Source organism: Pseudomonas azadiae (assembly GCF_019145355.1).
Lineage (GTDB): Bacteria > Pseudomonadota > Gammaproteobacteria > Pseudomonadales > Pseudomonadaceae > Aquipseudomonas > Aquipseudomonas azadiae.
Genome location: NZ_JAHSTY010000001.1, coordinates 2,457,159 through 2,569,474, shown reverse-complemented (window position 1 = coordinate 2,569,474; position 112,316 = coordinate 2,457,159). Strand labels below are relative to the sequence as shown.

General features: G+C 62.0%; 109 protein-coding genes and 1 riboswitch (2 of these 110 cut by a window edge). Of the genes, 59 read left to right on the top strand and 50 right to left on the bottom strand.

What is annotated here, in order from left to right:
* On the bottom strand, nt 1-311 hold the 5' portion of the coding sequence (gene cadR / locus KVG91_RS11730; protein WP_169376116.1) for a Cd(II)/Pb(II)-responsive transcriptional regulator. It extends 130 nt beyond the left edge of the window; the window shows 311 of its 441 coding nt (coding positions 1-311); it begins with the start codon at nt 309-311; its stop codon lies off the left edge, out of view.
* An 85-nt stretch (nt 312-396) separates the two neighbouring features.
* On the opposite strand from cadR, the gene KVG91_RS11725 reads away from it, so the two are divergent.
* The 8 genes from KVG91_RS11725 to KVG91_RS11690 all read left to right on the top strand — a co-directional run bounded on the left by KVG91_RS11725 (nt 397) and on the right by KVG91_RS11690 (nt 10,034).
* Nucleotides 397-2,655 carry a heavy metal translocating P-type ATPase gene (locus KVG91_RS11725; protein ID WP_169376115.1) on the top strand — a complete coding sequence of 753 codons (2,259 nt, stop codon included), beginning with the start codon at nt 397-399 and terminating at the stop codon, nt 2,653-2,655.
* A gap of 15 nt (nt 2,656-2,670) precedes the next feature.
* A complete protein-coding gene (locus tag KVG91_RS11720; protein WP_169376114.1) occupies nt 2,671-3,534 on the top strand; it encodes a LysR family transcriptional regulator in 864 nt (287 codons plus the stop codon).
* Nucleotides 3,535-3,773: 239 nt separating this feature from the next.
* Nucleotides 3,774-4,838 carry a putative 2-aminoethylphosphonate ABC transporter ATP-binding protein gene (locus tag KVG91_RS11715; RefSeq protein WP_169376113.1) on the top strand — a complete coding sequence of 355 codons (1,065 nt, stop codon included), beginning with the start codon at nt 3,774-3,776 and terminating at the stop codon, nt 4,836-4,838.
* 1 nt (nt 4,839) lies between these two features.
* Entirely contained in the window at nt 4,840-6,552 is a 1,713-nt protein-coding gene (locus tag KVG91_RS11710) for a putative 2-aminoethylphosphonate ABC transporter permease subunit (protein ID WP_169376112.1), read from the top strand.
* Between the two features lie 21 nt (nt 6,553-6,573).
* Nucleotides 6,574-7,596 (top strand): putative 2-aminoethylphosphonate ABC transporter substrate-binding protein, encoded by a 1,023-nt coding sequence (locus KVG91_RS11705; RefSeq protein WP_169376111.1) that lies wholly within the window; start codon nt 6,574-6,576, stop codon nt 7,594-7,596.
* A gap of 125 nt (nt 7,597-7,721) precedes the next feature.
* Nucleotides 7,722-8,855: a TIGR03364 family FAD-dependent oxidoreductase gene (locus KVG91_RS11700; RefSeq protein WP_169376110.1), complete on the top strand. Its 1,134-nt coding sequence runs from the start codon at nt 7,722-7,724 to the stop codon at nt 8,853-8,855.
* Nucleotides 8,855-9,409 (top strand): phosphonate degradation HD-domain oxygenase, encoded by a 555-nt coding sequence (locus tag KVG91_RS11695; protein WP_169376120.1) that lies wholly within the window; start codon nt 8,855-8,857, stop codon nt 9,407-9,409. The genes KVG91_RS11700 and KVG91_RS11695 overlap by 1 nt, the downstream gene beginning before the upstream one ends.
* Nucleotides 9,410-9,500: 91 nt before the next feature.
* The gene (locus tag KVG91_RS11690; RefSeq protein WP_169376109.1) at nt 9,501-10,034 is read left to right on the top strand and encodes a hypothetical protein; all 534 of its coding nucleotides are present in this window, start codon (nt 9,501-9,503) and stop codon (nt 10,032-10,034) included.
* Between the two features lie 5 nt (nt 10,035-10,039).
* Here the strand turns inward: KVG91_RS11690 and KVG91_RS11685 are convergent, their stop codons facing one another.
* Nucleotides 10,040-11,407 carry a DUF3482 domain-containing protein gene (locus KVG91_RS11685; protein WP_169376108.1) on the bottom strand — a complete coding sequence of 456 codons (1,368 nt, stop codon included), beginning with the start codon at nt 11,405-11,407 and terminating at the stop codon, nt 10,040-10,042.
* Nucleotides 11,400-12,779 carry a DUF2868 domain-containing protein gene (locus KVG91_RS11680; protein WP_169376107.1) on the bottom strand — a complete coding sequence of 460 codons (1,380 nt, stop codon included), beginning with the start codon at nt 12,777-12,779 and terminating at the stop codon, nt 11,400-11,402. Before KVG91_RS11680 ends, KVG91_RS11685 begins: the two co-directional genes overlap by 8 nt.
* Nucleotides 12,780-12,848: 69 nt before the next feature.
* Between KVG91_RS11680 and KVG91_RS11675 the strand changes: the two genes are divergently transcribed.
* Nucleotides 12,849-13,361: a dihydrofolate reductase gene (locus KVG91_RS11675; RefSeq protein WP_169376106.1), complete on the top strand. Its 513-nt coding sequence runs from the start codon at nt 12,849-12,851 to the stop codon at nt 13,359-13,361.
* Between the two features lie 147 nt (nt 13,362-13,508).
* Here KVG91_RS11675 and KVG91_RS11670 read toward each other — a convergent pair whose 3' ends face one another.
* Nucleotides 13,509-14,900 carry an L-cystine transporter gene (locus KVG91_RS11670; RefSeq protein WP_169376105.1) on the bottom strand — a complete coding sequence of 464 codons (1,392 nt, stop codon included), beginning with the start codon at nt 14,898-14,900 and terminating at the stop codon, nt 13,509-13,511.
* Nucleotides 14,901-15,141: 241 nt separating this feature from the next.
* Between KVG91_RS11670 and KVG91_RS11665 the strand changes: the two genes are divergently transcribed.
* The 4 genes from KVG91_RS11665 to KVG91_RS11650 all read left to right on the top strand — a co-directional run bounded on the left by KVG91_RS11665 (nt 15,142) and on the right by KVG91_RS11650 (nt 20,459).
* Nucleotides 15,142-16,200: an HAD family hydrolase gene (locus KVG91_RS11665; RefSeq protein ID WP_404822381.1), complete on the top strand. Its 1,059-nt coding sequence runs from the start codon at nt 15,142-15,144 to the stop codon at nt 16,198-16,200.
* A 202-nt stretch (nt 16,201-16,402) separates the two neighbouring features.
* Nucleotides 16,403-16,936 carry an RNA polymerase sigma factor gene (locus KVG91_RS11660; RefSeq protein ID WP_169376104.1) on the top strand — a complete coding sequence of 178 codons (534 nt, stop codon included), beginning with the start codon at nt 16,403-16,405 and terminating at the stop codon, nt 16,934-16,936.
* Nucleotides 16,933-17,880 (top strand): FecR family protein, encoded by a 948-nt coding sequence (locus KVG91_RS11655; protein ID WP_169376103.1) that lies wholly within the window; start codon nt 16,933-16,935, stop codon nt 17,878-17,880. Before KVG91_RS11660 ends, KVG91_RS11655 begins: the two co-directional genes overlap by 4 nt.
* Before the next feature lie 131 nt (nt 17,881-18,011).
* Nucleotides 18,012-20,459, top strand: coding sequence for a TonB-dependent siderophore receptor (locus KVG91_RS11650; RefSeq protein ID WP_169376102.1), 2,448 nt, complete (start codon nt 18,012-18,014; stop codon nt 20,457-20,459).
* A 183-nt stretch (nt 20,460-20,642) separates the two neighbouring features.
* Here the strand turns inward: KVG91_RS11650 and ilvD are convergent, their stop codons facing one another.
* The 3 genes from ilvD to KVG91_RS11635 form a co-directional block, all read right to left on the bottom strand.
* Nucleotides 20,643-22,484 carry a dihydroxy-acid dehydratase gene (ilvD, locus tag KVG91_RS11645; RefSeq protein WP_057723488.1) on the bottom strand — a complete coding sequence of 614 codons (1,842 nt, stop codon included), beginning with the start codon at nt 22,482-22,484 and terminating at the stop codon, nt 20,643-20,645.
* Between the two features lie 227 nt (nt 22,485-22,711).
* The gene (locus KVG91_RS11640) at nt 22,712-23,902 is read right to left on the bottom strand and encodes an MFS transporter (RefSeq protein WP_169376101.1); all 1,191 of its coding nucleotides are present in this window, start codon (nt 23,900-23,902) and stop codon (nt 22,712-22,714) included.
* 125 nt (nt 23,903-24,027) lie between these two features.
* On the bottom strand, nt 24,028-25,224 hold the full coding sequence (locus tag KVG91_RS11635; RefSeq protein ID WP_015886370.1) for a class I SAM-dependent rRNA methyltransferase: 1,197 nt from the start codon (nt 25,222-25,224) through the stop codon (nt 24,028-24,030).
* A gap of 278 nt (nt 25,225-25,502) precedes the next feature.
* On the opposite strand from KVG91_RS11635, the gene KVG91_RS11630 reads away from it, so the two are divergent.
* Together KVG91_RS11630 and mutM are read left to right on the top strand one after the other, a co-directional pair.
* Nucleotides 25,503-26,315, top strand: coding sequence for an HDOD domain-containing protein (locus tag KVG91_RS11630; protein WP_217894914.1), 813 nt, complete (start codon nt 25,503-25,505; stop codon nt 26,313-26,315).
* Nucleotides 26,316-26,337: 22 nt separating this feature from the next.
* Complete coding sequence (gene mutM / locus KVG91_RS11625; protein WP_169376099.1) at nt 26,338-27,150, top strand: bifunctional DNA-formamidopyrimidine glycosylase/DNA-(apurinic or apyrimidinic site) lyase; 813 nt, start codon at nt 26,338-26,340, stop codon at nt 27,148-27,150.
* A 124-nt stretch (nt 27,151-27,274) separates the two neighbouring features.
* Here the strand turns inward: mutM and KVG91_RS11620 are convergent, their stop codons facing one another.
* The 5 genes from KVG91_RS11620 to KVG91_RS11600 form a co-directional block, all read right to left on the bottom strand.
* Entirely contained in the window at nt 27,275-27,526 is a 252-nt protein-coding gene (locus KVG91_RS11620; protein WP_169376098.1) for a YfhL family 4Fe-4S dicluster ferredoxin, read from the bottom strand.
* Between the two features lie 102 nt (nt 27,527-27,628).
* Nucleotides 27,629-28,108, bottom strand: coding sequence for a pantetheine-phosphate adenylyltransferase (coaD, locus tag KVG91_RS11615; protein WP_049711086.1), 480 nt, complete (start codon nt 28,106-28,108; stop codon nt 27,629-27,631).
* Between the two features lie 103 nt (nt 28,109-28,211).
* On the bottom strand, nt 28,212-29,807 hold the full coding sequence (locus tag KVG91_RS11610) for a GMC family oxidoreductase (protein ID WP_169376097.1): 1,596 nt from the start codon (nt 29,805-29,807) through the stop codon (nt 28,212-28,214).
* A 147-nt stretch (nt 29,808-29,954) separates the two neighbouring features.
* Nucleotides 29,955-30,500, bottom strand: a complete 546-nt coding sequence (locus tag KVG91_RS11605) for a twin-arginine translocation pathway signal protein (protein WP_169376096.1) — start codon at nt 30,498-30,500, stop codon at nt 29,955-29,957.
* A gap of 27 nt (nt 30,501-30,527) precedes the next feature.
* Nucleotides 30,528-31,955 carry a coniferyl aldehyde dehydrogenase gene (locus KVG91_RS11600; protein ID WP_169376095.1) on the bottom strand — a complete coding sequence of 476 codons (1,428 nt, stop codon included), beginning with the start codon at nt 31,953-31,955 and terminating at the stop codon, nt 30,528-30,530.
* A 146-nt stretch (nt 31,956-32,101) separates the two neighbouring features.
* Between KVG91_RS11600 and KVG91_RS11595 the strand changes: the two genes are divergently transcribed.
* Together KVG91_RS11595 and KVG91_RS11590 are read left to right on the top strand one after the other, a co-directional pair.
* The gene (locus tag KVG91_RS11595) at nt 32,102-32,773 is read left to right on the top strand and encodes a TetR/AcrR family transcriptional regulator (RefSeq protein WP_169376094.1); all 672 of its coding nucleotides are present in this window, start codon (nt 32,102-32,104) and stop codon (nt 32,771-32,773) included.
* Nucleotides 32,774-32,806: 33 nt separating this feature from the next.
* Complete coding sequence (locus KVG91_RS11590; protein ID WP_169376093.1) at nt 32,807-33,661, top strand: sulfurtransferase; 855 nt, start codon at nt 32,807-32,809, stop codon at nt 33,659-33,661.
* A gap of 127 nt (nt 33,662-33,788) precedes the next feature.
* On the opposite strand, the gene KVG91_RS11585 is transcribed toward KVG91_RS11590, so the two are convergent.
* From KVG91_RS11585 to KVG91_RS11570, 4 genes are all read right to left on the bottom strand, one after another.
* The gene (locus tag KVG91_RS11585; protein ID WP_169376092.1) at nt 33,789-34,775 is read right to left on the bottom strand and encodes a hydrolase; all 987 of its coding nucleotides are present in this window, start codon (nt 34,773-34,775) and stop codon (nt 33,789-33,791) included.
* Nucleotides 34,776-34,921: 146 nt separating this feature from the next.
* Entirely contained in the window at nt 34,922-35,530 is a 609-nt protein-coding gene (gene rsmD / locus KVG91_RS11580; RefSeq protein ID WP_076953130.1) for a 16S rRNA (guanine(966)-N(2))-methyltransferase RsmD, read from the bottom strand.
* Nucleotides 35,530-37,020, bottom strand: coding sequence for a M16 family metallopeptidase (locus tag KVG91_RS11575; RefSeq protein ID WP_169376091.1), 1,491 nt, complete (start codon nt 37,018-37,020; stop codon nt 35,530-35,532). Before KVG91_RS11575 ends, rsmD begins: the two co-directional genes overlap by 1 nt.
* Nucleotides 37,013-38,368 carry a M16 family metallopeptidase gene (locus KVG91_RS11570; protein ID WP_169376090.1) on the bottom strand — a complete coding sequence of 452 codons (1,356 nt, stop codon included), beginning with the start codon at nt 38,366-38,368 and terminating at the stop codon, nt 37,013-37,015. Before KVG91_RS11570 ends, KVG91_RS11575 begins: the two co-directional genes overlap by 8 nt.
* Before the next feature lie 231 nt (nt 38,369-38,599).
* On the opposite strand from KVG91_RS11570, the gene ftsY reads away from it, so the two are divergent.
* The 4 genes from ftsY (at nt 38,600) to rpoH (ending at nt 42,651) form a co-directional block, all read left to right on the top strand.
* Nucleotides 38,600-39,976 carry a signal recognition particle-docking protein FtsY gene (ftsY, locus tag KVG91_RS11565; RefSeq protein WP_169376089.1) on the top strand — a complete coding sequence of 459 codons (1,377 nt, stop codon included), beginning with the start codon at nt 38,600-38,602 and terminating at the stop codon, nt 39,974-39,976.
* Complete coding sequence (ftsE, locus tag KVG91_RS11560) at nt 39,973-40,644, top strand: cell division ATP-binding protein FtsE (RefSeq protein ID WP_003213784.1); 672 nt, start codon at nt 39,973-39,975, stop codon at nt 40,642-40,644. The genes ftsY and ftsE overlap by 4 nt, the downstream gene beginning before the upstream one ends.
* The gene (ftsX, locus tag KVG91_RS11555) at nt 40,641-41,666 is read left to right on the top strand and encodes a permease-like cell division protein FtsX (RefSeq protein WP_169376088.1); all 1,026 of its coding nucleotides are present in this window, start codon (nt 40,641-40,643) and stop codon (nt 41,664-41,666) included. Before ftsE ends, ftsX begins: the two co-directional genes overlap by 4 nt.
* 130 nt (nt 41,667-41,796) lie before the next feature.
* Complete coding sequence (rpoH, locus tag KVG91_RS11550) at nt 41,797-42,651, top strand: RNA polymerase sigma factor RpoH (RefSeq protein WP_169376087.1); 855 nt, start codon at nt 41,797-41,799, stop codon at nt 42,649-42,651.
* A gap of 191 nt (nt 42,652-42,842) precedes the next feature.
* Here the strand turns inward: rpoH and mtgA are convergent, their stop codons facing one another.
* On the bottom strand, nt 42,843-43,565 hold the full coding sequence (gene mtgA, locus KVG91_RS11545) for a monofunctional biosynthetic peptidoglycan transglycosylase (protein WP_169376086.1): 723 nt from the start codon (nt 43,563-43,565) through the stop codon (nt 42,843-42,845).
* A 74-nt stretch (nt 43,566-43,639) separates the two neighbouring features.
* Between mtgA and KVG91_RS11540 the strand changes: the two genes are divergently transcribed.
* From KVG91_RS11540 to trmB, 4 genes are all read left to right on the top strand, one after another.
* Nucleotides 43,640-44,020: a DUF423 domain-containing protein gene (locus tag KVG91_RS11540; RefSeq protein ID WP_169376085.1), complete on the top strand. Its 381-nt coding sequence runs from the start codon at nt 43,640-43,642 to the stop codon at nt 44,018-44,020.
* Nucleotides 44,021-44,091: 71 nt separating this feature from the next.
* Nucleotides 44,092-44,292 carry a sulfur carrier protein ThiS gene (gene thiS / locus KVG91_RS11535; RefSeq protein ID WP_169376084.1) on the top strand — a complete coding sequence of 67 codons (201 nt, stop codon included), beginning with the start codon at nt 44,092-44,094 and terminating at the stop codon, nt 44,290-44,292.
* Between the two features lie 48 nt (nt 44,293-44,340).
* Nucleotides 44,341-45,135 (top strand): thiazole synthase, encoded by a 795-nt coding sequence (locus tag KVG91_RS11530; RefSeq protein ID WP_169376083.1) that lies wholly within the window; start codon nt 44,341-44,343, stop codon nt 45,133-45,135.
* Nucleotides 45,136-45,144: 9 nt separating this feature from the next.
* Nucleotides 45,145-45,870, top strand: a complete 726-nt coding sequence (gene trmB / locus KVG91_RS11525) for a tRNA (guanosine(46)-N7)-methyltransferase TrmB (RefSeq protein ID WP_169376082.1) — start codon at nt 45,145-45,147, stop codon at nt 45,868-45,870.
* Between the two features lie 138 nt (nt 45,871-46,008).
* On the opposite strand, the gene KVG91_RS11520 is transcribed toward trmB, so the two are convergent.
* The 9 genes from KVG91_RS11520 to KVG91_RS11480 all read right to left on the bottom strand — a co-directional run bounded on the left by KVG91_RS11520 (nt 46,009) and on the right by KVG91_RS11480 (nt 52,787).
* A complete protein-coding gene (locus KVG91_RS11520) occupies nt 46,009-46,332 on the bottom strand; it encodes a DUF3392 domain-containing protein (protein WP_003176691.1) in 324 nt (107 codons plus the stop codon).
* Nucleotides 46,333-46,351: 19 nt separating this feature from the next.
* Nucleotides 46,352-47,554, bottom strand: coding sequence for a radical SAM family heme chaperone HemW (hemW, locus tag KVG91_RS11515; protein WP_225926965.1), 1,203 nt, complete (start codon nt 47,552-47,554; stop codon nt 46,352-46,354).
* Entirely contained in the window at nt 47,551-48,144 is a 594-nt protein-coding gene (rdgB, locus tag KVG91_RS11510; protein WP_169376081.1) for an RdgB/HAM1 family non-canonical purine NTP pyrophosphatase, read from the bottom strand. The genes hemW and rdgB overlap by 4 nt, the downstream gene beginning before the upstream one ends.
* Nucleotides 48,141-48,578 (bottom strand): DUF4426 domain-containing protein, encoded by a 438-nt coding sequence (locus KVG91_RS11505; RefSeq protein WP_076953141.1) that lies wholly within the window; start codon nt 48,576-48,578, stop codon nt 48,141-48,143. The genes rdgB and KVG91_RS11505 overlap by 4 nt, the downstream gene beginning before the upstream one ends.
* Nucleotides 48,579-48,599: 21 nt before the next feature.
* Entirely contained in the window at nt 48,600-49,220 is a 621-nt protein-coding gene (gene metW / locus KVG91_RS11500) for a methionine biosynthesis protein MetW (protein ID WP_017735309.1), read from the bottom strand.
* A 7-nt stretch (nt 49,221-49,227) separates the two neighbouring features.
* The gene (metX, locus tag KVG91_RS11495) at nt 49,228-50,367 is read right to left on the bottom strand and encodes a homoserine O-succinyltransferase MetX (protein WP_169376080.1); all 1,140 of its coding nucleotides are present in this window, start codon (nt 50,365-50,367) and stop codon (nt 49,228-49,230) included.
* 280 nt (nt 50,368-50,647) lie between these two features.
* The gene (locus KVG91_RS11490; protein WP_169376079.1) at nt 50,648-51,238 is read right to left on the bottom strand and encodes a YggT family protein; all 591 of its coding nucleotides are present in this window, start codon (nt 51,236-51,238) and stop codon (nt 50,648-50,650) included.
* Nucleotides 51,239-51,247: 9 nt separating this feature from the next.
* Nucleotides 51,248-52,066: a pyrroline-5-carboxylate reductase gene (gene proC / locus KVG91_RS11485; RefSeq protein ID WP_169376078.1), complete on the bottom strand. Its 819-nt coding sequence runs from the start codon at nt 52,064-52,066 to the stop codon at nt 51,248-51,250.
* A 34-nt stretch (nt 52,067-52,100) separates the two neighbouring features.
* Nucleotides 52,101-52,787, bottom strand: coding sequence for a YggS family pyridoxal phosphate-dependent enzyme (locus KVG91_RS11480; protein ID WP_169376077.1), 687 nt, complete (start codon nt 52,785-52,787; stop codon nt 52,101-52,103).
* A 57-nt stretch (nt 52,788-52,844) separates the two neighbouring features.
* On the opposite strand from KVG91_RS11480, the gene KVG91_RS11475 reads away from it, so the two are divergent.
* Nucleotides 52,845-53,879 (top strand): type IV pilus twitching motility protein PilT, encoded by a 1,035-nt coding sequence (locus tag KVG91_RS11475; RefSeq protein ID WP_169376076.1) that lies wholly within the window; start codon nt 52,845-52,847, stop codon nt 53,877-53,879.
* Nucleotides 53,880-54,024: 145 nt separating this feature from the next.
* Here the strand turns inward: KVG91_RS11475 and KVG91_RS11470 are convergent, their stop codons facing one another.
* A complete protein-coding gene (locus KVG91_RS11470) occupies nt 54,025-54,663 on the bottom strand; it encodes a C40 family peptidase (protein WP_169376075.1) in 639 nt (212 codons plus the stop codon).
* A gap of 268 nt (nt 54,664-54,931) precedes the next feature.
* Between KVG91_RS11470 and KVG91_RS11465 the strand changes: the two genes are divergently transcribed.
* A complete protein-coding gene (locus KVG91_RS11465) occupies nt 54,932-55,342 on the top strand; it encodes an NINE protein (RefSeq protein WP_169376117.1) in 411 nt (136 codons plus the stop codon).
* A 148-nt stretch (nt 55,343-55,490) separates the two neighbouring features.
* Here the strand turns inward: KVG91_RS11465 and KVG91_RS11460 are convergent, their stop codons facing one another.
* The 7 genes from KVG91_RS11460 to gshB all read right to left on the bottom strand — a co-directional run bounded on the left by KVG91_RS11460 (nt 55,491) and on the right by gshB (nt 61,515).
* Nucleotides 55,491-56,765 (bottom strand): dihydroorotase, encoded by a 1,275-nt coding sequence (locus tag KVG91_RS11460; protein ID WP_169376074.1) that lies wholly within the window; start codon nt 56,763-56,765, stop codon nt 55,491-55,493.
* Nucleotides 56,762-57,766 carry an aspartate carbamoyltransferase catalytic subunit gene (locus tag KVG91_RS11455; RefSeq protein ID WP_169376073.1) on the bottom strand — a complete coding sequence of 335 codons (1,005 nt, stop codon included), beginning with the start codon at nt 57,764-57,766 and terminating at the stop codon, nt 56,762-56,764. Before KVG91_RS11455 ends, KVG91_RS11460 begins: the two co-directional genes overlap by 4 nt.
* A gap of 24 nt (nt 57,767-57,790) precedes the next feature.
* Nucleotides 57,791-58,297: a bifunctional pyr operon transcriptional regulator/uracil phosphoribosyltransferase PyrR gene (pyrR, locus tag KVG91_RS11450; protein WP_169376072.1), complete on the bottom strand. Its 507-nt coding sequence runs from the start codon at nt 58,295-58,297 to the stop codon at nt 57,791-57,793.
* Nucleotides 58,298-58,449: 152 nt separating this feature from the next.
* Nucleotides 58,450-58,887, bottom strand: coding sequence for a Holliday junction resolvase RuvX (gene ruvX / locus KVG91_RS11445; protein WP_169376071.1), 438 nt, complete (start codon nt 58,885-58,887; stop codon nt 58,450-58,452).
* A complete protein-coding gene (locus KVG91_RS11440; RefSeq protein WP_169376070.1) occupies nt 58,887-59,456 on the bottom strand; it encodes a YqgE/AlgH family protein in 570 nt (189 codons plus the stop codon). The genes ruvX and KVG91_RS11440 overlap by 1 nt, the downstream gene beginning before the upstream one ends.
* Before the next feature lie 122 nt (nt 59,457-59,578).
* A complete protein-coding gene (locus KVG91_RS11435) occupies nt 59,579-60,484 on the bottom strand; it encodes an energy transducer TonB (RefSeq protein ID WP_169376069.1) in 906 nt (301 codons plus the stop codon).
* A 77-nt stretch (nt 60,485-60,561) separates the two neighbouring features.
* A complete protein-coding gene (gene gshB / locus KVG91_RS11430; protein WP_169376068.1) occupies nt 60,562-61,515 on the bottom strand; it encodes a glutathione synthase in 954 nt (317 codons plus the stop codon).
* Between the two features lie 238 nt (nt 61,516-61,753).
* Here gshB and pilG point away from each other — a divergent pair, with 238 nt between their 5' ends.
* From pilG to KVG91_RS11400, 6 genes are all read left to right on the top strand, one after another.
* Entirely contained in the window at nt 61,754-62,161 is a 408-nt protein-coding gene (gene pilG / locus KVG91_RS11425; RefSeq protein ID WP_159937636.1) for a twitching motility response regulator PilG, read from the top strand.
* A 45-nt stretch (nt 62,162-62,206) separates the two neighbouring features.
* Nucleotides 62,207-62,572: a twitching motility response regulator PilH gene (pilH, locus tag KVG91_RS11420; protein ID WP_034116227.1), complete on the top strand. Its 366-nt coding sequence runs from the start codon at nt 62,207-62,209 to the stop codon at nt 62,570-62,572.
* 12 nt (nt 62,573-62,584) lie between these two features.
* Nucleotides 62,585-63,109 carry a chemotaxis protein CheW gene (locus KVG91_RS11415; protein ID WP_169376067.1) on the top strand — a complete coding sequence of 175 codons (525 nt, stop codon included), beginning with the start codon at nt 62,585-62,587 and terminating at the stop codon, nt 63,107-63,109.
* The gene (locus KVG91_RS11410; protein ID WP_169376066.1) at nt 63,106-65,157 is read left to right on the top strand and encodes a methyl-accepting chemotaxis protein; all 2,052 of its coding nucleotides are present in this window, start codon (nt 63,106-63,108) and stop codon (nt 65,155-65,157) included. The genes KVG91_RS11415 and KVG91_RS11410 overlap by 4 nt, the downstream gene beginning before the upstream one ends.
* Before the next feature lie 177 nt (nt 65,158-65,334).
* Complete coding sequence (locus tag KVG91_RS11405; RefSeq protein WP_169376065.1) at nt 65,335-71,154, top strand: Hpt domain-containing protein; 5,820 nt, start codon at nt 65,335-65,337, stop codon at nt 71,152-71,154.
* Complete coding sequence (locus tag KVG91_RS11400; RefSeq protein ID WP_169376064.1) at nt 71,147-71,602, top strand: chemotaxis protein CheW; 456 nt, start codon at nt 71,147-71,149, stop codon at nt 71,600-71,602. The genes KVG91_RS11405 and KVG91_RS11400 overlap by 8 nt, the downstream gene beginning before the upstream one ends.
* A gap of 333 nt (nt 71,603-71,935) precedes the next feature.
* Here KVG91_RS11400 and KVG91_RS11395 read toward each other — a convergent pair whose 3' ends face one another.
* Nucleotides 71,936-72,223, bottom strand: coding sequence for a HigA family addiction module antitoxin (locus tag KVG91_RS11395; protein WP_169377473.1), 288 nt, complete (start codon nt 72,221-72,223; stop codon nt 71,936-71,938).
* A gap of 213 nt (nt 72,224-72,436) precedes the next feature.
* Here KVG91_RS11395 and KVG91_RS11390 point away from each other — a divergent pair, with 213 nt between their 5' ends.
* The 13 genes from KVG91_RS11390 to madM all read left to right on the top strand — a co-directional run bounded on the left by KVG91_RS11390 (nt 72,437) and on the right by madM (nt 82,094).
* Nucleotides 72,437-72,820: a polymorphic toxin type 44 domain-containing protein gene (locus KVG91_RS11390; protein WP_178115197.1), complete on the top strand. Its 384-nt coding sequence runs from the start codon at nt 72,437-72,439 to the stop codon at nt 72,818-72,820.
* Nucleotides 72,798-73,217, top strand: coding sequence for a hypothetical protein (locus KVG91_RS11385; protein ID WP_169377475.1), 420 nt, complete (start codon nt 72,798-72,800; stop codon nt 73,215-73,217). The genes KVG91_RS11390 and KVG91_RS11385 overlap by 23 nt, the downstream gene beginning before the upstream one ends.
* A gap of 329 nt (nt 73,218-73,546) precedes the next feature.
* Nucleotides 73,547-73,801, top strand: coding sequence for a DUF6124 family protein (locus KVG91_RS11380; protein WP_169377454.1), 255 nt, complete (start codon nt 73,547-73,549; stop codon nt 73,799-73,801).
* 336 nt (nt 73,802-74,137) lie between these two features.
* On the top strand, nt 74,138-74,860 hold the full coding sequence (locus KVG91_RS11375; RefSeq protein WP_169377455.1) for a hypothetical protein: 723 nt from the start codon (nt 74,138-74,140) through the stop codon (nt 74,858-74,860).
* A gap of 121 nt (nt 74,861-74,981) precedes the next feature.
* Nucleotides 74,982-76,652, top strand: a complete 1,671-nt coding sequence (mdcA, locus tag KVG91_RS11370) for a malonate decarboxylase subunit alpha (protein ID WP_169377456.1) — start codon at nt 74,982-74,984, stop codon at nt 76,650-76,652.
* Entirely contained in the window at nt 76,653-77,486 is an 834-nt protein-coding gene (locus tag KVG91_RS11365) for a triphosphoribosyl-dephospho-CoA synthase (protein ID WP_169377457.1), read from the top strand.
* The gene (locus tag KVG91_RS11360) at nt 77,486-77,785 is read left to right on the top strand and encodes a malonate decarboxylase subunit delta (RefSeq protein ID WP_076953165.1); all 300 of its coding nucleotides are present in this window, start codon (nt 77,486-77,488) and stop codon (nt 77,783-77,785) included. Before KVG91_RS11365 ends, KVG91_RS11360 begins: the two co-directional genes overlap by 1 nt.
* Nucleotides 77,778-78,620, top strand: coding sequence for a biotin-independent malonate decarboxylase subunit beta (locus KVG91_RS11355; RefSeq protein ID WP_169377458.1), 843 nt, complete (start codon nt 77,778-77,780; stop codon nt 78,618-78,620). The genes KVG91_RS11360 and KVG91_RS11355 overlap by 8 nt, the downstream gene beginning before the upstream one ends.
* Nucleotides 78,617-79,387 (top strand): biotin-independent malonate decarboxylase subunit gamma, encoded by a 771-nt coding sequence (gene mdcE, locus KVG91_RS11350; RefSeq protein ID WP_169377459.1) that lies wholly within the window; start codon nt 78,617-78,619, stop codon nt 79,385-79,387. Before KVG91_RS11355 ends, mdcE begins: the two co-directional genes overlap by 4 nt.
* Nucleotides 79,381-79,968, top strand: a complete 588-nt coding sequence (locus tag KVG91_RS11345) for a malonate decarboxylase holo-ACP synthase (protein WP_169377460.1) — start codon at nt 79,381-79,383, stop codon at nt 79,966-79,968. The genes mdcE and KVG91_RS11345 overlap by 7 nt, the downstream gene beginning before the upstream one ends.
* Entirely contained in the window at nt 79,965-80,864 is a 900-nt protein-coding gene (gene mdcH / locus KVG91_RS11340) for a malonate decarboxylase subunit epsilon (RefSeq protein ID WP_169377461.1), read from the top strand. The genes KVG91_RS11345 and mdcH overlap by 4 nt, the downstream gene beginning before the upstream one ends.
* Nucleotides 80,865-80,931: 67 nt before the next feature.
* Nucleotides 80,932-81,324 (top strand): malonate transporter subunit MadL, encoded by a 393-nt coding sequence (madL, locus tag KVG91_RS11335; protein ID WP_169377462.1) that lies wholly within the window; start codon nt 80,932-80,934, stop codon nt 81,322-81,324.
* A gap of 5 nt (nt 81,325-81,329) precedes the next feature.
* Nucleotides 81,330-82,094, top strand: a complete 765-nt coding sequence (gene madM / locus KVG91_RS11330) for a malonate transporter subunit MadM (protein ID WP_049713463.1) — start codon at nt 81,330-81,332, stop codon at nt 82,092-82,094.
* 111 nt (nt 82,095-82,205) lie between these two features.
* Here the strand turns inward: madM and KVG91_RS11325 are convergent, their stop codons facing one another.
* Nucleotides 82,206-83,126: a LysR family transcriptional regulator gene (locus KVG91_RS11325; RefSeq protein WP_169377463.1), complete on the bottom strand. Its 921-nt coding sequence runs from the start codon at nt 83,124-83,126 to the stop codon at nt 82,206-82,208.
* Nucleotides 83,127-83,271: 145 nt separating this feature from the next.
* Between KVG91_RS11325 and trhA the strand changes: the two genes are divergently transcribed.
* Entirely contained in the window at nt 83,272-83,889 is a 618-nt protein-coding gene (gene trhA, locus KVG91_RS11320) for a PAQR family membrane homeostasis protein TrhA (RefSeq protein ID WP_169377464.1), read from the top strand.
* Here trhA and KVG91_RS11315 read toward each other — a convergent pair.
* Complete coding sequence (locus tag KVG91_RS11315) at nt 83,877-84,800, bottom strand: LysR family transcriptional regulator (protein ID WP_169377465.1); 924 nt, start codon at nt 84,798-84,800, stop codon at nt 83,877-83,879. The genes trhA and KVG91_RS11315 overlap by 13 nt on opposite strands.
* A 103-nt stretch (nt 84,801-84,903) precedes the next feature.
* Here KVG91_RS11315 and KVG91_RS11310 point away from each other — a divergent pair, with 103 nt between their 5' ends.
* The 4 genes from KVG91_RS11310 to KVG91_RS11295 all read left to right on the top strand — a co-directional run bounded on the left by KVG91_RS11310 (nt 84,904) and on the right by KVG91_RS11295 (nt 88,783).
* On the top strand, nt 84,904-86,142 hold the full coding sequence (locus KVG91_RS11310) for a D-amino acid dehydrogenase (protein ID WP_169377476.1): 1,239 nt from the start codon (nt 84,904-84,906) through the stop codon (nt 86,140-86,142).
* A 118-nt stretch (nt 86,143-86,260) separates the two neighbouring features.
* The gene (locus tag KVG91_RS11305) at nt 86,261-87,496 is read left to right on the top strand and encodes a D-amino acid dehydrogenase (RefSeq protein WP_169377466.1); all 1,236 of its coding nucleotides are present in this window, start codon (nt 86,261-86,263) and stop codon (nt 87,494-87,496) included.
* Between the two features lie 9 nt (nt 87,497-87,505).
* Nucleotides 87,506-87,856, top strand: a complete 351-nt coding sequence (locus KVG91_RS11300; RefSeq protein ID WP_169377467.1) for a RidA family protein — start codon at nt 87,506-87,508, stop codon at nt 87,854-87,856.
* 24 nt (nt 87,857-87,880) lie between these two features.
* The gene (locus KVG91_RS11295) at nt 87,881-88,783 is read left to right on the top strand and encodes a transporter substrate-binding domain-containing protein (RefSeq protein WP_169377468.1); all 903 of its coding nucleotides are present in this window, start codon (nt 87,881-87,883) and stop codon (nt 88,781-88,783) included.
* 129 nt (nt 88,784-88,912) lie between these two features.
* Here the strand turns inward: KVG91_RS11295 and KVG91_RS11290 are convergent, their stop codons facing one another.
* The gene (locus KVG91_RS11290; protein WP_169377469.1) at nt 88,913-89,632 is read right to left on the bottom strand and encodes a 16S rRNA (uracil(1498)-N(3))-methyltransferase; all 720 of its coding nucleotides are present in this window, start codon (nt 89,630-89,632) and stop codon (nt 88,913-88,915) included.
* 91 nt (nt 89,633-89,723) lie between these two features.
* Complete coding sequence (locus KVG91_RS11285) at nt 89,724-91,130, bottom strand: adenosylmethionine--8-amino-7-oxononanoate transaminase (protein ID WP_169377470.1); 1,407 nt, start codon at nt 91,128-91,130, stop codon at nt 89,724-89,726.
* A gap of 274 nt (nt 91,131-91,404) precedes the next feature.
* Here KVG91_RS11285 and KVG91_RS11280 point away from each other — a divergent pair, with 274 nt between their 5' ends.
* Together KVG91_RS11280 and KVG91_RS11275 are read left to right on the top strand one after the other, a co-directional pair.
* The gene (locus KVG91_RS11280) at nt 91,405-91,956 is read left to right on the top strand and encodes a cytochrome b (protein WP_169377471.1); all 552 of its coding nucleotides are present in this window, start codon (nt 91,405-91,407) and stop codon (nt 91,954-91,956) included.
* Nucleotides 91,957-91,988: 32 nt separating this feature from the next.
* Complete coding sequence (locus tag KVG91_RS11275) at nt 91,989-92,567, top strand: YceI family protein (RefSeq protein WP_169377472.1); 579 nt, start codon at nt 91,989-91,991, stop codon at nt 92,565-92,567.
* A gap of 187 nt (nt 92,568-92,754) precedes the next feature.
* Here KVG91_RS11275 and KVG91_RS11270 read toward each other — a convergent pair whose 3' ends face one another.
* From KVG91_RS11270 to ahcY, 5 genes are all read right to left on the bottom strand, one after another.
* Entirely contained in the window at nt 92,755-94,629 is a 1,875-nt protein-coding gene (locus tag KVG91_RS11270) for a DEAD/DEAH box helicase (protein ID WP_169378954.1), read from the bottom strand.
* 221 nt (nt 94,630-94,850) lie between these two features.
* On the bottom strand, nt 94,851-95,642 hold the full coding sequence (locus tag KVG91_RS11265) for a substrate-binding periplasmic protein (RefSeq protein WP_169378953.1): 792 nt from the start codon (nt 95,640-95,642) through the stop codon (nt 94,851-94,853).
* 63 nt (nt 95,643-95,705) lie between these two features.
* The gene (locus KVG91_RS11260; RefSeq protein ID WP_169378952.1) at nt 95,706-96,788 is read right to left on the bottom strand and encodes a hypothetical protein; all 1,083 of its coding nucleotides are present in this window, start codon (nt 96,786-96,788) and stop codon (nt 95,706-95,708) included.
* An 81-nt stretch (nt 96,789-96,869) separates the two neighbouring features.
* Nucleotides 96,870-97,715 carry a methylenetetrahydrofolate reductase [NAD(P)H] gene (metF, locus tag KVG91_RS11255; protein ID WP_169378951.1) on the bottom strand — a complete coding sequence of 282 codons (846 nt, stop codon included), beginning with the start codon at nt 97,713-97,715 and terminating at the stop codon, nt 96,870-96,872.
* Nucleotides 97,716-97,891: 176 nt separating this feature from the next.
* Nucleotides 97,892-99,301: an adenosylhomocysteinase gene (gene ahcY / locus KVG91_RS11250; protein ID WP_169378950.1), complete on the bottom strand. Its 1,410-nt coding sequence runs from the start codon at nt 99,299-99,301 to the stop codon at nt 97,892-97,894.
* A 21-nt stretch (nt 99,302-99,322) separates the two neighbouring features.
* Nucleotides 99,323-99,429: riboswitch (S-adenosyl-L-homocysteine riboswitch) on the bottom strand.
* A gap of 198 nt (nt 99,430-99,627) precedes the next feature.
* Here ahcY and KVG91_RS11245 point away from each other — a divergent pair.
* The 3 genes from KVG91_RS11245 (at nt 99,628) to KVG91_RS11235 (ending at nt 103,012) form a co-directional block, all read left to right on the top strand.
* On the top strand, nt 99,628-100,032 hold the full coding sequence (locus tag KVG91_RS11245; RefSeq protein ID WP_169378949.1) for an acyl-CoA thioesterase: 405 nt from the start codon (nt 99,628-99,630) through the stop codon (nt 100,030-100,032).
* 101 nt (nt 100,033-100,133) lie between these two features.
* Nucleotides 100,134-102,053, top strand: a complete 1,920-nt coding sequence (locus KVG91_RS11240) for a patatin-like phospholipase family protein (protein WP_169378948.1) — start codon at nt 100,134-100,136, stop codon at nt 102,051-102,053.
* A gap of 71 nt (nt 102,054-102,124) precedes the next feature.
* The gene (locus tag KVG91_RS11235) at nt 102,125-103,012 is read left to right on the top strand and encodes a formate/nitrite transporter family protein (RefSeq protein WP_169378947.1); all 888 of its coding nucleotides are present in this window, start codon (nt 102,125-102,127) and stop codon (nt 103,010-103,012) included.
* Here the strand turns inward: KVG91_RS11235 and KVG91_RS11230 are convergent.
* Nucleotides 103,006-104,265: a cation:proton antiporter gene (locus KVG91_RS11230; protein WP_169378946.1), complete on the bottom strand. Its 1,260-nt coding sequence runs from the start codon at nt 104,263-104,265 to the stop codon at nt 103,006-103,008. The genes KVG91_RS11235 and KVG91_RS11230 overlap by 7 nt on opposite strands.
* A 169-nt stretch (nt 104,266-104,434) precedes the next feature.
* Here KVG91_RS11230 and KVG91_RS11225 point away from each other — a divergent pair, with 169 nt between their 5' ends.
* Nucleotides 104,435-104,821, top strand: coding sequence for an MAPEG family protein (locus tag KVG91_RS11225; protein WP_169378945.1), 387 nt, complete (start codon nt 104,435-104,437; stop codon nt 104,819-104,821).
* 144 nt (nt 104,822-104,965) lie between these two features.
* Here KVG91_RS11225 and mltA read toward each other — a convergent pair whose 3' ends face one another.
* Complete coding sequence (gene mltA / locus KVG91_RS11220; protein ID WP_169378944.1) at nt 104,966-106,150, bottom strand: murein transglycosylase A; 1,185 nt, start codon at nt 106,148-106,150, stop codon at nt 104,966-104,968.
* 129 nt (nt 106,151-106,279) lie between these two features.
* On the opposite strand from mltA, the gene KVG91_RS11215 reads away from it, so the two are divergent.
* Nucleotides 106,280-106,729, top strand: coding sequence for a c-type cytochrome (locus KVG91_RS11215; protein WP_169378943.1), 450 nt, complete (start codon nt 106,280-106,282; stop codon nt 106,727-106,729).
* A 6-nt stretch (nt 106,730-106,735) separates the two neighbouring features.
* Here the strand turns inward: KVG91_RS11215 and KVG91_RS11210 are convergent, their stop codons facing one another.
* From KVG91_RS11210 to KVG91_RS11195, 4 genes are all read right to left on the bottom strand, one after another.
* Nucleotides 106,736-107,131, bottom strand: coding sequence for a DUF1090 domain-containing protein (locus tag KVG91_RS11210; RefSeq protein ID WP_169378942.1), 396 nt, complete (start codon nt 107,129-107,131; stop codon nt 106,736-106,738).
* A 39-nt stretch (nt 107,132-107,170) separates the two neighbouring features.
* The gene (gene ligB, locus KVG91_RS11205; protein WP_169378941.1) at nt 107,171-108,835 is read right to left on the bottom strand and encodes an NAD-dependent DNA ligase LigB; all 1,665 of its coding nucleotides are present in this window, start codon (nt 108,833-108,835) and stop codon (nt 107,171-107,173) included.
* A 99-nt stretch (nt 108,836-108,934) separates the two neighbouring features.
* Complete coding sequence (gene metK, locus KVG91_RS11200; RefSeq protein WP_124425287.1) at nt 108,935-110,125, bottom strand: methionine adenosyltransferase; 1,191 nt, start codon at nt 110,123-110,125, stop codon at nt 108,935-108,937.
* A gap of 18 nt (nt 110,126-110,143) precedes the next feature.
* Nucleotides 110,144-111,139: an ArsR/SmtB family transcription factor gene (locus KVG91_RS11195; RefSeq protein WP_169378940.1), complete on the bottom strand. Its 996-nt coding sequence runs from the start codon at nt 111,137-111,139 to the stop codon at nt 110,144-110,146.
* Nucleotides 111,140-111,398: 259 nt separating this feature from the next.
* Here KVG91_RS11195 and tkt point away from each other — a divergent pair, with 259 nt between their 5' ends.
* Nucleotides 111,399-112,316, top strand: the start of a protein-coding gene (tkt, locus tag KVG91_RS11190; RefSeq protein ID WP_169378939.1) for a transketolase. 1,080 nt of this gene lie beyond the right edge of the window; 918 of the gene's 1,998 nt are visible here — the first part of the coding sequence; its start codon is at nt 111,399-111,401; its stop codon lies beyond the right edge, outside the window.

Genomic DNA, 112,316 nt, shown 5'->3' with positions numbered 1-112,316 from the left:
TGCTTCTGCAACGCCAACAACCCATCGATCCGCGCTTTCACGTGGTGGATATGCTCATCGATCAACGCGTTCACGCTTTCACACTGGTCCTGTGGGCTATCGCGTAGCCCGAGCAGGCTGCGGATTTCTTCCAGGGTCATGTCCAGGCTGCGGCAGTTGCGGATGAAGATCAGCCGCTCGGTGTGTGCCTGGGTGTACACGCGGTAGTTGGCGTCGGTGCGCGCCGGCGGCGGCAGCAGGGCTTCCTTCTCGTAATAACGGATGGTTTCCACCGGGCAGTCGGTGAGTTTGGCCAGTTCGCCGATCTTCATCGCAGCAATCTCCAAATGGGTGCTTGACCCTATAGTGGCTACAGGGTCTTTACTTGGCAACAGGCACTTTTACGGACGCGACCTGATGAGCGACTCCATCCACACCCCGCACAAACATGACCATGACCACGGCGAGAAGAAGCTGACGCCTGTGCATAATCCTGCCCAGAACCATGGCCACGGCGGCTCGTGCTGCTCCAGTACCCCGGCCCCAGCGGTGGTGCAGCTGAGCGAAGCGCCCAGCGCCGGCGCGCGCCTGAGCACGTTCCGCATCGAAGCCATGGATTGCCCCACCGAGCAGACACTGATCCAGAACAAACTGGGCAAGCTTGCCGGCGTGCAGCAACTGGAATTCAACCTGATCAACCGCATCCTCGGCGTCACTCACGACTTGCCGAGCACCGCGCCGATCATCGACGCCATCAAATCCCTGGGCATGCAAGCCGATCCGCTTGAAGAGGGCGCGCCCGCCGCCACGCCTGTGGTCAAGAAACATTGGTGGCCGCTGGCGTTATCCGGTGTCGGCGCACTCGGCGCCGAAGTGCTGCACTTCACCAACGCCGCGCCCACCTGGGTGATTGCAGTCGTTGCGCTGGTGTCGATCTTCAGCGGCGGCCTCACCACCTATAAAAAGGGCTGGATTGCCCTGAAAAACCTCAACCTGAACATCAATGCCCTGATGAGCATCGCCGTGACCGGCGCAATCCTGATCGGCCAGTGGCCGGAAGCGGCCATGGTGATGTTCCTGTTCACCGTGGCCGAATTGATCGAAGCCAAGTCCCTGGACCGCGCGCGCAACGCCATCAGTGGCTTGATGCAGATGACACCTGAACAGGCCACGGTGCGGCAAGCGGACGGTTCCTGGGTTGAAAAAGAGGTCAAAAGCATCGAACTCGGCGCGGTCGTGCGGGTAAGGCCCGGCGAGCGCATCGGTCTTGACGGCGAAGTCACCGCCGGCCAGTCCACCATCGACCAAGCGCCGATCACCGGTGAAAGCCTGCCGATTGAAAAGACCGTGGGCGATAAAGTCTTTGCCGGCACCATCAACCAGGCCGGCGCTCTGGAATATAAAGTCACCGCAGCGGCCAACAACTCGACCCTGGCGCGCATCATTCACGCGGTCGAACAGGCCCAGGGCGCGCGGGCGCCGACCCAGCGTTTTGTCGACAGTTTCTCGAGGATCTACACCCCGGCGGTGTTCCTGTTCGCATTGGGCGTGGCGGTGATTCCACCGCTGTTCATGGCCGGCGCCTGGTTCGACTGGATCTACCGCGCCCTGGTGCTGCTGGTGGTCGCATGCCCCTGCGCTCTGGTGATTTCCACCCCGGTGACCATCGTCAGCGGCCTGGCGGCGGCGGCGCGCAAAGGCATCCTGATCAAGGGCGGCGTGTACCTGGAGGGCGGTTACAAGCTCGACTATCTGGCCCTGGACAAGACCGGAACCCTGACCCACGGCAAGCCGGTGCAAACCGATTACCTGGCGTTGTTCCCGAATGTGCAGGACAGCGCGCCGGCCCTGGCCGCGAGCCTGGCGGGGCGCTCCGACCATCCTGTGTCGCTGGCCATCGCCAACGCGGCTGTGGATAAAAACCTGCCGAGCCACGCTGTGGATAACTTCGAAGCCCTGCCCGGACGCGGCGTGCGCGGCGACATCGACGGCGAAACCTATCACTTGGGCAACCACCGCCTGGTGGAAGACCTGGGCTTGTGCTCGCCGCAGCTTGAGGAAAAACTCTTCGCCCTGGAGAAACAAGGCAAGTCCGTGGTGCTGCTGCTCGACAAATCCGGCCCGCTGGCGCTGTTCGCCGTGGCCGACACGGTCAAGGACAGCAGCCGTGAAGCCATCCGGCAACTGCACGAACTGGGCATCAAGACCCTGATGCTCACCGGCGACAACACCCACACCGCCCAGGCCATCGCGGCTCAGGTCGGCATCGACCAGGCCCAGGGCGACCTGTTGCCCACCGACAAGCTGCACGCCATCGAAGCCCTGTACAGCCAAGGCCACCGTGTAGGCATGGTCGGCGACGGCATCAACGACGCCCCGGCCCTGGCCCGCGCCGAAATCGGTTTTGCCATGGCCGCCGCCGGTACCGACACCGCCATCGAAACCGCCGACGTGGCGCTGATGGACGATGATTTGCGCAAGATCCCGGCTTTCATTCGGCTCTCCCGGCAAACGTCGAGTATCCTCAAGCAGAACATCGCCCTGGCGCTGGTGATCAAGGCGATCTTCCTGGCGGTCACCTTCCTGGGCATGGCCACCATGTGGATGGCGGTGTTCGCCGACATGGGGGTGAGCCTGCTGGTGGTGTTCAATGGCCTGCGCTTGTTGCGCAAATGAGGATGAGAGGGTGGTGTGCTGAGTGCTGAGCTGAAGGCGTTTTTCATGGTCGCCCGCCTGGGCAGCATTACCCAAGCGGCGAAGAAGCTCGGCCTGAGCCAGCCCACGGTCACCACCCAGATCCGCAACCTGGAAAGCCAGTACGGCGTGGAGCTGTTCTACCGTGGTGGCCGCCGCCTCACCGTCAGCGACGAGGGCGCGCGGCTGTTGCCGATGGTCAAGGCGCTGTTGCAGCAGGAAGCGGATATCGAGTTTTTCCTGCGCAACAATGGCCAGGTCCAGGGAGCATTGCGGATCGCCGCGACGGCGCCGTATTACATCCTCGACCTGGTCAAAGCTTTCCGCGAACGCCTGCCGCAGGTGGAGGTGTCGGTAGAGATCGGTAACTCCCAGCAGGTGCTTGAAGCACTGGATGATTACCGCGTCGACGTCGCCGCCTCTTCACAATTGCTGGAAGACCCGCGCCTGATTCGCCGTGTGTTGGGCACCGACCCGCTGGTGTTGGCGGTGCATCGCAACCATCCCCTGGCCAAGCTCGATCATGTGCCGCTGAGTGCGCTCGCCGGGCATACGCTGTTGATGCGCGAAGCGGGTTCCACTACGCGGCGCTTGACCGAAGAAATGTTGAAAGATGCCGGCGTGAGCTTCGGCCCGCTGCTGGAAATCGGCAGCCGCGAGTCGATCCGCGAGGCGGTGCTGCGCAATATCGGGATCAGCATCATTGCGCGGCAGGAAGTGCCGCATGATCCGCAGTTGCGGGTGCTGACGCTGGAGCATGCGCCGCAGATTCCGGAGTATCTGTACTGCCTCAAGGAAAGAAAAAGTGCGCGGCTGCCGGCGGCTTTCCTCGGCCTGGCGCAAGAGATGTCGCCGCTCTGAAGTTGTGGGGTGGCCTTTGAATCGCCATCGCAGGCAAGCCAGCTCCCACCTTTGAATGTATTCACAGATCAAAACTGTGGGAGCCGGGCTTGCCCGCGATGGCGTCAGTCCTACCACCGCATTCCATCAGTCCTACACAAATCCACCAATACCACTATCACCCCCTTTTGCCTTCCTGCCACACCAGCGACGCATTGCCTGCCTAGCATGGCCCTCATCCGTTTGATGAGGTGCCTTGCATGAACACAGCCCTGACCCCACCCGGCGCGCCAATGAACGTGCGGGGTATCCAGAAACGCTTCGGCGCCTTTACCGCGCTGGATAACGTCTCCCTGGACATCGCCGCCGGCGAGCTGGTGTGCCTGCTGGGCCCGTCCGGTTGCGGCAAGACCACCTTGCTGCGCTGCATCGCCGGCCTGGAACGCCAGGACAGCGGCGAACTTTACCTGGGCAGCCGCGACATTTCCCTGCTGCCGCCGCAGGCGCGGGACTACGGCATTCTGTTTCAGTCCTACGCGTTGTTTCCCAACCTGACGGTTGAAGCGAACATCGCCTACGGCCTCACCGGCAGTGGGCGCGACGAAGTACGCCAGCGCGTCGGGCAGATGCTCGAACTGGTGGACCTGCTCGGCAGCGAAAAGAAATACCCCGGTCAACTGTCCGGCGGCCAGCAGCAACGCGTGGCGCTGGCTCGAGCGCTGGCGCCGGCGCCTTCATTGCTGTTGCTGGATGAGCCGATGTCGGCCCTCGACGCCCGCGTGCGCGAGCATCTGTGCACCGAGCTTCGCCAGCTGCAACGGCGCCTGGGCGTCACCACGCTGATGGTTACCCACAACCAGGACGAAGCCATGCTGATGGCCGACCGTATTGCCGTGATGAACAACGGCAAGGTCGAGCAATACGCCCCCCCCCAGGAGATCTACGACCGCCCGGCCACGCCGTTCGTGGCGGAGTTTGTCGGCCAGGGCAACTGGCTGCCGTTCAGCCGCAACAGCGCCAGCCACGCCCAGGTCGGCGGGATGAACATGCGCCTGGCCAACGATGCCGGCGTGGCCACGTCCGGCCGTCTGTTCTGCCGTCCGGAAGCCATCAACGTCAACCCGCCGGTGCATGAAGAAAACCTGTTCCCGGCTAAGGTCCGTGAGATCACTTTTCTCGGCAACCGGTGCCGCATGAGCTTTGAGCTGGAGCAATTGCCCGGCCATCCACTGCTGGCCGAGGTGGCGCCGCAGGCGTTGCCGCGCCTGGGCGCCCAGGATATCTGGGTCGCTTTGCCGCCGAGCAGCCTGCAGGTGTTTGCCTGAGATGGCCGCTGTCATGACGTTGCCCGCGCCACGGCAGGTGTCCCGTGCCGAGCTGGGTGATCGTATTTTCGTGGTCGGCGGCAAATGGCTCTGGCTGTGCCTGTTGGTGGTGGCGGTGTTGCTGCCATTGCTGGCGATCTTCTGGCGTGGTTTGAGCAGCGAAGCCGGGCAGGGCGGGGGCCTGATCGCTGCGCAGGCATTGTTCACCAGCGCCAACTTCCACTGGCTGTTGGGCAATAGCCTGAAAGTCTCCCTCAGCGTGGCTGCCATTGTCGTACCGCTGGCTTACCTGTTTGCCTACGCCCTGCAACGCACACTGATTCCCGGCAAGGCGATCTGGCGCGGCATGTCACTGCTGCCGCTGATGGCGCCGTCGATGTTGCCGGGCATTGCGCTGGTCTATCTGTTCGGTAATCAGGGCCTGTTGCGCGGGTTGCTCTCGGAGAATATCTACGGCTTCTGGGGCATTGTGCTGGGTGAGGTGATCTACACCTTCCCACATGCCTTGATGATCCTGCTGTCGGCGCTGTCCCTGGCGGATGCGCGCCTGTTCGACGCCGCATCGAGCATGGGCGCCAGCCCGGCCCGGGCGTTTCGCAGCATCACGTGGCCGGCCACGCGCCAGGCGGTGTTCGCCGCGTTTTGCCTGGTGTTCACCCTGACCATCACCGACTTCGGCGTGCCCGTGGTGGTGGGTGGCGATTATCAGGTGCTGGCGCTGGAAGCCTACAAGGCGGTGGTCGGCCAGCAGCAGTTCGGTCGCGGCGCCCTGATCGGCATGGTGTTGCTGCTGCCGGCGCTGTTCAGCTTTGGTGTGGATGCCTGGCTGCGCCGGCGTCATGGCGATTCCATGAGTGGTCGCGCCCAAGTTTTTCAGCCGGCGCCCTCACGCGTAAGAGACGCCTGCTACCTGGCCATCGTGCTGTTTATCTGTGCGGTGTTGCTGCTGGTGTTCGGCATGGCGGTGTATTCCTCGCTGGTGAAGTTCTGGCCGTACAACCTGTCGCTGTCGCTTAACCATTACCAGTTCGAGGACACGGCGGGCGGCGGCTGGTTGGCCTATCGCAACAGCCTGACCCTGGCGTTATGCACGGCGTTGCTCGGCAGTGTGCTGATCTTCACCGGCGCGTACCTGATGGAAAAAACAAAGGGCCAGAAGGGCCTGAACCTGGCGCTGCGCATGCTCACTTTTGTGCCGATGGCCGTGCCCGGGCTGGTGCTGGGCCTGGGCTACGTGTTCTTTTTCAACCTCAGCGGCAACCCGCTGCATGTGTTCTACGGGACCATGACCCTGCTGGTGGTGTGCACCATTGCGCATTATTTGACCACCGCACAGATGACCGCAACCACTGCGTTGCGCCAGCTGGACGCCGAGTTCGAAGCCGCCGCGTTGTCCCTCAAGGCGCCGCTGTACCGCCATTATTGGAAAGTGACGGTGCCGATCTGCCTGCCGGCGCTGCTGGACATCCTGCGCTATCTGTTTGTGTCGGCGATGACCACCGTGTCCGCCGCGATTTTTCTCTACAGCCCCGACACCATTCTCGCCGCCGTCGCCGTGTTGAACATGGACGACGCCGGCAACGTGGGCGGTGCCGCGGCGATGTCGACCCTGATCCTGTTCACCTCAGCCAGCGTTTCGCTGCTGCTGGCGTGGGCCTCACGTGGCGCGTTGCGACGCTCCCAAGCCTGGCGCCAGACGGCGCCCGGACAATAAACATCCCGAAGGAGGTGCTCCATGTTCAAGCCCCTGGCGCTGGTCGCTGCGGTACTCACTGCATTCAGCCTGAATGCCTTCGCCAAGACCGAGTTGACCGTGTACACGGCCCTCGAAGCCGAGCAACTGAAGACCTACAAAAAGGCCTTCGAACAGGCCAACCCGGATGTCGAGATCAAATGGGTGCGCGACTCCACCGGCATCATCACCGCCAAGCTGCTGGCTGAAAAAGACCGCCCGCAGGCTGACGTGGTGTGGGGACTGGCCGCTTCGAGCCTGGCGATCCTCGACCAGCAAGGCATGCTGGACAACTACGCGCCGAAGGACCTGGACAAGATCGGCAAGCACTACCGCGACGCCGCCAACCCGCCGGCCTGGGTCGGCATGGACGTGTGGGCCGCGACCATCTGCTTCAACACCGTCGAGGCCGAAAAACAGGGCCTGACCAAGCCCGTGAGCTGGCAAGACCTGACCAAGCCTGAGTATAAGGGCAAGATCGTGATGCCCAACCCGGCCTCGTCCGGCACCGGTTTCCTGGACGTCAGCGCCTGGCTGCAAACCTTTGGCGAGAAGCAGGGCTGGCAGTACATGGACGATCTGCACCAGAACATCGGCCAGTACGTTCACTCCGGTTCCAAACCCTGCAAGCTGGCGGCGTCGGGTGAGTTCCCGATCGGCATTTCCTTTGAATACCCGGCCGTGCAGTTGAAACGCCAAGGCGCGCCACTGGACATCATCCTGCCCAAGGAAGGTCTGGGCTGGGACATCGAAGCCACCGCCGTGATCAAGGGTACTGCCAACGCCGAGGCCGCGAAGAAACTCGCCGACTTCTCCGCCAGCCCCGCCGCGATGGACCTGTACAAGGACAACTTTGCCGTCCTAGCCCAGCCGGGTATCGCCAAGCCGCAGACGGAATTGCCGGCGGACTATGAACAGCGTCTGATCAAGAACGACTTTGCCTGGGCCTCGAAGAACCGCGACAGCATCCTCACCGAATGGCGCAGGCGCTATGACGGTAAGTCGGAGAAGGTCGCCGGTCAGTAAGGCTTTCGTTAAGGCTGATGGCCTCTTCGCAGGCAAGCCAGCTCCCACATTTTGATTTGCAAACACCTCCAAAGGTGGGAGCTGGCTTGCCTGCGATAGCGGCCTCGAATTCAGGACATCACTTCATGACACACCACAGCGACCTGCTGATCATAGGCGCCGGCATCCTCGGCCTTTCCCACGCCTTCGCCGCCGCCAAACGCGGCCTCAAGGTCAAAGTCTTCGAACGCAGCGCCACACCGCTTGGCGCCTCTGTACGCAACTTCGGCCAGGCACTGGTGACCGGCCAACCACCGGGGCCGATGCTGGACCTGGCACGAGAAAGCCGCGACATCTGGGGCCACTGGGCTCAGGTCGCGGGCCTGCAACTCAAGCGCAACGGTTCGTACCTGTTTGCCCGCACCGAAGCCGAAGAGCATCTGCTCGAAGCCTTCTGTACCGGCCGCGCGCGCGAATACGGTTACAACGTCGAACTGCTGCAAGGCGCGGCGCTGAGGGATCTCTATGGCGGCCAGTTCCGCCATCACCGCGCCGCGCTGCATGGCAAGGACGATCAGCAGCTGTACTCACGCGAAGCAATTGCGGCGCTGATCAATTACCTGCGCAGTGAGCTGAACGTCGAGTTTCACTTCTCCACCCTGGTGCGCGACGTCGAACCAGGCCAGGTGCACAGTACGGCGGGAAGTTTTCGCGGCGAGCAAATCATCGTCTGCTCCGGCCACGACTATCAGACCCTGCTGGCCGAAGCGCTCGCCGACCTCAACCCGAGTGTCTGCCGCCTGCAAATGCTGCGCGCGCGGCCGGCGGTGAACCTGAACCTGCAACACGCCTTGCTCACCGGCCTGAGTTGCGTGCATTACGGCGCTTTTGCCGACCTGCCGGAAGCGGCGCCGGTACAGGCACAGATCCTGCGTGAGGCACCGCACCTGCATGAGCACGGCATTCACTTGTTGATCAGCCCGACGCCCCACGGCGAGCTGATCATCGGCGACTCCCATGATTACGGCAGCGATGCGTCGCCCTTCAACGCCGAGCAGGTTGATGACTGGATGATCGAGTTGGCCGAGCAGACCCTCGGCTGCGCGGTTCAGGTCGTGGAGCGTTGGCAGGGGGTGTACGGCTCGCGCGGGCCGGGACCGTTTTCGTTCCTGCAGGCAGCGCCCGGCGTGAGTGCAGCACTGATGCATACCGGCGTGGGCATGAGCGTCGGGCCGGCGCTGGCCGAGCGAAATATCAGCGCATTGTGGGGCGCGGCATGATGAACCCGGAACAGGCGATTGCCGAAGTCTTCGGTTTGTACGAGCGGCACGGCACGGCGGATTACATCGGCGAGCCGGTGTCGCAGATCGAACACATGTCCCAGGCTGCGCAGTTGGCCATGGCCGAGGGCGTTAATGACGAAGTGATACTGGCGGCGTTTTTCCACGACATCGGGCATCTCTGCGCGCAGGGCGGCGAAAACATGGGCGGTTATGGCGCGGTCAGTCATGAGCGGCTGGGCGCGGAGTATTTGCGCCGTGCAGGCTTCAGCGAACGCCTGACCACGTTGGTGGAATACCACGTGCAGGCCAAGCGTTACCTGACCTTCAGTGAGCCGGACTACTACGCGCGCCTGAGCGAAGCCAGCCGCCGCACCCTGGCTTACCAAGGGGGCATGATGAGCGCCGAAGAAGCCCGGACCTTCGAACAGGACCCGCTCTGCGCGGTCAGCTTGCGCCTGCGTCATTGGGACGAACAGGCCAAGCACATGCACGTGCCGGTGCTGGATCTGCAGGTGCTCATGGCAAAGGCTCTACGGCTACTCGACGCGTAGATTGACCCTACGCCAGACGCAGACGCGCCGCCTGGAGACTCGGTTGGCACGTCACTAAGGTAATTGCTTCGTTAGTCAAAGGAGCATTGCAATGCGTTATTTGAAAGCCACCGCCCAGGATCTGTGCGGGAACGGGCACGCCGATACGGTGATTCTGCACTTTTATCAGCAGCAACCCGACGGCCCCGATGAGTTGATCCACGAAACGGTCGGCCTGGATATGACCGTCGATGGCAAGGTCGATGTGCAGTTGGCGGGGGAGCGTCGGTCTGGTGCGCCGGAACTGGATAAACACCTACTTGCGAGCTTCGCCGACAGCTTCTTGAAGCTGAACTGGTTCAACCCGGCCAGGCAGTGGCAGCGCACATTGATCATGTACGTCGACCATTTCGGCAAACAGGGTCTGCCGAATGCAATCAAGTTGGATTTCCACGAACCTGCGGCCCCTGGAGGCAACACCCCGTTGATCTACAAGGTGGCGGCCTATGACGGCGACAGCGATGGTGTACTGGAGTCGTTTACCAACAGCGATGTTGACCGCAACGGAGTGGCCGATACAGCGGATAAGGAGCTGGTTCGTTCACTGTGCACGACGTTCCTGGCCTTGAGCTGGCATGAGGTGTAATCGTCTCAAGTCTCGTCAAGCCGGGTGGCCAGGGCTTCAAGCTGTTCCTGGCGCTCGGCCTGGCTCAGCTTGGCGTGGGGATTGAGCGACGACCATTGCGGGTGGGCGCGGGCTTTGTGCAAGGCATCGGGCAATTTGCCTTCGCGCCAGGTCTTGTCCTGGGGCGTGTCGACCTTGATGCTGTGCATTGCGGCATGCCCGCGCAGATTCAGGGCCTTGAGCAACTGGCGTTGGCGCAGGGCGAGCAGGCGCAGCACGCTGTCGTCGACGGTCAGTTCGCGCTGGCCCTTGATCTTGCCCAGCAGGCGGCTGCCGTAGCTGCGCGCGGTTTGCAGCGCGCCACCGGCAATCGCACCGGCCAGGGCCGCGGCGCCCAGTGTCAGCCCACCGACCAATAAATCCACCCCGGCACCCGCCGCCGCGCCAGCGGCGATCCCGCCCCCGACGCGCACGCCGAGTTGCTTGAGGGTCTCGGGGTTGAACAGGTCATCGCCCCAGCGCCCGTCCAGCAGCGGCAAGTCGCTGGCGGCAGCGTCCTGGGGGCGGAAGCCGAACAGCTTGAGCAGCGCTTCGACGCACTTTTGTTCGCGCTGGCGCACAGCTTTGCGCAGGTCGCCGATGGCTTGCGGTTCATCTTCGGTGACCACGCTGCGCCGGCAGGCGGCGCAGTCGATCAGCAGTTCCGCGATCAACCGTGCAGCGCTTTGCTGGCGGGCCTGGCGTTGCGCGTCCTGGTCAAGAATCAAGCGTTCCAACTGCGGCCGCGCGGTTTCCAACAGCAGCGCGAGGCTTTCATACAGCCGCCGCTCGCCGTCTTCCGGCGGCGCCACGCTGTCGAAGCGCACCAGCGCATGCAGGCCCAGGCGCGCCAGGGCTTCGCGCCAGTCCGGCTCGCGGTGGTCGCTGCTGCTGACGAAGTTGAGCACCGGCAACAATGGCTTGCCGCAGCTGGCCAGCACTTGCAACTCATCGCGGTATTTAGCCAGCACCGGCTCGCGGGCGTCGATCACGTAGAGGCCGGCGTCGGACGCCAGCAGTTGGCGCAGCACCTTGGCCTCCTGTTCGAAACGCTGGCGTGCTTCGCTGCCCTCGAGGAAACGCGCCAGGCGGGCCGGCCCGTCGAGGCGTTCGCCGGGGCGGTCCAGACGCTCCAGATAGTCGAGCAAAGCGATGGCGTCTTCCAGGCCGGGCGTGTCGTACAGCTCCAATAACGCTTCGCCCTCCACCGACAACCGCGCCCCTTCGACATGCCGCGTGGTGCTGGGGCGATGGGAAACTTCGCCGAAGCCGACATCACGGGTCAGCGTGCGCAGCAGGGAAGTTTTGCCGACATTGGTGTGGCCGACCACGGCGAGTTTCAGCGGTTTAGTCATGACCGGTCTCCAGCCAATTCAGCGGCGCGCAATCGGCGAAGGGCAGTTCCAGTTGTTGCAGCGCGGTGTGCCAATCGCCCAGGCGCTCGGCGTCCAGCGCCTGGCCCGGCGGCGCTTGCAGCAGCCATACGCGGGTGGCGGTGGCGCTGCGCGCGAGTTCGGCGATCAGCGCCAGGCTGCCGCGATCCGGCGAGCGGCGCGGGTCGCAGGCGATGGCCAGGCGTGCGGGCGGGAAGCGCGTCAGTTGTTCGAGCAGTGTGTGGCGCGATTCGCGGCTGTCGAGGATGCCGGCGTTTTTTACGCCGGCGGGCAGTTTGGGCGGCCAGGCGTGCTGGTCGTCCAGTTCGATGGCAACTACCAGCGCACCGTCGCTTTGCAGTTCGCTGACGCCGCCCGTGACGGGGTGCAGGTTTTCCGGCGCGGCATCGTTGACGCCCAGGCGTTCACTGCTCGGCATCAGGCGTTCGCGCAGTTGACTGTAGCCGGGCAGGTTCAGGTTCAGGCGCAGGGCGGCGCGCCCGCGTTTCCAGCGCCACAGGCACAGCAGGGCCAGGATCAAGCGCGGCAGCACGCCATACACCAGCAGCACGCCGACCAACCAGGCGGCCCAGGCCTGGCGGGCGCTCTCCATGTTCAGCGCGGCATCGCCGCTGGCGCGGATCATGTCGACGGTCGGCACGTTGAAGCCCAGCAAGGCCGGCAGGGCCCCGAGTGCCTGGGTCATGGCGACGAAGGCGTCGGCGCCAAGAATGGTGGTTTCCCACACGAAGCCGTAGCGGCGGGTGGCAAGCAACGTGAGAAGAATCACCAGGGCGCTGAGCAACGCCAGCAACCACAGGCTGTTGACCAGCACACCCACGGCCCAACGGTTGAGTTTTTGGCGCTGCAACAGCAGTAACAACGCCGGGGCCAATTGCGCAGCCTTGGCATCACGCGCGAGTTTTTCACTGAGCCACAGCCACAGCCGCCCGAGGCTGGCGCTGTGTTCGCCAGCAAACAGCAGGCCCAGGGCCCAACTGATCAGCAGGATGAGATTCAAACCGAGCAGGCTGCCCAAGGCCCAGAACACGTTCACCGGCGTCAGGCCATTACCCATCGCGGCAAAGGCCAGGCCGGCGCCGCTGATAACCGCAACGATCGCCAGCAACACCAGCGCCAGCCGCGCGCCTTGCAGCCAGCGGGCGAGGGCGGCCGTCAGGCCATCGCGCGCGGCCAGGTGCAGGGCGCGTTGCTGGATGCGCGTGGGCAAGTCACCGCCGGCGGTGCGGGCCAGGCGATTGGCCTCCAGGTCTTCCAGGTTGCCTGCGTGTTCTTCACGCAGGCGCACGGTTTCTGTCAGCCAGAGTTTTTGCAGGGGATTCAGTGCTGTCACGCGCCGTCCTGTTGTGTTCGTGAGGTTGGAGCATAACCGCTGTGTCGTGGCTCTGGTATTCTCGTCGGCATGAAAAAAACTCTCCCTCTCAGCCTGATCGCAGCCCTCGGTGAAAACCGCGTGATCGGCGTCGACAACAGCATGCCCTGGCATTTGCCGGGGGATTTCAAATATTTCAAGGCCACCACCTTGGGCAAGCCGATCATCATGGGGCGCAAGACCTGGGACTCCCTGGGCCGACCGTTGCCGGGGCGCTTGAACCTGGTGGTCAGCCGTCAGACCGACCTGGTGCTGGAAGGTGCCCAAGTGTTTGCGTCACTGGAGGCTGCGGTTGAGCGCGCCGAGGCCTGGGCGCTGGAGCAGGGCGTGGACGAGCTGATGCTGATCGGCGGTGCGCAGTTGTATGCGCAGGGGCTGGAACACGCGGATCGGTTGTATTTGACGCGCGTGGCGTTGAGCCCGGAAGGGGACGCGTGGTTTCCGGAGTTTGATCGGAGCCAGTGGAAGCTGGTTTCAAATCTGGAGAACCCAGCTGAAGGCGATAAGCCAGCGTACAACTTTGAAGTCTGGGAAAAAATCTAACTTGTAGTGAGCGGGCTTGCCCCGCGCTGGGTGGCGAAGCCGCCCCAAACTCGGGCACCTCAGTTTTACCTGGAAAAACTCAGCGTCTGAGATGGGGCGGCTTCGCCACCCAGCGCGGGGCAAGCCCGCTCACTACTGTTATTGGCTTCAGGCCTGCGCCAACTCCGCATGCTCATCGGCATCCAGCAACGCTTTATCCGTCTGCCCCATGACTTGACTGGTAATCGCCCCCGCCGTCATCGAACCGTTGACGTTCAACGCCGTGCGGCCCATGTCGATCAGCGGCTCCACCGAAATCAGCAGCGCCACCAGCGACACCGGCAAGCCCATGGCCGGCAGTACGATCAGCGCGGCGAAGGTTGCACCACCGCCAACCCCGGCAACGCCGGCCGAGCTCAAGGTCACAATCGCCACCAGGGTCGCGATCCACAGCGGGTCCAGCGGGTTAATGCCGACGGTCGGCGCCACCATCACCGCCAACATCGCAGGGTAAAGACCGGCGCAGCCGTTCTGGCCAATCGTCGCGCCAAACGAGGCGGCAAACCCGGCGATGGATTGCGGGATGCCCAGGCGGCGGGTCTGCGCTTCGATGCTCAGCGGGATCGCCGCCGCGCTGGAGCGGCTGGTGAAGGCAAACGTCAGTACCGGCCATACCTTGCGGAAAAAGCGCAGCGGGTGGATCCCGGCCAAGGACAACAGCAGGCCGTGCACCACGAACATCAGGCCCAGGGCCAGGTACGACACCACCACAAAACTGCCGAGCTTGATGATGTCCTGCAGGTTGGAGCCGGCGACCACTTTGGTCATCAGCGCCAGCACACCGTAGGGCGTCAGCTTCATCACCAGGCGCACCAGGCGCATCACCCAGGCTTGCAGGGTGTCGATGGCGTTGAGCACTTTCTGGCCTTTTTCCACGTCATCCTTGAGCAGTTGCAGTGCGGCAACCCCCAGGAAGGCAGCGAAAATCACCACGCTGATGATCGAGGTCGGCTTGGCCCGAGCCAGGTCGGCGAACGGGTTGGCCGGCACGAACGACAGCAGCAGTTGCGGGACATTCAGGTTGGCCACCTTGCCTGCGTAATCGCTCTGGATCACTTGCAGACGCGCCATCTCCTGGGTACCGGCCACCAGGCCTTCGGCGGTAAGGCCGAACAGGTTGGTCAGGCCGATGCCGATCAGCGCCGCGATGGCGGTGGTGAACAGCAGCGTGCCGATGGTCAGGAAGCTGATCTTGCCCAGGGACGAGGCGTTGTGCAGGCGCGCCACGGCGCTGAGGATCGAGGCGAACACCAGCGGGATCACGATCATCTGCAGGAGTTGGACGTAGCCGTTACCCACCAGGTCGAACCAGCCGATGGAGGCTTTGAGCACCGGGTGACCGTCGCCGTAGACCGTGTGCAGAACGGTCCCGAACACCACGCCAAGGACCAGGGCGAACAGCACCTTCTTGGCCAGGCTCCAGTTTGTGCGACGGGTTTGTGCCAGGCCGATTAACAGGGCCACGAACACCAATAAGTTGAGAATCAGGGGCAGATTCATAGAAGCTCCGTTGAGAAGGAAGCCAATCGCGTGAGCCTGCGATTGCGAGCCGGGCAGCCTAACAGCTTGAAATATATTGATTTAATACCGATGTGGAATGAAGAGTGTCGTTTTTGGAATAAGCAATCGACGCTCAGGCACATGCCGTTGGCGTTATCACGACGCAAGCGGTCGCGCTCGGGCGGTAACTGTCACAGGGATTTGTTAGCGTCGATGTTTTTAGCTCAGGGAGAAACCGCATATGAAGCTCGCTTCGAAACTGTTCGCCGCCGCGCTGTGCCTGGGCCTTGCCGGGCACGCCATGGCCGCCACCGAGTTGAAACATTGGCCCGCTCCAGCCGCCAAGCAACTGAACGAAATGATCGCCGCCAACGCCAACAAGGGTCATTTCGCGGTGTTCGACATGGACAACACCAGCTACCGCTACGACCTGGAAGAATCCCTGTTGCCCTACATGGAAAACAAGGGCCTGATCACCCGCGACAGCCTTGACCCGTCGCTCAAACTGATGCCGTTCAAAGACACCGCCGACCATAAGGAAAGCCTGTTCAGTTACTACTATCGCCTCTGCGAAGTGGACGACATGGTCTGCTACCCATGGGTTGCCCAAGTGTTCTCGGGTTTCACCCTCAAGGAACTCAAGGTGCAGGTCGATGAGCTGATGGCGTCTGGCAAGCCGGTGCCCGTCAGCTATTTCGAAGGCGACGTGGTGAAGCAGTCCGAAGTGCAACCGCCGAAGGTGTTCACCGGCCAGGCCGAGCTCTACAACAAGCTGATGGAAAACGGTATCGAGGTGTACGTGATGACCGCCGCTTCGGAAGAGCTGGTGCGCATGGTCGCTGCCGATCCGAAGTATGGCTACAACGTCAAACCCGAGAACGTGATCGGCGTGACCACCTTGCTTAAAGACCGCAAGACCGGCGAGCTGACCACCGCACGCAAACAGATCGCCGCCGGCAAGTATGACGAGAAGGCCAACCTCGGCCTGGAACTGACCCCGTACCTGTGGACCCCGGCCACCTGGATGGCCGGCAAGCACGCGGCAATCCTCACCTACATTGATGAATGGAAAAAACCGGTGCTGGTCGGCGGCGACACCCCGACCAGCGATGGCTACATGTTGTTTCACGATGTGGACGTGGCCAAGGGCGGCATCCACCTGTGGATCAACCGCAAGGACAAATACATGACGCAGCTTAACGGCATGATCGCCAAGCACGCGGCGGCGCAGGCCAAGGAAGGGCTGGCGGTGACGGCGGACAAGAACTGGGTGATCGTCAAGCCGGAGGACATTCAGTAAGACCGAGTTGCCTTTATCGCAGGCAAGCCAGCTCCCACAGTTGACCGAGTTTCAACAGGAGAAAGCAGTCAATGTGGGAGCTGGCTTGCCTGCGATGGCGGCCGCACAAGCGCTGCAAATCCCAGCTAAAATAGATATCAATTGCGAACCAATCTCATCCTCTGCTAGCGTGCGCACTTCCTGACCTTCTCAAGGTAGTGCTGTGCCCTCCTGGAATTTGCAGATCGCGCGCCTGTTCGCGGAGCAGAAGAAAGCCCTCGAAGCCTTCGTCACCCGCCGCACCGGCAGCGCCCAGGTGGCTGCGGACCTGACCCAGGAATCCTTCCTGCGCCTGGCGCGCCTGGACTCCGGCGAAAAGATCGACAACCTGCCGGCCTTTCTCTTCACCATTGCCAGCAACCTTGTGCGCGATCACCAGCGCCAGGCTATTCGCCGCGAGCGTCTGGATGCCGGCGAGCCGAGCGAAGAACTGCCGTGTGGCAACCCCGGTGCCGACGAACAATTGGCCGCCTACCAGCAGGAGCAACTGATGCAGGATGCGATCCTGGCATTGCCCGCAGCGACTCGGCAGATCTTCCTGCTTTATCATGTCGACGAACTTTCCTACCGCGAGATTGGTGAACGCCTGTCGATCACCCCGCGTAGCGTGGAATACCAATTGCGTCGCGCCTTGATTGAATGCCGCGCCTACATCAAGACGCGGCTCGCCTGTGACACCCAAGGACGTCGGTCATGACCGCCACACCCACTGCCGACGCGTTGTTCGAAGAAGCGTCCGGCTGGTATTTCCGCCTGCAAGCTGAGGACGTGACCCGCGCCGAGAGGGACGCCTTCGCCCTCTGGCTCGGCCTGGGCCAGGGCCAGGACGACGCCTGGCAGGAAGTACAGGCGGTGCTCGGCGGTTTGCGCGAACCGGCCCGGGTGATCCGCCGCGCCGAGCAGGCTGCCTGGCGCAAACCCGTCCGGCGCTGGGCCTGTGCCGCCGCCGTGTTGCTGGCGGTGGGGCTGACCGCGCAGAACACGCCCTGGCTCGACCGCCTGCGCGCGGACTACGCCACCGGCACGGGCGAATCGCGCACGGTCGAGCTGGCCGACGGCTCCCAGCTGCAGCTCAATACCGACAGTGCCATTCAAATCCGCATGAGCGGCGGTGAGCGTCAGGTTCGTCTGTTGCGTGGCGAGGGATTTTTCAGCGTCACCCCAGACCCGGCGCGGCCTTTCGTGGTGCAGTCCGGTGACGGCTGGGTGAAGGTGGTTGGCACCCGGTTCAGCGTGGCGCGGCGCGATGAACAGACGCGGGTGCAGGTGGCCCAGGGCAAGGTGCAGGTCAGTGCGGGCAATGGTGAACCGGTGTATCTGGAGCCGGGGCGGGCCGTGGAGTATCAGGGCCAGCAGCTTAGCGCTGCCCATGGATTCGATCCGGCCAGTGGCTTTGCCTGGCGTCAGCGACAACTGGTATTTCGTCAACAACCCCTGTCGGAGGTGGTCAGCGAGTTGAATCGCTATTGGCCCGGCAAGACCCTGGTGCTGGGCGAGGCGCTGCGCAATCGCGTGGTATCGGGTGTGTTTGAAATCGACAAACCCGACGCCGTGATCCAGGCGCTGGAATACACCCTCAACCTGCACGCCGAGCACTACACCCCGTATTTACTGGTGTTGCGCGAAGGTAACGCGTCCTGACGGCAATTTTTTGAAAATAGTTTCAGGGTTTTCCCGCTAGTCATCGTCCTTGATCACTGAGGCGTAAATAGTAAGCACTCTCAAGTAGTGCGGCGCCGATCACCGACTTTTTGCACCGGGGAGCACCTTCCATGGCACACCGATTCGCCGCACGGCCCTTGCTGGCGCTGGCCATTTCCATGGCCTGCAGCACCGCGCCGCTGTACTTGCAGGCCGCCGAGACCGTCCAGGCCCAGACCTACCGCTTCGATATTCCAGGACAGAGCCTGGATGGCGCGTTGGCGGCGTTTTCGGCGGTGACGCGGGTGCAGGTGCTGGTGTCGGGCGAGTTGACGCAAGGGGTGGTATCGCCGGGTGTGAAAGGCAATCTGGGTCAACGCGAAGCGCTCGGGCTACTGCTCGGCGGAACAGGCCTGAACGCGGCGTTTATCAATGCCGATACCGTCACCCTGGAAAAACGCCTGGCCGGTGGTTCGGCCATCGAAGTCGGCGCCACCACCATCAGCGCCGAACACCTGGGCGCTACCACCGAGGGCAGCGGGTCCTACACCACCGGCGCGGTGACCCTGGGCAAAGGCGAGCAGAAACTCAAGGACATCCCGCAATCGGTCAGCGTCATGACCCGCAAGCAGATGGATGACCAGAACACCACCAAACTGTCCGAAGTGGTCAAGCGCACGCCCGGCCTGACCGCGACCAAATCCCCCGGCCCCGGCATGTTCATCTTCTCCCGTGGCTTCGAGATCGGCACCCTGCAATACGACGGTGTCGGCATCCCGCGTAACACTTACGCGCTGGGCAGCTACCTCACCGAAAACATGGCGATCTACGACCGCGTCGAAACCCTGCGCGGCCCGGCTGCGCTGCTGCAAGGCGCAAACAGCCCCGGCGGCACCATGAACCTGGTGCGCAAACGCGGCCAGCAGGCGCCCACGGTGACCATCACCGCCAAGGCGGGCTCGTGGGACCACTACGGCACCCAAGTGGACGCCGGCGGCCCGTTGAACGCCGAAGGTACGTTGCGCGGGCGATTTGTGGCGGATTACGACACCACTGACTCCTTCGTCGACTACGCCGGCGGCTGGAACCAGACGGTCTACGCGGCCGTCGACTACGACTTCACCCCCGACACCACCGTGGGCGTAGGCATCAGCAATCAGAAAGGCCACTCGCGGCCCAACTTCATGTCGTTGCCCCGTTACGCCAACGGCAACGATATCGGCTTATCGCGCTCGACCTTCGTCGGCGCCAGTTGGAACCGCGCGGTCAACAACCAGACTCAGGTGTTTGCCGACCTGGAGCATCGCTTCAACGATGACTGGAAGCTCAAGGCCGCGCTGGTCGCCATGGATGAACACAACGACGCGACCTATCAGGCGACGTGGGACGCAATCCCCAACCCCGGCACCGCCGGCAACGTGCGCTACGTGGACTGGGTCACCGACTTCAATACCAAGAGCCGCGGCGTGGATGTGTACGTAAACGGCAATTTCGAGACCCTCGGCTTCCCGCAGGAACTGGTGCTGGGCGCCAACTACTCGAAGCTCACCACCCGCGACCTGTACGCCCGGGACGCTACCGATGGTGCGGATATCTTCAACATCGACCACAACCGCCCGCAGCGCGACAAATACCAGTTGTTCCAGGACGGTTCCGGGGCCAAGAGCTGGTACGACGTGCGCCAGAAAGGCATCTACGGTACCTGGCGCGTAAAAGTGCTGGACCCGCTGACCTTGATCGTCGGTGCCCGTACCAGTTGGTATGACTTTGCCTATACCGACCAGAGCGGTTTCCAGGGCGTGTACGACGACCCCACCCGCAGCACCACACAGACCACTGGGCGGGTTACGCCCTATGCGGGCCTGGTGTATGAACTCAACCCGCAGTGGTCGGCCTACGCCAGCTATGCCGATGCGTTCGAACCCCAGACGAATCAGACCACGTCCGGCGCCTTGCTCAAGCCCATCGAAGGCAAGAACTATGAAGTGGGTTTCAAAGGTGAGTTGGCCGATGGTCGCCTGAACACGTCCTTCGCCATCTTCCGCTACGACCAGGAAAACCGTGCGGTGCAGGACCTGCAAGGGCCGATGAATTGCGGTGGCTGGTATTGCTCGGTCGCCTCCGGCAAAGTCCGCAGCCAGGGTTTCGAAGCCACCTTGAGCGGCGAAGTGCTGCCAGGCTTGCAACTGGTCTCCAGCTACACCTACAACACCACCAAATTCCTTAAGGACAACACCTACGAAGGCAAGATTTTCAGCACCTGGACACCCAGGCATCAGCTCAAAGTCTGGGGTGACTACCAACTGCCGGGGGACTGGGCCAAAGTCAGCGTCGGCGCCGGTGTGACCGCGCAAAGCAGCACCGTTGCCTACGACCGCAACTTCAGCGTGCCGGGCAATGCGCTGTGGGATTCGCGAGTGGCCTACAGGATCAACCAGGCATTCAGCGTCGCGGCGAACCTGAACAATGTGTTTGACAAGAAGTACTACGTCCCTGCGTACAACGCGACGTGGGGCAGTAACTACTACGGCGACCCGCGCAATGTGATGTTGACCCTCACCTACACCCCGCAGTTCTAAGGCTAACGCCGACCATGTGGGAGCTGGCTTGCCTGCGATAACATCGACTTGGTGTGCCTGATGTACCGAGGTGTCTGCATCGCAGGCAAGCCAGCTCCCACATGTTGATCTCCAGGGGTTTGGGGATTTACTGCAGGCAAAAAAATGCCCCGCACATGGCGGGGCATTTTTTATGCGCGAGTCTTACAGACCGTCGAGCATCGCCTTGTTGCGCACTGCACCTTTGTCGGCACTGGTCGCCAACAGCGCATAAGCTTTCAGCGCGGTCGTCACTTTACGTGGACGTTTTTCCACCGGTTTCCAGCCTTTCTTGTCCTGCTCGACCCGGCGTGCCGCCAGTTCTTCATCGCTGATCAACAGGTTGATCGAGCGGTTCGGAATGTCGATCAGCACCTTGTCGCCATCTTGCACCAGGCCAATCGCGCCGCCGGCAGCGGCTTCCGGCGAAGCGTGGCCGATGGACAGGCCCGAGGTGCCGCCGGAGAAACGGCCATCGGTCAGCAGGGCGCAGGCTTTGCCCAGGCCTTTGGACTTCAGGTACGACGTGGGGTAGAGCATCTCCTGCATACCCGGGCCGCCTTTGGGGCCTTCGTAGCGGATGATCACGATGTCGCCTTCTTTGACTTCGTCGGCGAGGATGCCGCGTACCGAGCTGTCCTGGCTTTCGTAGATCTTGGCGCGACCTTCGAAGACGTGGATGGATTCATCCACACCCGCGGTTTTGACCACGCAGCCATCGAGGGCGATGTTGCCGTACAGCACGGCCAGGCCGCCTTCTTGGGAGTAGGCGTGCTCGACACTGCGGATGCAGCCGTTTTCACGGTCATCATCCAGGGTGTCCCAACGGGTCGACTGGCTGAATGCCGTCTGGGTCGGGATGCCGGCCGGGCCTGCCTTGAAGAAGGTGTGCACGGCTTCGTCGTCGGTCTGGGTGATGTCCCACTTGGCGATGCCTTCGGCGAGGGACGTGCTGTGCACGGTCGGCAGGTCGGTGTGCAACAGGCCGCCACGGGCCAGGGAACCGAGGATCGAGAAGATCCCGCCGGCGCGGTGCACGTCTTCCATGTGGTACTTCTGGATGTTCGGCGCGACTTTGCACAGTTGCGGCACATGACGGGACAGGCGGTCGATGTCGCGCAGGTCGAAATCGATCTCGGCTTCCTGGGCGGCGGCCAGCAAGTGCAGGATGGTGTTGGTGGAACCGCCCATGGCGATATCCAGGGTCATGGCGTTTTCGAACGCCTTGAAGTTGGCGATGTTGCGCGGCAATACCGACTCATCGTTCTCGGTGTAGTAACGCTTGCACAGCTCGACGATGGTGCGACCGGCCTGCAGGAACAGCTGCTCGCGGTCGCTGTGGGTGGCCAGTGTGGAACCGTTGCCCGGCAAGGCCAGGCCCAGGGCTTCCACCAGACAGTTCATCGAATTGGCGGTGAACATGCCGGAGCACGAACCGCAGGTCGGGCACGCGCTGCGCTCGTATTCGGCGACCTTCTCGTCGGACGCGCTGGAGTCGGCGGCGATCACCATGGCGTCGACCAGGTCGAGGCCGTGGGAGGCGAGCTTGGTCTTGCCGGCTTCCATCGGGCCGCCGGAGACGAAGATCACCGGGATGTTCAGGCGCAGGGCGGCCATCAGCATGCCGGGGGTGATCTTGTCGCAGTTGGAGATGCACACGATGGCGTCGGCGCAGTGGGCGTTGACCATGTATTCCACGGAGTCGGCGATGATCTCGCGGCTCGGCAGGGAATACAGCATGCCGTCATGGCCCATGGCGATGCCGTCATCCACGGCGATGGTGTTGAACTCCTTGGCCACGCCGCCGGCGCGTTCGATCTCGCGGGCGACCAGTTGGCCCAGGTCCTTGAGGTGGACGTGGCCCGGTACGAACTGGGTGAACGAGTTGGCAATCGCGATGATCGGCTTCTTGAAGTCGTCATCCTTCATCCCCGTGGCACGCCACAATGCGCGCGCGCCGGCCATGTTGCGGCCGTGGGTGGATGTTTTCGAGCGGTAATCAGGCATTGGAGCACTCCGGGCGGCTAATCGGTATCAAAAGGGAGTGAGCTTCTATTGACGTCAGGAACACTCAGAAAATGGCCGTGTGTCCGGAAGTTGCCACTCGCGTCGCGGGATCGCCGCTTGCTTGGGCCTCGAGCTCATAAACCCGCCGGGGGATGACTGGCGATGAATAGGGCCGATTCTACACCGCTGGCGGCTGGAGGGAATGGGCGCAACCGTGAAGATGGCCGCTACGGGACGTGCGGGCGCCGCCGCGCCCATGAGTTCAAAGCCAGGGCGGCGAGGCTCAGGATCAGGAAACACAGGCCAAGTGCGGTGCTCAGCTGATGAGTAAAGGTGCTGATAAACGCACTGATACAACCGCCAGCGATAAACAGCGTTGCCGCAACGGCGGAGGCCGCCGTCCCCGCGTTGTCTGGAAACAGGCTCATGGCCTTGGAGTTGGAAATGGGCCGGGTGATGGTGGTGCCCGCCGTGCAGAGCAGCATGGGCACCAGCACGGTCGGGGTTGATAAGCCGAGCTGGTAGGCCAACAGCAGCATGACCACGCCAGAAATCGCGATCAGCACCAGCCCGACCGCCATCTGGGTCGCCGCCGCCAGCCGTTTATGCAGGAAACTTGCACAGACACCCCCCAGTACGTAGGCGGCGCCGTAGAGGAGCAAGGTCAAGGAGTACTCATGGGGCGACAGTTTCAACTGATCCATGAAAATAAGCGGTGAAACCACGATGAATGAGAAATGGCAGGCGAAGGTGATCGCGGAGATCGTGGCGTAGCTGGCGAAATGTCTGTTGGCGAAGACCTTGGCGTAGGCCTTCAAGATACCCTGCTGGCTTGGTGCAGTTGGAGGCAAGCCGCCCTGCAGTAACCGGTGGGCCATGATCAACGTTGCCGCACAGAGGGCGATAAACGCGTAGAAGCTGGCTTGCCACCCCCACTGCAGTTGCAGCCACGCGCCCAGCAACGGGGAAACCGAAATGAAGATTCCCCCGGCCGTGGCCATGGCTATGCGCAACCGCTCCTGTTCCCTGCCGAAAAAGAGGTCTTGCACCAGCGCTTGGGACAGTATGAAGCCGCCGCAGCCCATGGCCTGGATGACACGAAAGAACAGGAATTGAGGCGTGTTTGTGGCGACCAGGCATCCGGCCGCGCCAAGGATTGCCACTGCCATGCTGCCCAGCAGCAGCTTCTTGCGGCCGATCCTGTCGGACAGCGGGCCGATCAGCAGCATCGAGCAGGAAAATCCGATGGCGAACAGGCTGACGGACCGAGCGATATGGGTGGTCGAGGTGTGGAAGTGTTCAGCCAGGGCGGGAAAGGAGGGCAGTACGACGTCAAGCGGGAAGACGCCCAGCAACGTCATGGTCATCAGCCAGAAAACCGTGAACGGTTTTTCAGCGAGTGTGGTTGCCTTCGACATGAGCGAGCCTCGGTTCCGTGAGGGGGTCGAGGATCGAGTCTGCAACGCGGAAAGTCAAAGCCTGGGGCGGCAGGACATTTCCTGAAAACCTGTAGGAACCCGCAAGTCCCTACAGGGCAACAGCCTCAGCTATTCGGCAGCAACCGGCACGTAATGCTCTTGATATAGCGCGTTTCGACAATCGCCGGATGCACCGGATGATCCGGGCCCTGGCCACCACGTTCCAGCATCTGGATATTGCGGTCCAGGTGGCGGGCGCTGGTCAGCAGGATGTTTTGCAGGTCATCTTCCGGCAGGTGCATGGAGCACGACGCGCTGACCAGGATGCCGTCCTTGCTGAGCAGGCGCATGGCTTGCTCGTTGAGGCGGCGGTAGGCGCCTTCACCGTTCTTCATGTCTTTCTTGCGTTTGATGAAGGCCGGCGGGTCGGCGACGATCACGTCGAAGCGCTCTTCGCTGGCTTTCAGTTCTTTCAACGCTTCAAACACGTCGCCTTCGATGCAGGTCATCTTCTCGGCCACGCCGTTCAGCGCTGCGTTGCGCTCCACGCCGTCAAGGGCGAAGGCGGAGGCGTCGACGCAGAACACTTCACTGGCGCCGAAAGCGGCGGCTTGCACGCCCCAGCCGCCGATGTAGCTGTACAGGTCCAGCACGCGCTTGCCTTTGGCGTACGGGGCCAGGCGGGCGCGGTTCATGCGGTGGTCGTAGAACCAGCCGGTTTTCTGGCCCTGGATCACCGGGGCTTCGAACTTCACGCCGTTTTCTTCCAGCGCGACCCACTCCGGCACCAGGCCGAACACGGTTTCGACGTAGCGGTTGAGGCCTTCGGCGTCGCGTGCGGCGGAGTCGTTCTTGAACAGGATGCCGCTCGGCTTGAGCACTTGGGTCAGCGCGGCGATCACGTCTTCTTTATGGGCTTCCATGGTCGCCGAGGCGATCTGCACGACGAGAATGTCGCCGAAACGGTCGACCACCAGGCCTGGCAACAGGTCGGAATCGCCGTAGACCAGGCGGTAGAACGGCTTGTCGAACAGGCGATCACGCAGGGACAGGGCGACATTGAGGCGGTGCACCAGCAGCGACTTGTCCAGCGGCAACTTGATGTCGCGCGACAGCAGGCGGGCGCAGATCAGGTTGTTCGGGCTCATGGCCACGATCCCCAGCGTCTTGCCGCCGGCCGCTTCCAGGATAGCCTGGTCGCCTGCCTGGAAGCCGTGAAGCGGGGTGGCCGCCACGTCGATTTCGTTGCTGTAGACCCACAGGTGGCCGTTGCGCAAACGACGATCGGCATTGGCTTTGAGGCGCAGGCTTGGCAGGGACATGACGTCGCTCCGGAAAAAAGAGCGGGAGTATACCTGTTGCGCAACGCTTCATGTGGGAGCTGGCTTGCCTGCGATGCCGACGACGCGGTGTATCTGACGTACGGTGGTGATGCTATCGCAGGCAAGCCAGCTCCCACATTTTGTCCGTGCTCAGTCGGGTATTTGAGGTGTCGGTCAGCTTTGCTTAAGGGTTAGAATCCCCGCCTAGCCCAGAGTATCTACCTATGTCCCCAGAGCTTTCCGCCGAACAGATCCAACAGGCCCTGCAAGGCATCAGCGTGCCGCCCCAACCGCAAATCATGGTGGATTTGCAGATGGAGCAATACATGCCCGATCCGGACCTGGAAGTCATCGCGCGGTTGATCTCCCAGGACCCCGGCCTGTCCGGCGCGCTGCTGAAGATCGTCAACTCGTCCTATTACGGGCTGAGCAACAAGATCGCTTCGATCCAGCGCGCGGTGAACCTGCTGGGCAGCCGGTCGGTCATCAACCTGATCAACGCGCTGTCGATCAAAGGCGAGATGAGCGACGACACCATCGTCACCCTCAATCGCTTCTGGGACACCGCCCAGGATGTGGCCATGACCTGCCTCACGCTCGCCAAGCGCACCGGCGCCCAGGCGGTGGACGAGGCCTATGCGTTGGGCTTGTTCCACGATTGCGGCGTGCCGCTCATGCTCAAGCGCTTTCCCAACTACATGGCAGTGCTCGAACAGGCTTATGCCAATGCCGGCCCCGACTGCCGCGTGGTCGACACCGAGAACAATGCGTTCAACACCAACCATGCCGTGGTGGGGTACTACACCGCCAAGTCCTGGCGCCTGCCGGAGCATGTGACCGACGCCATCGCCAACCACCACAACGCCCTGGCGATTTTCAGCGATGAGTCGTCGCGCAATTCCCAGCTTAAAAACCTGTTGGCGATCCTGAAAATGGCCGAGCACATCTGTTCGTCCTGCCGCGTGCTGGGCAACCAGTCCGTCGATCATGAGTGGAATGCCGTTGGCCATCTGGTGCTGGATTACGTAGGCCTGTCGGACTACGACTTCGAGAGCCTGAAGTTGTCGATCCGCGAGCTGGGCGCGCACTGACCCCTTCCCTCACGAGGTACACATGCCCGAGTTACCTGAAGTCGAAACCACCCGGCGCGGCATCGCACCGCACCTGGAAGGCCAACGCGTCAGCCGCGTGGTGGTGCGTGAGCGACGCCTGCGCTGGCCGATCCCGGACGACCTGGATGTGCGCCTGTCCGGGCAGCGCATCGTGCTGGTGGAACGGCGCGCCAAGTATCTGCTGATCAATGCCGAAGTGGGCACCCTGATCAGCCACTTGGGCATGTCGGGCAACCTGCGCCTGGTTGAGGTCGGCATGCCGGCGGCCAAACATGAGCATGTGGATATCGAACTCGAGTCCGGCTTGGCGCTGCGCTACACCGACCCTCGGCGTTTCGGCGCAATGCTCTGGAGCCAGGACCCGCACAACCACGCCCTGCTGATCCGCCTGGGGCCGGAGCCGCTGACTGACTTGTTTGACGGCGAGCGCTTGTTCCAGTTGTCCCGTGGGCGGTCAATGGCGGTGAAGCCGTTCGTCATGGACAACGCGGTGGTGGTGGGCGTGGGCAATATCTATGCGACCGAGGCGTTGTTCGCAGCAGGGATTGACCCGCGTCGCGAGGCGGGCGGGATTTCGCGGGCGCGTTATCTGAAGCTGGCGATCGAGATCAAGCGCATCCTGGCCGCTGCCATCGAGCGCGGCGGCACCACGTTGCGTGACTTTATCGGTGGCGACGGGCAGCCGGGGTATTTCCAGCAGGAACTGTTCGTTTATGGCCGAGCGGGTGAGGCGTGCAAGGTCTGCGGGACCGAGTTGCGCAATGTGGTGCTGGGGCAACGGGCGAGTGTGTTTTGCCCCAAGTGTCAGCGCTGAGTGCGAGGTGATGGCTGATGCCGCCATCGCAGGCAAGCCAGCTCCCACATTTGGATTTGTGAATACCTTCAAAAAGTGGGAGCTGGCTTGCCTGCGATGAGGCCCAGCCAGCCAACACAAGGCTTCAGACCTTACCGGTAATTTTCCGGTATTTCTCCATCAACTGCTCTTCGGTCTCCGGACGGGCTTCGTCCAACGGAATGCAATCCACCGGGCACACCTGCTGGCACTGGGGTTCGTCATAGTGGCCGACACACTGGGTGCACAGGTTGGGGTCGATCACGTAGATCTCTTCGCCTTGGGAAATCGCGGCGTTCGGGCACTCGGGTTCGCAGACGTCGCAATTGATGCAATCGTCGGTGATGATCAGGGACATGGATACTCCTGCCAGGGCAATCAGCCAAGGCATCTGAAAACTAATGCGCGCAATTGTGCCGCATTGGCGCCCCCAGTGCGAGCAGGCGCCGATCGAGCGGTCTTACTTCTTGAAGCGCAAGGTCAGCGCATCCGCCACGGCGGGGTGCACGAACTTGGTGATATCTCCGCCCAAAGCGGCAATTTCACGGACCAACGTCGAGGAAATGAACGAATAACGTTCCGACGGTGTGAGGAACAGGCTTTCGACGTCCGGCGCCAGTTGGCGGTTCATGTTGGCCAGCTGGAATTCGTATTCGAAGTCCGACACTGCGCGCAGGCCGCGCAGGAACACGTTGGCGTTCTGCTCTTTGGCGAAATGCGCCAGCAGCGTGGCAAAACCCACCACTTCCACGTTGGGCAGGTGTTTGGTGACCTCACGCGCCAGCTCCACGCGCTGTTCCAGGGGAAACAGCGGGTTTTTCTTGGGGCTGGCCGCGACCGCGATGATCACATGGTCGAACAAGCGTGAGGCACGTTCGACCAGATCGCCATGGCCTTTGGTAATCGGGTCGAAGGTTCCTGGGTACAACACTCGGTTCATCGCGTCGTCCTGGCGGAGTCCGTTGGGGAACCGGATGGTATCGCAGCCTTCCCGGTCGGCCAAGTCGACTTGTGTAGATACCTGCGCCGAATCGAGGGTTTTTTCATGCTGTTTTCAGACGTTCGGCCAAAGCTGTCGCCAGTTGGGCGCACATTCCATACACCGACAATTGGGGGTTGGCGCCAATGCTGGTGGGGAAGAGCGAGCCGTCGTGGATCGACAGGTTGCGCAGCTGGTGATGGCGACCGAGGCTGTCGGCCACTGCGTTTTTCGGGTCTTCGCCCATGGCGCAACCGCCCATCACGTGGGCGCTGCCCAGGCAGGTGCGGTGCAGTTCCAGGTTCAGGCCGTCGATCAGGCTGCGCGCTTCGGCCAGGGATTTCACGTAGCGCGCATCATGGTGCAGCGGCTTGACCGACTTGGCGCCCGCCGCGAACTGAATCTCGGCCATGCTCTGAAACGCACGGCGCAGCCCGTCCCAGGCATAGTCCGACACCGGGTAGTCGAGCACCGGCGTGCCATCGCCGCGCAGCTCCACGCTGCCGCCCGGGCTGTCGGGGTGGAAGCCGTCGCGCAGCAGTGCCAGCATCGCGTGGGTATTGGGCAGTTGGCTCATATCCAGAGCGTTCTGGTCGCCGTAGCCACCGAGCAAGGTACTGGCCAACGCAGGGTGTAAGGGCGGAGCTTCGAGTTTGTAGGACATCTTCCCGGTGGTGCCGTCCTGCCACTGGAAATGGTCGGAATAGATCGATTGCGGCGCGCCGTAGAACGGGTTGATGACCTCATCGAACAACCCGGCAGAGAAATTCACCAAGTGCAGGAAGGTCCGCTTGCCCAGCCGCGAGTGCGGGTCCGGAGCGCTCGAGCGCATCAGCAACGCCGGGCTGTTGATGCCGCCGCCCGAGAGCACGTAATGCTTGGCTTTGACCGTGATCTTGCGTCCGTTCGGCGCCACGCACAGGTTGTCCATGGCCACGCATTCCAGGCGGCTGATGGTGTCGCCGCTGTAGACGAGGCGTTCGGCGCGCGCCAGGTAGAGCAGCTCACCGCCTTTTTCCAGGGTGGAGGGGATGGTGGTCACCAGCATCGATTGCTTGGCGTTGACCGGGCAGCCCATGCCGCAATAACCCAGGTTGAAACAGCCGCGCACATTGCGCGGGATCACATGCCAGCTGTAACCGAGCTTTTCGCAGCCTTTGCGTATCACATCGTTATTGGCGTTGGGCGGCAGGGCCCAGGGCGCGATGCCCAGGCGCTGCTCCATTTTTTCGAACCAGGGCGCCATTTCCGTGCTGCTGTGACCCTTTACCGCGTATTCGCTGGCCCAGTGGGCGAGGGTGGCGTCCGGGGTGCGAAAGCTCGATGTCCAGTTGATCAGCGTCGTGCCGCCCACTGCTCGGCCCTGCAGGATGGTAATCGCGCCGTCCTTGCTCATGCGGCCGATACCTTCCTGGTACAGGCTGGTGTAGGCCTCGTCTTCCAGCAGTTTGAAATCACTGCTGGTCTTGAGCGGGCCTTCTTCGATCAACAACACTTTGTAGCCCGCCGCACTGAGGATTTCAGCGGTGGTACCGCCGCCGGCGCCGCTGCCGATAATGGCCACATCGGCTTCCAGGGTCAGGTCGTTGTCGAGGGCGGCGCCATTGTGGGTTTTCCAGCCACGGGCCATGCCGTCGCGGAACAGATCGGGTACGGGCATAGGAGTGCACTCTTATTTTTGTACGAAGTTGCGATCAATGTGGGAGCTGGCTTGCCTGCGATAGCGGTCTGCCTGCTGATGAATGCATCGCTGATTCACCGCCATCGCAGGCAAGCCAGCTCCCACATTGGATCGGGTTGTCAAAGGCTAGATTTTGGGTGGCCCGGGGTAGCCGCACTGCGCCCACGCCGCCGGCTGGTAGTACCAGGCCATGATCACCAGCTTGAGCAGCGAGCCCTGGCCCATGCGCAGCAGGTTCAAATAGCTGTTTTCCCAGCGGTGCAGGAAGTGGCGGATCTGCTCGCCGCTGGCGTTTTCCCAACTGCCCCAGACCCCGGTCAACGGCCCACGGGTGATGCCCATGCCGAGCACATCGAACAACTGCTGGGTGAGCTTGAACATTTCCGGGGACAGGCGTTGCAGGCTGAAGTCGAGCTTTTTGAGTGTGTCTTCAATCCCGTTGGCGATGTCCTGGGCGCTGGCCACGCCTTCGAGCAATACCGGGATCACCGCGCGCAGGAACGGCAGGTCACTGCTGCGCAATAAGGCAAAGCCGCTCGCCGGGGTGCTGCTGGAGCAGCCGCTGAGGCTGGCGCCAAGCCCGGCGGTGGCCAGGAAGGCGCTGGCACACAGGCCGATTTTCAAGACGCTGCGCCGCGACAGCGCAGGTGTTTCAGTCAGGCTAGGGTTCATTGTTATTGTTATCCCGTGGTGGCGGTTTCAGCGCACGAACAGTTTCTGGATCAACTTCTGGATGGATTTGCCGTAGGGCGGGTAGATCAGCTTCGCCGCGTTCAGGCGTTGCTTCACCAGCACGCCCTTGGCCTTGCTGAAGGTGAGAAAACCTTCATGGCCGTGGTAGTGGCCCATGCCCGATGGGCCGATGCCGCCGAATGGCATATCGTCCTGGGCCACGTGCAGCAACGTGTCGTTCAGGCACACGCCACCGGAATGGGTTTCGTGGAGCACGCGGTTTTGCTCGAGCTTGTTGTAGCCGAAGTAATACAGGGCCAGCGGGCGCGGTCGTTGGTTGATGTAGGCAAAAGCCTGGTCGATGCCGCGATAAGGCACGATCGGCAGCACCGGGCCGAAGATCTCGTCCTGCATCACGGTCATGTCGTCGCTGACATTCAGCAACAGGCTGTGAGCCATACGGCGCCCCTGGCCCTGGTCGTACAGTGGAATCAAGGTGGCGCCCTTGTCCGTGGCGTCCTTGATGTAGGCATTGAGCCGAGTCAGTTGTCGTTCATTGATGATGGCGGTGTAGTCCGGATTGTCGTCCAGAGTCGGATAAAACCCGCGAACAGCCTGGGTGTAGGCTTCGACAAAGCCGTCGACACGCTCTTGCGGCACCAGCACGTAATCCGGTGCCACGCAGGTCTGGCCAGCGTTCAAGGCTTTACCGAAAGCGATGCGCTCGGCGGCGTCCTTGAGCGGAACATCGGCGGACACGATGGCTGGCGACTTGCCGCCCAATTCCAGGGTGACCGGCGTGAGGTGTTCGGCCGCAGCGCGCATCACCTGTTTGCCAATGCTGGTGGCGCCGGTAAACAGCAAGTGATCGAAGGGCAGCCTGGAAAAGGCCATGCCGACTTCGGCTTCACCGAGCACCACGCACACCAGGTCTTCGGGGAATATTTTCGCCAACAGCGCCTTGAGCAACTCGCCGGTGGCAGGGGTGGATTCGCTGAGCTTGAGCATCACCCGGTTGCCGGCGGCCAACGCGCCGACCAGCGGGCCGATGGCCAGGTACAGCGGATAATTCCAGGGCACGATCACCCCGACCACGCCCAAGGGCTGGTAGATGACTTTGGCCGAAGCAGGTTGGAAGGCGATGCCTACCGCTCGCCGGGAAGGTTTCATCCAGCCCTTGAGGTGTTTGCTGGCATAGTGAATGCCATGCAGGCTGGGCATGAGTTCGGCGAACAGGGTTTCATCGGCGCTGCGGTGGCTGAAGTCCTGGCTGATCGCGTCGATCAGCGCCTGGCGCTCGTTGCTGAGCACCTCGCGCAGGGCCTTGAGCCATTGCTGGCGCTGTGCTGCCGGCGGCATCGGGTTGGCGGCGTAGGCACGACGTTGGGTGTCGAACAGATCCTGCAGTTGATCCAGCGCCTGGGCATCTTGCAGGTAGGCAACGTTGGCAGACATGGCGGCGTTCCCGATTGTTATAGGTCTGCCTGGATTTTTAGAGTCATTACTCTAAATTGTCAAATGTCATTACGTCCGCCTGTGGATTTATCCCTGCAGGAATAGGCCGTAAGATGTTCCATCACGTGTACAGAAGCTGACCCCCTATGGCACCGCGAGTAAAGACCAGCGAGCGCATTGTGCAAACCAGCCTGGAGCTTTTTAACGAGCAGGGCGAGCGCAGCGTGAGCACCAATCACATTGCCGCCCACATGGAAATTTCGCCGGGTAACCTGTACTACCACTTCCCCAACAAGCAGGCGATCATCGCCGTGCTGTTTCGCGAATACGAAGCCCTGGTGGACAAGTTCCTGCGCCCGCCCCAGGGCCGCGCGGTCACCGTCGAAGACAAGCGCTTCTACCTGCAAGCCGTGCTGGCCGGCATGTGGCGCTACCGCTTCCTGCACCGCGACCTTGAACATCTGCTGGAAAGCGACCCGGAGCTGGCCACCGGCTATCGGCGCTTTTCCCAGCGCTGCCTGACCCAGGGCGGCGCGATCTATCAAGGGTTTGTCGATGCGGGCATCCTCGATATGGACCCGGTGCAAACCGAGGCCCTGACCCTCAATGCCTGGATTATCCTCACCTCCTGGGTACGGTTCTTGTGCACCACCAATGAAAACTCCACGCATTTGAGCGCCGAGGCGATCAAGCGCGGGGTCTACCAGGTGCTGGTGCTGGAGGCCGGGTTTGTCACGCCCCAGGCCAAAGAAGCGGTGGACGCATTGTTCAAAGAGTTTTACGTGCCGTTGAATCAGGCATTGGAAGAAGTGAAGTAGGACCTTTCCCGAATCTATTCATAGGAGTCCGTCATGCCGCTTGCCCAACTGATCAGCCCCCAGCAACTGGCCGAGCGCCAGAAGGCGGGCGGGGTGGTGATCCTGGATTGCCGTTTTGCCCTGGAAGACCCGGACTACGGGCGCTGCAGCTATGCCGAGGGGCATATCGAGGGCGCACAGCATGCTGACCTGGAGCGCCACCTCAGTGGGCCGGTCACCAAGGGCGTGACCGGTCGCCACCCGTTGCCTGCTGCAGATACCTTTCTTCGGCAATTGCGGGCCTGGGGCATCAGCGCCGACACCGAGGTGGTGCTGTATGACGACGGTCCTGGCGCTTATGCCGCCAGGGCCTGGTGGCTGCTGGTCTGGCTGGGCAAGCGTGATGGCGTGTTTGTGCTCGATGGTGGGCTCAAGGCTTGGCACGCCGCGGGCTTCCCGCTGAGCCTGGATACGCCGGTTGTTGAGCCTGGGACCTTCGCCGGTACGCCGGACAATCGCCTGCTTCTGGATGCCGAACACCTGCAAAAACGCCTGGGCCAGCCGGGATTGACGCTGATCGATGCACGCACCCAGCCGCGTTTTCGCGGCGAAGTGGAGCCCATTGACCCGATAGCCGGGCATATTCCCGGTGCGCAATGCGCGGCGTTCAACGAAAACTTGGGCAGTGACGGCCGCTTTCTGCCGGCAGACCAGCTCAAGCAGCGCTTCGCCGCCCAACTGCAGGGCCGTTCGCCGGATGAATTGGTGGCGTATTGCGGTTCCGGCGTGACGGCATGCCACAACTTGTTCGCCCTGAGCTTGGCGGGGTATCCGTTGGGCAAGTTGTATGCGGGGTCGTGGAGTGAGTGGATTACTGATCCACAGCGGGCGATTGCTACCGGCGACTGAGTCCGCTGGGATGTAAACCCAATCAAAATGTGGGAGTTGGCTTGCCTGCGATAGCATCAACCGGGTGTGCCTGATGTGCCGAGATGACTGCATCGCAGGCAAGCCAGCTCCCACATGTTTAACCGTGTTATGCCAGTAACCATTGGGGGATGCGGCGCTCAAGGTAGTAGGTCGGGCGTTTGAGCGATCCATCCACGAATCCCACATGCCCACCCTTGGCCAGCAACTCAAACTCAGTGCACTCCGACAGTTCACTCGCCTCGGGCAAGCTATGAGCAAACACAAACGGATCATCAGCCGCCTGGATGATCAGCGTCGGCGTGCGAATACCACCCAAGTAATAGCGGCTCGACGCGCGGCGGTAGTAATCCTCGGCACTCAAGAAACCATGCAGTGGCGCGGTCACCCGGCCATCAAAATCCCAGAACGTACGCATCTTTTCCAGTGAACCGAGCGCCTCCAGGGCTTTGAGCCCGTCTGCCTGTCCATCCCTTAGAAACCGGCTTTGCTTGATCCGGATGTACGCCAGCATTTCGCGCATGAAGTGTTTCTGATAAAACCGCGAGAGGCCCAAGCCGATACGGTCCGCACACTGGTCCAGGCGAAACGGCACCGACACCGCCACCGCGCCTTGTAGCGCCGAGGCCTCGCCGGTTTCCCCCAGATGCTTGAGCAGCACGTTGCCGCCCAGCGAATAGCCCACCGCATATAACGGCGCCAACGGTCGCTTGGCCCGCAGATGGGCAATCGCCGCCGCCAGGTCTTCACTGGCGCCGGAGTGATAACTGCGAGCCAGCAGGTTCGGCTCCCCCGAACAACCACGCCAGTTCAACGCTGCGCTGGCCCAGCCTTGAGTGGCGAGGGCTTTTTGCAGACCGGCTACATAAGGCGAGTTGGAGGAGCCGGTCAGCCCGTGAAGTACCAGTACCAAAGGCGCGTGCGCATCGTGCGGGCCGTGCCAGTCGAGGTCGAGGAAGTCGCCGTCGTCCAGCCACAGGCGTTCGCGTTGGCGTTCGATATGCGTGGTGGGACGCCACAGCGGACCCCACAGGGTTTGCAGGTGGGGGTTGCCGAGGCCGAAAGCGGGGGTGAATTTCTCAGCAAAAGACTTCATGGATATCTCTGTAGTGAGCGGGCTTGTCCCGCGCTGGGGGGCGAAGCCGCCCTAATCCGGCCAACGCATTCTTCCAGACAACACTCAGGCGCCTGGTTTTGGGGCGGCTACGCCACCCAGCGCGGGACAAGCCCGCTCACTACAGGTCAGGCGATGTTGCGATGCCACAGTGCGTAATACACCCGTCCGGACTTCTGTTCCCGGTGCAGGCGCCAGGCGCCCGGCAGGCCGAGAGTGGAAGGCGCGGTTTCGCTTTCAGTGTAGATCCATGCATCCGGCGCCAGCCATTGGCGCTCTTCCAGCAGCGTGCAGACGGCCGGTAGCAGGTTCTGGTTGAACGGCGGGTCAAGGAACACCACGTCGTACTCGCTGGCCGCCTGGGTTTCCAGGTAACGCAGCGCGTCGGCGGTTTGCACCTGGCCGTTGGTGCAACGCAAGGTGCCCAGGTGTTCCTTGAGGCTCGAGACGGCGACGTTGCTCGCATCCAGCGCCTGGGCCTGGGACGCGCCACGGGACAGCGCCTCCAGGAACAAAGCGCCGCTGCCGGCGAACGGGTCCAGCACCTTGGCGCCGGCGATGTACGGCGCGAGCCAGTTGAACAGGGTTTCGCGCACACGGTCTGGCGTCGGACGCAGGCCGACGACGTCGGGGAAGCTCAGCTTGCGGCTGCCCCATTCGCCGCCAATGATGCGCAGTTGGCCCACACCGTTATGCACGTTGTGGACAGGTTTTTTCGGGCGAGATGAACTGGCCATTAATGCTCCGGAACCCCGAGCGGCTGCTCGGCGGGTTTATCAGTGGGGGGCGGTAGTGGCTTTTGCGCAATCGTCGGGCCGGCGGTCACGATGACCATTTTGTCGGCGCTCAAGTGTTTGTTCATTGCCGTCTTGACCTGCTCGACGGTCAGGGCCTGGGATTGTTTCATGAAATCTTCCAGATAGCTCAGCGGCAGGTTGTAGAAACCCATCGCGCCGAGCTGCCCGACGATATCGGCGTTGCTGGCGGTAGACAGCGGGAAGCTGCCGGCCAGTTCACGCTTGGCGTCATCCAGTTCCTTCTGCGTCGGGCCGGTCTTGAGGTAATCGGCCACGACCTCCTCGACCAGGCGCAGGGTGCCGCCGCTCATTTCGGCGCGGGTCTGCAGATTGATCATAAACGGGCCACGCACCTGCATCGGTGAGAAGCCGGAGTACACGCCGTAGGTCAGGCCGCGCTTTTCACGCACTTCGCTCATCAGGCGGGTGCCGAAACCACCGCCGCCAAGGATCTGGTTGCCCAGTGACAAGGCTGCGTAGTCCGGATCGGCGCGGTCGATACCCAGTTGTGCGAACAGCAGGTGCGTCTGCTTGGACGGGAACTCGATATGGCTCAGGCCCGCCTTGGGCTCCGTCGGCTCGGCGATCTTCGCCAGTGCCGGGCCCTTGGGCAGCGAGGCGGATACCTTGGCGGTCATGGCCTCGGCTTCGGCACGGGTCAGGTCGCCCACCACGGCAATCACCGCGTTACCCGCGGCATAGGCTTTGGCGTGGAACGCCTGCAACTGCGCCAGGGTAATCTTCGGAACACTCTGCGGCGTGCCTTCGCTCGGGTGCGCGTAGGGATGCTCGCCGTACAGGCGCTTGAACAGCTCAAGGTTCGCCAGCTTGGCAGGGTTCTGCTTCTGGTACTCGAAACCGGCCAGGATCTGGTTCTTGATTCGTGCCAGGGAGTCGGCGGGGAAGGTCGGCTTGCCGATCACTTGATCAAACAGCTCCAGGGCGGCATCGCGTTTATCGCTGTCGCTGAGGCTACGCAGGGAAACCAGCGCCATGTCGCGGTAAGCGCCGTTGCCAAAGTCCGCGCCCAGGCCCTCGAAGCCACTGGCAATCTGGCTGACATCCTTGCCCGGCACGCCTTCGTTGAGCATGGCGTTGGTCATCAACGCCAGGCCCGGTACATTGCCGTCCTGGCTGCTGCCGGCGGCGAACAGGATGCGCACGTCAAACATCGGCAGCTCGTGGGCTTCGACGAACAGCACCTTGGCGCCTTCGGCGGTGGTCCAGGTTTGCACGTCGAGCTTGCGGTTGGTCGGCGCCTTGCCGTCCAGTTCCGCCAGGGATTGCAGCGTGTTGCTCGACTCGGCTTTTTCCAGCGCCGTACTGGCCACTGATTCGCTCGGGCGCAGGAAATACACGGCACTGGCAGCGATCAAGGTGACAACGATCAGGCCGGGGAAGATCAGGCGGCTGCTTTTGCGATCACTCATGAGCGGTCTCCAGGGGCAGGACATGGGCGACGCTGAGACGTTCGCGGGTGAAATAGGTGCGCGCGGCTTTCTGGATATCTTCCGGGGTCACGCTTTGCAGGTCGGCAAGTTCAGTGTCCATCAGTTTCCAGGACAGGCCGACGGTTTCCAGCGAGCCGATGGCCGTGGCCTGGCTGGTAATGGAGTCACGCTGGTAGACCAGGCCGGCAATGACCTGGGCGCGGATGCGCTCCAGTTCCTCGGCGGTCGGCGGCTTGGCTTTCAACTCATCCAGCAGGCGCCACAGGCCGGCTTCGGCTTGGGCGACGGTTTTCTTCTTCTGCTGGTTGGGGGTGGCGCTGAGCATGAACAGCGTGTCGCCACGGGTGTAAGCGTCGTAGTTGGTCGAGGCGGCGGAGACCAGCTCTTCACCGCGCTCCAGTTGCTCGGAGATACGCGCGCTGTAACCACCGTCCAACAAGGCTGAGATCAGGCGCAGGGCCTGCACCGAGCGTTTGTCTTCGGCGGTGGCCAGGCCCGGTACGTTAAAGCCCAGGATCACGCTCGGCAGTTGGGTCTGCACATGCATCGTCAACTGGCGCTCGCCGGGCTCGGCCAGCTCCATCGGGATCTTGGCCGGCGGTACGTCACGCTTGGGGATCGGGCCAAAGTAGCGCTGGGCCAGGTTTTTCACCTCGTCCGGGGTGACGTCGCCGACCACCACCAGGGTGGCGTTGTTCGGCACGTACCAGGATTGGTACCAGTGGCGCAGCTCCTCGACTTTCATGCGGTCAAGGTCGGCCATCCAGCCGATGGTCGGCGTGTGATAGCCGCTGGCGGGGAAGGCCATGGCCTTGAAACGCTCATAGGCCTTGGACATCGGATTGTCGTCGGTGCGCAGGCGGCGCTCCTCCTTGATCACCTCGATCTCGCGGCTGAACTCGTCGGCCGGCAGGCGCAGGCTGGCCATGCGGTCGGCTTCCAGTTCGAAGGCGACGCCCAGGCGGTCGCGGGCCAGCACCTGGTAATAGGCGGTGTAGTCGTCGCTGGTGAAGGCGTTCTCTTCGGCGCCCAGATCGCGCAGGATCAGCGAGGCTTCGCCTGGGCCAACCTTGGCGCTGCCCTTGAACATCATGTGCTCCAGGGCGTGGGATAAGCCGGTCTGGCCCGGGGTTTCGTAGCTCGAGCCGACCTTGTACCAGACCTGAGACACCACCACCGGCGCGCGATGGTCTTCGCGCACGACGACCTTGAGGCCGTTGTCGAGGGTGAATTCATGGGTGGGTTGTGGGTCGGCAGCCAAAGCTGAAAGGGGCAGACAAACTGTGCTGAGCAGCAGGCCTGCGGCGCGGCGGGCTAGAGCATTCATTCGTTTTTTAACCTGTTGGACTGCCCGCGTGGTCTTAGCGTCGGCGGGCGAGGAGGTGCTAGGATACTGATCCGACCTAGGGACGGCCACTATGGCTGTCTTGTTAAGGCCCTATTTTGGCCTTCAAAATGTTGCGCATGAACGAGCGGGCTTTAAAACAGTCTGTTACGCATCGAATTTTATTTACCGAAGCGCCCCTTGGCGCGTCGCTACCTTGAGATAGCCGTCTCCATGTTTGGTTCCAACGACGACAAGAAGACCCCAGCTGCGGCTGGCGAGAAAAAAGGCCTGTTCGGATGGCTGCGTAAAAAGCCGCAGGAAACCGTCGACGAACAGCCGCAGGTTCAGCCTGAGCCGCCCATTGAACCGGTTGCGGCAGAACCCGTAATAGAAACCGAACCGGTTGCCCAAACCCCAGCGCCGGTGGTGCTGCCGTTGACCGAACCGGTATTGCAGCCGGTAGTCGAGGCTGCTCCAGAGCCAGAGCCAGAGCCAGAGCACCAGCCGTGGCCGGAACTTCCGGTGGCTGAAGAGCCTGTCGCCTTCGTTGAGGACCTGCAGGCCGACCAGGTGGCGCCGCCGATTCGCGCAGTGGTCGAGCCGGTCGAGGTTATCGGCGAGCCCGCAGCCCCCGCCCTCATCGAGCCGGAACCTGCCGCCGCGGCTGCCGAAACCAGCAAAACCGGGTTCTTCGCCCGCCTCAAGCAAGGCCTGAGCAAGACCAGCGCCAGTATTGGCGAAGGCATGGCCAGCCTGTTCCTGGGCAAGAAAGTCATCGATGACGAATTGCTCGAAGACATCGAGACCCGCCTGCTCACCGCCGACGTGGGCGTCGAAGCCACCGCCGTGATCATCCAGAGCCTCACCCAGAAAGTTGCACGCAAGCAACTGACCGATGCCGACGCCCTGTACAAATCCCTGCAGGCCGAGCTGGCCGCCATGCTCAAGCCCGTCGAAGCGCCGCTGGTGATCACGCCGAACAAGCCGTTCGTGATCCTGGTGGTTGGCGTCAACGGTGCCGGTAAGACCACCACCATCGGCAAGCTGGCCAAGAAGCTGCAGTCCGAAGGCAAGAAAGTCATGCTGGCTGCCGGCGACACCTTCCGGGCCGCAGCGGTTGAGCAATTGCAGGTCTGGGGCGAGCGCAACAAGATCCCGGTCATCGCCCAGCACACCGGCGCGGATTCGGCCTCGGTGATCTTCGACGCCGTGCAAGCCGCCAAGGCGCGCAATATCGACGTGCTGATCGCCGATACCGCCGGTCGCCTGCACACCAAGGACAACCTGATGGAAGAGCTGAAGAAAGTGCGCCGCGTGATCGGCAAGCTCGACGCCGAGGCCCCCCACGAAGTGCTGCTGGTGCTGGATGCCGGCACCGGCCAGAACGCCATCAGCCAGGCCAAGCAATTCAACCAGACGGTACAACTGACTGGCCTGGCGTTGACCAAGCTCGACGGCACGGCCAAGGGCGGTGTGATCTTCGCCCTGGCGAAACAGTTCGGGTTGCCGATTCGTTATATCGGTGTCGGTGAAGGCATCGACGACCTGCGCACCTTTGAGGCCGAACCCTTTGTACAGGCACTGTTTGCCGAGCGGGAGCGTTCATGATTCGATTCGAACAGGTCGGTAAACGCTACGCCAACGGGCATGTGGGCTTGCATGAGCTGAGCTTTCGAGTGCGTCGTGGCGAATTCTTGTTTGTAACCGGTCACTCCGGCGCCGGCAAAAGTACCCTGTTGCGCCTGCTGCTGGCCATGGAACGCCCGACCACCGGCAAGTTGCTGCTGGCAGGCCAGGACCTGGCCACCATCAGCAATGCGCAGATTCCGTTCCTGCGCCGTCAGATCGGCGTGGTGTTCCAGAATCATCAATTGCTGTTCGACCGCACGGTATTCAACAACATTGCGTTGCCATTGCAGATCCTCGGATTGTCCAAGGCCGAGATCGTCAAACGCGTGGACTCGGCCCTGGAGCGCGTAGCGCTATCGGACAAGACCGATCTCTACCCCGGCGACCTCTCCACCGGCCAGCAACAGCGCGTCGGCATTGCCCGCGCCATCGTCCACCGCCCGGCGCTGCTGCTGGCGGACGAGCCCACCGGCAACCTTGACCCACGCCTGGCCGCCGAGATCATGGGTGTGTTCGAAGACATTAACCGCCTGGGCACCAGCGTGCTGATCGCCAGCCACGACCTGGCGCTGATCGCGCGCATGCGCCATCGCATGCTGACCCTGCAACGCGGCCGCCTGATTGGTGATGGGGAGGCCGGCGTATGAGTGCGACACGCAGCCCTAAGGTCTCCGAGCGTGTGGCGCCGAAACCGGCCGATCCGCAACCGAAGAAGAAAAAACACGATCACGACGACGACGGCCCGGACTTCGGCACCCTGTTGCGTGCCTGGATCGAAAGCCATCGCGCCAGCCTGCTCGACAGCCTGCGCCGCCTGGGCAAGCAACCGATCGGCAGCTTTTTCACCTGCCTGGTGATGGCCGTGGCTTTGAGCCTGCCGATGGGCTTGTCGCTGTTGCTCAATAATGTCGAGCGCCTGGGCGGTTCCTGGCAGCGTGCGGCGCAGATTTCGCTGTACCTGAACCTGGATGCCAGCACCCAGCAAGGCGAAGCGCTGCGCAATGACATCAAGAACATGCCTGGCGTGGCGGATGCCGAGTACGTCAGTCGCGACCAGGCCCTTGAGGAGTTCCAGCAACAATCCGGCCTGGGCGAAGCACTTAAAGAGCTGCCGCAGAACCCGCTCCCGGGCGTGGTGCTGGTGACCCCGAACGAAGTCGACAAGACCGCCCTGGAAGCCCTGCGACAAAAACTCGCAGCGCTGCCCAAGGTGCAACAAGCCCAACTTGATCTAGTCTGGGTAGAGCGCCTGGCGGCGATCCTCAAGCTGGGCGACCGCTTCGTGTTCGGGTTGACGGTGCTGTTGGTGTCTGCATTACTTTTGGTGATAGGTAATACCATTCGTCTTCATATTGAAAACCGTCGCACCGAGATAGAAGTGATTAAACTGGTCGGCGGCACAGACAGCTATGTGCGTCGTCCTTTTCTGTACATGGGCGCGCTTTATGGCTTCGGTGCGGGGATTTTGTCCTGGGGCGTGCTGGCGTTTGGCCTGGATTGGCTGAACGACGCGGTGGTCGGGCTTGCCGGGCTCTACGGCAGCGATTTTGCGTTGGCCGGCGTGCCGGTCGCCGATGGTTTGAGCCTCTTGCTTGGCGCGGTATTGTTGGGGTATATCGGTGCCTGGATTGCAGTCGCACGGCATTTGCGTGAGCTGGCGCCGAAGTAATTAATGTCAGATTAATGTGGTTTTGTTTGTATTGGCCGTATTGGCGGTATAGGGAACTTGTCCTACGGTTCCTAGGTCAATTTTCGCAGTGCTGAACTGCACGAGTTATGTGAGTCGGAGGTTTTTTCGTATGACCACTTCTTTGCAACCTGTCTATGCCTTGGCGCCGGGTGCGAACCTGGAAGCCTATGTGCACACGGTCAACAGCATTCCATTGCTGACGCCGGAGCAGGAGCGTGAACTGGCCGAGAGTCTCTACTATGAGCAGGATTTGGGGGCGGCTCGGCAGATGGTGCTCGCCCACCTGCGTTTTGTCGTACATATCGCCCGTAGCTATAGCGGCTACGGGCTGGCCCAGGCTGACCTGATCCAGGAAGGCAACGTCGGCCTGATGAAGGCTGTGAAACGCTTCAACCCTGAAATGGGTGTGCGCCTGGTGTCGTTTGCCGTGCATTGGATCAAGGCGGAAATCCACGAATTCATCCTGCGCAACTGGCGCATCGTGAAAGTGGCGACCACCAAGGCCCAGCGCAAGTTGTTCTTCAACCTGCGCAGCCAGAAAAAACGCCTGGCGTGGCTGAACAACGAGGAAGTCCACCGCGTGGCCGAAAGCCTCGGCGTGGAGCCCCGTGAAGTGCGCGAGATGGAAAGCCGCCTGACCGGCCATGACATGGCCTTCGACCCGGCCGCCGAAGCGGACGACGACAGCGCCTTCCAATCGCCGGCCAACTACCTGGAAGACCACCGGTACGACCCGGCGCGTCAACTGGAAGACGCCGACTGGAGCGACAACTCCAATCACAACCTGCACGAAGCGCTGGAAGTGCTCGACGACCGCAGCCGTGACATTCTCTACCAGCGCTGGCTGGCGGAAGAAAAAGCCACGCTGCACGACCTGGCGCAGAAGTACAACGTGTCGGCCGAGCGGATTCGTCAGCTTGAGAAAAGCGCGATGAACAAGTTGAAACTGTCGATTGCTGCTTAAAACAAAGCGAAGAGACAAAAAATGCCCCGATCGAAAGATCGGGGCATTTTGTTTGCGCTCGGAAAGTATCAAGCCTGACGCGGTTCAATGTGGGAGCTGGCTTGCCTGCGATGACGTCGTGTCAGCCAGGCATCTGTTGACTGACCCACCGCTATCGCAGGCAAGCCAGCTCCCACAGGACCCTCGTTGTGTCAGTCGGACCAGGGGGCCTTGCGGGCGTTGTTCAGCTCCAGCAAGTAGCCATCGCCGCCGAGCTGGCTCATCTGCTGACGAATCCACGCCGCGCGCCGCGCCACATAGGCGGTCGGATGGCTGGCGCTCCACACGCGTGGGTTAGGCAACACGGCCGCCAGATAACTGGCCTGCTGCCGCGAAAGCCCCTTGGCGCTCACCCCAAAATGATGCCGCGCCGCCGCCTCTGCGCCAAACACACCGTCATCCCATTCGACGCTATTGAGGTACACCTCAAGAATTCGCTGCTTGGGCCACAACACCTCGATCAACCCGGTAAACCACGCCTCCAGGCCCTTGCGCAGATAACTGCGCCCGGCCCACAGGAACAGGTTTTTCGACACCTGCTGGCTCAATGTACTGGCGCCGCGAATCGAACCGCCGCGCTCGTTGTGCAGGATCGCCGCCTGGATTGCATTGAAATCAAAGCCCCAATGTTGCGGGAAACGCTGGTCTTCACCGGCCATCACCGCCAGTTTGAGGTCATCGGAAATCTCGTCCCAGGACACCCAGTCGCGCTGCAGGTCAATGGGCTCGCCGCCGAACCAGGACTCGACCTTGCGCTCCACCATCAGCGCGGTGAAAGGCGGCGGGACCACGCGAAACAGCAGCACCAGCAGCACACTGCCAATGGCAAACCATTTCAGGACATTGAGAAAACGTTTGAAGAGGAGACGCAGCATAGAGATGGCTTGGCCGAACCCGTTGAGCGGGCCATTATACAGACCCTGTCCCATGAGTCTGACCGGAGTTCCTCATGCTGCGTAGCTTTCTGATGCTGGCTGCCTTTTTCGGCTTCACCGGCGTCGCCCTTGGCGCCTTTGCCGCCCATGGCCTGAAAAACCGCCTGAGCGCCGAGTACCTGGCGATCTTCCACACCGGCGTGACTTACCAACTGGTGCATACCCTGGCACTGTTTGGCGTGGCGTTGTTGGCGGCGCATATTCCCGGCCGGCTGGTGACCTGGGCAGGTATAGCGTTCGTGGTCGGCATCCTGCTGTTCTCCGGCAGCCTGTATGTGCTGACCCTGACTGGCATCAGTAAACTCGGGATCATCACGCCGTTTGGCGGTCTGGCGTTCCTGTTGGGTTGGTTCTTTCTGGGGCTCGCCGCATGGCGCTTGCAGCTGACCGCTTGACGCTTGAAGCTGACCTTCGGCCCCCAATCGCGCTAGAATGCGGGCCCCTAAAAACGATGGCGGCCCGCGGCATGCGCATTCAGTTGAACGGCGAACCCCTTGAACTGCCCGACGGTGAAACCGTCGCGGCCCTGCTGGCCCGCCTGGAGTTGACCGGGCGTCGCGTCGCAGTGGAACTCAACCTGGATATCGTCCCGCGCAGCCAGCACGAAGGTACCGCCCTCAGCGACGGTGACCAGGTCGAAGTGGTCCACGCCATTGGCGGCGGCTAGTCGCCTGTCCGAATTCTGCAGAACCTCACCCCAATTCGAGGATTTCCCATGAGCATCGTTCGTAGCGACAAGCCCTTCGTCCTGGCCGGTCGTACCTACCAGTCCCGTCTGCTGGTCGGCACCGGCAAATACCGCGACATGGAAGAAACCCGCCTGGCCATCGAGGCCTCGGGCGCCGAGATCGTCACCTTCGCCGTACGCCGCACCAACCTCGGCCAGATCGAGGGCGAGCCCAACCTGCTCGAAGTCCTGTCGCCAAACCGCTACACCTTCCTGCCGAATACCGCCGGTTGCTACGACGCCATCGAAGCCGTGCGCACCTGCCGCCTGGCCCGTGAACTGCTCGACGGCCACAACCTGGTGAAGCTGGAAGTGCTGGCCGACCAGAAAACCCTGTTCCCCAACGTGATCGAAACCCTCAAGGCCGCCGAGACCCTGGTCAAGGAAGGCTTTGACGTGATGGTCTACACCAGCGATGACCCGATCATCGCGCGCCAACTCGCGGAAATCGGCTGCATCGCGGTGATGCCGTTGGCCGGTCTGATCGGTTCCGGCCTGGGCATCTGCAATCCGTACAACCTGCAGATCATCCTTGAAGAAGCCAAGATCCCAGTGCTGGTGGACGCGGGCGTGGGCACTGCCTCCGACGCTACCATCGCCATGGAACTGGGCTGCGACGCGGTGCTGATGAACTCGGCCATCGCCCATGCCCAGCACCCGATCATGATGGCCGAAGCCATGCAACACGCCATCGTCGCGGGCCGCCTGGCCTACCTCGCCGGGCGCATGCCGAAAAAACTCTACGCCAGCGCCTCTTCGCCGCTGGATGGTCTGATCAAGTAAGAGCCATTGATGACTGAATCAAACGAAACGCCGAACACCCTCGAAGCAGGCGACGAGTCCAAGCACCGCCGCATCAAGAGTTTTGTGATGCGCGCCGGTCGCATGACCGAAGGCCAGCAAAAGGGCCTGGAACAAGGCACGCCACTGTTCGTGTTGCCCCTGGCCGACGCGCCGGTGGACTATGACCAGGTCTTCGGCCGTTCGGCCCCGCGTTCCTTGGAAATCGGCTTCGGCATGGGGCATTCCCTGCTGGAGATGGCTGCGGCCGCGCCGGACCAGGACTTCATCGGTGTGGAAGTGCACCGCCCCGGTGTCGGTGCGCTGCTCAATGGCGTACTGACCCAAGGCCTGACCAACCTGCGGGTTTACGACTGCGACGCGATCGAAGTGCTCAACCGCTGCATCGCCGATAACAGCCTCGACCGCCTGATGCTGTTCTTCCCCGACCCCTGGCACAAGGCTCGCCATCACAAGCGCCGCATCGTCCAGGCCTCCTTTGCCGAACTGGTGCGCAGCAAGCTCAAGGTCGGCGGCATCCTGCACATGGCCACCGACTGGGAACCGTACGCGGAATACATGCTGGAAGTGATGAACGTCGCCCCCGGCTACCGCAACCTGGCCGAAGACGGCAAATGCGTGCCGCGCCCGACCGAGCGCCCGATCACCAAGTTCGAACGCCGCGGCGAGCGGTTGGGGCATGGGGTTTGGGATTTGAAGTTCGAAAAGCTGGCGTGACCCGCCCCTGACTTGAAATGCAATCGAATGTGGGAGCTGGCTTGCGTGCGATAGCATCACCTTGGTATCAATGATGTACCGAGGTGTCAGCATCGCAGGCAAGCCAGCTCCCACAGTTGTTTCGTGTTGGGTTTGGAATCAGCGGCGGTCCGCAACCACGCCAATCAACACCAGCACTACCACCAAAACCGGCGCCAGGCTGTAGTTATTGAACTGGCTCAACCCCCGCACGATCCACGGCGTGGCGTAGATCAACGCCGCACCGCTGCCGATCATGCACAGCAGGGCCATCAACGGCACGCGCAAGGCGCCGGCGATGCTGCCCAGGCGCGCTTCGACCCAGCCCTTGATGTCGGCGCCGAACAGCACCAGCAAACAGCCGACGAGAGCCAGGGAAATTTCCGACAGGTTGCTGCGGCTCCAGCGGGATACGGTGGCGAGCAGGTCGAGTACCAAATCCATTCGATTTCCTTAAAGAGCGTCAGCTCAAAAACGTCTGCAGCAGGTCATTGAGAAAGAGTTGCCCGCGGCCGGTCGCCGCCAGGCGTGACGGTTCGACCTGCATCAGGCCACTTTGTTCTGCATCCGTGCGGCCCTCATCGAGCGTCGCCAGTTCAAGGCCGGTGCGTTCAGTGTAGAGCCTGGCTTCGACGCCCTCGGTCAGGCGCAAAGCGTTCATCAGGAACTCGAACGGCAGCTCTTCATTGGTCAGTTCTTTCGCGCCGGCCTGGAAGCTTTTAGCCGGGTTGAGGTAGTCCTTTGGCGCCCGCGTTTTCCAAGTGCGTACGATGCGTCCGTCGGGGTGGCTGAGCTTGCCATGGGCGCCGGCACCGATGCCGATGAAGTCGCCAAAACTCCAGTAGTTCAGGTTATGCCGCGCCGGGCGACCCGGTTGTGCATAGGCCGACACCTCATATTGCGCGTAACCGTGTTCGGCGAGCAGCGCCTGGCCGGCTTCCTGGATATCCCACAGGGTGTCATCTTCCGGCAGCACGGGCGGCTGGTTCCAGAACACGGTGTTAGGCTCCAGCGTAAGCTGGTACCACGACAAGTGCGTCGGCTTCAGCGCGATAGCCTGGCGCAGGTCGCTCAGCGCGTCGTCCAGGGACTGATCGGGCAAACCGTGCATCAGGTCCAGGTTGAAGTTGTCGAACCCGGCCTGGCGCGCCATGCCGGCGGCGCGTACGGCTTCATCGCCATTGTGAATGCGGCCCAGAGCTTGGAGTTTTTCCTGCTGGAAGCTCTGGATGCCGATCGACAGCCGGTTGATCCCCAACGCACGATACGCCACGAACTTTTCCTGCTCGAACGTCCCGGGGTTGGCTTCCAGGGTGATCTCGATATCGCTGGCGAACGGGATGCGCGACTCCACGCCCTTGAGCAGACGGCCCAGCGCCGCAGCACTGAACAGGCTGGGCGTGCCGCCGCCAAAGAAGATCGAACTCAGCTCACGGCCGTAGACGGCATGCAGGTCTTGATCCAGGTCTGCCAGCAGGGCGTCCACGTACTCTTCTTCCGGCAGCACTTTGCTGGCGGTGTGAGAGTTGAAGTCGCAATACGGACATTTGCGCACGCACCACGGGATGTGGATATACAGCGCCAGGGGCGGCAGCAGGGGCAACGCCGCCCGAGGTGTTTGCGCGCCACCGTGGATCAGCGGCTGCGCAGAGGTGTTCTGGGTCATTTCAGGCTCAGGCGTTGGCGCAGCAAATCCATTGCGCGGGCGCGGTGGCTGATCTGGTTCTTGTCGGCCGGGCTCAGCTCGGCGCTCGAGACATTGCGCTCCGGCACCCAGAACAGCGGGTCATAGCCAAACCCATGCTCACCACTGGCCGCGTGCAGGATACGCCCGTGCCATAGGCCTTCGCAGAGGATCGGCAGCGGGTCATCGGCATGCCGAACCAGGGCCAGCACACACACGAACTGCGCGCCGCGCATCTTGTCCGGAACGTCCTTCAGGGCGTCGAGCAGCTTGGCATTGTTGGCTGCATCGCCCTTGCCATCGGCGTAGCGTGCCGAATAAATGCCAGGCGCGCCGCCGAGAAAATCCACGGCCAGGCCCGAGTCATCCGCCAGCGCCGGCAGGCCGGAGATGCGTGCGGCGTTACGCGCCTTGAGAATGGCGTTCTCGACGAACGACAGGCCGGTCTCTTCCGGTTCGACTTGGCTGAATTCGCCGATCGAGCGCAATTGCACGGCTTCGCCGAGCATGGCCTGGAGTTCTTTGAGTTTGCCGGCGTTATGGCTGGCCAATACGAGTTGGGTGAGGTTCATCGGTCGGCCGGAAACAGTTCTTGGTTGAATTGGAAACCATGGGCTTTACCGCCGGTTTCAACATTGATGGTAAACGTCTTGTATTCGCGCTGCGTCACGGAGTAGGGCGCGAGGTAACTGATGCCGCCTTTCTCTTCGATTTGCTTGAATGTCAGGATCTCGCTCTTGCCGCCCAGGTCCTTGATGGTGCCGGTCACCTGGGCTGCTACCGGAGTGACGCCCTTGATCACCGTCACATTGATCAAGCCCTTTTCCTTGCTGCGCACCACGCCGACTTTCTGGGCGGTTTCCGGGGGCAGGAAGCTTGAGGTGAAGGTGTTGTAGTGAACGGTGATATCACCGAAGTCTTTCTTGCGATTAGCGTCAATAGTGTCCGCCGCCATGGCGCTGGCGCCCAGGCACGCGGTCAATAGAAAAATAGCCAAGCGACTCATGAACGTCCCTCTTGAAAATGATTAGACGGCAATCTTGTGGTCGGTCAGGCCAGGACTGCTGACCCGGTAGATACCGATTTCGCCCAACAGGTTGGGCCATAGTTTACTCGCCCAGCCGTGGCGGTGCTGTTGATCGACGGCAAGGCGGTTGATCACCTTGGCTTCGCGCTCGCCGCACAGGGCTTCGAAGTCTTCAAAGGTGCAAAAGTGGATGTTCGGCGTGTTGTACCAAGTGTAGGGCAGGAAGTCCGAGACCGGCATGCGGCCCTTGGTGGCCAGGTACCAGCGGCAGCGCCAGTGCCCGAAGTTGGGGAAGGTGATGATGCACTGACGGCCCACGCGCAGCATTTCGTCGAGGATGCGGTCCGGGTAGTGCACGGCCTGCAGGGCTTGGGTCATCACCACGATGTCGAAGCTGTTGCTGGCAAAGTTGCCCAGGCCCTTGTCCAGGTCCTGCTCGATCACGTTGATGCCCTTGGCCACGCACTGGGCGATATTGTCCGGGTCGTTTTCCAGCCCATAGCCGGTGACTTGCTTGTTGTCGCGCAGCCAGCTTAGCAGTTCGCCATCGCCGCAGCCCAGGTCGAGCACGCGGCTGCCGGCGGGAATCCAGTCTTGGATGATGTCCAGGTCGGCTCTCATGGCGTTCTCACACTGCTATTCGGTTCATGTAATTGCTGAAGGCCTGCAAGTAACGCGGGATCGGAATCAGGAAGGCGTCGTGGCCTTGCGGAGCATCGATTTCCAGGTAGCAAACGTCTTTTTTCGCAGCCATCAGGGCGTCCACCAGCTCGCGGGAGCGCGCCGGCGAGAAGCGCCAGTCGGTGGTGAAGGACATCACGCAGAACTTGGCCGTGGCGTGTTCGAAGGTTTTCGCCAGGTCGTCATCGTGGTTCGCCGCCGGGTCGAAATAGTCCAGGGCCTTGGTCATCAGCAGGTAGGTGTTGGCGTCGAAACGCCCGGAGAACTCCTCGCCTTGATAACGCAGGTAGCTTTCCACTTGGAATTCCACGCTGTGAAAATCGTAGTTGAGCTTCTCGCTCTTGAGCCCACGGCCGAATTTTTCGCCCATGGAGTCATCGGACAGGTAGGTGATATGCCCGACCATCCGCGCCAGCATCAGGCCGCGCTTGGGGATGACCCCGGCTTCCTGGAACGAGCCGCCGTGGAATTCAGGGTCGGTGAGGATGGCTTGGCGCGCCACTTCGTTGAAGGCGATGTTCTGCGCCGACAACTTGGGGGCCGAGGCGATGGCCAGGCAATGGCGCACGCGATCCGGGTAAGTAATGGTCCATTGCAGCGCCTGCATGCCGCCCAGGCTGCCGCCGATCACGGCGGCCCACTGGTTGATGCCGAGCAGGTCGGCCAGACGCGCTTGGCTGTGCACCCAGTCTTCTACCGTGAGCACCGGAAAGTCGGCGCCGAACGGCTTGCCGGTTTCCGGGTTGAGGCTGCTGGGGCCGGTGGAACCGTTGCAGCCGCCGAGGTTGTTCAGGCTGACCACAAAGAACCTGTTGGTGTCGATGGGCTTGCCAGGGCCGATGCAGCTGTCCCACCAGCCGGGCTTGCGCTCGTCGACCGAGTGGAAACCGGCGGCGTGATGATGGCCGGACAAGGCGTGGCAGATCAGCACGGCGTTGCTTGCCGTGGCGTTCAGTTGGCCGTAGGTTTCATAGATCAGGTCGTAGGCGGGCAGCGAACGCCCGCAGGCCAGGGCCAGCGGCTCGCTGAAGTGCGCTGTTTGGGGCACGACCAGTCCAACAGAATCGGGGGGAAAGGCAGTTGGCATCGACCCTGCTCTCGTTTAAATGAGGCGTAAGTCTAAAGAGCGGGGACCCCAGCGGCAAGCAAAGGCCTGCGGGGATTGAATTCAGTGCTCAGTTCGTAAATGTGGGCTTGCCTGCGATAGCCATGGGTATCTAAAACTTTTTGTAGTGAGCGGGCTTGTCCCGCGCTGGGCCGTGAAGCGGCCCCACACCAGGCGAATTGGGTTTATCGGAAACTTCGCGGTGTCTTTATTGGGGCCGCTTCAGCCCAGCGCGGGACAAGCCCGCTCACTACATATGCCGTTAGATGAGCAAACGCAGGATGTCCGGCATTCCGGTCATGGTCGCCAGGTTGTTGATCACCAGCATGTCCAGCAACTTGAGCACCATGAACGCCAGGATCGGCGAGATGTCCAGGCCACCCAGGTTTGGCAGCAGGCGGCGGAACGGCGCCAGGGCCGGTTCGCAGATCTGGTTCACCAGCTCGGCGCCAGGGTTGTGGCTGCCCGGTGCGACCCAGGACAGGATCACGCTGATGATCATGGCGAAGAAGAATATCTTCAGAAACAGCGCGGTCACGCCGATGATCGCCCAGACCAGCAGTTGGAGGAAGTTGCCGGTGGTGCCGTAGGTCAGCAGCAGGGTCAGGGCCATCAACGCCAGCTGCACCAGGATCGCCAGTACCAGCGACGACATGTCCAGGCCAAACAGGCTCGGGATGATTCGACGCAGCGGCTTGAGCAGCGGCTGGGTGGCCTTGACGATGAACTGGCAGAGCGGGTTATAGAAGTTGGCGCGTACCAGTTGCAGCACGAAGCGCATCAGCACGATCAGCAGGTACAAGCTGCCGAGGGTTTGCAGCACGTAGACGGCTGCGGTGTTCAAACCAATCATGTTGGCTCCTTATTGACCCAGTTGTTCGGCGAGTTCGGCTGAGCGATGCGCAGCGGCACCCAATGCTTTTTCCACCAGAGCTTCAAAGCCCCCGGCCTGAAACGATTCGATGGCGGCTTGCGTGGTGCCGCCGGGGGACGTCACGCGGCGGCGCAGCTCGGCAGCGTCCACGTCGCTGGCGACCGCCATATGCGCGGCGCCCAGGGCGGTCTGTTCAGCCAGTTGCTCGGCGACTTCCTTGGGCAGGCCCAGCTTCACGCCGGCGGCGGTCATGGCCTCAATCAGCAGGAAGAAATACGCCGGGCCGCTGCCGGACACGGCGGTGACCGCGTCCAGTTGCTGCTCCTGTTGCAGCCACAGAGCGATGCCCACGGCGGACAGCAGCTCTCGCGCCTGGCCACGTTGTTCGGCGGTCACTTCAGCGGTGGCGTACAACCCGCTCACGCCTTGGCTGACCAGTGCCGGTGTGTTGGGCATGCAGCGCACAATTGGCTGGGTACCCAGCCAGTTGTTCAGGCTGGCGCAGGTAATGCCGGCAGCGATGGACACCACCAGTTGGTGCGGCTGCAGGCTCGGGCGCAGGCTTTCGCACACGGCCTTCATGGCCTGCGGTTTCACCGCCAGCACGATCACATCAACGCCCTGGATGGCCTCGGCGTTGTCGGCGAAGGTTTCGACGCCGTGCTCGGCGCTGACGCGCGCGCGGGTGTCGGCGCCGGGGTCGCTGGCGCGGATCTGCGCCGCCTCCAGGCCCTTGGCCCGCAGGCCGCCGATCAGGCTGGCCGCCATGTTACCGGCGCCGATAAAGGCAATACGCGTGTCGCTCATGACAGGTCCTTATTCAGATGGAAGTCAGCCATGTTCATGGCTGGCCGTAGTCGCGGGCGCCAAACAAGGCGGTACCGATCCGCACCCAGTTGGCGCCTTGGGCGATGGCCGACTCGAGGTCGTGGCTCATGCCCATGGAAAGTGTGTCCAGCGCCAGATTCAACCCGGTTTGCAGCTCGCGTACGCTGGCGAAGGCTGCATCTTGCGCGGCGCGGTCGTCAGTCGGCTCGGGAATCGCCATCAGGCCACGCAGCTTCAAGCGCGGCAGGGCGCTGATTGCATTGGCCAGGGCCGGCAGGTCGGCGGGTGTGCAGCCGGATTTGCTGGCTTCGCCACTGACGTTGACCTGGATGCAGATATTCAGCGGCGGCAGGTCTGCCGGGCGTTGTTCGGACAGGCGTTCAGCGATTTTCAAGCGGTCCACGGAATGCACCCAGGCGAAGTTCTCGGCGATAGCGCGCGTCTTGTTCGATTGAATGGGGCCGATGAAGTGCCAACTCAAGGGCAGGTCGGTTAACTCGGCTTGTTTGCCCAGGGCTTCCTGCAGGTAGTTCTCGCCAAAATCGCAGATTCCGGCGGCGTAGGCTTCGCGCACGGCCTCGGCGGGTTTGGTCTTGCTCACGGCCAGCAGGTGGATGCTGTTTGCGTCACGTTGCACGGCGTCGGCTGCGGCGCGGATGCGCTGGCTAACCAGGCCGATATTGTCTGCTATCGTCGACATTCAAGATGCGCCCGTGGATATGGAGTCCGCGGCATTCTACTGGAAATGGAAAGCCCTATGGATATCACTGAATTACTCACGGCCAGCGTGCGCCGTGGCGCCTCCGACCTGCATTTGTCGGCTGGCCTGGCGCCGATGCTGCGGGTCGATGGCGAGGTCTGGCCGCTGGATTGGCCGGTGCTCTCGCCCCCGCAAGTTGCGGACTTGTTAAGCCCGTTGCTCAATCGGCACCAACAAAAGGATTTCGAAACATCTCTTGATACGGATTTTGCCTTCGAACTGCCGGGCGTGGCGCGGTTCCGGGTGAACGTGTTCCGGCAGGAGCGGGGGATTGGCGCGGTCTTTCGCACCATCCCGTCGGTGGTGCAGAGCCTGGAAGGTCTTGGCCTTGGCGAAGTGTTCCAGCGTATCGCCCAGCTGCCACGCGGCCTGGTGTTGGTGACCGGGCCCACCGGTTCAGGCAAATCCACGACCCTGGCGGCCATGGTCGATTTTCTCAATCAACATCGGCGCCAGCACATCCTTACCCTCGAAGACCCCATCGAATTCATTCACACGCCCAAAACAGCGTTGATCAACCAGCGCCAGGTACACCGCGACACGCACAGTTTTTCCAGCGCCCTGCGCTCGGCGCTGCGGGAAGACCCGGACGTGATCCTGGTGGGTGAGTTGCGCGACCTGGAAACCATCCGTCTGGCGCTGACCGCCGCGGAGACCGGGCACCTGGTGTTCGGTACCTTGCACACCAGCTCGGCGGCAAAGACCGTGGACCGGCTGGTGGACGTATTCCCGGCCGGGGAAAAGGCCATGGTCCGCTCGATGCTGGCCGAGTCGCTGCAGGCGGTGGTGTCCCAGGTGCTGGTGAAGAAAATCGGCGGCGGGCGGGTGGCGGCTCACGAAATCATGCTGGGCACGCCGGCCGTTCGCAATTTGATCCGTGAAGACAAGGTGGCGCAGCTGGTCTCGGCGATCCAGACAGGCGGGGCGTTGGGGATGAAGACGTTGGATATGAGCTTGAAGGCGCTGGTCGGGGAGGGCGTGATCAGTCGGGAAGAGGCGCGGGAGAAGGCGAGGGTGCCTGCCGATATCTAAAGTGCACGGTGATCAGTGTGGGAGCTGGCTTGCCTGCGATGACGGTGTGTCAGCTTGCACCAATATTGCCTGGCAATCCGCTATCGCAGGCAAGCCAGCTCCCACATTGGACAGCATTCCAAATGGGGAGCCAGATGCATTCAGATCAGCGCTGTACAACCCGCAGGTTGTTGTTCTGCTCTTTAGGCAGTACCCGCTTGGCAATCACGTAGTTCTTGTCCCAGAACGGCTTCTTCAGCGTATCGATGCTGACCGATTTGCCACGGCGCGGTGCGTGAATGAAACGGTCATTGCCCAGGTAAATGGCAACGTGGTTCACCTGGCGGCTCTTGAGCTTGAAGAACAGCAAGTCACCCGGCTTGAGGTCCTTGCGGTCGACCTTCTGCCCGTGGCCGGCGGCCATGGCGTTGGACGTACGCGGCAAATCCACGGCTGCGACGTCGTTGAACGCATATTTCACCAGGCCACTGCAGTCGAACCCTTTACTTGGGCTGCTGCCGCCCCAACGATAAGGTGTACCGAGCACGTTGACGGCGCGGCTGAGGACGGTACTGCTCTGTTTGGTGTTGACCGCCATCAGGGCGGGGTTTGCTTTACCGTGGGCCTTGCTCAGTTGAGTCGGGCGGTTGACGCTCAGCTTTGCCGCTTTGACAGTACCCGGTGTGCTGTGGACTTTAGGGGTAAAACCGTTAACGTTTGGAAGTCTTTGCTCACGATTGGTGGCGTGGGCGGCCAATGGCATTAATAGGCAAATGGTTAGCCATGTCTTGAAAAATGGTCGCATTAGGCGTGGCTCTTATGGGTTTGCGCGCAACTTTATAACAGCTTTTGGTGTCGTTCTCAGGCCGTTTGTCGACTGAACCTTGACGTTAAAATCAGGAAAAACGCGACAATCCGCCGCAATTGTCCTACACAAGTCAGGTGGCATAAGGCTTTCAGGGCAGGGAAGATACCATTTGCCGTACGTCGGGCGCCTGTAAAAAAGTCACAAAGAAAGTGAAAAAATTTATCTATCGAGGCAAAAGAGGTACGCGATGAACACCTATCAACAGATTGGTTCGCAGCAAGACACCCACAGCAAGGTGATCGGTTACCTGTTGTGGATTTTCGGTTTTACCGGCGCGCATCGCTTTTATTACGGCAAACCCGTTACCGGTACGATCTGGTTTTTTACCTTGGGCCTGTTGGGCATCGGCTGGCTGATCGACTTCTTCCTGATTCCGGCCATGGACCGTGAAGCGGACCTGCGTTTCACCGCCGGGCCCATCGAATACAACGTGGCGTGGATCCTGTTGGCGTTTCTCGGGGTGTTCGGCGTGCACCGCATGTACCAGGGCAAATGGATCAGCGGCCTGATCTACCTGCTGACCGGCGGCTTGTTCCTGGTGGGCGTGCTGTATGACTTCTGGACGTTGAATACGCAGATTTCGATCCGCAATGCCGAGCGTAGCGGCGGGCGCTAATCTCTCACAAATCTATGTGGAGGCGGGCTTGTGTGGGAGCTGGCTTGCCTGCGATAGCATCAACTCGGTCTTTCAGACAAACCGAGGTGATGCTATCGCAGGCAAGCCAGCTCCCACATTTTGACCGTGCCCGCATTAGATATGCGATTTATGAGGCCTGGTAGCTGATCCGTCCGTCGACGATTGTGTACCGCACCGCCGCCGGCAAGCTATGCCCGATAAACGGGCAGTTTTCGCCCTTGGACAACCAGTGCTCCCCCGCAACGGTGGAGGCGGCCGGGTCGAACAGCACCAGATCCGCCGGCGAACCCACCGCCAACTTGCCCGCCGGCAGGCGCAAGGCCTCGGCCGGGCCTGCGCTCAGGCGCGCCAGCAGCGTCGGCAAGTCCAGCAAGCCTTCTTCCACCAATGTCATCGCCAGCGGCAGCAACAGTTCGACACTGCTGATACCCGGCTCTGTCGCACCGAACGGTGCCAGCTTGGCATCCCGCTCATGGGGCTGGTGGTGGCTGGAAATCGCCGAGACCACGCCGGATTTGACCGCCGCCCGCAAGCCTTCGCGGTCGGCGCGGGTGCGCAGCGGCGGCTGCACGTGGTACAGGCTGGAGAAGTCGATCAGCGCCTCATCCGTCAGGATCAGCTGGTACAGGGCGACATCCGCCGTCACCGGCAAGCCACGGGCCTGGGCCTGGGCGATCAGGGCGACGCCGCGGGCGCTGGTCAGTTGGCTAAAGTGCGCGCGCACGCCGCTTTGTTCCACCAGCAGCAGGTCGCGGGCCAGGGCCACGGTTTCGGCGGTTTCCGGAATGCCCGGCAGGCCGAGGAAGCTGGCCACGGCGCCTTCATGGGCTAGGCCACCTTCGGCCAGATCGCGGTCCTGGGAATGGAAGGTCACCGTCAGGTCGAAGGTGGCCGCGTATTCCAGGGCGCGGCACAAGGTGCGGGTGCTGCGGAAACCCTCCAGGCCGTTGCCGAAGGCCACGCAACCGGCGTCGCGCAGGGCGATCAGCTCGGCCAGTTGTTCGCCTTCCAGGCCTTTGCTCAGGGCGCCGATGGGGAACACTTTGCAATTGCCGGCTTCACGGGCGCGGTCGAGGATCAGCTCGGTCACGGCCGAGGTGTCCAGCACCGGTTTGGTATTCGGTGGGCAGCACAGGCTGGTCACGCCACCGGCGGCGGCGGCGCGGGTTTCGCTGATGATATTGCCTTTGCGGCTGTAACCCGGCTCGCGCAGGGCGACGTTCAGGTCCACCAGGCCAGGCGCGGCCACCAGGCCTTTGGCGTCGATGGTCTCGCTGGCGCTGAAGCCCGCGGGCGCGGCGCCGATGGCGATGAGCTTGCCGGCTTCCAGGTGCAGATCGGTAACTTGATCCAGGCCGCTGGCCGGATCGATGACGCGGGCGCCGAGGATGCTGAGCTTCACTGGGCGTTCTCCTGCTCGAATTGACGTTGTGCGGTCTGCCCGCTCATGGCCATGGACAACACCGCCATGCGCACGGCGATGCCGTAGGTCACCTGGTTGAGGATCACCGACTGGTTGCCGTCGGCCACCGCCGACTCAATCTCCACGCCGCGGTTGATCGGGCCCGGGTGCATCACGATCGCGTCCGGCTTGGCGCCGGCCAGGCGTGCGGTGGTCAGGCCGAACAGGCGGTAGAACTCGCCTTCGCTCGGCAACAGGCCACCGGCCATGCGTTCGCGTTGCAGGCGCAGCATGATCACTACGTCTACGTCCTTGAGGCCTTCGGTCATGTCGGTGTAGACCTTCACACCGTACTGTTCGACGCCGATCGGCAGCAGGGTCTTCGGTGCGATCACGCGGATGTCCGGGCAGCCCAGGGTTTTGAGGGCCAGCATGTTCGAGCGCGCCACCCGCGAATGCAGGATGTCGCCGACGATGGCCACCGACAGGTTTTCAAAACTGCCCTTGTGCCGACGGATGGTGAGCATGTCGAGCATGCCCTGGGTCGGGTGGGCGTGGCGGCCGTCGCCACCGTTGATGATCGCCACCTGCGGGCACACGTGCTCGGCGATGAAGTGTGCGGCGCCGGAGTCGCCATGGCGTACCACGAACATGTCGGCGGCCATGGCTTCCAGGTTGCGCAGGGTGTCGAGCAGGGTTTCGCCCTTGCTCGCCGACGAGGTGGACACGTTCAACGTGATCACGTCGGCCGACAATCGCTGGGCGGCCAGTTCAAAGGTGGTGCGGGTGCGGGTGGAGTTCTCGAAGAACACATTGCAGATGGTCTTGCCGCGCAGCAGCGGGACCTTCTTCACCGCGCGTCCACCGACCTCGAGGAACGAGTCGGCGGTGTCGAGAATCTCGGTGAGCAGCTCGCGGGGCAGGCCGTCGAGGGACAAGAAGTGTTGCAACTGGCCCTGAGCATTGAGCTGCAGCGGGCGCTTGGCATCTAGAGGCGTCATCGCGGGGACTCTGTACAAGGCGGTTTAAAGGGCAAGGTCTTGCAGTTCGAGTTCGAGCGGCGTGGGACCGGACAATTTTACCCGCTGGTGGGCGGCAAGCGACAGTGTGGCGCCGACCACATCCGGGCTGATCGGCAGTTCGCCGGCGTCCAGGTCCAGCAGGCACACCAGGGTCACGCTGGCCGGGCGGCCGTAGTCGAACAGCTCGTTCAGGGCGGCGCGGATGGTGCGGCCGCTCATCAGCACGTCGTCGATCAGCACCAGGTGCTGGCCTTCGATCTCGAACGGCAGGGCCGATGGGCGCACTTGCGGGTGCAGGCCGTTCTGGCTGAAGTCGTCGCGGTAGAAGGACACGTCGAGCGTACCCAAGGGCGAGTCGCTGCCCAATTCCTCCAGCAAAGCCTGGGCGACCCACACACCGCCGGTACGAATGCCGATGAAACGTGGCTCGCTGATGGCACGGTGCTGCAGATGGGCCGTGAGGCGCGCGGCCATCTGGCTGATCAGTTCGGCGGGGTTCGGCAAGCTCATGGTGGCTCCTTCAGTAGGTTTGTAGGAGCGAGCTTGCTCGCGAAAAACTCACAGACACCACGTTCATAAAGGGTTTACGCGTTATCGATGGCGTTTTTCGCGAGCAAGCTCGCTCCTACAAAAGCAAAAAGCATTGCGGCAAGCCGCGTCAGTCAGGATTCAAATAAAGCGCTGTTTTCGTCCAGCCAACCCTGCAACAACAGAGCGGCCGCGATGGCGTCCACGGGGTTGTCGCGGTAGCTGCCTTTCTGTCCGCCACGGTCGCGCCGCTCGCCCTTGGCTTCAAAGGTGGTGAGGCGTTCATCGTGGGTATAAAAGGGAATGTTGTAGCGGCCGTTGAGGCGGCGTGCGAATTTTTCAGCGCGCAGGCACATATCGCTGGGCGTGCCGTCCATGTTCAACGGCAGGCCGACCACGACCGCGTCAGGCTTCCATTCTTTTATGAGGGCCTCGACCTGGTTCCAGTCCGGTATGCCGTTCTGGGCTTTCAAGGTGCACAGCTCGCGGGCCTGGCCGGTGATCACCTGGCCAACCGCCACGCCGATCTGTTTGGTGCCGTAGTCAAAGCCGAGGATCAGGCGTAAAGCCATCAGGCGTGCCCCGCCTGGCTGGTCAACAGGCTGAGGTTGACCCGCAGCGTGGCCGCTGCTGCTTCCAGGCGCAGTTCGCTGGGGGTGTTGAACAGGATATCGGCATCAAACGGGCACGTCAGCCACGCATTGCTCGCCAGTTCGGCTTCCAACTGGCCTGCTTCCCAACCGGCGTAGCCGAGGGTGATCACGCTTTGCTCGGGGCCCACGCCGTCGGCGATGGCAAACAGCACATCCTGGGAAGTGGACAGCGACACGCCTTCCAGATCAACCGTAGCCTGAAATGTCGGCCCGCTGGGGTGCAGCACAAAACCACGATCGGGCTGCACCGGCCCGCCGAAGTAGATGGGCACGTGCTGGCAACTGGCTGGCGGATCGATTTCCGGGCGCAATTGCTCAAGGATATCGGCCAGGCTCAGCTCCTGTGGACGGTTCACCACCAGCCCCATGGCACCATTGGCCGTGTGCTCGACGATGTAGGTCAAGGTCTGCGCAAAGTTCGGGTCGGCCATATGGGGCATGGCGATCAGGAATTGGTGCTTGAGGTAGGTCGGGCTGACATTTTTCATGTCCGCTAGTGTGGCGTTGGAGGGGCGAACTGACAAGCTGGGATGGCCCCTAATTGTGGCAAACGGGGCGTTGTGGCTAGCCCGCTCGCCACAGAGGCCGGTTACCGTCCGTAAGGCCAGCGTTAGTTGCTGGACAGCCGATCACCCTTGGCGAACTTCCAGGTGCGGATGATTTCCAGGCGGTCCACGTCGTTCAAATCGCCGGTAAACGGGGCAAACGGCGCAGCCAGGCGCACGATACGCTGGGCGGCCTGGTCCAGCAGTGGCTGGCCGGAAGATTCCAGCACCTGCACTTCATATAATGTGCCGTCGCGGTTGATCGACACCAACAGGCGCAGATTGCCGTATATCTGCTGGCGCCGGGCTTCTTCGGGGTAGTTGAGGTTGCCGATGCGCTCGACCTTCTTGCGCCATTCATCCTTATACCAGGCGCCTTTGTCACGCATGGTCGACGCAGCGTTCAGCCGGTAGATGCGCGGACGCTTGGCGTACAACTGCTGCTCATTGGCCAGCTCGGCTTCCAGGCTGGAAATCTCGTCGGTCAGCGTCGAGCTGTCGAAGATCGGCGCCGGCTTGACGGGCTCGGGTTTCGGTTCGGTCTTGACCTTTTCGCGCTGGGTCGGGGCTTTTTGCGGCTTGGGTGCGACGGTGGTGATGGCGGCTTTGGGCGTGGCCTGCTTGACCTCCGGCTTGGGCGCCGGCGGCGGCGTGACTTTATTCACCTTGTTGTCCTGGAACGGCGCCACTTCGGTGGTCTTGGGCACGGCCTTTTTATCCAGCGTGCCGCTGCCCTGCTGATTGTCCTGGGCGAGGAAGTCGGCCTTTTCGGGCTTCTTTTCGCTTTTGAACGTGGCAAGGGTGATTTCCAGGGTTTTGCTGATTTGCTTGGGCTCGACCATCGAGAACCCCACGCCGAGGATCAGGGCCAGGTGAATCAGTGCCGCCAGAAACAGGGTAAATCCGAGCCGATCAGCCGGGCGCACGCCGCGGTGGGAGAGTTCTGGGGGCAAATCGGACGGGAGTGTCATGACAAAAAAACCAACATCGCGCGCTTCACAGGTGGCGCATGATAACGCAATGTTGGTCTGTGTCCGGCTGTTCTATGTCACTTGGCTTGCAGCTTGCGCTCAATGGCAGCCATCAACATTTCGCCGATGTTCGTGCCAAATGCATTGTCGATCTCGCGAATACAGGTCGGGCTGGTGACGTTGATTTCAGTCAGGTGTTCACCGATCACGTCCAGGCCGACAAACAGCAAGCCCTTTTCACGCAGGGTCGGGCCGACCTGGGACGCGATCCAGCGGTCCTTGTCCGACAACGGCCGTGCTTCACCACGCCCACCGGCCGCCAGGTTGCCGCGCGTCTCGCCGGCTGCCGGGATACGCGCCAGGCAGTAATCCACCGGTTCGCCGTCGATCATCAGGATGCGCTTGTCGCCGTCCTTGATCGCCGGCAGGTAGGCCTGGCCCATGATCTGCTGGGTGCCCAGGGCCGTCAGGGTCTCGAGGATAACCGACAGGTTCGGGTCGCCGGCGCGGTGACGGAAAATCGAGGTGCCGCCCATGCCGTCCAGTGGCTTGAGGATCACATCACCGTGCTTGGCGGCGAACTCACGCAGCACGTCGGCTCGGCGGCTGACCACGGTCGGCGGCGTGCACTGCGGGAACAGCGTGGCGAACAGTTTTTCATTGCAGTCGCGCAGGCTCTGCGGCTTGTTGACGATCAGCACGCCGGCGCGCTCGGCCTGCTCCAGCAGGTAGGTGGAGTAGACGAATTCCATGTCGAACGGCGGGTCCTTGCGCATCAGGATCACGTCCAGATCGCTCAGCGGGCTGTCGATTTCGTCCGACAGCTCAAACCACTTTTCGGGGTTGGCAAACACCTGCAGCGGACGCATGCGTGCGCGGGCTTCACCGTCACCCTGGTAAAGGTCTCGCTGTTCCATGTAGAACAAGGTCCAGCCGCGGGCCTGGGCGGCCAGGAGCATGGCCAGCGAGCTGTCCTTTTTATAGGAAATGCTGGCGATAGGGTCCATGACAATGCCGACGCGAACGCTCATGGGGATTTCCTCTAGCAAATTAGGCGCATAAAAGTGGCGTCAGAGTGGCGCTGTGGCTGTTGTGGGTCAAGGAAAAACCACCTGGCGGGTTGCTCGATAGATTGCGCCCAAAGACTGTGCTAAAAAGACTGCCACGGCGCAGCAGCCCTTGAATTCCAAGGCTTGCGGCGCCCATCCTGGGCAACATCAGGCAGTACACACAAAAAAACCGATTCGCTGTGGCGATGGCAGAGCAGATATGGAACAGCATTCCAACGCCTTGAGGGTGATGGTGATCGACGACTCGAAGACGATCCGCCGCACCGCTGAAACCCTGTTGAAGAACGTGGGGTGCGAGGTCATCACGGCCATCGACGGTTTTGATGCCCTGGCCCGGATTGTTGACCATCACCCGCACATTATTTTTGTCGACATCATGATGCCGCGCCTGGATGGCTATCAGACTTGCGCGCTGGTGAAGAACAACCCGGCGTTCAAATCGATCCCGGTGATCATGTTGTCCTCCAAGGACGGCCTGTTCGACAAGGCCAAGGGGCGCATCGTGGGTGTCGATCAGTTTTTGACCAAGCCTTTCAGCAAGGAAGAACTGCTGGGCGCGATCAAGGCCTACGTGCCAGGGTTCGCCGCAGTAGAACAAGCACACTGACGCCGCCCCACAAGGGCGGCGTCCACCTATGTAGTGGGGAAAACCATGGCACGTGTTCTGATCGTCGACGATTCGCCGACCGAAATGTACAAACTGACCGGCATGCTGGAAAAGCACGGGCACGAGGTCCTAAAGGCCGCCAACGGCGGCGATGGCGTAGCGCTCGCACGCCAGGAAAAGCCAGACGCGGTATTGATGGACATCGTCATGCCAGGCCTCAACGGCTTCCAGGCCACGCGCCAACTGACCAAAGACAAAGAAACCGAGCACATTCCGGTGATCATCATCACCACTAAAGACCAGGAAACCGACAAGGTGTGGGGCACGCGCCAGGGCGCCAAGGATTACCTGACCAAGCCGGTGGATGAAGAAACCCTGATCGCCACCCTGAATAAGGTGCTGGCCGGCTGACGGCACGCCATCATGACCGAGTCGCACACCGCCTTCGAACTGTTGCTGGACATCGACCGCCGCTGCCGCCTGCTGGCTGCCGACCTGCCATCCCAGGAAGCTCGCCTGCAACGTTGGAGCGGCATCGGCTTTCGCTTGGGCGAGCAGTGGTATGTGGCGCCCATGGGTGAAGTGGCCGAAGTCCTGCATGAGCCGCGTTGCACCTTGATGCCCGGGGTCAAGGCCTGGGTCAAGGGCGTGGCCAACCTGCGTGGGCGCTTGTTGCCGGTGATGGACCTGGGCGGTTTCCTCGGCCTTGAGCTGTCCAAGGCGCGCAAACAACGGCGGGTATTGGTGGTGGAATACAACGACCTGTTTGTCGGGCTGTTGGTGGACGAGGTGGTGGGCATGCAACATTTTGCGCAAGACGCCCTGCTGGCGAACGCCGCTGCCGGTGCGCCGTTCATTCAGGGCCGATTCGATGGCGACCCGCAGTGGCAGGTCTTCAGCCCCTTCGCCCTGGCCCAGGCCCCGGGTTTCATGGACGTTGCCGCATGACCACCGCTACCACCCCCAGGCCCCAGGCCGGCTCGCGCAGCCGTTCGCAGATCATCGTGCTGTTTATTGCGCTGATCGTGTTCATCATGTTGCTGTTCGCCAACTTTGCGTACCTCAACACCCAGTCCACCTACGACAAGCAGTACATCGGCCACGCCGGTGAGCTGCGCGTGCTGTCCCAGCGCATTGCCAAGAACGCCACCGAGGCCGCTACCGGCAAGGCCGCTGCGTTCAAGCTGTTGGCGGATGCACGTAACGACTTTGCCCAGCGCTGGGGTTACCTGAAAAAAGGCGACCCGCAAACCGGCCTGCCCGCCGCACCCAGCGCCGTGCGCGCCGAAATGCGCGCGGTGCAGACCGACTGGGAAGCGCTGCTGAAAAACACCGATGCGATCCTCGCCAGCGAACAAACGGTGCTGTCTTTGCATCAGGTGGCCGCGACGCTCGCCGAAACCGTGCCGCAACTGCAGATGGAATCGGAAAAGGTTGTCGACATCCTCCTGCAACGCGGCGCCCCGGCCAGCCAGGTGGCCCTGGCCCAGCGCCAGTCGTTGCTGGCCGAACGAATTCTGGGCGCGGTCAACACCGTCCTGGCCGGCGATGAAAACGCTGTGCAGGCCGCCGATGCCTTTGGTCGCGATGCCAACCGCTTCGGCGTGGTGCTCAACGGCATGCTCAACGGCAACCCAGGGCTGCGCATCACGCAAGTCGAGGACCGCGATGCCCGTGCACGGCTGGGAGAAATCGCCGAGCTGTTCGAGTTTGTCTCCGGGTCCGTGGATGAAATCCTCGAAACCTCGCCGCAACTGTTCCAGGTGCGCGCCTCCGCGAGCAATATCTTCAACCTGTCGCAAACCCTGCTCGACGAAGCCTCGCACCTGGCCACCGGATTTGAAAACCTGGCCAGCGGGCGCAGCTTCGACACCATCGGCGGCTATGTGCTGGGCCTGCTGGCGTTGACCTCAATCATCCTGATCGGCCTCGTCATGGTGCGCGAGACCAACCGTCAATTGCGTGAAACCGCCGAGAAAAACGAGCGCAACCAGAACGCGATCATGCGCCTGCTGGACGAAATCGAAGACCTGGCCGACGGCGATCTTACGGTGACCGCCTCGGTGACCGAAGACTTCACCGGCACCATCGCCGACTCCATCAATTATTCCGTGGACCAGTTGCGCGACCTGGTCGCCACCATCAACCTCACCGCCGGGCAAGTCGCCGGCGCGGTGCAGGACACCCAGGCCACTGCCATGCACCTGGCCCAGGCCTCGGAACACCAGGCCCAGCAGATCGCCGAAGCCTCCACCGCGATCAACCAGATGGCCCAGTCCATCGACCAGGTGTCGGCCAACGCCGCAGAATCCTCAGCCGTCGCGGAGCGCTCGGTGGAGATCGCCAACAAGGGCAACGAGGTGGTGCACAACACCATCCACGGCATGGACAACATTCGCGAGCAGATCCAGGACACCGCCAAGCGCATCAAGCGCCTGGGCGAGTCGTCCCAGGAGATTGGCGACATCGTCAGCCTGATTGATGACATTGCCGACCAGACCAACATCCTCGCCCTGAACGCTGCAATCCAGGCCAGCATGGCCGGCGATGCCGGGCGCGGATTTGCCGTGGTGGCCGATGAAGTGCAGCGGCTGGCCGAGCGCTCATCGGCCGCGACCCGGCAGATCGAAACCCTGGTGCGCGCGATCCAGGCCGACACCAACGAAGCGGTAATCTCCATGGAACAGACCACCACCGAAGTGGTGCGCGGCGCACGCCTGGCGCAGGATGCCGGCGTGGCGCTGGAAGAGATCGAAGGCGTGTCGAAAACCCTGGCGGCGCTGATCCAGAGTATCTCCAATGCGGCGCAGCAACAGACGTCGTCGGCGGGGCAGATTTCCCTGACCATGAACGTGATCCAGCAGATCACCACCCAAACGTCGTCGGGCTCCACGGCCACCGCCGAAAGCATTGGTAACCTGGCGAAAATGGCCAGCGAGTTGCGCAGATCGGTGTCGGGTTTCACCCTCCCGCCGCCACAACAGGTCGATGATTGAAATGCGACCCAAAGAACACCACAGTCCAAATGTGGGAGCTGGCTTGCCTGCGATAGCGGTGGGTCAGCTACCTATATATCAACTGACAGACCGCCATCGCAGGCAAGCCAGCTCCCACATTAGATCTCCATTATTCCTGGCGGCATCTGCAACTCAAAAATTCTCACCGGAGTGAATATGGTTGATCGGCACGACTACGTGGCCCTCGAATGGGTCAAGGACGACATTGCCGAAACCCTGAAACAGGCCCGGTCTGCGCTGGATGCGTATGCCCAAACCACCGACGGCGACGCCCTCGGCGAGTGCCTGGCGTGCGTTCATCAAGTGCATGGCGCCCTGCAGATGGTCGAGTTCTACGGCGCGGCGCTGTTGGCCGAAGAAATTGAAGCACTCGCCGTGGCCCTGCAGGCCGAGCGCGTCAGCCAGCGCGACGAAAGCATCCGCCTGCTGCAACAGGCCCTCGGCCAACTGCCGTTGTATCTGGACCGCGTGCACAGCGCCCGCCGTGACTTGCCGCTGGTGGTGCTGCCGCTGCTCAACGACCTGCGCAGCGCGCACGGCGAAAGCCTGCTGTCGGAGACCAGCCTGTTCAGCCCGCAGTTGCTGACGATAGCGCCGTTGCCCGATGAAGCCCTGGCCCAACGTGCGGTGCCCGACCTCAAAGAGCAATTGCGCCAGTGGCACCACCTGTTGCAACAGGCGCTGGCGGGATTGCTGCGCGAAGACCACGGCCCGAGCAACCTGGAGGACATGGCGCGGGTGTTCGCACGCCTTGAAGCCTTGTGCCAGGGCGCGCCGCTGTTGCCGCTGTGGCAGGTCGCCTCGGCACTGGTCGAAGGCATGCTCACCGGCGTGATCGCCAACAGCCCGGCGTTGCGCAGCCTGCTCAAGGCCAGCGACAAACAACTCAAGCGTCTGCTCGCCCAAGGTATCGACGGGGTCAACCAGCCGGCGCCGGACGAGCTGCTCAAGAGCCTGTTGTTCTATGTGGCCAAGGTCACCCGGCCGACACCGCGCATGCAAAGCCTCAAGGAACGCTACGGCCTGGACGAGGCCTTGCCCGACAGTGCCGTGGTCGATGCCGAACGCGCCCGCCTGGCCGGCGCGGACCGCAACGCCATGGGCTCGGTGCTGGGTGCCTTGTGTGAAGAACTGGTGCGGGTCAAGGAACGCCTCGACTTATTTGTACGCAGCGACCGCCAGCACACCAGCGACCTTGACGCGTTGCTGGCACCGCTGCGGCAGATCGCCGACACCCTGGCGGTGCTGGGCTTCGGCCAGCCGCGCAAAGTCATCATCGACCAGCTCGCCGTGGTGCTGAGCCTGGCCCAAGGCCAGCGCGAACCCAACGACGCCGTGTTGATGGACGTGGCCGGCGCGTTGCTCTACGTCGAAGCCACGCTGGCGGGCATGGTCGGCACCGTCGAGCCGGAAAGTCGCGAAGAAAGCCGCCTGCCGACCACCGACCTGACCCAGATCCACCAATTGGTGATTCGCGAATCCTGGCAGTGCCTCAAGCAAGCCAAGGAGCTGGTGATCGACTGCATCGAAGCGCACTGGGACCGCCAGCGCCTGGAATCCCTGCCGGAGCTGCTGAGCCAGGTGCGCGGCGCGCTCGCGATGATCCCGTTACCCCGCGCGGCGAGCCTGATGCGCGGTTGCACCGACTATGTCGACGAACAATTGATGGGCAACGACGCTGCGCCTTCGCAGCCGCAACTGGCGCATTTCGCCGACGTGATCAGCGGCTTGGAGTATTACCTCGAACGCCTGCTCCAGGACCCGGATGCTACTGGCGAACGAGTGCTGGAACTGGCCACCCAAGGCCTGGCTGCATTGGGTTACCTGCCCGCCGAAAAACCCTGGCGCCAGGCGTTGGCTGCGCCGGATGGCGCGCTTTCGGGCGAGGTCACGCCGAGCCAATCCCAGTTCGATGCGCTGGCCAGTCCGACGTCGCGCCTGAACCCGCCGGCCCTGCAGCGCCCGGGTAGTTTGCTGCCGCCACTGGCCGATGAGGCACCCATCGACGATGAACTGCGCGAAGTCTTCCTTGAGGAAACCGACGAAGTTCTTGAGGCGCTGCACCGCCACCTGCCCAACAGCGTCGACAAGACGGCCCAGGGTGAAATGCGCCGTGCGTTCCACACGCTCAAAGGCAGCGGCCGCATGGTGCGCGCCCTGGTATTGGCCGAACTGGCCTGGGCCGTGGAAAACCTGCTCAATCGCGTCCTGGAACGCAGCGTGGTCCTCGGCGCCGAGGTGCAGCAGGTGCTGGATGAAGCGGTGGCCTTGCTGCCCGAACTGATCGCCGACTTTGCCACCGACGATCAACGCCAACGCGATGAAGTCGACGCCCTGGCCGCCCGCGCCCATGCGCTGGCCAGCGGTACGCAAGCGCCGGCCGCCGAGCCCCATGACCCGCTGTTGCTGGAGATCTTCCGCAACGAAGCCCAGAGCCATCTGGACAGCCTCAACCACTTCCTGCAACAGGCCGCCGAGCATGTGCCGCTGCAAGTCAGCGACGAACTGCAACGCGCCTTGCACACCCTCAAGGGCAGCGCCTACATGGCCGGCGTGCTGCCGATTGCCGAACTGGCGCGCCCGCTGGATCACTTGACCCGCGAGTACAAGGCCCATCGCCTGCCGCTGGACCTGGATGCAGTGGAGTTGCTGCTGGAGGCAGAAGGCCTGTTTCAGCGTGCGCTGCGTGACCTGGACAGTGACCCCCTGGCGCCGATCAAAGGTGCGCAAGCCCTGATCAACCGCACCCAGGGCTTGCTCGATCACCAGCTTGAAGCGCTGCTCGACGTACCGAATACCGGCCTGCGCATCAAGCGCGACCCGCACCTGATCGCCAACTTCCTGGCCCAGGGCATGGACATCCTGCTCGACGCCGAAAGCCTGCTGCGCCGCTGGCAACAGCACCCCGGCGCGCGCCAGGAACTCACCGCGCTGCTGGACGAGTTGACCACCCTGGGCGAGGGCGCGCATGCCGCGGACCTGCACGCGATCGACGCACTCTGCGAAGCCTTGCTCGACCTCTATGGCGCCGTGGAAGAAAGCAGCCTGGCCGTGAGCGAGCAGTTTTTCCACGAAGCCGAACAGGCCCATGAAGCGTTGATCAGCATGCTCGACCAACTGGCGGCCGGCCAGGAAGTCAGCCCGGCGCCGGCGCGGGTCGCAGCCCTGCGCGAGCTGCTGGACGAAGCCCTCGACCCGTCCGCCACCGGCCTGATCAAACGTGACGGCAACCGCGCGCCGAGCATTTCCGAGCTGGGTGCCGCCACGCAGCAATTGGAGCGCGAAACGACGGTGGACGACGAGATCGTCGAGATCTTCCTCGAAGAAGCCGTGGACATCCTCGACAGCGCCGGACAGGCGCTCAAGCGTTGGTTGCTGGATCCCGACAACGCCGCGCCGTTGTCGTCGTTGCAACGCGACTTGCACACCCTCAAGGGCGGCGCACGCATGGCCGAAATCCAGCCGATCGGCGACCTGGCCCATGAGTTGGAATGCTTGTACGAAGGGCTGGTGGACCGCCGCTACAGTTACTCGGCCGAGCTGTCCCTGTTGCTGATGGCCAGCCATGAACGCTTGGACTTGCAACTGGAAGAACTGCAACAGCATCAACCCTTGAACGATGCCGCCGAGCTGATCGCCCAACTGCGCGAATGGCGCCAACGCAGCACACCCGCCATACCGGCCGAGGCCGCGCAAGCGTCTGCCGCCGACCCTGAATTGCTGGATATTTTCCTCGAAGAAGCCGCTGATATTCTCGACAGCTCCGGCAGCGCCTTGCTGCGCTGGCAGGCCGAGCCCGGCAACCGCCAGGAAGTCGAAACCCTGCTGCGCGACCTGCACACCCTCAAGGGCGGCGCGCGCATGGTCGAGATTGCGCCCATCGGCGACCTGGCCCATGAGCTGGAGTTTCTCTACGAAGGCCTGTCGGCCGGGTTGCTCGCGCCGTCCGCCGAGCTGTTTGCGCTGCTGCAAGGCTGCCACGACCGCCTGGCGCAGATGATCGACGCCGTGGCGGACGGCCTGCCGGTCGGCTCGGTGGACAAACTCATCGAGCGGATCAGAAGCCTGGTGCACCCAAGCGAAGAGGCGGTGACACCGGTGGCGCTGCCGGCGGGCAAGGCGGAAGCCGCGGTGGACCCGGCTGCCGATACGGTGAAGATCTCCGCCGAGCTGCTCGACGATCTGGTCAACCTGGCCGGCGAAACCTCGATCTTCCGTGGCCGTATCGAGCAGCAAGTCAACGATGCGCGTATTGCCTTGAGCGAAGTGGAAACCACCATCGAGCGCATGCGCGACCAACTGCGCCGTCTCGACAGCGAAACCCAGGGCCGTCTCCTCAGCCGCCAGCAGGCCGAGGCCGAACGCCTGGGCTACGAAGAATTCGACCCGCTGGAAATGGACCGCCACTCGCAGTTGCAGCAGCTGTCCCGCGCGCTGTCGGAATCGGCCTCCGACCTGCTCGACCTCAAGGACACCCTCGAACGTCGCAACGAAGATGCCCATGACCTGCTGCAGCAGCAGGCGCGCATCAACACCGCGCTGCAGGAAGGCCTGATGCGCACGCGCATGGTGCCGTTCGAACGCATGCTGCCGCGCCTCAAGCGCATCGTGCGCCAGGTGGCGGGCGAGTTGGGCAAGGACGTGGAATTCATCGTCGGCAATGCCGAGGGCGAGATGGACCGCAACGTGCTGGAACGCATGGCGGCGCCGTTGGAGCACATGTTGCGCAATGCGGTCGACCATGGGCTGGAGTCCCGCGATGCACGGCTGCTGGCCGGCAAACCGGAGAAAGGCCGCATCACCCTGGACCTGACCCACGAAGGCGGCGATATCGTCTTCGACATGCGTGACGACGGTGCCGGGGTGCCGCTGGAAGCGGTGCGGCGCAAGGCGATCAAGCGCGGCCTGCTGTCCCCCCATCAAGACATGAGTGACCGCGACGTGTTGCAGTTCATCCTGCAGCCGGGGTTCTCCACCGCAGAGAAGATCACCCAGATTTCCGGGCGCGGCGTGGGCATGGACGTGGTGCATGAAGAAGTGCGCCAGCTCGGTGGCTCGATGGTCATCGATTCGACGCCCGGCGCAGGCGTGCATTTTCGAATCCGCCTGCCGTTTACCGTGTCGGTCAACCGCGCGCTGATGGTGCAGTGCGCGGACGATCAATATGCGATCCCGCTCAACACCCTCGAAGGCTTGGTTCGGGTACTGCCTCATGAGTTGGCCGGGCATTATCAGCAAGACCCGCCCCATTATGAATACGCTGGCCAGCGCTATGAGCTGTTCTACCTCGGCGACCTGCTGCACACCGTCAGCCGCCCGAAACTGCTGGGCCAGTACCAGCCGGTGCCGGTGCTGTTGGTGCAGTGCAATGAGCGGCGCGTGGCCATCCATGTGGACGCCATGGCCGGCACGCGGGAGATCGTGGTCAAGGGCCTGGGCCCTCAGTTTGCCGGCGTGCAGGGCTTGTCCGGCGCAACCATCCTGGGCGACGGACGCGTGGTGCTGATCATCGACTTGCTGGCGCATATCCGCGCCCGCCCGCCGGCCTTGCCCGCCCAGAGGGTCGACGCGCCATTGATCCTCAACGATCCGCTGAAAAAACGCCCGCTGCTGGTGCTGGTGGTGGACGATTCGGTCACCGTGCGCAAAGTCACCAGCCGCCTGCTGGAGCGCAATGGCATGAACGTGCTCACCGCCAAGGACGGCATCGACGCGCTCGCCGTGCTGGAAGAACACACGCCGGACCTGATGCTGCTCGACATCGAAATGCCGCGCATGGACGGCTTCGAAGTGGCCACCCAAGTGCGCAACGACCCGCGCCTGATGCGCCTGCCGATCATCATGATCACCTCGCGCACCGGCCAGAAACACCGCGACCGCGCGATGGCCATTGGTGTGAACGACTACCTCGGCAAGCCGTATCAAGAGACGGTGCTGCTGGAAAGCATCGCCTATTGGAGCAAGTCCCATGCTTGACCACCGCGCCAGCCAACTCACCGGCCTGCTGCTGCCGTTGGCCGATCGGCACCTGATCCTGCCCAACGTCGCCATCGCCGAGCTGATCGACTTCCAGCGCGGCGAACCGGCCAGCGATGCGCCGCCATGGTATTTGCGGCAAGTGACCTGGCGTGATCGGCAGATCCCGCTGATCAGCTTTGAAGCGGTGTGTGGCGAAGCCAGCGTGACCGGCACCCGTTCACGGATCGTGGTGTTGAATGCGTTGGGTGAGCGGTCGACGTTGAAGTTTATTGCGCTGGTGATCCAGGGGATTCCGCGCTCGTACAAGCTCGACAGCGAGTTGAGCTATGTGGACGTGCCGCTGTGCCCGCTGGAGCTGGCGGCGGTGCAGGTGGGGGAGCATGTGGCGAAGGTGCCGGACCTCATGGGGTTGGAAGCCTTGCTGGTCGAATCCGGATTGGCCTGAACACTCTTCTCAAATTCAGTGCGACCTACTGTGAGAGCTGGCTTGCCTGCGATAGCCATAGGTATCTACACATCTTTGTAGTGAGCGGGCTTGTCCCGCGCTGGGTGGCGAAGCCGCCCCAATGAATATGCCGCCGAGTTCCAGATAAATCCGAGTCGCCTGGTTTGGGGCCGCTTCAGCCCAGCGCGGGACAAGCCCGCTCACTACAGATGCTCGCATGCCTTAACTATGCTGCGATTGCGATAGCGGTGGGTTAGTCACACATTAGCCAGCTGACCCACCGCCATCGCAGGCAAGCCAGCTCCCACACTGAATTACGCTCGGCTCCATACCTCAATCAATCCGCGCAAACCGCTCAATCACTGGCTGCTCCCGATGCTCGGCCTGCCACAAGTCGTAGGCGCTTTGCATCGACAGCCATAAACGGGCGCTGCTCACGCCAGCCCGCTCCAACCGGACGGCAAGGTCAGGGCTGACCGGCGCACGCCCATGCAAAATCCTTGAAAAAGTCTCACGGGCGAAGCCAAGGCGTCGCGCCATTTCGGTGATGGTAATGCCCACGGCAGGGATTACATCTTCAAGCAGAATTTCGCCTGGGTGAGGTGGGTTGTGCATACCCAGATTGGGCTTAGAGTTCGGATTCATGACGTTCGCCCGTGGGTGGGGTTTGGACAAACGAAGGCTAAAGAGACAGGTTCCGAGCAACAACCTGAAAATCTCGTCGGAATGGGATGTGGTTGCTGTAGGCGAATTCTGCATTTGGATTTATTGGGTTTTCATGCCCGAGTGAAGTGGCTAATTTCTGCGCTCCTCAATGCCAGCAAGGACCAGCAAATGGCCGTACCATTAATGCCGCCTAGTGTTTCAATTCTTGAAAACATGGCGATATCCAAAAGCAAGCGCATTCATCTCAAGGCTGGCTCGTCATTCGCCTATTCGTGGTTTTATTCCCAGGTTCGTGCAGCCGGCCCATGGAACTACAAGAAGCAAGGGCGTCAGTACGAAGCTTTTGGTAATTTCAATTATGGTGCGACAGGGACGGTACTGGGCATTCCCGAAAGTGTTCTATTACGGGCGGCAGGTGTCGCTCAAACATTCGCGAAAACCACCATGCCGGAGTTTGGGGCATGGTGGGGTGGTGACCCTTTTGGCGATGATCCTCGGGATCAATATTGGATAAGGAGGGGTATTGAGTATGCAATTTCTCAGGGCCACTAAGGGCCTCTTACCTATCCTGCGCAACTGCCTGCTGGCGGCCTGCCTGATTTACATTGGGGGCAATTGGATCATGTCATCCGGTGCACCGGATCTGGACGAAGTGGTTTTGAAACAATCTTTGGGCAATGGCAGCTCAATTTATGGCGCCCGTGACAGCCAGGGCGGCGCGACGGTAGGGTTTTCTTACAGGTACTACGTTCATGAGGACTTGGGTAGTGATCAGGAGATACTGACAGCGCTGGTTTCGGCACATCCCTTTTTGAAAACCAAAGAGCCTGATGTCCAAGTGACCCGGGTGGATGGGGTCATCCACCTCACTGTTCGTGGTGAGGTTTATGAGTACCGCAGCTATCCGCTTGAAGGTTTGGGGACTGTGAGCATAGACATGAAGTTGTAGACCGGCGGGCTTCGGATTTTTCCTGCAAGATTTTGGGCAGTGCATGAACTTGTCGCAGCGAGTCAGCACGCCTAGTCTTCGTTCCGTCATCGCAAAAAACGGTGACACGGACGTGCAAGTCCGGTTACATGTCGGCGCACCAGCGCCCATAGCCAGTCAACGGGCGTTTTTTATGCCTGCTGTATTTGTTATGGCGGCTGTGCGTGGGAGATCCCTCGGGGTCTGCCGGGGTCCGATATGCCCGGTCTTGCACACCTGCGCACGGCTGCCACCTTATTTGCGTGCAAGCGGAAGAGGGCAGTCTCCATCACATATCGGAGCTGTAAATCATGGTCAAACCTACCCCCAATCCGCCCCTTTTCACCGTAACCCCCCACCAAACCACCGAAACCCTGCTGGTCAATGCCAGCGAAACCCTGTCCTCCCTCAACGCACTCACCTGCAACCTGGCTTTCGACCTGGATGCTTCCCAGCGCGCAATCATGCTGGGGATTCAGCAAATGGCTGAGTTCGGACAATTGTTGGTCGACAGGGCGTTGGAGCAAGTCAGCCCATCGCCGGAGGTGGTCCCAAAAAGGGACTGATCGGTCCCTTAATGGAACTGCTATCTAACAAACACCACAGGGCAAATGTGGGAGCGGGCTTGCTCGCGAATGCGGTGGGTCAGTCATAGTTGCATGGCCTGACACCCTGCCTTCGCGAGCAAGCCCGCTCCCACATTTTGATTGACGGCGGCACCACCTTGCCGGGAAATGCGGAGGACCTGTTGGCTAGCGATCAGTGGGGGTGACTGGGTCAAAGTGTGGGGAGGGCGTCTTGGGCAATCGCGACGAGCCACGGAACACTTGCTCCCCCCATCGTAAAGATCCTCGCCCCACTGCCGATAGCCAATGGAGTTTTTCGACAGAAGTATCGACGCAATGTGGCTTTTGGATGGGTTTGCCTGGCTGTACAACCTCAACCGTTTTACCGGCACGCTGCTGATGTGGTTTGGCGTGCTGGTGTTCACTGCGGTGGTAACCATGAACGTGCAGTCCAACCGGGGGAAGCTGTGGGGCTTCATGATTGCCACCGCGGGCGCGGTGTTTATTCTGGTGTACCTCGAAAGCCTCAAGCTGATGGGTGCCGATAAGGCAATCAAAGGCGTTGTGAGCAATTTCGTGGTCATGACCCTGGGCGGTCTCGGGTCGGGTCTGCTGGCGGTGGCGATTTCCCAAGGACCCACACCGGAAGAGGATAAACAGGCTCGTGGGTTTATCCGTGATCGTCTGCTGGATGCGCTTGAGTACGCTTTTGTGTATGTCGCGATCTGCTCGTTCACCCTGTTCGCGGTCTGCCTGCCGCTCAACCTGCTGGGGTGGCCTCCGGTCGGCGAGCATGACCTGCTGAGCCTGCTGATTGTGTGTCTGGGCGCATTGTTGGGTTACGCGATAGCGTCCCGCCCCAGTCGCTTGAGAAACTGGGAGCAAGTGGGTGCGTGCGCGCTGGTGGCGTTGCTCGTGCTGCTGTTACCGGTTTACGCGCAGGCGCTGTCAGGGCTGTGGGATTGGAGTTGGGCGGCCGTGTCGGGGTTGCACGTTTTTGCGGGGTTGGCGTTTTTCAGGACCCTATGGTTCCATCGCAGCGAATGGCGCAGGGTCTGAACGCCCCGTGTTAATTGAGCCATCATTAACCCAGGCGTAACAGTCAAACGTCCAGCTTGATTGATGGCCCCCTCAATCGCTCCTAAGGTAAGCCCCACGACAGCAAATCCGTGGAGCGACCATGACAACAACAATCACCCCCGACTCGCGCTGGACGCGGCGGCGCGACGAGAAGCAGCGCCGGCTCGGGCTGGTCAGGCAATTTGCAGACGGGGCGGTGCTGCCCAGTGACAAAATCGTCGAGGCCCTCGAAGCGCTGATCCTCCCCGGCGACCGCGTGGTGCTGGAAGGCAACAACCAGAAGCAAGCCGACTTCCTCTCGCGCTCCCTGGTCAAGGCCGACCCGGGCAAGCTCCACGATTTGCACATGATCATGCCCAGCGTCGGCCGTTCCGAGCACCTGGACCTGTTTGAAAAGGGCATCGCCCGCAAGCTCGACTTTTCCTTCGCCGGCACCCAATCCTTGCGCATCAGCCAGTTGCTGGAAGACGGCCTGCTGGAAATCGGCGCGATCCACACTTACATCGAACTCTACGCCCGGCTGGTGGTGGACCTGATCCCCAACGTGGTGCTGTCCGCCGGTTTCGTGGCCGACCGCGCCGGCAACATCTACACCGGCGCCAGCACCGAAGATACCCCGGCACTGATCGAACCCGCTGCCTTCAGCGACGGCATTGTGATCGTGCAGGTCAACCAGTTGGTGGACGACGTGACGGATTTGCCTCGCGTCGACATTCCGGCGAGCTGGGTGGATTTTGTGGTGGTGGCCGACAAGCCGTTCTACATCGAACCGCTGTTCACCCGCGACCCGCGCCACATCAAGCCGGTGCACGTGCTGATGGCGATGATGGCGATCCGGGGCATCTACGAAAAACACAACGTGCAGTCGCTCAACCATGGCATTGGCTTTAACACCGCCGCCATCGAACTGATCCTGCCCACCTACGGCGAATCCCTGGGTCTGAAGGGCAAGATCTGTCGCAACTGGACCCTCAACCCGCACCCCACGCTGATCCCCGCCATCGAAAGCGGTTGGGTCGAGAGCGTGCATTGCTTCGGCACCGAATTGGGCATGGAAAACTACATCGCCGCACGCCCGGATGTGTTTTTCACCGGCCGCGATGGCTCGATGCGCTCCAACCGGATGTTCTGCCAACTCGCCGGCCAATACGCGGTGGACCTGTTTATCGGCGCCACCCTGCAAGTCGACGGTGACGGGCATTCCTCCACGGTGACCCGCGGCCGACTGGCCGGGTTCGGCGGTGCGCCGAACATGGGCCACGACCCGCGCGGTCGCCGTCACGGCACGCCCGCCTGGCTGGACATGCGCCACGATGATGCGCCCGAAGCGTTGTTGGAACGCGGCAAAAAACTCGTGGTGCAAATGGTCGAGACCTTCCAGGAAGGCGGCAAGCCCACGTTCGTCGACACCCTCGACGCAGTGGAAGTGGCGCGCAAGAGCGGCATGCCGCTGGCGCCGATCATGATCTACGGCGACGACGTAACTCACTTGCTCACCGAAGAAGGCATCGCCTACCTGTACAAGGCGCGCTCCCTCGAGGAGCGCCAGGCGATGATCGCCGCCGTCGCCGGGGTGACCGCCATCGGCCTGCGCCACAACCCCAAGGACACCGCACGCATGCGCCGCGAAGGCCTGATCGCCCTCCCCGAAGACTTAGGGATCCGCCGCACCGACGCCACCCGCGAGCTGTTGGCCGCCAAGAGTGTGGCCGACCTGGTGGAGTGGTCCGGTGGCCTGTACAACCCGCCCGCCAAGTTCAGGAGTTGGTAAATGCGCGCCCTTAAACTGCATGAACTCACCCTGGCGGATCGCCTGGCCGATATAGCCGTTGATGCGCTGATCGATGAAGCCGACCTGTCGCCCAAACCTGCCTTGGTTGACCGGCGTGGCAACGGCGCTCACAACGATCTGCACCTGGGCCTGATGCACGCCTCGGCGTTGTCGCTGTGGCCGATGTTCAAGGAAATGGCCGAAGCGGCGCTGGAATTCGGTGAGGTCGGCTTGCCCCTGCGCGAAGCCCTCGGCTGTCTCGGGCGTGAAGGTGAGCAGGCCATGCTCGCCACCACCGGCGGCGTAAACACCCATCGCGGCGCCATCTGGGCGCTCGGCCTGCTCACCGCCGCCGCCGCCCTGGATCCACGCGACGTTACGCTGAACGCAGCCCGCCTGGCGCTGCTCAACGACCGGTTCGCCCCGCAGCCGATGAGCCACGGCGCTCAGGTCGCGCAACGCTATGGCGCACGCGGTGCCCGTGAAGAAGCCCAGCTTGGCTTCCCGTCGGTGGTACAACGTGGCTTGCCGCAACTGCGCAAAAGCCGCCTGCAAAACGCCGGCGAACAGAACGCGCGCCTGGATGCCTTGCTCGCGATCATGACCGAGCTGGCCGACACCTGCGTGCTTTACCGCGCCGGTCCGGAAGGCCTACGGACGATGCAACACGGCGCCCAGGCGGTGCTGGACGCCGGCGGCAGCGCGACCCTTGCCGGTCGCCGCCACTTGCACGCACTCGACACCCAATTGCTGGCCCTGAATGCCTCCCCCGGCGGCGCCGCCGACCTGTTGGCCGCCTGCCTGTTTATCGACCGCCTCGACGGAGCGTCTTGATGGAAACCCTATCCTTTGAATTCCCCGCCGGGCAACCGCCCAAAGGCCGCGCGCTGGTGGGTTGTGTCGGTTCGGGCGACCTGGAAGTGCTGCTGGAACCAGGCACGCCGGGCACGCTGACGATCCAGGTGCAAACCTCAGTCAATGGCGCTGAACAGCGTTGGCAGCACCTGTTCCAACGCATCTTCCAGGAACAGACGCCACCGGCCTTGAACATTGATATCCATGATTTCGGCGCCACGCCCGGTGTGGTGCGCTTACGCCTGGAGCAGGGTTTCGAGGAGATCGGCCATGACTGACTTGCTCACCAAACACAGCTTCGTTGAGCTCGGCGCGCGGCAACGGGCCAAGGCTTTGCTGGACGCCGGTTCTTATCGCGAATTGATCGACCCGTTCCAGCGCGTCATGTCGCCGTGGCTCAGCCGCCAGGGCGTGGTGCCGCAGGCCGATGACGGCGTGGTGATCGCCAAGGGCAGCATCGACGCAAAACCCGTTGTCATTGCTGCCATCGAAGGCAACTTTCAAGGCGGCAGCCTCGGCGAAGTGGGCGGCGCGAAAATCGCCGGTGCTTTGGAGCTGGCCGCCGAAGACAACCGCAAGGGCATCCCGACCCGCGCCGTACTGCTGCTGGAAACCGGCGGCGTGCGCCTGCAGGAAGCCAACCTCGGCCTGGCAGCCATTGCGGATATCCACGCCGCGATTGTCGAATTGCGCCAGTACCAGCCGGTGATCGGCGTGGTGGCCGGCAGCGTCGGCTGCTTTGGCGGCATGTCCATCGCGGCGGGGTTGTGCAGCTACCTTGTGGTCACCCGCGAAGCACGCCTGGGCCTGAATGGCCCGCAAGTGATCGAGCAGGAAGCCGGCCTGGAAGAATACGATTCGCGCGACCGACCGTTCATCTGGAGCCTTACCGGCGGTGAACAGCGCTTCAACAGCGGCCTGGCCGATCGTTACGTGGCGGACGATGTGGCCGAGATTCAGCAGACCGTCAGCGCGCTGTTGCAACAAGGCGTGCCCGCCGAGCAACGCAGCCGCCGAGCGGATTATTACCTGGCGCGTCTGGCCGAACTGGACGCTGCGCCACAGATCGACCCGGCGACCGTGCGCGCGTTGTATCAAGGAGAACGTCCATGAGAGGTTTGCACTGGTTCAACGCCTTGAGCGCCGGCGCGACGCCCGTTGCGGGTTTGCCCAACTCATTAAAAGTGGCCGATGGCGCGCTGGGCGAACACGCCGTGCGCTTTATCGCCGTGGTGACCGACGCACACAACCGCTTCCCCCGGGCCCGCAACGGCGAAGTCGGCTTGCTGGAAGGCTGGGGCTTGGCCAAGGCTGTTGATGAAGCCATCGCCCGAGGCGACAAACGCCCGATCGTCGCCATCGTCGACGTGCCCAGCCAAGCCTACGGCCGTCGTGAAGAAGCCCTCGGTATTCACCAGGCCCTGGCGGCCGCCGCCGACAGCTACGCGCGCGCCCGACTGGCCGGGCACCCGGTGATCGCGCTGCTGGTGGGCAAGGCGATGTCCGGGGCGTTTCTCGCCCATGGCTACCAGGCCAACCGCCTGATCGCCCTGCGCGACCCCGGTGTGATGGTGCACGCCATGGGCAAGGCGTCGGCGGCGCGGGTGACCCTGCGCAGCGTCGAAGAGCTGGAGAACCTGGCCGCCAGCGTGCCGCCGATGGCCTATGACATCGACAGCTATGCCAGCCTTGGCTTGTTGTGGGAAACCCTGCCGGTCAGCCAGATCGAACAGCCCACGCCGCAGGACCTGGCGCGCGTCAGCGATTGCCTGGTGAGTGCGATCAAGGATATCGACACCTGCGATTTGAGCGGCCGCCTCGGCGCAACCCATCGCGCCGCCTCCAGCCATGTGCGCCAACTGCTGCGGGAACAGTGGTGAACGCCCACGACCTGCTCTGGGGCATGACCCCGGCGCATTTGCCCGCTGATGCGCCCGCGTGGGCACAGGTTGCGGTTGGCACGGTGGTCGTGCGTCGCGCCGTGGTCGCGGCGGGGTTTGTCGCGGTGGGCGTGCGCGGACGTTTGCGTGAGCAGCGCTTTGCAGCCGTGATGCCGATTGCCGCCGTGCAGCGGCGAGTCGCACCGGAAGCGTTGCGCGAGGTTGTCTCGACGCGGGATCTCCCGGCACTGCACGCCCTCGATCAACTGCGGCCCGTGTTGGCGCCTTTGAGCTGGGGTGTCACGGGCAGCGCGGGTTTTGAGCTGGCAACGGGCATAGAAGCGCTGCATGCCCAAAGCGATCTGGATTTGATTCTGCGGATGCCCAGGCCGCTTGATCGCAGTGATGCCCGCGACCTCCTGGCCACCCTGGATAAGGCCGCGTGCGTTGTGGATATGCAACTGCAAACACCGTTGGGCGCCGTTGCCTTGCGTGAATGGGCCGGTCCATCGCGCCGGGTGCTGTTGAAAACCGCCAGCGGTGCCCGCCTGGTCCTTGATCCTTGGCAGGCGGTGGCATGAGCAGCCTTTTGGTGTTCCCAGGGCAGGGCGCGCAACGGCCGGGCATGCTCAAGGCCTTGCCCGCCGAGGTGCTGGAGCAGGCCAGTGATGCGCTGGGTGAAGACGTTCGCGCATTGGATTCGGCTGAAGCCCTTGCGAGCACCCGTGCGGTCCAACTCTGTCTGTTGATCGTCGGCGTGGCCAACGCGCGCCTGCTGCAACACACCCCGGATTACGTCGCGGGCTTGTCGATTGGGGCTTACCCGGCGGCTGTGATCGCCGGTGCGCTGGCGTTCACGGATGCAATCAAACTGGTCAGCTTGCGCGGCGAGCTGATGCAGCAAGCTTATCCCCAGGGCTACGGCATGACCGCCTTGATCGGTCCCGAGTTATCCACAGTCGAAGCACTGCTGGCCGAAATCCACAGCCCCGAGACGCCGGTATACCTGGCCAATATCAACGCCGATAACCAGACCGTCATCGCCGGTAGCGATGAAGCCATGCAGCGGGTCGCCAACCGGGTGAAGGGCAATGGTGTTGCCAAGCGCCTGGCCGTCAGCGTGCCGTCCCATTGCGCGCTGCTGGAGCAACCGGCCCAGGCGCTGGCGCAAGCCTTCGTGCCGCTCAAAACGCCGCGCATCACCTACATAAGCAGTACCCGCGCGCGGCCGATTCACAACCCCGAGCAATTGCGCGACGACCTGGCCTTCAACATGTGCCGCGTCGTCGACTGGCGCGGCACCGTGCAAAGCGCCGTTGAACGCGGCGTGCGCCTGCAAATCGAACTGCCCCCGGGCGCCGTGCTCACCGGCCTGTCACGCCGCGTCTTTGAACAAGGCACGGTGATCGCCTGCGAAGGCGCGCGCCTGGACACCTTGCAGGCCCTGCTGCAAGAGGAGGAGCGCCGCCACCGATAAAGCACCACCCAAGGCTTTCGAAGCACAAAAACAACAATTTCGATCGAGCACTTTGAGGACAACGACAATGATTATCTACGGTGTGGCGTTTCTGGCGTTCTGTACCCTGGCCGGCTTGTTTGTTGGCGAATTGCTGGGCAAATGGATGGGCATTCCGGCCAACGTCGGCGGGGTGGGTATCGCCATGTTGCTGTTGATCGGCTTGGGCAGTTACCTGAGCAAGCGCGGCTGGTTTACCAGCAAGTCGGAGCCGGGCGTGAGCTTCTGGGCGGCGATTTATATTCCGATCGTGGTGGCGATGGCGGCGCAGCAAAACGTCTACGGGGCTATCAGTGGCGGCCCCATGGCGATTCTGGCGGGCACCGTGGCGGTGGTCCTGGGCTTTGCCCTGGTGCCGGTGCTGACGCGCATCGGCAACGCTGAACCAAGCGCTGTTGTTCCCACCAAGGAAGCCGGGTGATCGCCATGTATGAATCGATGATGAAAGTGATCACCGGCTACGGCCTGATCAGTGGTTTTGCCGTGATCGGCCTGACCATGTGGGTGTCCTATTGGATATCCGACACCTTTACCAAAGGCCGGCTGCACGGCTCGGCTATCGCTATCTTGTTGGGCCTGGTGCTGTCTTATGTCGGCGGTGCGTTTACCGGTGGCTCCAAGGGTGTGGTGGATATTCCGTTGTTGTCGGGCATCGGCTTGCTGGGCGGGGCGATGCTGCGCGACTTTGCCATTGTTGCCACCGCATTTGGCGTAAGCGTCGACGAGTTGAAACGGGCAGGGTATGTCGGCGTATTGGCGTTGTTCGTGGGGGTGGGCTCATCGTTCATCGCAGGCGTGGGCGTCGCCATGGCGTTCGGCTACACCGATGCGGTGAGCCTGACCACAATCGGCGCTGGTGCCGTGACTTACATCGTTGGCCCGGTGACCGGCGCGGCGATCGGCGCCAGCTCCGAGGTGATGGCGCTGTCGATTGCCGCCGGGTTGATCAAGGCCATTCTGGTGATGGTGATGACGCCCTTCGTGGCACCGCTGATCGGCCTTAATAACCCGCGCAGCGCGGTCATTTTCGGCGGGCTCATGGGTACGTCCAGCGGTGTGGCAGGTGGGCTGGCGGCGACCGATCCGAAGCTGGTGCCCTATGGTTGCCTGACGGCGGCGTTTTATACCGCGTTGGGGTGTTTGTTGGGGCCGTCTTTGCTGTTTTTGATCATGCGTGGGTTGGTGGGCTGATCTCAAATAAGCGCCGACCGATCTGGCCTCTTCGCAGGCAAGCCAGCTCCCACAGTGAATGTATTCACAAATCAAAAATTTGGGAGCGGGCTTGCTCGCGAAAGCGGTTTGTCAGGTTGCCACCTGGCGATTGGCATACATCCGGCACTCCGCCAGCAACGCCAGCAAATTCGGGTCGCGCTCCTTGGCCTTCAAGAACACCACGCCAATCTGCTGCTGCAACCGATACCTGGGTTGCAGCGGTATCAGCTTCACGCGGTTCTCATACACCGCCGCAATCCGCCCCGGCAGCAGCGCATAACCCACGCCTGAACTGACCATGCTCAGCAGCGTGAAGATGTCGTTCACCTGCATCGCCACCTTGGGCTCAAAGCCCGCCTGCTTGAACACCCGGTTGCCATCCTGATGCGTGGCGAAACCTTGGGTGAGGGTGATGAAGGTTGCGTCGCGCACCTGCGCCAGGTCGATGTCCTGATTGCGGTCGAAGGGCGAGTCGGCCGGCGTGGCAAGGAAAATGTCGTCGCTGAACAGTGCGATCTGCGAGCAGTCGGGGTCGTTGGCGTGCTCATCCAGGGAGATGAGAATCGCATCCACCTCCATGTTCTTGAGCTTGTAGAGCAGGTCGAAGTTGGAGCCCAGGATCAGGTCGATGTTGAGTTCGCTGCGGCGGATCTTCAGCCCCATGATCAACTGCGGCACGGTCTTGACCGTCAGCGAATACAGCGAACCGAGCTTGAAACGCTCGGCGGAGAAGCCGGCGGCTTCGCGGGTGAGGCGTACGCTGTCGACCACATCGGCCACCAGTTTCTGCGCGCGCTCTTCCAATACATAGGCGCTTTCCAGCGGCGTGAGGTTGCGCCCTTCGTGCTTGAACAGCGGGCAGCGCAGCGCGTTTTCCAGCGAATGAATGGCGCGGTGCACGCTGACGTTGCTGGTCTGCAGCTCGGCGGCGGCGCGCGCCAGGTTGCCGGTGCGCATGAACGCCAGGAAGATTTCCAGTTTCTTGAGGGTGAATTCTTCGTCGATCAGCATGGCCGTGGGCTCTTGTTCGAATGCGTTCGATTGTGCCCGCAAATGCGCTCGGCGTCCTCGGAACGTCATAAGCCGCTTGCACTCTTATGGCGAAGGCTGGAGGCTTGCCAGCCCACCCATATTGGTCACAGGAGGTCGGTTGCAGATGTACCACGGGGAACGATTCAACGCCTGGAGCCATTTGCTCGGTGCTGTCGCGGCGTGTATTGGCGTCGTGTGGATGTTGGTGGTGGCGAGCCTGGACGGCAGCCCCTGGAAGATTGTCAGCGTGGCGATTTATGGCGTTACGTTGATGGCGCTGTACAGCGCGTCGACCGTTTACCACAGCGTGCAGGGCCGGCGTAAAGAGATCATGCAAAAGGTCGATCATTTTTCGATCTACCTGCTGATCGCCGGCAGCTACACGCCGTTCTGCCTGGTGACGCTGCGCGGGCCATGGGGCTGGACGCTGTTCGGCATTGTGTGGGGGCTGGCGGTGATCGGTATCCTTCAAGAGATCAAGCCGCGCTCCGAGGCGCGCATCCTGTCGATTGTGATCTACGCGGTGATGGGCTGGATCGTGCTGGTAGCGGTCAAGCCGCTGCTCGCCGCGCTGGGCACGGCGGGGTTTACCTGGCTGGCGGCGGGTGGGGTGTTGTACACCGTCGGCATCATCTTCTTTGCCCTGGAGGATCGCTTGCGCCATTCCCATGGCATCTGGCACTTGTTCGTGATCGGAGGCAGCGTGCTGCATTTCGTGGCGATCATGCATTACGTGCTCTGACCCTGAGGCAGCAGGCGCTCCAGTAATTCACTGGCGCGGTTGCCGAAAATCTCCAGCAGGTTCGCGATCATGTGCGGCGGTGGCTCGTTGGCACGGGTCAGGGCATACAAGGTGATCGGCAACGGTGGTGTGAGCGTGCGGATGCAGGTGGTGGCTGTCGATGCGCCGAGGGCGGTGAAGGGGTCGATGACGGTCAGGCCGGCGCCGGACTCGACCATCGCGCGAGCCAGGGAATAGGTTTGCACCGAGATCGTTACCCAAGGCGGTGGGACGACGTTTTCCAGGTAGCTGCCGAGCTTGGCTGCCAGCGGATCCGCGCTGGAGAGCCCAATCAACGGTGCGCCCGCCAACGCGGCCAATGGCAGTGGCGTGCTCACTTCGGCTTCTGACCAATAACCTTTCGACGCCAACGCCACCAACATGCCATTGGCCAGCACTTGCGTGGTCAACCCCGGATGACCGGAGAAATTCAGTGTCAACGCCAGGTCGATCTCGCGCATCAACAGCTTCTGCACCAGTTCGCGGCTATGGTCGCTGGACAGCTCGCAGGTGATGTCCGGATAGTCGCGCTTCCATTCCAGGATCGCCGGTGGCAGCAGCGACATGGCCAACGCCGGGATCGCGCCGATGCGCACACTTTGTCCAGGCGCGCGACGCAAGCTCTTGGCCAGGCGCCGCACACCTTGCAGGCTCTCGGTGACCTTCTCGACTTCCCTTTCCAGCGCCAAGGCTTCCGGGGTGGGCTGCAGCTTGCCGCGCACGCGCAAAAACAGCGCAAAGCCCAGCTGCAATTCGGCATGCTGCAGCACCTTGGTCACGGCCGGTTGCGACACATGCAGCAACTGCGCCGCGGCGCTGACGGAGCCGGACTGGCGGATGGCCTGGAAGATTTCGATATGACGTAAGCGCATATTTCCATAACCGTTGTTTATAGGAGACCTACTTTTATTCATTATTCAGGCGTTGTCACTTACCTCTAGTCTCGATTTGGTTTCATTAAATGTGAGAGACGTTGTGGCAAAGCATGTAAGTATCATTGGTGGCGGTGTCGTTGGACTTGCAACCGCCTACGCGTTGGTGCGTGCAGGCATGGATGTCACGTTGGTCGAGGGGCAAGCCAGCCTGGGCAGTGCCAGCAGTTTCGCCAACGGCGGTCAGCTTTCCTACCGATATGTCACGCCGCTCGCTGATGCGGGCGTGCCACTGCAGACATTGGTCGGGCTGCTGCGGGGCGAGTCGCCGCTCAAGCTGAGACCGCGACTGGACCCCTCGCAGTGGCGCTGGCTGGCGCAGTTCCTCGGCGCCTGTCGCACCTCGGTCAACCATGCGAACTCCGAACACCTTCTGCGCTTGGCGCTGCTGAGTCAGGAGACACTGCAAAGCTGGCGTCATGAGGACAGGCTGGAAGGGTTCGACTGGAAGCGCAACGGCAGGCTGCTGGCCTTTCGTTCTGCCGAGAGTTTTGAACAGGCTCGCCGCACAGTGCGCGACCCTTTGCAGCAACAGGTGATGTCGGCCGATGACTGTCGAAGGTTGGAGCCATCGCTGAATTCAGGCAATTTCATCGGAGGTATCTATAACCCTACCGAAGAGGTCGCCGATTGCCATGCGTTTTGCCAGCGCCTGGCGGAGCATCTCGAAGCTTCGGGAAAATGCCGGATGCTGCTTGGGCGCAAGGTCTTAAAGGTCCACGAGGCCTTTGGTACAGTGGTGGCTATTGAGCTTCAGGACGAAGTGCTGCCAGTCGAACATCTGATCCTGGCTGCGGGCCATAACAGTCAAAGCCTGTTGCCGGCCATGCGTCTGCCGATCTACCCGCTCAAGGGCTATAGCCTGAGCGTACCGATCGAAGCGCAGCACGCCGCACCGAGCATCAATATTACCGACTATGACCGCAAAGCCGTGTATGCCCGCATTGGCGCACAACTGCGGATCGCCGCGATGGTCGACATTGTGGGTTACAACAGCGCACCGGAGCCCAAACGTCTGTCGGTAATAAAACGCTTGGCCCGACAGACTTTTCCTATGGCAGGCAACTATGACGCTGCCGTTGAATGGGCCGGCATGCGCCCGGCAACGCCCACCGGGTTGCCGCTGGTGGGGCCTACGGCCTTTCGCAATCTCTGGCTTAACCTCGGCCATGGCGCACTGGGCTTTACCCTGGCGTGTGGCAGTGGGCAATTGCTGGCCGAAATGATCGAAGCACAATCCACGTCCATCGACACTCGGGCGTTTTTGCCCAAAATTGCCTGATTTCAGCGAATACAGGGTGTATAGCTTTTGGTTATGGGTGGGCCCTCTTTAGTCATTATCGGCGGCTCGCCGCCTGCGTCTACGCTTGGCACTTCTTAATCGATGGCTGGGGGCTGGTATGGCCAGGCAGGTTTGTATCATCGGCGGTGGGGTTATCGGCCTGGCCAGTGCGTATGCGTTGGTGCGGGCCGGCCATGAGGTGGTGGTGATCGACGCACGCGATACGCTGGGCACCGAAACCAGTTTTGCCAATGGCGGGCAACTGTCGTATCGCTATGTCGCACCGCTGGCGGATGCCGGTGTACCGCTGCAGGCCATTGGCTGGCTGCTGCGCGGTGACTCGCCGTTGAAGCTGCGTCCACGGCTCGACCCGCAGCAGTGGCGTTGGATGGCGGCCTTTATCGGCGCCTGCCGTGGCTCGGTGAACCAGCGCAATGCGGCCCACTTGCTGCGCCTGGCCTCTCTGAGCCAAGGCATCTTGCAGCAATGGCGCGACGACCGCCTGGAGGGCTTCGACTGGCGGCGTAACGGCAAGCTGGTGACCTTCCGCAATGCCAACAACTTTGAGCGTGCGCGCAGCAAGGTCAGCGCTGTGCAGCAACAGGTGCTGTCAGCCGCCGACTGCTTGCGGCTGGAGCCGACGCTGGCGGGCGCTGATTTTGTCGGCGGCATCTATACCCCAAACGAGGAAGTCGCGGATTGCCATGCCTTCTGCCTGCGGTTGGCGGCGCGGCTTGAAGCGTCCGGGCGCTGCCGCTTTGTGCTGGGGCGCAAAGTCACCGGCATTCGCCATGCAGAAGGTGCGGTGCAGGCTATCGAACTGGGCGGCGAAGTGATGCCGGTCGAGCACCTGGTATTGGCGGCGGGTCATCGCAGTGCCGAGCTGGGGTTGCCCGGCCTGGCGCTGCCGCTTTACCCACTCAAGGGCTACAGCTTGAGCGTGCCGATTGGCCCGCGCCACCAGGCGCCGAGCGTAAGCATCACCGACTACGACCGCAAGATTGTCTACGCACGCATCGGCGAACAGCTGCGGGTCGCGGCCATGGTGGATATTGTCGGCTTCGACGCTGGCCTTGAGCCCAAGCGCCTGGCCTTGATCAAACGCCAGGCTTTGGAGACTTTTCCTATGGCCGGCGATTATGACCGTGCGCTGGAATGGGCCGGTATGCGGCCGGCCACGCCGACCGGCGTGCCGCTGATTGGCGCAAGCCCTTACCGCAACCTGTGGCTGAACCTGGGCCATGGCGCCTTGGGTTTTACCCTGGCCTGCGGCAGCGGCCAGTTGCTCGCCGAACTGATCGGCCAGCGCAATCCTTCCATTGATATGCAGGGCCTGACGCCCCGCTGCGCTTGAGTATCCACCATGACTATTACCCGAATCAGCAGCAACGAACGTCTCAGTGGGGCCGTGATCTTCAAGGACCTGGTGTTCCTGTCTGGCCAGGTGCCGGGCGACGGCCAGGATGTGGCGACCCAGACCCGCGAAGTGCTGGCCAGGATCGACGCGCTGTTGGTCGAGGCGGGCAGCGACAAGGATCACCTGCTCAATGCGACCATTTACTTGAAGGACATCGGCAGCGGTTTCGCGCCGATGAACGAGGTGTGGTCCGCGTGGCTGACACCGGGGATGGCGCCAACGCGCACCACCCTGCAAGCCGAGCTGGCACGGCCCAGTGTACTGGTGGAAATCAGCGTGATTGCCGTACGCAAATAACTTCACACACCTAGGAGAACAACAATGAAAACGATCCTATTGACCGGCTGCGCGCTTGGGCTTTTGTTGGGTGCCCAGGCCCAGGCGAATGAACCGGCCCTGGATGGCACGTTGAGCAAGATCGCCAACGCCAAGTCCATCACCCTGGGCTATCGCGATGCGTCGGTGCCGTTTTCCTACGTGGGTGATAACAGTGGCAAACCCATGGGCTATTCAGTGGACCTGGCAAGCAAGATCGTCGAGCGTATCCAGCAGAAAACCGGGGTGGCCAACCTCAACGCCAAGTACACCCTGGTGACCTCACAGACCCGTATTCCGCTGGTGCAGAACGGCACCGTCGACCTGGAATGCGGCTCTACCGGGGTGACCGCCGAGCGGCAGAAGCAGGTGGCGTTTTCCTACGGGTTTATTTATGTGAAAGGCCAGTTGCTGACGGCCAAGGACAGCGGCATCAAGGGGTTCGCCGACCTCAAGGGCAAGAATGTGGTGACGACCGCCGGTACCACCAACGAACGTTTTTTGAAGCGCTATAACGCCGAACACGAGAGCACTATGTTTGTGATCAGCGCCAAGGACCATGGCGAGGCATTCAAGATGCTCGAGACCGGCCGTGCGGCAGCGTTCTACATGGATGATGCGCTGCTCTACGGCGAACGTGCCAAGGCCAGGGACCCGCACAACTGGGTGGTGGTGGGCGAGGAGCAGTCGCGGGAGATCTACAGCTGCATGGTGCGCAAGGACGACCCGCAGTTTCTCGCGGTGGTCAACGAGGCGCTCGGCGACCTGTACCGCAGTGGCGAAATCAACGGGATTTACCAGCGCTGGTTCGAACAGCCGATCCCGCCGAAGGGCTTGAACCTGGAATTTCCGATGACCAGCGAGTTGAAGGCGATTATTGCCAAGCCGGTGAGTGACCCAGTCGAGTGATAACCCAATCCAAATGTGGGAGCGGGCTTGCTCGCGAATGCGGTGGATCAGTCGCTACTGCTTTGACTGACACTCCGCTTTCGCGAGCAAGCCCGCTCCCACATTTTTGATTGGGTTTGCAAGGCAGGGTTAGAAGTCGCCCCACAACTGTTGGGCGACCGCCAGCGCGACGACGGGCGCGGTTTCGGTGCGCAACACGCGCGGGCCGAGACGGGCGGCGTGGAAGCCGGCGCCTTGCGCGGTTTCGACTTCTCCATCCGTCAGCCCGCCTTCAGGCCCGATCAGGAACGCCAGGCTCGCAGGCTTGGCGTGGCTGACCATCGGCTCGGCCACGGGGTGCAGCACCAGCTTCAAATCCGCCTCGGTCTGCTTCAACCAGTCCGCCAGCAACAGCGGCGGGTGAATCACCGGCACTGTCGAACGCCCGCATTGCTCGCACGCACTGATCGCCACTTGGCGCCAGTGCTGCAGGCGTTTGTCGGCGCGTTCGTCCTTGAGGCGCACTTCGCAGCGTTCGCTGAAAATCGGCGTGATCGCGTTGACGCCCAGCTCCGTGGCTTTCTGGATCGCCCAGTCCATACGCTCGCCCCGGGACAGGCCCTGGCCCAGGTGAATGTGCAGCGGCGATTCGGCCTGGCCTTTGAGGCTTTCCGTGAGTTGCACGCTGACGCGTTTTTTACCGACCTCCAGCAAGGTGCCGCGAAACTCCTGGCCGGAGCCGTCGAACAACTGCACGGCGTCGCCTTCGGTCATGCGCAGCACGCGGCTGATGTAATGCGCCTGGGCTTCGGGCAACTCGTGATCGCCGAGGCTCAGGGGGGTGTCGGTGAAAAAGCGGGACAGTCTCATGTCTGTTCTCTGAAAAAATACAAAACCTGTGGGAGCCGGGCTTGCCCGCGATAGCGGTGGGCCAGGCACCCGATCAGTCGAGTGAACCTGATCAGCCCGGATCGCGAAAACCTGGGTGAAAGTCCTTCGGCACCGCCACGCTGACCTTGCTGTTGGTGGCGATATCGATCCCCTCGCTGGCGACTTCGGCAAGAAAGTCGATCTGCTCCGGGGTAATCACATACGGCGGCAGGAAATACACCACGCTGCCCAACGGGCGCAACAGCGCGCCGCGTTCCAGGGCATGTTCGAACACCTTCAGGCCGCGCCGTTCCTGCCACGGGTACGCGGTCTTGGTGGCTTTGTCCTGGACCATCTCGATGGCCAGCACCATGCCGGTCTGGCGTACTTCCGCGACGTGAGGGTGGCCCACCAGGTGCGCGGTGGCCGTGGCCATGCGCTGGGCCAGGGCCTTGTTGTTTTCGATGACGTTGTCTTCTTCGAAGATATCCAGGGTCGCCAAGGCCGCCGCGCACGCCAGCGGGTTGCCGGTGTAGCTGTGGGAGTGCAGGAAGGCGCGCAGCGTCGGATAGTCGTCGTAGAAGGCGTCGTACACGTCATCGGTGGTGACCACGGCCGCCAGCGGCAGGTAACCGCCGGTAAGGGCCTTGGACAAGCACAGGAAGTCCGGGCGGATGCCGGCCTGTTCACAGGCGAACAGGGTTCCGGTGCGGCCGAAACCCACGGCGATTTCATCGTGGATCAGGTGCACGCCATAGCGGTCGCAGGCCTCGCGTAGCAGCTTGAGGTACACCGGGTGGTACATGCGCATGCCGCCGGCGCCCTGGATCAGCGGCTCGACGATCACCGCGGCGACGCTGTCGTGGTTGTCCGCCAGGGTCTGCTCCATGACCAGGAACATCGTGCGCGAGTGTTCTTCCCAGCTCATGCCCTCGGGGCGCAGGTAGCAGTCCGGGCTGGGCACCTTGATGGTGTCGAGCAGCAGCGCCTTGTAGGTCTCGGTAAACAGCGGCACATCGCCCACCGACATCGCGGCGATGGTTTCGCCGTGGTAGCTGTTGGTCAGGGTGACGAAGCGCTTTTTGTTCGGCAGGCCGCGGTTGAGCCAATAGTGGAAGCTCATCTTCAGCGCGACTTCAATGCACGACGAACCATTGTCGGCATAGAAGCAGCGGGTCAGGCCCGCGGGCGTCATGGCCACCAGGCGCTCCGACAGCTCGATCACCGGCTGGTGGCTGAAGCCGGCGAGGATCACATGTTCCAGTTGGTCGACCTGGTCCTTGATGCGCTGGTTGATACGCGGGTTGGCGTGGCCGAACACATTGACCCACCAGGAACTGACGGCGTCGAGGTAGCGCTTGCCTTCAAAGTCCTCCAGCCATACGCCTTCACCGCGCTTGATCGGGACCAACGGCAGTTGCTGGTGGTCTTTCATCTGGGTGCAGGGATGCCACAGCACCGCAAGGTCGCGTTGCATCCACTGGTCGTTCAAGCCCATCGGTGATCTCCTCGAAGCGGTCCTGCGGCCTGCGCAGGTAAAACAGTCGCGCAAGCCTATGCAATGGGCGCGTGTGTCACAAGCCATTACCTGTGAATTGGCGGTAAAGACAGGACGGTCTGTCACGTTTCTCCTGGATAGTCCTTAATCCGATGTTAATTTACGCTTCATACCCTCAAGATCGTATTTCTCGATATTTCAAAGCGAAATTTTTCGCTTTAATTCGATAGGTAAATCGCTAGTCTTGGGCGCAGCTCTTACGGGATTTAAGTACATGCAATTACGCAATTCACCGGCCCGCTATGGTTGGGTCAGTATTGTCTTGCACTGGGGCGTGGCCCTGGTGGTGTTTGGCTTGTTCGCCCTGGGCTTGTGGATGGTCGGTCTCGACTACTACAGCGCCTGGCGCAAAGAGGCGCCGGACCTGCACAAGAGCATTGGCATTACGCTGTTCGCCGTCATGCTCGTGCGTATCGTCTGGCGCCTGCTCAGCCCGCCGCCTGCGCCGCTGGCCAGCTACAGCCGCATGACCCGCGCAGGCGCTGCCTTTGGCCATGTGTTCCTGTATTTCGGGTTGTTTGCCGTGATGATCGCCGGTTACCTGATTTCCACCGCAGACGGTGTCGGTATCCCGGTGTTTGGCCTGTTTGAAATTCCTGCCCTGGTGTCCGGGCTACCGGACCAGGCAGACACCGCCGGCGTGGTGCACCTGTACCTCGCCTGGGTGTTGGTGGTCTTCGCCGGCTTGCACGGCGTGGCTGCGTTGAAACACCACTTTATTGATCGTGATGTGACCCTGACGCGAATGCTGGGGCGCAAAGCCTGATGTTCAACCTCGACTCACAAGGAATAGAAAGCATGTTGAAAAAGACCCTCGCTGCTCTGGCAATCGGTACCGCGCTGCTGTCGGCAGGCCAGGTAATGGCCGCCGACTACAAGATCGACAAAGAAGGCCAGCATGCCTTCATCGACTGGAAAATCAGCCACCTGGGCTACAGCTACATTCACGGTACCTTCAAGGATTGGGACGGCACCTTCAGCTGGGATTCGGCCAAGCCGGAAGCCAGCAAAATCGCAGTCGACGTGAAAACCGCCAGCCTGTGGTCGAACCACGCTGAACGTGACAAGCACATCGCCAGCAAAGATTTCATCGACGTGGCCAAGTTTGCCGATGCGAAGTTCGTGTCCACCGCGGTTAAATCCACTGGCGCCAAAACCGCTGATGTCACCGGCGACCTGACGTTCCACGGTGTGACCAAGCCTGTGACCTTCAAGGCCACCTTCAACGGTGAAGGCAAGGACCCATGGGGCGGCGAACGTGCTGGCTTCAACGCCAAGACCACCATCGACCTGAACGACTTCGGCGTGAAAGGCCCAGGCCCGACGTCGCAGACGGTTGATCTGGACATCTCGCTGGAAGGCGTGAAGCAGAAGTAATTTCCGTCTGACAATGCGGACCCTTGTGGGAGCGGGCTTGCTCGCGAATGCGGTGTGTCAGTCGTCAAATACATTGACTGACACGCCGCTTTCGCGAGCAAGCCCGCTCCCACATTTGATCTGTGTTGAGTCAAAAAAAATGCCCCGTCTCGAAAGAGGCGGGGCATTTTTCATGGCGCTTTGAAACTCAGCGGTTACGTGTCAGCAACGCTGGTTTTTCGCCCCGAGGACGGCCTGGCAGTTGATCCAGCTGCTCGGGTGTCGGGAAGCGATCAGCCTTCGACTCCTTGTGGATGATCTTCGGCGCCGGGCCACCGCGCGGGTTTTGCACGGCTGGCTCGGACAGAGGCTGGTCGTCGCGTGCCGGGCGGCGGTTGTTGCTGCGCGAATCTTCGCGACGCGCCTGGCCGTCACGCGGTGCGCCGTTGCGCGGGCCGCTGCGTTTGGCAGGCGGGGTGCCGGTGGTACCGCCGCTGCTGTTGCGTGGACCGTTCTGGCGAGCGCCTTGTGGCTGACCGCTACGTGGAGCAGCTGCGCCTGTGCCTTGTGCCGGGGCACCTGGGCGACGGCCACGGCCTTGTGCGGGCTTGGCTTGTGGCACGTAGTCGACACGGTTACCGAAGTTGTCCACGTCGTCATCAAGGAACTCGTCCGGGGCACGGTCGGCTGAGGCGCGTGGCGGCTGGCTCGGCTGGCGCTGTTCGCGGGCCGGGGTGCCTTCACGGGGTTTTTGCTCGCGGGCCGGGCGTTCGCCACGGCTGCTGGTCGCGGTTTTTTCCTTGCCTTTGTCTTTGCCCTTGTCGCGGCGACCGCCACCGCCGCCGTTCGGGCCATCGCCCTTCGGACCGCGTGGGTTGCGCGGGTTACGCACGTCCGGACGCTCGCGCGCTTCAGGCTTCTCGGCCTCCACGGCGCTGGAATCGAAGCCCATCAGGTCGCCGTCGGCGATTTTCTGCTTGGTCATGCGCTCGATGCTTTTGAGCAGTTTTTCTTCGTCCGGTGCAACCAGGGAGATGGCTTCACCCGAACGACCGGCGCGGCCTGTACGGCCGATACGGTGCACGTAGTCTTCATCGACGTTTGGCAGCTCGAAGTTGACCACGTGGGGCAGTTGGTCGATATCCAGGCCGCGGGCGGCGATATCGGTGGCCACCAGGATGCGTACGGAACCGGCCTTGAAGTCGGCCAGGGCCTTGGTGCGCGCGTTCTGGCTCTTGTTGCCGTGGATGGCGACGGCGGTGAGGCCGTGCTTGTCCAGGTACTCGGCCAGGCGGTTGGCGCCGTGCTTGGTGCGGGTGAACACCAGTACCTGTTCCCAGGCACCGTGGGTGATCAAGTGCGCCAGCAGCGAGCGCTTGTGGCTGGCGGCCAGGCGGAACACGCGTTGCTCGATACGCTCGACCGTGGTGTTCGGCGGCGTGACTTCGATGCGCTCCGGGTTGTGCAACAGCTTGCCGGCCAGGGCGGTGATGTCCTGGGAGAACGTCGCCGAAAACAGCAGGTTCTGACGTTTGGCCGGCAGGCGGGCGAGGACCTTTTTCACGTCATGGACAAAGCCCATGTCGAGCATGCGGTCGGCTTCGTCCAGCACGAGGATTTCCACGTGGGACAGATCGACGCTGCCTTGGCCGCACAGGTCGAGCAGACGACCCGGGCACGCCACCAGCACATCCACGCCACGGGACATGGCCTGAACCTGTGGGTTCATGCCAACGCCGCCGAAGATGCAGGCACTGACGAACTTCAAGTCGCGGGCATACAGCTTGAAGCTGTCGTGCACTTGGGCTGCGAGTTCGCGGGTTGGGGTCAGGACCAGTACGCGCGGTTGGCGCGGGCCATGACGCTGGGATTTGTCCGGGTGACCGTTGGGGAACAACCGCTCCAGGATCGGAAGGGCGAAACCACCGGTTTTACCAGTACCTGTCTGCGCCGCGACCATCAGGTCGCGACCTTGCAACACGGCGGGGATGGCCCGCTGTTGCACCGGAGTAGGCTCGGTATAGCCCGCTGCCTCGATGGCGCGGACTAAAGCCTCGGAGAGACCGAGGGAAGCAAAGGACATGAGTAATCCTGTTTTAGTTAGGGCTTGGCCCAAAGGGATAATCTTGCCGGGCGTGAATGGCGCTTAGGGGAGCGCAATCCCGTCCGGTCCTGCTGCGTCTGGCGGGCACTCCACCGGCTCGCGCGGGCTGAAAGCTGCGCTGTAGCGGGGTTGGGTGCCTTTTTCAAGACCCGAGCGGCCGGGCGTGAGCCTGGCGGAAAGGCCGGAGTATAACAGAGCAATCACTGCGCGCTGCTTTCCTGCTGCTCAACGGTGTGTTCGAAGCCCGTAATTGCTTGGATTGCACCGTATTTGGCGCTCAACGCGGTGTAGGCCGGCTCTTGTTTGAAGCGTTTAAGTTCGGCGGCAAAGCGTTGCGCCAGCAGGTCCATCCCCGCGCCACGGCGTACGGCGAGGAACTGCTGCTGGCGGCTGAGCACTGCCGGCGCCTGGCTGACCTTGCCTTCCAGGCCCAGTGCCTTGATCGCATGCTGGCCTACCCGGCGGTCGGTAATCAACAGATCGATGCGCCCGCGCATCAATTTGCCGAAGTTGGCCTCATGGCTGGGTGCGGCTTCACGGTGGAACAGGCTGGAATCGCTGAATGCGGCACCGTACAGGTAGCCCGGCGACGTACCGACCGTAAGGCCGTGCAGGTCTTCGAGGCCTTGCACGGGGTGGGGGCGCTCATTGGCATAGAACAGCACGAATTCCACTTCCGACAACGGTTCGCTGGGGTATAGAAGCATGGCGTCGCGCTCATGGCTGTGGAAAATATCCAGCACCCCGTCAGCCTGGCCTTGCTCGAGCATCGCCAGGCAGCGCTTCCAGGGCAGGAACTGCCATTGCACCTCCACCCCCAGGCGCTGGAACACGATCACGGTGGTTTCGTAGTCCAGCCCTTGCATGGCGCCCTGTTCCTCATACACATAGGGCGCCCAGGGCTCGGTGACAATGCGCAATTTCTCGCCATGAGCGGCCAGGCTCAGGCAAGCAAAAAGGGCAGCAGTCGCAAGTTTCAGGATCACGGGCATGCCCTGAGGTTACGACGCTCCCGTGCTAAATAGAAGCTCTGGCACAGGCATTTGCGGGCAGCGCTATTTTGTTCCTGAGCTCATCAGGTGCTCGTAGATGGCGGTGCGGCGCTCGCCGAGGATCATGCGCACCACCGGGTTGGCAAACCAGTGCTCCAGTTGGTGCGCGTCGACCGGGCATTGCTGACGCTCTTCCTGGTTCTGCCGGGCTTTGTCCCACCAGACCGGGCCGCATGCCTGGTCAAACTCGTTTTCGTGTTCGTAGCAACCGTAGAGAATCTCGCGGATAAATTGCTGCTGGCGCTTGGGCAGGGCCAGGGTGATCAGCTTGTACATCAGGCGCTGCGGGCGCGGTGGACGCGGCAGGTGAGCGGACACCTTGCGGGTATCGGCCAGTGCCTGGGCACTGATGGGGTCGCCGGCGTGCTTGGCGATCCACGCCTTGACCTTGGCACGGAACAGTTGTTTGCGGCTCCAGTAGTGATGAATCAGGTCCGGGCACTGGCGCACATTGACCTTGCGGTAGGCGGCGACCGACAGGCAGAACTCTTCCAGGGTGTAGGCACCGTTGGCCATCGGGAAGAGTTCGTCCATCAGCTCAATCGATTGATCCAGCAGGTACGCGTCTTGGCGAGCCAGGCCCATGACGCCGGAGTTGAGCAACCACATGGTGTCGTCGGCCAGGCCTTTGTCGGCCAGGTGCTTGGCGAGGGTCACGTACAGCACGCTTTCGCGGTTATCGCCGTATTTGGCGTGGAAGGCGTTGCACAGCAAGCTGCCGGGGGCGACGCGTTCGAACAGCGCCATGGGCGAATCGTGGAAAAACGTGTCGGTGTCGATCAGCAGCGCGTGTTCCGCCGTTTCGAGCACCTGGCGCAACAGCACGTGTTTGGTGCGGAAATGGTAACCGTGAGGCTCGCTCCAGCGTTGGCGCGTGGCATCGTCCAGTGCATGGACCTGCACCGGCAAACCCAGGTAGGGCGCTGGATTGTCGCTGAACACTTGGATGTCCAGTGGCAGGTCCTGCGCACCGCCCAGATGCGTCAGGGCGCTGGCAATGCTGAATACCGCTTCCTGATGGTAGGTCTCGGCGCCGAATACCAGGTAAACCAGCTGCGGGCGGGGAGTCGGGGACGCTGTATTCATTTACTGCTGGCTTCCATTCCGGAATGTTTGAATAAAAAAAGCCCCCGTATGAACGAGGGCCTGGATGTCATCTGAACAACCTCAGCGTGGCAGCTTGAGATTATTCCAGATGGCCAGGCTCGGTTCGGCCTGGTTAAGGGTATAGAAATGCAAGCCTGGCGCACCACCTTGCAACAATTTTTCACACATCATGCTGATGACCTGTTCGCCGAAGGCCTGGATGCTCTTGACGTCGTCGCCATAGGCTTCCAGCTGTTTGCGTACCCAGCGTGGGATTTCGGCACCGCAGGCGTCAGAGAAGCGCGCCAGCTTGCTGTAGTTGGTGATTGGCATGATGCCCGGCACGATCGGGATGTTCACACCCATCGCCTGTACACGCTCGACGAAATAGAAGTAGCTGTCGGCGTTGAAGAAGTACTGGGTGATCGCGCTGTCGGCGCCAGCGTTGGCCTTGCGCACGAAGTTGCGCAGGTCATCTTCGAAATTGCGCGCCTGAGGGTGCATCTCCGGGTAGGCCGCCACTTCGATGTGGAAGTGATCGCCCGTCTCTTCACGGATGAAGCTCACCAGGTCATTGGCGTAGCGCAGCTCACCGCTGGCCATGCCCATGCCGGACGGCAGGTCGCCACGCAGGGCAACGATGCGCTGGATACCGGCGGCCTTGTATTGGGTGAGCAGGCCGCGCAGGTCGTCCTTGCTGTCGCCCACGCACGACAGGTGCGGAGCGGCGGGAACTTTGACCTGGCTTTCCAGCTGCAACACGGTGTTGATCGTGCGATCACGGGTCGAACCGCCAGCGCCGTAGGTGCAGGAAAAGAAGTCGGGGTTGTAGCTGGCCAACTGCGTGGCGGTCGCCATCAGTTTTTCATGCCCAGCATCGGTCTTGGTCGGGAAGAACTCGAAGCTGTAGCGACGGTCTTGGGACATGGTAATACCCTTTGAAACTCAGAGTGCCGGAAGGCGTACACCGTCAATGCAGGCACCCGCTTCATGTGGGAGCCGGGCTTGCCCGCGATAGCATCGCCTCGGCGCATCAGGCATACCGAGGCGATGCTATCGCAGGCAAGCCAGCTCCCACATGAAGCCGGCGTCTACAGGGTCGATCAGTAGCGGTAAGCGTGCGGCTTGAACGGACCTTCAACGGTCACGCCGATGTAGTCGGCCTGGGTCTTGGTCAGTTGAGTCACGACGCCGCCGAAGCCGCGGACCATTTCCAGGGCCACTTCTTCGTCGAGTTTCTTGGGCAATACTTCCACGGTCAGGCGCTCGGCTTTCTGGGCAGGCGACAGGTCGGCGTACTTCTGCTGGAACAGGAAGATCTGCGCCAGTACCTGGTTGGCGAACGAGCCATCCATGATGCGGCTTGGGTGGCCAGTGGCGTTGCCCAGGTTAACCAGGCGGCCTTCGGCCAGCAGGATCAGGTAGTCGTCGTTCTGTGGATCGAAAGCGCCGCTACCGGTACGGTGAACCTTGTGTACCTGTGGCTTCACTTCTTCCCATGCCCAGTTCTTGCGCATGAAAGCCGTGTCGATCTCGTTGTCGAAGTGGCCGATGTTGCAGACCACCGCGCGCTTCTTCAGGGCCTTGAGCATGTTGGCGTCGCAGACGTTCACGTTACCGGTGGTGGTTACGATCAGGTCGATCTTGCCCAGCAGGGCCTTATCGATGCTGGCTTCGGTGCCGTCGTTGATACCGTCGATGAACGGCGAAACCACTTCGAAACCGTCCATGCAGGCTTGCATGGCGCAGATCGGGTCAACTTCGGAGACCTTGACGATCATGCCTTCCTGACGCAGGGACTGGGACGAACCCTTGCCCACGTCACCGTAGCCGATCACCAGGGCTTGCTTGCCCGACAGCAGGTGGTCGGTGCCGCGCTTGATCGCATCGTTGAGGCTGTGACGGCAGCCATACTTGTTGTCGTTCTTGCTCTTGGTCACCGAGTCGTTGACGTTGATGGCCGGGATTTTCAGCTCGCCCTTGGCCAGCATGTCCAGCAGGCGGTGTACGCCGGTGGTGGTTTCTTCGGTCACGCCGTGGACGCGGTCGAGGATCTGCGGGTATTTCTTGTGCAGCAACTCGGTCAGGTCGCCACCGTCGTCGAGGATCATGTTAGCGTCCCATGGCGCGCCATCCTTGAGGATGGTTTGCTCCAGGCACCACTCGTACTCTTCTTCGGTCTCGCCTTTCCAGGCGAATACCGGGATGCCGGCGGCAGCGATAGCGGCGGCGGCCTGGTCCTGAGTCGAGAAGATGTTGCACGAGGACCAACGCACTTCGGCACCCAGGGCAACCAGGGTTTCGATCAGCACGGCAGTCTGGATGGTCATGTGGATGCAGCCCAGAATCTTCGCGCCCTTGAGCGGTTGTTCTGCGGCGTACTTGCGACGCAGGCCCATCAGGGCCGGCATTTCGGATTCGGCGATAAAGGTTTCGCGACGGCCCCAGGCGGCGAGGGACATGTCGGCGACTTTGTAGTCGTTGAATTCAGCAGGCGTAATTACAGCGCTCATGAAGAGCCTCCATTCGTAGTGTGCGAATGGGCGCCGTTGTGCGTTTAGTATCAGGCCAGGGTAACCAGGCCGGACAACGCCCCATCCGAGCCTGACAGGCCAAGCCTGCTGCAGCGCCCCTCGGACAGGTGGCGGGAGAACGGTATCAATTGAAGATGACCGTTTTGAAACGGGGGCGATTATAGCCGTGTGCGCCAGACTTCCCAAGCCTTTCCGTCGGCCGTATGAAGATCGCCCATGGCGCTGATAGACAAAGGCTCATAGAGCTTGGCGCCGGGCTCTGCCATGATGTTGACCATCATTTGGCAAGACGCTTTGGAGTGACCATGAACTTTCACACCCGTAAATGGGTAAAACCCGAAGACCTCAACCCCAACGGCACCCTGTTCGGTGGCAGCCTGCTGCGCTGGATCGACGAAGAAGCGGCCATCTACGCCATCGTCCAACTGGGCAACCAGCGCGTGGTGACCAAATACATCTCCGAAATCAACTTTGTCAGCGCTTCGCGCCAGGGCGACATCATCGAGCTGGGTATCACCGCCACCGAATTCGGCCGCACCTCCATCACCCTGACCTGTGAAGTGCGCAACAAAATCACGCGAAAAAGCATTCTGACGGTGGAAAAAATGGTCTTCGTCAACCTGGGTGAGGACGGTCTGCCGGTGCCCCATGGTCGCACCGAGATCAAGTACGTGAAGGACCAGTTCCAGGACGACAGTCTTACTGAGTAACAAACCGCACGGCGTGATTTGCTTTACCAAATTATTCCGCATGGATCTTTCCGAGGCTCTCTCATCACTCAGGCCTACATCCTGTCGAGAGAACCTCGTGTATGAAAGTCTCCAGTTACGTTGTACAGAATCAGCCGTCATTGCCTCAAACCGCCGATCAGGACGTGAAGACGCCGCTGGTCAAAGGCGCGGGCGAAAGAAAGATCAGCGTTTTTCGCTACAGCGATGGGCGTGTAGAGGTGGCGCACTCCCCGCCGCCGCCCGCTCACTTGGTGCTCAGTGGCGGTGGCGCCAAGGGCATCGCTTTTCCGGGGATGGTGCAGGCGCTTGAAGACGCCGACAAACTGCAGAGCATCAAGGTGGTTTCCGGTTCTTCCGCCGGCGCGATTTCCGCGGCGCTGCTCGCCAGTGGCATGGACGCCAAGGCATTCACGCAGCTGTCGAACAACCTCGACCTGCCCAGCCTGCTCAACAGCAAAGACCCGGTCCTGGCCTGGCTGCAAGGTGTCAGTTCCCAGCTTGGCAAGTTTGCGGGAAAACTGCCTGGCCCGGCCGGTAATATTTCTCAACTGCTGCTGACCCTGTTGCCGCGCCTGCAAACCGAGGGGCAGCCCCTCGAGGACTTGATTCGCAACGAGTCGCGTAAATCCATTCTTGCCCATATCGCAAGCATGCCCGAGGCCAACCGACCGCCTGAAGTCACGAAAATCGCCGACCGGCTCAGCACCGGTGCAGGGCCTACCTTTCGCGACCTGGAGGTGTTGAGCCGGCATATTCCTGCAATAAAACAGCTCAATATCACCGGCACGGGCATGTTTGACGGTCGCCCGCAATTGGTGGTGTTCAATGCCAGCCTGACTCCGGATATGGATATCACTCGTGCCGCACTTATTTCAGGCGCGTTGCCGGGTCTGTTCAAAAGCCCGTCCGAACAAGGCCATGGGTTTCAAACGGCGGCGCAAACCACGGCGTTTCAAGACGGAGGGCTGCTCCTCAATACGCCGGCGCCCGGCGTCATTGAGCGTTCGTTCCCCGAGAGCCCCCTGGGCAAGGACGAAGCGCTGATCGTCAAGTTCGAATCCGACGCGACGTCAACACCGCCCAAAAGCGGTGGTTTTATCAGTTATTTGACTGACACGTTCACCGGCACGTCGCATACCGCTGCGCAAGCCTACCAGGATGACCGACTCAAAGCGTTCTCGGAGCAAACCGTAACGTTGCCGCTGAACTCAAGCAGAGGTGACTTTCGCGGCCTGCTCGACGGCACCGTCAACTTCACCATGACCCCGGAGCAGAAACAGCATTTGCAAGCCCAGGCCCACCAAACGGTGTCGGACCACCTGGAAAAACGAGCGCAGGTACGTGAGCGCGATGTGTTCGCCTCCCTGGACGACGCGGTGATGGCGATGGACGATCAAATGCTGGCCAGCGTGCAGGATGACCTGCGCAAGGACCCGGCCGGCGCGCAGGCATTGCGCTTTCGCAAGAGTGCGCAGCAGGCCCTGCAAGCGTTGGACAGTGCGATTGCCGAGGCTAACCAATCCGGCACATCGCTGGTGATTACGCCGAAGTTGGCCGCGGCGCTACGCAACCTGGATGCCCTTGCGCGCAGGCCCGAGGATATCGAGTGGCTGGGCAAGCGCCTGAATGCGCCGGGCCAGCATCATTTTCAACAGTTGCTGCAAGTGGGCGCCAGGCAGGCATCGGGCGATGCGTCAGGCATGTCCAAGGTGTTGAGCAGCGCTGTCGCCGAAATGCAAAGACGGGATATAGGCGTAAAGGCCGAAAACTTTACGCGAGAGGTCATCTACCCGTCGCTGTACCGTCCCGGCCAGCCGGCCGCCAACGTTGAGCTGTTACAGCGCGCGGCACGTGACTTGCGCGAGGCAACGACGCCGGCTGAGTTCAACCGTGTGCTCGATGGCATTATTCAACACTACCGGGCGCGTAATAAACCCTGGAGCACACCGTTCAGCTCTACCACGGTTGAGCAGGCCAAGGCCTGGCGTATACCGGTTTAGTTGCCTGGCCACTGAACAGCCATCGCCGCGGCATGTCGTAGCTACAGGCATCCCTCGGACTCTGGTACATCATGGCCAATCAAGCAGACGGCAAGACCCCCAACCTGTCGCAGGAAGAACAGCACGACGTTGACAAAAACCAGCCGCCGCGTGCGGCTGTGCTACACGAGATTATCCGTACCCAGGGCGATCAGGAACTGGAACGCAGTGTCGCTGCCTTGTGGTGGTCGGCGCTGGCGGCCGGGCTGACCATGGGCCTGTCATTGATGGCGATGGGGTTGCTTAATTCGCGCCTGCCGGATGGCGAAGGGTTCAAGGTGATCGCCAGCTTCGGTTATTGCGCGGGCTTTCTCGCGGTGATCCTCGCGCGTCAGCAATTGTTCACCGAAAACACCCTGACCGCGGTGCTGCCGGTAATGAGCAAACCCACGCTGGGCAACGCCGGCCGGCTGTTGCGGTTATGGACGGTGGTGCTGGTGGGCAACCTGTGCGGTACCTTGCTGGTGGCTTATGTGATGCTGCACCTGCCGATCTTCGATGCCAAGACCGACCTGGCCTTCCTCGAAATCGGGCGCAAGATCATGGAGAACGACAGCGGCCAGATGTTTGCCAAGGGCATCGTCTCCGGCTGGATGATCGCCACCATGGTGTGGATGATCCCGTCGATGGAAAACGCCAAGATGTTCATCATCATCCTGATCACCTACCTCATGGCGCTGGGAGACTTTACCCACATCGTCGTAGGGTCGGCGGAAGTGTCTTACCTGGTGTTTGCTGGCGAATTGCCGTGGAAAGACTTCTGGCTCATATTTGCCGGTCCGACCCTGGCGGGCAATATCATTGGCGGCAGCTTTATCTTCGCGCTGATCAGCCATGCGCAGATTCGCAGCGAAAGCAGCCTGCCCGGCAAGAAGGCTGCGGACCCGAGGCATCCGCAGCCTATCAACAAAAATCAGTGAGCGTCTGGCGCGGCCTGGGGCTCGTCCCGGGTCACGCGCTTGACCAGCTTGCCGATGCTCAACCCCTGCAACAGGATCGACGACAACACCACGATGTAGGTGATGCTCAACAGCAGGTCACGCTCCGGGCCCAATGGCAGGGCCAGCGCCAATGCCACCGACACCCCGCCGCGCAAGCCGCCCCAGGTCAGAATGCGGATGGTGCCGCGTGGCACCGTGCGCCAGCGGCGCAGCAGCAGGATTGCCGGGGCGACCGTGAGCAGGCGTGACAGCAGGATCGCCACGGCCAACAGGCTGGCGGCGAATACGTGCAGCCAGTTGAACGGCAATAGCAGCAGCTCCATGCCGATCAGCGCGAACAGCAGAGCGTTGAGCATGTCGTCGAGCAGTTCCCAGAAACCGTCGAGGTAGCGGCGGGTCATGTCGTTCATCGCCAGCTTGCGCCCCAGGTTGCCGATGATCAGGCCGGCCACCACCATCGCAATCGGCGCGGAGACGTGCAGTTCAGTGGCCATCGCCGAGCCGCCGATCACCAGGGCGAGGGTCAGCATCACTTCAATCTGGTGTTGTTCGATGCTCTTGATCATCAGGTACACCAGATAGCCGATCAGGCCGCCGAACACCACGCCACCAATGGCTTCATGGGCGAACAGCATGGCGGTGGCGCTCAGTGTAGGGGTTTCGCCCAGCTGTGCGATGCCCAGCAGCACGGTGAAGACCACCACGGCGGTGCCGTCGTTGAACAGCGACTCGCCGACGATGGTGGTTTTCAAGGGTTTAGAGGCATTGGCGGTGCGCAATACACCCAGCACCGCAATCGGGTCGGTGGGGGATATCAGCGCGCCGAACAGCAGGCAGTAGAGGAAGCTGACGTGCCAGCCAAACAGGGCAAAGATGTAATACGCCAGGCTGCCGATGACCGCGGTAGCGATCAACACGCCGAAGGTCGCCAGCAGGCCGATAGGCCAGCGGTAACTGCGCAGGTCGTTCAGGTTGACGTGCAAGGCGCCGGCGAACAGCAGGAAGGAGAGCATCCAGTTCATCAGCAAATCGCCAAAGTCGATCTGGCCGATCAACTGCTGGATGCGTTCTTCCAAGCCTGGATAGCCGAGAAAACTCAAGCCCTGCAGGATCAGCGAAAACAGCAGGGCCGTCACCATCACACCAATGGTGGGCGGCAGGCCGATAAAACGGAAGTTCACATAGGTGAGCAGGGTGGTGAGGCAAATGAAGGCGGCGACAAGTTCAAGCATCCGGGGTCCTTGGGCGTTGGGTGGGGGAGTGTCAATGGGGTTGCAGGGCGTTGGGCATCCGCGTGACAGAACCTTTGGGCTCTGTAAGGCTCCTGGCGGGTGGGTGCGGCCTGGCATTTTTAGTGCTAAAACTCAAATTGCTGTTTAAAAACCAAAAAAGGAATAAGTCATGACGGTTGCTTTCTGGTGCGTGTTGATCGCTATTTTTCTGCCTTACCTGTGCACAGGGGTCGCCAAGTTCAGCGGCGGTAAATTCCGGCCGCAGCACAATCACGATCCACGGGCCTTCCTGGAGACACTCGAGGGGCTTGCCAAGCGTGCTCACAATGCCCAGCTCAACAGCTTTGAAGTGACCCCGGCATTTGCGGCGGCCGTGATTATCGCGCATTTGGCGGGCACGGCCGAATTGGTCACCATCAATGTGCTGGCGGTGCTGTTTATCACCAGCCGCCTGCTGTACATCATCTGCTACCTGGCGGACTGGGCGATGCTGCGTTCGCTGGTGTGGCTTGTGGGGATGGTGTTGGTTGCGAGTTTCTTCTTCGTCTCGATCTAGAGCCTGACGCCTATCCCTTGTGGGAGCTGGCTTGTGTGGGAGCGGGCTTGCCCGCGAATGCGGTGGGTCAGTCACTGAAGAGGTCGACTGACCTACCGCATTCGCGAGCAAGCCCGCTCCCACATTTTTGATCTCCAGCGTTGGTTAGCTCCCGGTACTTACATCCGGCACCCGCGGCAGCGCCGCGCCTTTAGGCCACAGCATCCAGATTTGCCCCTGCTGTTTCATGTTGCCTGCCAGCTCACCCGCCGCAGCACCGGTGCCCCAGAACAAGTCTGCGCGCACTTCGCCGGTAATTGCACCGCCGGTGTCCTGTGCCGCCACCGGCCGGGTGATCGGCGAACCGTCCGGCTTGGTGGTCGACAGCCACAACAGGCTGCCCAGCGGAATCACCTTGCGATCCACCGCCACGCTGTAGCCGGCCGTCAGTGGCACGTTCAGTGAGCCGCGCGGCCCTTCGTTGCTATCGGGCCGGGCGCTGAAGAACACATAGCTAGGGTTGCTCGCCAGCAGTTGCGGAATACGCTGCGGGTGCGCCTTGGCCCATGCGCTGATGGCACCCATGGTCACGTCTTCCTTCTTCAGCTCGCCTTGCTCCACCAGCCAGCGGCCAATCGGGCGATAGGGGTAGCCGTTCTGGTCGCCATAACCGACGCGCAGTTGGCGCCCGCCGGGTAGTTGAATCCGGCCCGAGCCTTGGATCTGCAGGAACTGCAGGTCCATCGGGTCTGTCAGCCAGGCGATCGGTTTGGCCGTTGAGCCCTGACCGTTGATGGCGCTGGCGTCGTCGTAGGGCTTGAGCACACGGCCTTCCAGGCGACCGCGCAGGCGCTTGCCCTTGAGCTCGGGGTAGATGCTTTCCAGGTTGACGATAATCAGGTCATCCGGCACGCCATACACCGGTACGTTGGCGGTGGCGGTCTTGGTCAGGCTGCCGGGGTAGACCGGTTCGTAGTAGCCGGTGATCAAACCGTTCGGGGTGTTGTCGGCCGAGCGCAGGCCGAACACATCCAGGCGCTCCTTGAGAAACCCGCGCACTGCCACCGCATCACTGGGCACTGCGGTGGCGGCGGCGCAGGTCGTGCCCCACACTGGGTCGGCCTTGAGGCGTTGGCAGGCGCTGCGCCAGGATTCGAAACCGGCCAGCAGGTCGCTGTCGGACACCGTCGGCAGGGCTTCCCAGGGCGCGCTGACATAAGTGGCAACGGCGTGGGGCTTGGCAGTTTCATCTTTGGCGGCTTCTTTGCCCGCGTCACAGCCGGCCAGCAGTGCGATCATCGGCAGAGCCCACGCCAGGCGGCGGCTCCAGGGTTTCAACGTGACATTCATACAAACACTTCCTGAAGCGATTGCCCGCGCCGCAGCGCTGCCGGGCAACCCTTATTAATAATAGGGCTATTGGCCTTTAGGGACGGGGCGGGGATACTGGCCGCCGTTTCCCGTGACCTCGAAGCCACCATGACTTTTAAAAGACTGACTGTTGTACTGCTGGCCTGCCTGGCACTGTCCGCCTGCGGCGGCGTTGACCCGAATTCGCCGCTGGGCCAACGCAAGGCCATCTTCAAGCAGATGCTCAAGACCAATGAAGACCTGGGCGGCATGCTGCGTGGGCGTATCCCGTTCGACGGCGCCAGGTTCGCCGAAGGCGCGGTCAAGTTGGACGCGTTGTCCCATGAACCGTGGAAGCATTTCCCGAGCGTGCGCGAAGAAGAGCACACCAGCGCCAAGGACGATGTGTGGCGCAAACAGGCGCAATTCCAACAACTGGCCCGCGACCTGGAAGCGGCCACCGGTGAATTGGTGGCCGCCAGCCGGGTCCAGCCCTACAAAGCCAGCAACCTGAGGCCCGCAGTGCAGAAAGTCGAAGATGCCTGCAGCGCGTGCCATAAGCAGTTCCGGGACCACTGACCGGTTTTACTGATCGAGCTCTTCCACCGCTTCCTGCAGCTCCTTGCGGGACTCGGCGAGCTTGTCCTTACGTTTGTTGATCTTTTCGGCGTCGCCTTTTTTCATGGCCTTGTCCAGGTCGGCCTGACGGCGGCTGACTTCTTGCTTGGCGTCGAGCACTTTGTTTTCCCGTTCTTTCTTCAAGGACGCATCGGTGCAGTTGGCGGTGACTTCGCTCAGGGCTTTTTCCAGGCCGGCTTGTTGCGCGCTGTTGCCGTGAGCCTTGGCCTGTTCGATCTGGGTGCTGATGGCTTGGCGCTTGGCGGCGCAGCCGGTCAGTTGGGGCGCTTGCTCGGCAGCCAGCAGTGGCGTGGTCATGAAGCTTGCGAAGGTCAGCAAGGCAAAGGGGGCTATAAATTTCATGTGGGGCTCCGTTGTCGCAGTCTGATGGCCGGCTGGGGCTCAAAACCCGTCGATGCCGGCCACGCGTAATGTGTCTGCCAAGGCCTGTACTTGCGGGTCGCGGAAAAAGGCGCTCAATTGCGCTGCGCGGCCCGGGCCGATGCCATCGATGGCCAGCCAGGCTTGGGTGTCCCTGGCGACCAGCGTGTGCCAGTCACCTTCAAGGTTGTTACGTGCCGCAGGCGGTACGCCCAAGGCTTTGAGCCATTGTGCAAAGGGCCGTTGCCGCGCGCTTTGAAGGCTTTCGAGCACTCGCGCACGGCTGCGATCACCGAAGCCTTCAATGTTAGCAAGCTCTGCCGCATCCAGGGTCAACCAATCGAGAAAGCCTGCGATTAGACCGGCCTGGATCAAGACGTTCCAGGTCTCGCGGCCTATATGGGGTAACGCAAGGCCCTGGTTGCCGCTCAACCAGGCGAGGCGTGCCAGCAACTGCTCTTCGCAGCCAGGGTCCAGTTGCCAGCAGCTCAAGGCATGAAAGTCCCGCGGGTCAGGCACGTGCAGATCTGCCCGATGGGTGTTTCGCAGGATGACGTCGTCCAGCCGGGGGATCACCTGGCCCGCCAGGCTGATCGACACCTGGTCGCCGGGGCGGATATCCAGCGCCTGCCAGCGCTTCAACGAGCCTGCGCTCACCCGGCTGATCGTGCGGTCATCCAACTTTACTGGCTCCAGCTCCAGCATGGGCGTGATGCGCCCGGTGCGGCCGATTTTAAATTGCACGTTGCGCACCCGTGCCAGCGCCTTGACCACCGGGTATTTCCAGGCGACCGCCCAGTAAGGCGCACTGACCTGCCAACGGTCGGGGGGCGCGTGTTGTGCCTGGTGCAGCACCACCCCATCGCTGGCGAACGGCAGCGGGTGGTTGTACCAATAGGTGCGCCAGTGCGAGGCGTCGGCGATGTCCCGAATGGGCTGGCTGTAACGCTGGCTGTCGGCGAATCCCCAGCGCGCCAGGGTGGCCAGGCGTTCGGCAAATGAGCCAGGCCCTTCAGGCCACGCCCAGACGAACAGGCCAATGCCCGCGGCGTCGGTGTCGTTCAATCGCAGACGGTTCATCAGCCCGGCCACTCTGCTGCGGGCATTGAGCCCTCCATTGGCCGATTGCACATGATCGTCGAGGCGCCAATAGAGTTCGCCTTGCAGCACCAGGTCGATGGGCTCGGGCAACTGCTGGACAATACCCGGAACATGGCGTGCGGAGGCAGACCAGTCGTGGCCCTTTACTCCGTCGCCTCGGCTGATGACTTGGCGCAGGCGCCCCTGGCGATACACCAGGGTTACCGCAACACCGTCCACCTTGGGCTGGATCCAGACATCCTGCCGCGTGCCCAGCCAGGTGCCGACCGCCTGTTCATCCAGTAATTTCTCCAGGCCGGTATGAGCAACGGGGTGAGCCAGGGTGCCGCGTGAGCTTGCCAGCGGATGGTCGGGCGTCAGGGTGGTTTCGGGAAAGCATTGACGCCAGTGGTCCAAGCGCTGGCGGGCCTGGTCGTAGAGTTCATCGCCGATGGGGGATTGGCCAAGCCGGTGGTAGCTGTCATCCCACTGGCGGATCTGTTCGGCGAGGGTGCCGAGCTGTGAGCGGGCGTCTTCCGGGCAATCGTCGGCCCACGCCGAAAGGGACAACGCGTTGAGTAAAAGAGCAAACAATAAACGCATCATGAGCATCCTTGCCCTGAAAGGGGTGCCCAGCCTAAATGATTCACACGGCCACAAAAAAGCCCCGACAGCGCGGGGCTTTTTTGCCGGGTATTTCAGCGATTACAGGCCTGCGGCAGTACGCAGGTCGTTGGCGCGGTCGGTTTTTTCCCAGGTAAACGTGGTGAAGGTGTCGTCGCCGACCGTCTTCTGAGCAGGGGTACGGCCGAAGTGGCCGTAGGCTGCGGTTTCCTGGTACATCGGGTGCAGCAGGTCGAGCATGGTGGTGATGGCGTAAGGGCGCAGGTCGAAGATCTCACGCACCAGCTTCACGATCTTGTCATCACTGATCTTGCCGGTGCCGAAGGTGTTCAGCGAGATCGACGTAGGCTGGGCCACACCGATAGCGTAGGACACCTGGATCTCGCAGCGCTCGGCCAGGCCGGCGGCGACGATGTTCTTGGCCACGTAGCGCCCGGCGTAGGCGGCGGAACGGTCAACCTTGGAAGGGTCTTTACCCGAGAACGCACCCCCGCCGTGACGGGCCATGCCGCCGTAGCTGTCGACGATGATCTTGCGACCGGTCAGGCCGCAGTCGCCCACCGGGCCACCGATGATGAACTGGCCGGTCGGGTTGATGTGGAACTGGGTGTCCTTGGTCAGCAGTTCGGCAGGCAGCACGTGCTTGACGATCAGCTCCATGACGCCTTCGCGCAGGTCGGCGTAGGACACGTCCGGGTTGTGCTGGGTCGACAGTACGACAGCGTCGATGCCGACGACTTTGCCGCCGTCGTAACGGCAGGTCACCTGGGACTTCGCGTCCGGGCGCAGCCACGGCAGCAAGCCGGATTTACGCGCTTCGGCCTGGCGTTGCACGAGTTGGTGCGAGAAGGTGATCGGCGCCGGCATCAGCACGTCGGTTTCGTTGCTGGCGTAGCCGAACATCAGGCCCTGGTCGCCGGCACCCTGGTCTTCCGGCTTGGCCCGGTCGACACCCTGGTTGATGTCGGGGGATTGCTTGCCGATAATGTTCATCACGCCGCAGGTCGCGCCGTCGAAGCCGACGTCGGAACTGTTGTAGCCGATGTCGGTGATCACGTCGCGGACGATTTGCTCCAGGTCAACCCAGGCGGAAGTGGTCACTTCGCCGGCGATGATCGCTACACCGGTTTTCACCAGGGTTTCGCACGCCACGCGGGCGAACTTGTCCTGCGCAATGATGGCGTCCAGCACCGCATCGGAAATCTGGTCGGCGATTTTGTCCGGATGCCCTTCAGACACGGACTCGGAGGTGAAAAGGGAGTATTCGCTCATCTCGATGTTTTCCTGATTTTACCGATGGTGAGTGTCGCCAGCCGGCCGCTGAAAATGGCGGACCTGGATCTGGAAACCATTACGTAAACCTACATAGAGGCTTTCCCCGGGAACGAGTCCCGCAGCGGTGGCCCAACGGGCCAGATCGTCCTGTTCAAAACCCAACCAGAGATCACCGCAGGCCTCCCTGGCCCAATTCTGGTTGTGGCTGCATAAATCCGTCACCAGCAGGCTACCGCCGGGGTGCAGCAGCCCGGCCATTTGCTTGAGGGCGTCGGCGGGTGCGGCGAAATGGTGCAAGACCATGTTCAGCACCACGCAGTCGGCCTTGATCGTGGTGCCGTCCAACGCATCGGCCAACTGCAGGCTGACATTGCCCAGCGACTCGCGCTCACAGAGCTGGCGCGCCAGTTCGAGCATCGCCGGGCTGTTGTCCAGCGCAGTGACCTGATGGAAGCGCCGCGCCAGTTCCGGCAGGAATCCGCCATCGCCAGGGCCGACTTCCAGCGCCGTGGCCTCATCACTGAAGCTCAGCTTGTCCAGCAGCGCCAGTACGCTGTCGCGGTATTGGGCAAGCCCGGCGATCAGGTCTTGCTGGGCGCGAAACTTCTCGGCAACCCGTGCGAAAAAATCTTGGCTGGCCGCTGCGCGCTGGCCGTGAACCTGGCCGATGCGCGCTTGTACCTCGCCCGGAAGGCTCAGGCCGTCCACTTCTTCGAGCAGGGCGGCGTGCAATCTGCCGCCGAGCAGCTCGGTGTGGGGCAGGGCGCGACGGTAGAAAATCGCATTGCCTTCACGGCGCGTAGCCACCAGGTCGGCCTGGGCCAACACCTTCAAGTGGTGGCTCATGCCGGACTGGCCGATGGCGAAGATCTGCGCCAGCTCCAGTACACCAAAGGAATCGTTGGCCAATGCGCGCAGTACGTTCAGGCGCAACGGGTCGCCGGCGGCCTTGCATAAGGCTGCCAGTTCATCGCCGTCGTCGGGGCGCAGTGAGGACATGGGTAGATTCATAAGGCCAGCAGTCTAGTGACGGGTGGATATCCCTGCAAGGTCAATATCAAAAAGTTTTGATATTGATCGATAAGTGGCGGTTATAAGCCGGCGCCATAACCTTTGGACGAACCGGCCGAAGGTTTCTGCAAGGGATTGGCGCCCAATGCACAGGAAAAACCTCCCCAAGTGACTATCTGTCATTGCCCGCAGGCGGTGGCTGAGGGAAAATGCCGGTCCTTTTTTCCGTTTCTTTATTCAAGCCCCCAGGAGATCAGCGATGCCCAGCCGTCGTGAGCGTGCCAACGCCATTCGTGCCCTCAGCATGGATGCCGTGCAAAAAGCCAACAGCGGCCATCCCGGTGCCCCGATGGGCATGGCGGATATCGCCGAGGTACTTTGGCGTGACTACCTGAAACACAACCCGAGCAATCCATCGTTTGCCGACCGTGACCGCTTCGTGCTGTCCAACGGCCACGGCTCGATGCTGATCTACTCGCTGCTGCACCTGACTGGCTACGACGTCACCATTGATGACCTCAAGAGCTTCCGCCAGCTGCACAGCCGCACCCCGGGCCACCCGGAATTCGGCTATACCCCAGGCGTCGAGACCACCACCGGTCCCCTGGGCCAGGGCCTGGCCAACGCCGTTGGCTTCGCGCTGGCTGAAAAAGTCCTGGGCGCGCAGTTCAACCGCCCTGGCCACGATATTGTCGACCACCACACCTACGTGTTCCTGGGTGATGGCTGCATGATGGAAGGCATTTCCCACGAAGTTTCCTCCCTGGCCGGTACCCTGGGCCTGGGCAAGCTGATCGCTTTCTACGATGACAACGGCATTTCCATCGACGGCGAAGTCGAAGGCTGGTTCACCGATGACACCCCTAAGCGTTTCGAAGCCTACAACTGGCAGGTGATCCGCAACGTCGACGGCCACGATCCGGAAGAAATCAAGATCGCCATCGACACCGCACGCAAGAGCGCGCAGCCGACCCTGATCTGCTGCAAGACCACCATCGGCTTCGGCTCGCCGAACAAGCAAGGCAAGGAAGACTGCCACGGCGCCCCGCTGGGTGACGCGGAAATCGCCCTGACCCGTGAAGCGCTGAAGTGGAACCACGGCCCGTTCGAGATCCCGGCCGACATCTACGCCGAATGGGATGCCAAGGAAAAAGGCCTGGCCGCCGAAGCCGAGTGG

Bases quoted from the DNA above. Each gene is read 5' to 3' on its own strand.
- KVG91_RS11725 (WP_169376115.1), top strand. From the start codon at position 397: ATGAGCGACTCCATCCACACCCCGCACAAACATGACCATGACCACGGC.
- KVG91_RS11715 (WP_169376113.1), top strand. From the start codon at position 3,774: ATGAACACAGCCCTGACCCCACCCGGCGCGCCAATGAACGTGCGGGGT.
- KVG91_RS11710 (WP_169376112.1), top strand. From the start codon at position 4,840: ATGGCCGCTGTCATGACGTTGCCCGCGCCACGGCAGGTGTCCCGTGCC.
- KVG91_RS11705 (WP_169376111.1), top strand. From the start codon at position 6,574: ATGTTCAAGCCCCTGGCGCTGGTCGCTGCGGTACTCACTGCATTCAGC.
- KVG91_RS11700 (WP_169376110.1), top strand. From the start codon at position 7,722: ATGACACACCACAGCGACCTGCTGATCATAGGCGCCGGCATCCTCGGC.
- KVG91_RS11695 (WP_169376120.1), top strand. From the start codon at position 8,855: ATGAACCCGGAACAGGCGATTGCCGAAGTCTTCGGTTTGTACGAGCGG.
- KVG91_RS11690 (WP_169376109.1), top strand. From the start codon at position 9,501: ATGCGTTATTTGAAAGCCACCGCCCAGGATCTGTGCGGGAACGGGCAC.
- KVG91_RS11685 (WP_169376108.1), bottom strand. From the start codon at position 11,407: ATGACTAAACCGCTGAAACTCGCCGTGGTCGGCCACACCAATGTCGGC.
- KVG91_RS11675 (WP_169376106.1), top strand. From the start codon at position 12,849: ATGAAAAAAACTCTCCCTCTCAGCCTGATCGCAGCCCTCGGTGAAAAC.
- KVG91_RS11670 (WP_169376105.1), bottom strand. From the start codon at position 14,900: ATGAATCTGCCCCTGATTCTCAACTTATTGGTGTTCGTGGCCCTGTTA.
- KVG91_RS11665 (WP_404822381.1), top strand. From the start codon at position 15,142: ATGAAGCTCGCTTCGAAACTGTTCGCCGCCGCGCTGTGCCTGGGCCTT.
- KVG91_RS11655 (WP_169376103.1), top strand. From the start codon at position 16,933: ATGACCGCCACACCCACTGCCGACGCGTTGTTCGAAGAAGCGTCCGGC.
- KVG91_RS11650 (WP_169376102.1), top strand. From the start codon at position 18,012: ATGGCACACCGATTCGCCGCACGGCCCTTGCTGGCGCTGGCCATTTCC.
- ilvD (WP_057723488.1), bottom strand. From the start codon at position 22,484: ATGCCTGATTACCGCTCGAAAACATCCACCCACGGCCGCAACATGGCC.
- KVG91_RS11640 (WP_169376101.1), bottom strand. From the start codon at position 23,902: ATGTCGAAGGCAACCACACTCGCTGAAAAACCGTTCACGGTTTTCTGG.
- KVG91_RS11635 (WP_015886370.1), bottom strand. From the start codon at position 25,224: ATGTCCCTGCCAAGCCTGCGCCTCAAAGCCAATGCCGATCGTCGTTTG.
- mutM (WP_169376099.1), top strand. From the start codon at position 26,338: ATGCCCGAGTTACCTGAAGTCGAAACCACCCGGCGCGGCATCGCACCG.
- KVG91_RS11620 (WP_169376098.1), bottom strand. From the start codon at position 27,526: ATGTCCCTGATCATCACCGACGATTGCATCAATTGCGACGTCTGCGAA.
- coaD (WP_049711086.1), bottom strand. From the start codon at position 28,108: ATGAACCGAGTGTTGTACCCAGGAACCTTCGACCCGATTACCAAAGGC.
- KVG91_RS11610 (WP_169376097.1), bottom strand. From the start codon at position 29,807: ATGCCCGTACCCGATCTGTTCCGCGACGGCATGGCCCGTGGCTGGAAA.
- KVG91_RS11605 (WP_169376096.1), bottom strand. From the start codon at position 30,500: ATGAACCCTAGCCTGACTGAAACACCTGCGCTGTCGCGGCGCAGCGTC.
- KVG91_RS11600 (WP_169376095.1), bottom strand. From the start codon at position 31,955: ATGTCTGCCAACGTTGCCTACCTGCAAGATGCCCAGGCGCTGGATCAA.
- KVG91_RS11595 (WP_169376094.1), top strand. From the start codon at position 32,102: ATGGCACCGCGAGTAAAGACCAGCGAGCGCATTGTGCAAACCAGCCTG.
- KVG91_RS11590 (WP_169376093.1), top strand. From the start codon at position 32,807: ATGCCGCTTGCCCAACTGATCAGCCCCCAGCAACTGGCCGAGCGCCAG.
- KVG91_RS11585 (WP_169376092.1), bottom strand. From the start codon at position 34,775: ATGAAGTCTTTTGCTGAGAAATTCACCCCCGCTTTCGGCCTCGGCAAC.
- rsmD (WP_076953130.1), bottom strand. From the start codon at position 35,530: ATGGCCAGTTCATCTCGCCCGAAAAAACCTGTCCACAACGTGCATAAC.
- KVG91_RS11575 (WP_169376091.1), bottom strand. From the start codon at position 37,020: ATGAGTGATCGCAAAAGCAGCCGCCTGATCTTCCCCGGCCTGATCGTT.
- KVG91_RS11570 (WP_169376090.1), bottom strand. From the start codon at position 38,368: ATGAATGCTCTAGCCCGCCGCGCCGCAGGCCTGCTGCTCAGCACAGTT.
- ftsY (WP_169376089.1), top strand. From the start codon at position 38,600: ATGTTTGGTTCCAACGACGACAAGAAGACCCCAGCTGCGGCTGGCGAG.
- ftsE (WP_003213784.1), top strand. From the start codon at position 39,973: ATGATTCGATTCGAACAGGTCGGTAAACGCTACGCCAACGGGCATGTG.
- ftsX (WP_169376088.1), top strand. From the start codon at position 40,641: ATGAGTGCGACACGCAGCCCTAAGGTCTCCGAGCGTGTGGCGCCGAAA.
- rpoH (WP_169376087.1), top strand. From the start codon at position 41,797: ATGACCACTTCTTTGCAACCTGTCTATGCCTTGGCGCCGGGTGCGAAC.
- mtgA (WP_169376086.1), bottom strand. From the start codon at position 43,565: ATGCTGCGTCTCCTCTTCAAACGTTTTCTCAATGTCCTGAAATGGTTT.
- KVG91_RS11540 (WP_169376085.1), top strand. From the start codon at position 43,640: ATGCTGCGTAGCTTTCTGATGCTGGCTGCCTTTTTCGGCTTCACCGGC.
- thiS (WP_169376084.1), top strand. From the start codon at position 44,092: ATGCGCATTCAGTTGAACGGCGAACCCCTTGAACTGCCCGACGGTGAA.
- KVG91_RS11530 (WP_169376083.1), top strand. From the start codon at position 44,341: ATGAGCATCGTTCGTAGCGACAAGCCCTTCGTCCTGGCCGGTCGTACC.
- trmB (WP_169376082.1), top strand. From the start codon at position 45,145: ATGACTGAATCAAACGAAACGCCGAACACCCTCGAAGCAGGCGACGAG.
- KVG91_RS11520 (WP_003176691.1), bottom strand. From the start codon at position 46,332: ATGGATTTGGTACTCGACCTGCTCGCCACCGTATCCCGCTGGAGCCGC.
- hemW (WP_225926965.1), bottom strand. From the start codon at position 47,554: ATGACCCAGAACACCTCTGCGCAGCCGCTGATCCACGGTGGCGCGCAA.
- rdgB (WP_169376081.1), bottom strand. From the start codon at position 48,144: ATGAACCTCACCCAACTCGTATTGGCCAGCCATAACGCCGGCAAACTC.
- KVG91_RS11505 (WP_076953141.1), bottom strand. From the start codon at position 48,578: ATGAGTCGCTTGGCTATTTTTCTATTGACCGCGTGCCTGGGCGCCAGC.
- metW (WP_017735309.1), bottom strand. From the start codon at position 49,220: ATGAGAGCCGACCTGGACATCATCCAAGACTGGATTCCCGCCGGCAGC.
- metX (WP_169376080.1), bottom strand. From the start codon at position 50,367: ATGCCAACTGCCTTTCCCCCCGATTCTGTTGGACTGGTCGTGCCCCAA.
- KVG91_RS11490 (WP_169376079.1), bottom strand. From the start codon at position 51,238: ATGATTGGTTTGAACACCGCAGCCGTCTACGTGCTGCAAACCCTCGGC.
- proC (WP_169376078.1), bottom strand. From the start codon at position 52,066: ATGAGCGACACGCGTATTGCCTTTATCGGCGCCGGTAACATGGCGGCC.
- KVG91_RS11480 (WP_169376077.1), bottom strand. From the start codon at position 52,787: ATGTCGACGATAGCAGACAATATCGGCCTGGTTAGCCAGCGCATCCGC.
- KVG91_RS11475 (WP_169376076.1), top strand. From the start codon at position 52,845: ATGGATATCACTGAATTACTCACGGCCAGCGTGCGCCGTGGCGCCTCC.
- KVG91_RS11470 (WP_169376075.1), bottom strand. From the start codon at position 54,663: ATGCGACCATTTTTCAAGACATGGCTAACCATTTGCCTATTAATGCCA.
- KVG91_RS11455 (WP_169376073.1), bottom strand. From the start codon at position 57,766: ATGACGCCTCTAGATGCCAAGCGCCCGCTGCAGCTCAATGCTCAGGGC.
- pyrR (WP_169376072.1), bottom strand. From the start codon at position 58,297: ATGAGCTTGCCGAACCCCGCCGAACTGATCAGCCAGATGGCCGCGCGC.
- ruvX (WP_169376071.1), bottom strand. From the start codon at position 58,887: ATGGCTTTACGCCTGATCCTCGGCTTTGACTACGGCACCAAACAGATC.
- KVG91_RS11440 (WP_169376070.1), bottom strand. From the start codon at position 59,456: ATGAAAAATGTCAGCCCGACCTACCTCAAGCACCAATTCCTGATCGCC.
- KVG91_RS11435 (WP_169376069.1), bottom strand. From the start codon at position 60,484: ATGACACTCCCGTCCGATTTGCCCCCAGAACTCTCCCACCGCGGCGTG.
- gshB (WP_169376068.1), bottom strand. From the start codon at position 61,515: ATGAGCGTTCGCGTCGGCATTGTCATGGACCCTATCGCCAGCATTTCC.
- pilG (WP_159937636.1), top strand. From the start codon at position 61,754: ATGGAACAGCATTCCAACGCCTTGAGGGTGATGGTGATCGACGACTCG.
- pilH (WP_034116227.1), top strand. From the start codon at position 62,207: ATGGCACGTGTTCTGATCGTCGACGATTCGCCGACCGAAATGTACAAA.
- KVG91_RS11415 (WP_169376067.1), top strand. From the start codon at position 62,585: ATGACCGAGTCGCACACCGCCTTCGAACTGTTGCTGGACATCGACCGC.
- KVG91_RS11410 (WP_169376066.1), top strand. From the start codon at position 63,106: ATGACCACCGCTACCACCCCCAGGCCCCAGGCCGGCTCGCGCAGCCGT.
- KVG91_RS11405 (WP_169376065.1), top strand. From the start codon at position 65,335: ATGGTTGATCGGCACGACTACGTGGCCCTCGAATGGGTCAAGGACGAC.
- KVG91_RS11400 (WP_169376064.1), top strand. From the start codon at position 71,147: ATGCTTGACCACCGCGCCAGCCAACTCACCGGCCTGCTGCTGCCGTTG.
- KVG91_RS11390 (WP_178115197.1), top strand. From the start codon at position 72,437: ATGGCCGTACCATTAATGCCGCCTAGTGTTTCAATTCTTGAAAACATG.
- KVG91_RS11385 (WP_169377475.1), top strand. From the start codon at position 72,798: ATGCAATTTCTCAGGGCCACTAAGGGCCTCTTACCTATCCTGCGCAAC.
- KVG91_RS11380 (WP_169377454.1), top strand. From the start codon at position 73,547: ATGGTCAAACCTACCCCCAATCCGCCCCTTTTCACCGTAACCCCCCAC.
- KVG91_RS11375 (WP_169377455.1), top strand. From the start codon at position 74,138: ATGTGGCTTTTGGATGGGTTTGCCTGGCTGTACAACCTCAACCGTTTT.
- mdcA (WP_169377456.1), top strand. From the start codon at position 74,982: ATGACAACAACAATCACCCCCGACTCGCGCTGGACGCGGCGGCGCGAC.
- KVG91_RS11365 (WP_169377457.1), top strand. From the start codon at position 76,653: ATGCGCGCCCTTAAACTGCATGAACTCACCCTGGCGGATCGCCTGGCC.
- KVG91_RS11360 (WP_076953165.1), top strand. From the start codon at position 77,486: ATGGAAACCCTATCCTTTGAATTCCCCGCCGGGCAACCGCCCAAAGGC.
- KVG91_RS11355 (WP_169377458.1), top strand. From the start codon at position 77,778: ATGACTGACTTGCTCACCAAACACAGCTTCGTTGAGCTCGGCGCGCGG.
- mdcE (WP_169377459.1), top strand. From the start codon at position 78,617: ATGAGAGGTTTGCACTGGTTCAACGCCTTGAGCGCCGGCGCGACGCCC.
- mdcH (WP_169377461.1), top strand. From the start codon at position 79,965: ATGAGCAGCCTTTTGGTGTTCCCAGGGCAGGGCGCGCAACGGCCGGGC.
- madL (WP_169377462.1), top strand. From the start codon at position 80,932: ATGATTATCTACGGTGTGGCGTTTCTGGCGTTCTGTACCCTGGCCGGC.
- madM (WP_049713463.1), top strand. From the start codon at position 81,330: ATGTATGAATCGATGATGAAAGTGATCACCGGCTACGGCCTGATCAGT.
- KVG91_RS11325 (WP_169377463.1), bottom strand. From the start codon at position 83,126: ATGCTGATCGACGAAGAATTCACCCTCAAGAAACTGGAAATCTTCCTG.
- trhA (WP_169377464.1), top strand. From the start codon at position 83,272: ATGTACCACGGGGAACGATTCAACGCCTGGAGCCATTTGCTCGGTGCT.
- KVG91_RS11315 (WP_169377465.1), bottom strand. From the start codon at position 84,800: ATGCGCTTACGTCATATCGAAATCTTCCAGGCCATCCGCCAGTCCGGC.
- KVG91_RS11305 (WP_169377466.1), top strand. From the start codon at position 86,261: ATGGCCAGGCAGGTTTGTATCATCGGCGGTGGGGTTATCGGCCTGGCC.
- KVG91_RS11300 (WP_169377467.1), top strand. From the start codon at position 87,506: ATGACTATTACCCGAATCAGCAGCAACGAACGTCTCAGTGGGGCCGTG.
- KVG91_RS11295 (WP_169377468.1), top strand. From the start codon at position 87,881: ATGAAAACGATCCTATTGACCGGCTGCGCGCTTGGGCTTTTGTTGGGT.
- KVG91_RS11290 (WP_169377469.1), bottom strand. From the start codon at position 89,632: ATGAGACTGTCCCGCTTTTTCACCGACACCCCCCTGAGCCTCGGCGAT.
- KVG91_RS11285 (WP_169377470.1), bottom strand. From the start codon at position 91,130: ATGGGCTTGAACGACCAGTGGATGCAACGCGACCTTGCGGTGCTGTGG.
- KVG91_RS11280 (WP_169377471.1), top strand. From the start codon at position 91,405: ATGCAATTACGCAATTCACCGGCCCGCTATGGTTGGGTCAGTATTGTC.
- KVG91_RS11275 (WP_169377472.1), top strand. From the start codon at position 91,989: ATGTTGAAAAAGACCCTCGCTGCTCTGGCAATCGGTACCGCGCTGCTG.
- KVG91_RS11270 (WP_169378954.1), bottom strand. From the start codon at position 94,629: ATGTCCTTTGCTTCCCTCGGTCTCTCCGAGGCTTTAGTCCGCGCCATC.
- KVG91_RS11265 (WP_169378953.1), bottom strand. From the start codon at position 95,642: ATGCCCGTGATCCTGAAACTTGCGACTGCTGCCCTTTTTGCTTGCCTG.
- KVG91_RS11260 (WP_169378952.1), bottom strand. From the start codon at position 96,788: ATGAATACAGCGTCCCCGACTCCCCGCCCGCAGCTGGTTTACCTGGTA.
- metF (WP_169378951.1), bottom strand. From the start codon at position 97,715: ATGTCCCAAGACCGTCGCTACAGCTTCGAGTTCTTCCCGACCAAGACC.
- ahcY (WP_169378950.1), bottom strand. From the start codon at position 99,301: ATGAGCGCTGTAATTACGCCTGCTGAATTCAACGACTACAAAGTCGCC.
- KVG91_RS11245 (WP_169378949.1), top strand. From the start codon at position 99,628: ATGAACTTTCACACCCGTAAATGGGTAAAACCCGAAGACCTCAACCCC.
- KVG91_RS11240 (WP_169378948.1), top strand. From the start codon at position 100,134: ATGAAAGTCTCCAGTTACGTTGTACAGAATCAGCCGTCATTGCCTCAA.
- KVG91_RS11235 (WP_169378947.1), top strand. From the start codon at position 102,125: ATGGCCAATCAAGCAGACGGCAAGACCCCCAACCTGTCGCAGGAAGAA.
- KVG91_RS11230 (WP_169378946.1), bottom strand. From the start codon at position 104,265: ATGCTTGAACTTGTCGCCGCCTTCATTTGCCTCACCACCCTGCTCACC.
- KVG91_RS11225 (WP_169378945.1), top strand. From the start codon at position 104,435: ATGACGGTTGCTTTCTGGTGCGTGTTGATCGCTATTTTTCTGCCTTAC.
- mltA (WP_169378944.1), bottom strand. From the start codon at position 106,150: ATGAATGTCACGTTGAAACCCTGGAGCCGCCGCCTGGCGTGGGCTCTG.
- KVG91_RS11215 (WP_169378943.1), top strand. From the start codon at position 106,280: ATGACTTTTAAAAGACTGACTGTTGTACTGCTGGCCTGCCTGGCACTG.
- KVG91_RS11210 (WP_169378942.1), bottom strand. From the start codon at position 107,131: ATGAAATTTATAGCCCCCTTTGCCTTGCTGACCTTCGCAAGCTTCATG.
- ligB (WP_169378941.1), bottom strand. From the start codon at position 108,835: ATGATGCGTTTATTGTTTGCTCTTTTACTCAACGCGTTGTCCCTTTCG.
- metK (WP_124425287.1), bottom strand. From the start codon at position 110,125: ATGAGCGAATACTCCCTTTTCACCTCCGAGTCCGTGTCTGAAGGGCAT.
- KVG91_RS11195 (WP_169378940.1), bottom strand. From the start codon at position 111,139: ATGAATCTACCCATGTCCTCACTGCGCCCCGACGACGGCGATGAACTG.